Origin of the sequence: Stutzerimonas azotifigens DSM 17556 (assembly GCF_000425625.1) — a bacterium.
GTDB classification, from domain to species: domain Bacteria; phylum Pseudomonadota; class Gammaproteobacteria; order Pseudomonadales; family Pseudomonadaceae; genus Stutzerimonas; species Stutzerimonas azotifigens.
The window spans coordinates 1-88,163 of the sequence record NZ_KE384418.1 but is presented as its reverse complement, the minus strand read 5'-3'; the positions used below and the strand labels follow the sequence as shown (position 1 = coordinate 88,163).

Genomic DNA, 88,163 nt, shown 5'->3' with positions numbered 1-88,163 from the left:
CCGGCGGGAGAAGGGACCAGCGCGACCCGCTGCCCGTAGCTGCGACGCACACCCGTAGGAGCAGGCTCTGCCTGCGACCTGGCGATATCGTTCGCGGTCACGACCGCTCACACAAGAGCCTCGCCGCGAGGGCGGCCGAGCGACCTTGGCGCAAATCAGCGGCAGACCCCGCCGGGCCTCGCACTGAAACCCTCCGGCATTCATGGCCTTCCGCGGCCGGTCGCAAGACGCAATCGTCGCTATCCTGCTGTCCGACAAGGCAGGCTTCATTGCCAGGCATTGCCCTGGCGCCCCCTTCCCCGAGCGCGCCGCTGGACAACCCGGCCATGGCCGCCCAGGATTCGGCACTGACCGTTTTCCACCGATCGAGGAAATCGCCATGAGTGACACCACGCCCTACGTGCCGCCTAAGGTCTGGCAGCATTCCGAGCCCTCGGGCGGCAAGTTCGCCAGCATCAACCGCCCGACCGCCGGCCCCACCCACGACAAGCCGCTGCCGGTGGGCAAGCACCCGCTGCAGCTCTATTCGCTGGCCACGCCGAACGGCGTGAAGGTCACCATCATGCTCGAGGAGCTGCTCGGCCTCGGCCATGCGGGCGCCGAGTACGACGCCTGGCTGATCCGCATCGGTGAAGGCGACCAGTTCTCCAGCGGCTTCGTCGAGATCAACCCCAACTCGAAGATCCCGGCGCTGGTCGACCACAGCGGCGAGCAGCCGCTGCGCGTCTTCGAATCCGGCTCGATCCTCGTCTACCTGGCGGAGAAGTTCGGCGCCTTCCTGCCCACCGACACGGCGGCACGCACCGAGACGCAGAACTGGCTGTTCTGGCAGATGGGCTCGGCACCCTTCGTCGGCGGCGGCTTCGGCCACTTCTATGCCTACGCGCCGGAGAAGTACGAGTACCCCATCAACCGCTATGCGATGGAGACCAAGCGCCAGCTCGACGTGCTCGACCGCCAGCTGGCCGAACGGCGCTACATCGCCGGCGACGACTACAGCATCGCCGACATGGCCATCTGGCCCTGGTACGGCGGGCTGGTGCGCGGCGATCTCTACCAGGCCGCCGAATTCCTCTCGGTGCAGGACTACCGGCACGTGCAGCGCTGGGCCGCCGAGATCGCCGAACGCCCCGCCGTGATCCGCGGCCGCAAGGTCAACCGCACCTGGGGCGAAGCGCACGAACAGGCGCCGGAACGCCACGCCGCCTCGGACCTGGACTGATCGGCCTACAGGGGGCGTAGCCTTTTCCGCCGGTGGCGATCAAACACCGCCGCCAAGTGGATAGGCGCTACGCGCGTTATCCACCCTACGGAGCTACCGGTGGGCCGGAGGCGGTCCGTGATTGGTGGGCTGAAGCGGAACGCCGCCCGGCCCACCCAACCGTCGATCGCCAGAGCGTAGGGTGGAAAACGGCGCAGCCTTTTCCACCGAACACCGGCATAACGCGGCTCCACGATTTGACTGCCTACGTTGCAGGAGCAGGCTGCCTGCGACTTGGTCCCCATGCGAGCCCCTGTTCGCAGGTAGAACCTGCTCCTACAAGGGCCGACCGGCCCCGACTATGACCGGCGCAACCCCGCATTGCCGATCGCCAGCGCCAGGGCGTCTTCCGACAGCCCCAGCGCCGCATTGGCAAATCCGCCGGAGCTGCCGTAGCGCTTGCGCAAACCGAGGCCGATTTTCGCCGAGACGCAGGCGGCGGTCGCGCCGATCAACGCCGGCAGCCACACCGGCTGCCGCCGTGCACTGGCCAGCGCCGCCGCGGTGACGCCGCCGGACAAGGCGCGGAACAACATCGAGGGTGGAATCGTCCGGTCCGGCGCGAAGGGCATCTTGTCGCCCAGCATCTCCCCGGCGGCCAGCGGCATCAGCACCTGCCGCGCCCGGTGCGAGGCCAGGGTACGGGCCGGCTCGTCCGCCTGGTCGATCCCTTCACGCCCGGCCAATGCCCGGCTGGCCAGGGTCGGCGCCAGCATGCTGCGCATGCCCGTCACCACGCCAAGCGCCAGTGCGGCCCACAAGAGGTTGCTCGGTGTCGTCATGCCGTATCTCCCGGTAGCTGCCTATTCCGACCGGGATTCGGAGCCAGGCGTTCAGCCGCGCCGGCCGACGGCAAGCCCGGCGAGCCTCGAGCTGCTACTTTCATACTCACCGAGCCGCCGTATTCATTCGGCCGCGATTCCGAGGAGACCAGCATGGACCGATTCACCGGGGGCTGCCTTTGCGGCAACGTTCGAATCGTGGCGTCCGGGCGACCCTACCGGGTCGGCCTTTGCCACTGCCTCGACTGCCGCAAGCACCACGGCGCCCTGTTCTTCGCGGCTGCGATCTTTTCCCCGGAAGCGGTGACCGTCGAGGGCGAGACGCGCGACTACGCCGGGCGGTTCTTCTGCCCTCGCTGCGGCTCGTCGGTGTTCACCCGCATCGCCGACGAGATCGAAGTGCACCTCGGCGCCCTGGACGCCCGCGACCAGCTGACGCCCACCTACGAATGCTGGACCGTCCGGCGCGAGTCCTGGCTGCCGCCGTTTCCGCTCACCCGACGATACGAGCGCGACCGTGACGGCGGCGGCCGCTTCGAGGAGTAACCGCAACGAAGATCTGGCGATGTTCGCCGGCACAGCGCATCAGGCGCCGGGCTCGCCCTGGGACACCATCAGGCGCTCGCGCGGGTCGGCGATGTGGATGCCCAGTTCGCGGAAGCGCTCGAAGATGCGCCGGTTGAATTCGCGCTGGACGCCCCAGCGGCCCTTGTCGACGCAACGCATCTGGCCGGCCAGCGTCACCATCGAGCCGTCCACCGAGTCGACGCCCCACACGGCCAGGTCGTCGATGATCAGGTCGGCGAACGCCGGGTCGGCCCGCAGGTCGGCGCCGATCTTCTTCAGCTCGGCGATCGCCTGGTCGATGTCCGTGTCGTAGCCGACGCTGATCCGCACCGCCGCGTTGCCGATGCCGCGGTTGGTGTTGTTGACCGTGGACACCGAGCTGAACGGCACGATGTGCAGCGAACCGTCGCCGGCGCGCAGGCGGACGGTACGGATGGAGAGGTTCTCGACGGTTCCGGACACCCCCGCGACCGTGACCCAGTCGCCCACCTGCATGGCGTTCTCCATCAGCAGGAAGATGCCGGTAATGAAGTCCTGCACCAGCTTCTGCGAGCCGAAGCCCAGCGCGACACCGATGATGCTCGCCCCCGCCAGCAGCGGCGTGGTGTTGACCCCGATCTCGCTGAGCGCGGTCATACCGACGACCAGCACGATCGCGATCATCAGCGCGGAACGGAGCATCGGCAGCAGGGTGCGCAGGCGCGCGGCGCGCATCAGTTCGCCATCGTCGCTCCAGCGGACGATGCGCCGTTCCAGCGCCGCATTGGCCACCTGCCAGACCACCAGGGCCAGGATCACGGCGACTAGGATGGTCGTCATGGCCCCGGCCAGGCTGCGGCCGAGGGTGCCTGCCGCGAACCAGCCGAGGGCGTCGAATCCCCAGGCCTGGAAAAGGGCGACCAGTACGCAGGCTGTGACGAGCAGCGACAGCAGGCCGCGCAACAGCGGATAGAGCTGCTCGGCCAGCCGGCCGCGCATGCCGTCGGAGTCGGCCTCGCGCGCGTCGTCGCGGTCGTTCTGGCGGCCGACGAAGGCCCGCTCCAGGGCGCCGAGTGCGAGCACCGCGACCAGGCGACCGAGCACCAGGATGCCGCCGGTCACCGCGATGAACTCGATCAGCTTGGGGAAACCGTTCTCCACGCCGAGCGCCCAGACGACCCACAGCCCCATGACGAAGGCCGCGGCCGCGACGGCCCATACCTGGGCCATCCAGTGACGGAACTGTGCAATCGGGCCGCTGCTCCCCGCCTTGGGGGCGATGGCTTGCCGCACCGGACGTCGCAGCCTGAAGATCAGGGCCACGATCATCAGGTGGGCCAGCAGGGAGACGAACTTGAGGATCGCGGCTCGCCCCGCGGCACCGGCGCCGAGGATCTGCAGGGCATTCGCCGTCGCCACGCCGAACGCCGCCAACAGCACGAAACGGAGAGCCCAGCCGTTCAGCAGGCGCGATGTCTCGCCACTGACCCGGAAGACCCGCAGGCCGTAGCCAACGGGCGATATCAGCAGGCGCACCACCGCCATGGTCAGGCGGGTGAAGAGGTAGGCGTGCACGAACAGGTCGGTCACCTCGCGGCTCCGCGGATCGAGCCCCGGATACAGGTGCATGACCAGCGCGGCGACGCAGAAAAACAGGGCCAGCGGCAGGAGGTCCAGCACCAAGGAGCCGATCGCGAACGGCAGGTGACGCAATGCGCTGCGATGCTCACCGAGCGGCTGGCTGCGTCGCGCCTTGCGCGGGGGCGCCGCGTCGGCGGGCGGTGCGACCGCGGCCGCCGCTCCCCTGTTGGCGGCCGGCTCCGGCTCTGCCGCCGGGCCTTGCCCGGGTCGGGCGATCGGCACCGCCTCTATCCGCTCGACGCCGTCGCGCAGGGTCTGTACCAGCGCCACGTCGGGCTGTTCGGGCCGGGTGGCGGCGGTCGCCGCTGCGCGTTCGGCATCGATACGCTCGGTCGGCCGGAGGTCGACCGGAGGCTCGCTCATGGCCGCAGCTCGTTCGCGCTCCTCGACCTGTCGCGCGTGCCCCTGCAAGGCCGTACGCGGCCAACGCAGCAGCCGCCGCATGCCCCACTCGACCGCCAGGCCGAGGGAGAACACCAGCGCCAGGGTGACCAGCGCATCGACCAGCAAGGCCCGCCCGGCCGGTGACCTGAAAATCGCCTCGAACCAGGCGGGAAATTCCAGCAGCGCGCTGCGAACCTGCTGCAGCTGCTCGCCGAGGCCGTCGGCCCAGCGTCCGACCTGCCTCAGCATCCGTGCAATCAGGCCGTCCTCCTCCAGTGGGACGATCGCCGGCTCCGGCTCGGCCGCGCTCGGCGGTTCGGCGTCCTGTGCCGGTTCGGAGGAGGCAGGCTGGGCGGCGATGGCCTCGAGTGCCGCCAGCACATCGGCGCGACGCGCGTCGTCGCGGAGCACCTCGATGGCATGGCGGGCCTCTTGACGGGAAATCCCCTCGGGCGAGCCAGCCGGTCCGGCCTGGCCCCACGCCGGGGCGGTTGCCAACAGGAGGATGATCGATGCGAAGCGAAAGAGGCGGGAACGGGGCCTGCGCATGGGTTGAATGGCACCTTGAGGAACGGGCATGAGGAGCCGGCGCCGCAGCCCGACGCCGGACGGCGGGCCGACAGCCATGCAGCGTTGGGCAGCGAAGGGGACGGCGAGTTTCGTGCCCGCCGCTCGCTCCGCCCGGGCCTTCAGGCGGCGGCGGGCATGCGGCCGACAGGCGGGTCAGGTGGCGACGGTCAGGGTCGGCGGCGATCCATGTGCCCCTCGCAGATGCGGCCTAACAGGCAGGCCCGCGCTTGGACCGGCCGGCCTGTACCGCTCAATACCCCCTGCCCAGATCCACCACCCCGCTCACCTGCTGCCCCGCTTCCAGCGCGCGGATCTTGCCGCAGATCTGCTCCACCGTCGCATCGCGCAGCGTGCGGGCAGAGATGTGCGGCGTGATGGTGAGGCCCGGGGTGCGCCAGAACGGGTGTTCGCCGGGCAGTGGCTCCTGGCGGAAGACGTCCAGCACGGCGCGGGTGACATGGCCTTCGGCGAGGGCGCGGATGAGGTCTTCGTCGACCAGGTGCTCGCCGCGGCCGACGTTGATGAGCATGGCGCCGGGGCGCAGGCGGCCGAGCAGGCGGTAGTCGATCAGGTCGCGGGTCTCGTCGGTCAGCGGCAGGGTGTTGACCAGCACCCGCGTCGATTGCAGAAACGTGTCGAGCTCCGCCTGGCCGGCATGGCAGCGCACACCTTCGATGTCGTGCGCGGTGCGCGCCCAGCCGTGCACCGGATATTCCAACCCGGCCAGGGTCTGCGCCACGCGCTTGCCGATGTGGCCGAGACCGAGCACGCCGACCGGCCATTCGCTGCGCTTGATCGGCCGGTGGATCTTCCACTGACTGTCGGCCTGCTGGCTGCGGTAGAGGTCCATGTCGCGGCTGGCACCGATCACGTGGTAGGCGACGTATTCGGCCATCTGCACCGACATGCCGGCGTCCTCCAGGCGCACCACCGGCAGCGCCGGTGGCAGGTTGCGCAGGCGCAGCAGGCCGTCGATGCCGGCGCCGAGGTTGAACACCGCCTTGAGCTGCCGCTCGGCCTCGAACAGTGCCTCGGCGGGCTGCCAGACCAGCGCGTAGTCGGCGCCGGTCGGGGCCATGCCCGGCTCCCAGACGATGATTTCGGCGTCCGGCAACTGCTCGGCGATCAGGTTGGTCCAGCGCTGGGGCTGCGGGTCGTAGGCGGCGAAGATGACCTTCATGCGGGTTCCTTGTCGGCGGGCACGCAAGCATGCCGGAAGAAGAAAGGCGCCGGCGCGGGGCCGGCGGCGTCAGACGGCGTAGACCTGGCCGCGGCTCTCGAGCAGGCGCAGCAGCGCCGGCCAGGTGAGCCTGGCGGCCTGGCCGAGGCTCTGCGACTGCTCGCGGGTGGTCTCGATGGCGGCCTGCGACGGCATCCAGGTCGGACCGCAGGCCTGCGCGCGCACCTGAATCTCGCAGGCCTTCATTAGGAAGTACAGGTAGGTGAAGGCTTCGGCCACGCTGTTGCCCATGGTCAGCACGCCGTGGTTGCGCAGGATCATCATCTGCTTGGGCCCCAGGTCGCGGATCAGCCGCTCGCGCTCGCCGAGGTCCAGCGCCACGCCTTCGTAGTCGTGGTAGCTCAGGTGGTCGAGGCAGAGCATGGCGGTCTGGCTCAGCGGCAGCAGGCCGTCGCGGTGCGCGGAGACCGCGGTGCCGTCGGCGGCGTGCAGGTGCATCACCGCGCCGGCGTCCTCGCGACCCATGTGCACCGCGCTGTGGATGGTGAAGCCGGCCGGGTTGACCCGGTGCAGGCTGCCGCTCTCGACGATGTTGCCGTCCTGGTCGACCTTGACCAGCGAGGAGGCGGTGATCTCCTGGAACAGCAGCCCGTAGGGGTTGATCAGGAAGTGGTGATCGCCACCCGGCACCCGCGCCGAGAGGTGGGTGAACACCAGGTCGTCCCAGCCGAAGTGGGCGACCAGCCGGTAGGCGGCGGCGAGGTCCTTGCGGACCTGCCATTCGGCTTCGCGCTGTTGGCGGGCGGCCTGCCTTTCAGGGCTGTCGACGGTGCTGCGCATCTGCATGGTGCGGTTCTCCCCTGTGTGGGTGTCCGGTCAGGCCGGGGATGGATCGGCCTCGCGCCGGTGCTTCTGTTGTTCTTCTTCCTGCAGCACGCGCCACATCAGCTTGCCGGTGGACGAGCGCGGCAGCGCCTGGCGGAACTCGACGTAGACCGGCGCCTTGTAGGCGGCCATCTCGTTGCGGCACCAGTCGATGATGTCCTGCTCGCTGACCTGCCCGGCCTGCCCCGGGCGCAGCACCACGCAGGCCTTCACCGTCTCGCCGCGCTTCGGGTCCGGCGTGGAGATCACGCAGCACTCCTGGATCGCCGGGTGGCGGTACATCAGGCTCTCCACCTCGGATGGCCAGACCTTGAAGCCCGAGGCGTTGATCATGCGCTTCACCCGGTCGACCATGAAAAAGTAGCCTTCCTCGTCGTAGTAGCCGAGGTCGCCGGTGCGGAAGAAGCGCTTGCCGTCCAGCTCGATGAACGCCTGCGCGGTCTCCTCCGGGCGGTTCCAGTAGCCCTGGAATATCTGCGGGCCGTGGCTGACGATCTCGCCCACCTCGCCGGGCCCGACCTCCTCCAGCGTGGCCACGTCGATCACCCGGCTGTCCACGTCGAACACCGGGATGCCGAGACACTGCGGCTTGGGCCGGTGCACCGGGTTGATGTGGGTGGCGGCGATGGTTTCCGACAGCCCGTAGCCTTCCACGTAGGGCAGTCCGGTCAGCCGCCGCAGCTTCTCTTCCACCGCCTTGGGCATGGCCGCCCCGCCACCGCCGATGGAACGCAGGCTGGACAGGTCGTAGCGCTCCACGTCCGGGTCGGAGAGGAAATCGATGGCCATGGTGGCGATGTTGATCCAGGCGGTGATGCGGTAGCGCTCGATCAGCTTTGCTGCGACCTGGCGGTTCCAGCGGGTCATGATCACGGCGGTGGCGCCCATGTAGATCGGCCCGCTCATGGCGCCCTGCATGCCGGTGACGTGGAAGTACGGCAGCGTGGCGAGGATCACCGCCTCGCTGGTCATCTGGTTCCAGGTGACGCGGTGGACGATGGTGGCCATCGCCGAGCGGTGGGTGTGCATGCAGCCTTTGGGTGCGCCGGTGGTGCCGGAGCTGTAGGGCAGCACGCAGAGATCGTCCGGCCCGATGTCGTGCGGGCCGGGCCGGCAGCCGGCGGCCAGCGCGTCGCGCCAGGCCACGCCGCCGTCGAAGGTGGGCGCCTCGAACACGCTCTCCACCTCGGCCGGCAGCTCGAGGTCGGTGGGCGCGCGCAGGTAGTCCGAATAGGCCGCGACCACCACCTGGCGCAGCCGGCCAGCGCCCACCAGCGGGGCGATGAAGCCGGTCAGCTCCTGCCCGCACAGGCAGAGTTCGGCGCCGGTGTCGGCCAGGTAGTGCTCCAGCTCGGCGCTGTGGTTCATCGGGTTGACCGGCACCACCACCGCGTTGGCGCGCAGGATCGCGTAGTAGCCGATGGTGAACTGCGGGGCGTTCTGCATGTACAGCAGCACGCGGTCGCCCTTCTTCACCCCTTCGCGCTGCAGGTAGCCGGCCAGGCGCTCGACGTCCTGCAGCAATTCACGGTAGGTGATGAGGGTGTCGTAGTAGATGATCGCGGCCTTGTCGGGGTAGCGCCGGGCGGCGATCTCCAGGTTGGCGAACAGGCTGGTCGCCGGGACCGTGAGGTGTCTGGGCAGGTTCTCGGGCCAGACGGCGTGATGACGGTTGAACATCGATGGTCTCCTGGGCCGCTCAGGCCGCCCCTCGGGCGCCCTGCTGGGCGATGCGCCAGCCGGCTTCGGCAAGGATCCCGGCGCGCTGGCCGACCTGCAGCGCGTCGGCGTTGCTGGCGTTGCCCTGCAGCGCGCGGGCGTAGACGCCCTGGACGATGGCCGCCAGGCGGAACAGCGAGAAGGCGAGGAACACGTGCCAGTCCTCCAGGCCGTCGCGGCCGGTCTGCCGGCAGTAGCGTTCGAGCAGCTCGGCCTCGCCGGGAATGCCTTCGGCGGCAAGGTCGGTGCCGATCAGTCCGCGCATGCCCGGCTGGTCGGCCGGCAGGTGGTAGGCCAGGCAGTAGTAGGCCAGGTCCGACAGCGGATGGCCGACGGTCGACAGCTCCCAGTCGAGGATGGCGATGATGCGCGGCGCGTCCGGCGCCAGCATCAGGTTGCCGAGCCGGTAGTCGCCGTGGGCGATGGCGCTCTCGTCGCGGGCCGGCACGTGCTCCGGCAGCCAGCGCATGAGCTTTTCCATGGCCGGCATGTCGCCGGTGCGCGAGGCCTCGTACTGGCCACTCCAGCGCTTGATCTGGCGCGCCACGTAGCCCTGCGAGCGGCCGTAGTCGGCCAGGCCGACGGCCTCGACATCGACCTGGTACAGCGCGGCCAGGGTGTCGATCGCGGCGAAGTGGATCGGCCGCCGCTCCTCGCGCGCCGCCGCGGCCAGCGCCGGGTGCTCGATCACGCGCCCGGCCACGTAGTCCATCACGTAGAAGGGCGTGCCGATGACGCGCTCGTCCTCGCACAGCACGTGCGCCGGCGGCACCGGCAGCGCGGTGTGCTCGCCGAGCGCGCGGATCACCCGGTACTCGCGCTCGACCATGTGCGCCGAGGGCAGGATCCTGCCCGGCGGCTTCTTGCGCAGCACGTAGCGGCGGCCGGCGGTTTCCAGCAGGAAGGTCGGGTTGGACTGGCCGCCCTGGAACTGGCGCACCAGCAGGTGCTCGTCCATCGCCGGCAGGCGGTCGCGCAGGTAGGCGGCCAGCCGCGCCTCGTCGAAGCGGTGCGCGGGCAGTACCTCGACCAGTTGGGGTTCGCTCATGCGGGGCGCCCTCAGCAGGCGGTCTCGCCGCCATCGGCGACGATCACCTGGCCGGTGATGTAGGCGCTGGCCGGCGCGGCGAGGAAGACCGCCAGGCCGGCGATGTCGATCGGCTCGCCGATACGCCGCAGCGGGGTCTTTTCCGCGGCGCGGCGGGCCCGTTCCGGGTCCTCGACCAGCGCCTTGGCGAAGTCGGTACGCACCAGGCCGGGCGCGATGGCATTGACGCGGATACCGCGCGGGCCCCACTCGGCCGCCAGGTTGCGGGCCAGCGCCGCCTCGGCGGCCTTGGACACGCCGTAGGTGCCGATGGTGAGGTTGCCGCGCAGCCCGGCGATGCTGGACAGCACGATCACCACGCCGTCGCCGCGCTCGGCCATGTGCGGCAGCACCAGGTTGCTCAGCCAGAAGGTGCCCTTGACGTTGGTGCCCATGATCTTGTCCCAGGCCTCGTCGGTCATCTCGCTGGTCGGACCGTAGACCGGGTTGGTCGCGGCGTTGCACACCAGCACGTCGATACGCCCCCAGGTCTGCAGCGTGGTGTCCACCAGGCGCTGCAGGTCTTCCTTGCGGCCGACGTGGCAGGGCACGGCGATGGCCTCGAAACCGGCGGCCTCGAGCTCGCCGGCCACTTGCTCGCAGGCCTCGGCCTTGCGGCTGGAGATCACCACCTTGGCGCCGCACCTGGCCATCTCGTCGGCGATGGCGCGGCCGATGCCCTTGGTGGAACCGGTGATGAGCGCGACCTTGCCGGTCAGGTCGAACAGGGGATTGTTCACGGAAGGCTTCCTTCTTGTTGTCGGTTTCAAGGGTCAGCGCTTGTAGCGGGCCAGCTCCAGCTTGGCGACGGCGTCCAGGTGCACCTCGTCCGGGCCGTCGGCCAGGCGCAGGGTGCGCACCTTGGCCCAGGCGGCGGCGAGGAAGCTGTCCTGCGACACGCCCTTGGCGCCGTGGGCCTGGATCGCGCGGTCGAGCACCTTCAGCGCCATGCTCGGCGCCGCGGCCTTGATCATGGCGATCTCCTGGCGGGCGACCTTGTTGCCCACGGTGTCCATCATGTGCGCGGCCTTGAGGGTGAGCAGGCGGGTCTGCTCGATCTCGATGCGCGAGCGGGCAATGTCCTTGCGGATGGAGTCGAATTTCGACAGCGGCCGGCCGAACGCCTCGCGGCTCTGCACCCGCTCGCACATCTCCTTCAATGCCCGCTCGGCGACGCCGATGGTGCGCATGCAATGGTGGATGCGGCCCGGGCCGAGGCGGCCCTGGGCGATCTCGAAGCCGCGGCCTTCGCCGAGCAGCATGTTGCTCGCCGGCACCCGCACGTTGTCGTAGTGGATCTCGGCATGGCCGTGCGGCGCGTGGTCGTAGCCGAACACTTCCAGCGGGCGGACGATCTTCACGCCGGGGGTATCGAGCGGCACCAGGATCATCGACTGCTGGCGGTGGCGCTCGGCGGTCGGGTCGGTCTTGCCCATGACGATGGCGATCTTGCAGGCGGTGGTCATGGCGCCCGACGACCACCACTTGCGGCCGTTGATCACGTACTCGTCGCCCTCGCGGCGGATCTCGCAGGCGATGTTGGTGGCGTCCGAGGAGGCCACGTCCGGTTCGGTCATCGAGAAGCAGGAACGGATCTCGCCGTCGAGCAGCGGCTTGAGCCAGCGCGCCTGCTGCTCGGGGGTGCCGTAGCGCGCCAGCACCTCCATGTTGCCGGTGTCCGGCGCCGAGCAGTTGAACACCTCCGGCGCGTACGAGGAGCGCCCCATCACCTCGCACAGGTGGGCGTATTCCAGGTTGGTCAGCCCGGCGCCGAACTCGCTTTCCGGAAGGAACAGATTCCACAGGCCCTGGGCGCGCGCCCAGGCCTTGAGCTCGGCGAGGATCGGCGGCTGTTCCCAGCGGTTCGCCGCTTCGGCGATCTGCTTCTTGAACACCGGCTCGTTGGGGTAGATGTGCTCATCCATGAAGGCGCTGAGCTGCTCATGGAGGGCCTTGGCCCGGGCGGTCATTTCATACATCGGAGGCTTCCTTCTTGTTGTTCTGGCCGAGGGTGCCGGACGGCACGCCCTGCGGATGTTCGCTGCCCGTGCGCAGGCGGAAGGTGCCCTCGCCGAGCGCCAGCAGGTTGCCGTGCTGGTCGCGTATCTCGCCGGTGCTGTTGAAGATCCGGCTGCCGCCGGCGCGGCGGGTGCCGGTGGCGCGGATCACGCCGCCGCTGCACTGGCCGGTGAAGGTGGTGGTGAGGGTCAGGGTGACCGCGCGGCGCACGCGCCCGGGGTACGGGCAGTAGCAGCCGGCTTCGGCGAGGACGATGTCCAGCAGCGAGGTGAGCACGCCGCCGTGCACGACGCCGGCGAGGTTGAGGTGCCGGGGTTCGAGCGCCAGTTCGATCACCGCCTGCTCTTCAGCCCAGGATACCTGGCGATAGCCGAGCACCTGGTGGAAGCCGGTCAGCTCGCGGCCGCCGGTGATGCTCGGCGCCGCCTCGGATGTGGCCGCCGCGCTGCGGAAGGTCTCTTCGCCGCTCATGGCCGGCCTCCTTCGCGCCGGCCACCGTACTGCTGGGCTCCGGTGTTTCGCATCTGGAGTCTCATGTTCCGGATTCCTGTTGTTCTTATATTGGCCTGAAGCTGGCACGCATCCATGGCTAGGTCAAATTGAAACGTTGTTTCATTTTTATCGCTTATGGCAGTGCATAGCCGCGAACGTGTCCGTTATGCTCCGGCGCGTGACCGGTGGTCCACATTTCGCGTGGCGAGCCGTATGGCGCCGGATCGGGCGTGAAACGTCCCGTGACGAGGGAACGGATGCCGGCCATGCGGCGGGGTGTTGAAGTCATGGTCCGGTGTGCTAGTTTTGCAGAAACCTTGCAGAAGGCAGTTTTGCTCTGCGAAACAAGAGCAAGGTTTGCCAAGGCTGACCGACCGTCATGCGGCCTACAACAAATACAACAAGAGGATGCGATATGAAGCTCATGCCCCTGTTCAAGAAGCTGCTGCCCTCCGCCCTGGCGGCAGTCACGGCCGCGGCGCTGCTCCCGCCGCTGGCCTCCGCCCAGGAAGTCACCCGCTGGCGCGTGCAGTCGCATTGGCCGAGCGCCAGCAGCTCCTACGAGGACAGCCTCGGCCGCCTCAAGCGCGAGATCGAGCGGCGCACCGAAGGTCGCCTGCAACTGCAGCTGTTCGAAGCCGGCGCGCTGTTCAAGGCCCAGGAGACCTTCAACGCGGTCAGCCGCGGCATCATCCAGATGGGCACCATCTCCCCCGGCTACGCGCAGGACAAGATGACCCTGGCGGGCATCGCCTCCGGCCTGCCGTTCGCCTTCCACCATGTCTGGGAGGCCGCCTACTTCCACAAGCACATGGGCTTCGAGGACATGCTCCGCGAAGAGGCCGCCAAGCACAGCGTGTACTGGTCGACCGACAAGGTGTACCCGACCGAGATGGTGGTGAAGAAGCCGATCAACAGCTGGGAAGACTTCACCAAGCTTAAGATCCGCTCCTCCGGCGCACTGCAGAAGTTCCTCGACGACGCCGGCGCCTCCACCACCTACCTGCCGGGCAGCGAGCTGTACCCGGCGCTGGACACCGGCGTGGTCGACGGCGCGCACTGGGGCGCGGTGCAGGGCGCGGCCAGCATGAGCTTCTACGAAGTGGCCAAGTACCATGTGCGCCCGGCGCTGAATATCGCCGGCACCGACGTGATCATCGTCAGCCAGAAAGCGCTGGAGAAACTCTCCGAGCGCGACCAGGAGATCGTCAAGCAGGTGCTCGACGAGCAGTTCTGGTACCGCACCAACGAGTACCTGTACCAGGAGCAGGTGGCCCTGCGCAAAGCCATCGCCGAGCAGGGCGTGCAGGTCAACACCCTCCCCGACGACGTGCAGAAGCGCCTCGTCGACGCCGCCCAGGCCTCCTGGGACGCCGAAGGCAAGCGCAGCGACAAGGCGGCCGAAGCGCTGCAGAAGCTGAAGGCCTTCCTCGGCGAACTCGGCTACCTGTAAGCCTGCCGTCCGCCCCGGGGCCAGGCCGCGCGCCCGGCTCCGGGGCTTGCTCAACCTGTCGTGGGGCTCGCCATGCGCCTGATTCGTGCCTATGTCCGGGGCATCACCCGGCTCAACAACTTCATCGGCCGCTGGGTCGCCTACCTGATCTTCGTGATCTTCCTGCTGCTGATCTTCGAGGTCGCCATGCGCTACCTGGCGGGCTCCCCGACCTCCTGGACCAACGAGCTCGGGCAGATGCTGTTCGGCGTCTACGTGGTGCTGTCCGGCGCCTATGTGTTGGCCCACCGCGACCACGTCAACGTCGACCTGCTCTACGGCAGCTTCTCGCCGCGCATCAGGGCCTGGGTCGACATCTTCACCTCCTCGATGTTCTTCCTCTTCGTCCTGGCCTTGCTGTACTTCGGCAGCTCCATGGCCTGGGAGTCGATCAGCAGCATGGAAACCTCCTACTCGGCCTGGAATCCGCCGATCTGGCCGATCAAGGCCGCCATCCCGGTCGGCACCGTGCTGCTCCTGCTGCAGGGCATCGCCAAGCTGCTCGACGACATCCTCATCGCCCTCGGCCACGAACCCGCCACCGATACGCAGCCCAAGGAGCAGGCGCAATGAGCATCGAAGTCACGACGCTGCTGTTCTTCCTCTCCCTGGTCTTCTTCCTGGTCCTCGGCCTGCCGCTGGCCTTCGTGCTCGGCGGGGTCTCGGTGGTGTTCCTCTATTTCACCTGGGGCGTCGACGCCTTCTACCTGGTGGCCTCGCAGATGTGGGGCACCATGGAAAGCTTCACCCTGGTGGCGATCCCGCTGTTCGTGTTCATGGCCATGCTGCTCGAACGCACCGGCGTGGCCCGCGACCTCTACCGCATGATGCACCTGTGGTGCGGCGGCATGCGCGGCGGCCTGGCGGTCGGCACCCTGGGCATCTGCGCGGTGTTCGGCGCCATGGTCGGCATCAGCGGCGCGGCGGTGGTGGCCATGGGCACCATCGCCCTGCCGGCGATGCTCGAGCGCGGCTACGACAAGCGCATGGTGCTCGGCTGCATCAACACCGGCGGCGGCTGGGGCATCCTCATCCCGCCGAGCATCATGATGATCCTGTACGCCATGATCAGCGGCCAGTCGGTCGGCAAGATGTTCGCCGCCGGCGTGCTGCCGGGCATCCTGCTGGTGTGCCTGACGGTCACCTACGTGCTGGTGCGCTGCTACCTGCAGCCGCAGCTGGCGCCGGCGCTGCCGCAGGAAGAACGCGGCAGCTGGGGCGAGAAGCTGCGCGCCCTGCGCGCCGTGCTGCTGCCGATCGGCATCGTGGTGATGGTGCTCGGCTCGATCATCGGCGGCATCACCACGCCGACCGAGGCGGCGGCCATGGGCGTGCTCGGCGCGCTGATCTCCGCGGCGGTCTACCGCAAGCTGCAGTGGAGCCTGCTGCAGGAGGCGGCGATCCGCACCTTCAAGCTCACCGGGATGATCGCCTGGATCCTGTTCGCCGCCCACGCCTTCAGCGCGGCCTACCAGGGCATGGGCGCGCAGTCGCTGATCGAGGGGCTGATGATGGACCTGCCCGGCGGGCGCTGGGTGATCCTCATCATCATGATGGTGCTGGTGTTCTTCATGGGCATGCTGCTCGACCCGGTCGGCATCATGCTCATCACCCTGCCGGTGTTCCTGCCGATCATCGCCTCGCTGGGTTTCGACCCGATCTGGTTCGGCATCCTCTTCGTGATCAACATGGAAATCGGCTACATGACGCCGCCCTTCGGCTTCAACCTGTTCTACCTGAAGGGCATCGTGCCGCCGAGCATCACCATGAAGGACATCTATTGGTCGGTGATCCCGTTCGTGATCGTCAACATCGTCGGCATGGGCATCATCATGGTGTTCCCGCAGATCGCCACCTACCTGCCGAACCTGCTGTTCTGACGCCATGCGCAAGCCCGGCACGGCGGAATCAGAGCGCCACTTCGTCACGGCACTGTCGCGGGGCCTGGAAATCCTCCGGGCCTTCGGGCCCCGCGAGCCGTACCTCGGCAATGCCGAGCTGGCCGAGCGCACCGGCATCCCCCGGCCTACGGTTTCGCGGCTGACCGCCACCCTCACCCGCCTCGGCTACCTGCACCACAACGCGCATCTGGAGAAGTACCACCTGGGCGCGGGGGTGCTCGCGCTCGGCTACCGCTACCTCGCCAGCACCGGCATCCGCGAGATCGCCCGCCCGCACATGCAGCAGCTGGCCGACGCCGCCGACTGCGCCGTGGCGCTGGGCACCGCCGACCGGCTGAGCATGACCTACCTCGACGTGTGCCAGGGCCAGGGGCCGCTGGTGCTGCGCCTGGAACGGGCCGCCCGGCTGCCGATGATGCGCACCGCGATCGGCAAGGCCTGGCTCTGCGCCCAGTCGCCAGCGCGACGCGAGGCGCTGCTGCAGCAATTGGCCCGGCGCGACCCGGCCTACTGGCCGACCTTCGAACGGGCGATGGACAAGGCCCTGGCCGACCATGCGGCCTACGGCTTCTGCCTGTCCGAGGGAGACTGGAAGCCGGAAGTCAGCGCCGTGGCGGTGCCGCTGGTGCTCGAAGAAGGCGCCGAGGTCATGGCCCTGAACTGCGGCGGCCCCTCCATGCGTCTGACCCACCGTCTGCTGGTGGACAGCCTCGGCCCCCGGCTGAAGGAAACCGCCGAGCGGATCGGCGCCACCCTGTCCCTGCCGACGCGCACTGACGCCGACAGCCGGACGGGTCACGAACCGAAGGGTGGATGACGGCGCAGCCTCATCCACGCGTCGGTTTCGGCCGGTACCAAGGTCCGCCAGGCCGTCGACATGGCGCGCTGCCCGCCCCCGCGTGGAAAACGCTGCGCGGTTTTCCACCCTACGTCGAGGCACATCGGTGAGGGCCTTGGTGGACCGAAGCGGAACGCCGCCCTGCCCACCTTACGCACCTTCGCTCAGCGCTCGACGAAGGTACAGAAGGCATCCAGCGGCATGCGCTCGCTGACCAGCCCGTTGACCGGCGCCTGCGGGTCGGCGTAGCCGATCGCCAGGCCGCAGTGCAGCACCAGTTCGTCCGGCACCTGCAGCCAGTTGCGCACGGTCAGTTGGTAGCGCGCCCAGCAGGCCTGCGGGCAGCTGTCGAGGCCGTATTCCTTGAGCAGCAGCATCAGGCTCTGCTGGTACATGCCCAGGTCCGCCCACTGGCCTGGGCCCATGCGCCGGTCGACGAAGAAGAACACCGCGCAGGGCGCGTCGAAAAAACGGAAGTTGCGCGCGAACCAGGCGCGCCGGGCGGCCTTGTCCTCGCGGGCGATGCCGAGCAGCTGGTACATGTCCTCGCCGACCTGGTAGCGGTGGCTGCGGTACGGCTCGAAGATCGGTTCGGGATAGACGGCGTACTCGCGCGGGTCCTGCTCGGCGTCGCGCGCCAGGCGCTCGGCGAAGTGCTCGCGAAAGGCGCCGAGCGTGGCGCCCTGCAGTACGTACAGCCGCCAGGGCTGCAGGTTGCCGCTCGACGGGGCGCGCGCGGCACGGGTGAGCAGGTCGCGCAGCAGCGCGGCATCGACCGGGCGGTCGATGAAGACGCGCGTGCTGTGGCGTCGTTCGAGTGCTTCGCTGACCTTCATCGGGGCCTCCCGGCGGAGGCTGTCGAACGAGACTGCGGCATGAGCGGGGTCCTGTTTGCGAAAAACCTCGGACCAGCCTAGCGCAGGCCCTGTCGCAAGGCGATGCACATCACCGCCGGGAATGCAGGGCTTGTCTGTACAGGCTGTGTGAAAAGTACTGCGCTCGGTCATGCTGCGTTGAAAACAGGCTAAAAATGCTCATTTACCACTTGTAAACTGCGCTTTTTCGCCTGCTTTCCCCTTGCCTGACCTTCGCTCGCGACGTTCACGCAGCCTGTGTGGGAGTGGTCTTCGACCGCGAATGGGCTCCACCATCATTCCTCGCCGCGAGGGCACGCCTCCCACAGGACCCGCTGAGCCCCCCCTGCTTCTGTGGGAGGCCCGACCTCGGGGCGATGCTTCTCGTGGAAGCAGTCTCGACCGCGACAGGGCGGCCAGCCGATCGCGGTCAAGACCGCTCCACACGCTGCCCTACGCCCGCCCCGCGTTCAGCCGACCACCCGCCCGCGACACTCGCCGAAGCCGACCGACGGTCCACCCTCGCGCACGCCGCGGGCGCGCAGGATCACCTCGTCGCCGTCCTCGAGGAAGGTGCGCGTCTCGCCGCCCGGCAACGTCAGCGGCTGCTTGCCGCCCCTGGTGATCTCCAGCAGGCTGCCACAACTCTCGGGCGTCTCGCCGGACAGGGTGCCGGAGCCGAACAGGTCGCCCGGCTGCAGGGCGCAGCCGTTGACGCTGTGGTGTGCCACCAGCTGCGCCACCGTCCAGTACATGTGGCGGGTGCTGCTCAGGGTGATGCGCTCGGCCGGCAGCCCCTTGGCGCGCATGGCCTCGGTCTGCAGCAGCACCTCGAGTTCGAGGTCGAAGGCGCCCCGCTGCTGGTCGTGCACGTCGAACAGGTACGGCAGCGGCTGCGGATCGGCCTGCGGACGGGCCGGCTGCGCGCAGCGGAACGGCTCCAGCGCCTCGGGCATGACCACCCAGGGCGACACCGTGGTGGCGAAGCTCTTCGACAGGAACGGCCCCAGCGGCTGGTATTCCCAGGCCTGCAGGTCGCGCGCCGACCAGTCGTTGAGCAGGCAGAGGCCGGCCAGGTGCTCGCCCGCCTCGGCGATGCCGATCGGCTCGCCGCGCGTGTTTCCGGGGCCGATCCAGATGCCCAGTTCCAGTTCGTAATCGAGCCGCCTGCTCAGGCCGAAGCTCGGCTCGCTGGCGCCTGGCGGCAGGGTCTGGCCGTTGGGCCGACGCACGCTTTCGCCGGAGACGCCGATGGTCGAGGCGCGGCCGTGGTAGCCGATGGGCACGTACTTGTAGTTCGGCAATAGTGGGTTGTCCGGACGGAACAGCTTGCCGACGTTGGTGGCATGGTGGATGCCGACATAGAAGTCGGTGTAGTCGCCCACCCGCGCCGGCAGGTGCAGGCGGCACGCGCCCATCGGTTGCAGCAGGCGCTCGCCCAGCGCTTCGGCCTGCGCGCGCTGCGCGCTGCCTTCGCCGAGCAGGGCCTGAAGCGCAGCGCGCAGCGCCCGGCGGGCCGGCGCGCCGAGCGCGAAGAAGGCGTTGAGGCTGTCGCCGCCGGCTGCCCGCGCGGCGTCCAGCGCCTCGCCCTGGAACAGGCCGGCCTCGCAGGCGACCTGAAGGTCGAGGATGCAGTCGCCGATGGCGACGCCGCCGCGCGGGCTCAGGCCGTCGCGGCTGAATACGCCGAGCGGCAGGTTGGCGAGGGAGAAATCCGCGTGGCGGTTGGCCGAGGCCACCCAGCTGGTGGAGGCAGTCGTGGTCATGGTTGGCGTCCGTTCGGGTCGAAGGTGCGGCCGAGGCCGGCCCAGCATTGGTCGTAGTCAGGCTGCAGGCTCGGGCTCTCCAGGGCCTCGCGCGTCGGGCGCAGGACCTGGCCGGTCTCGAACATGAAGGCCATGGTGTTATCGATCCTGTGCGGCCTGAGCTCGGCGGCGATGGCCTGCTCGGTGGAAGCCTGGTCCGGGCCGTGGGCGCTCATGCAATTGTGCAGCGAGGCGCCGCCGGGCAGGAAGCCGCCGGCCTTGGCGTCGTAGGCACCCTGGATCAGGCCCATGAATTCGTTCATCAGGTTGCGGTGGAACCACGGCGGGCGGAAGGTGTGCTCCGCCACCATCCAGCGCGGCGGGAAGATCACGAAGTCGATGTTGGCCATGCCGTGGATCGCGCTCGGCGAGGTGAGCACGGTGAAGATCGACGGGTCGGGATGATCGAAGCTCACCGTGCCGAGGGTGTTGAAGCGGCGCAGGTCGTACTTGTAGGGCACGTGGTTGCCATGCCAGGCGACCACGTCCAGCGGCGAGTGGTCGAGTTCGGTGGCCCAGAGTTCACCGAGGAATTTCTGCACCAGCTCGACCGGCGCCTGGCGGTCCTCGTAGAAGGCCACCGGGGCGAGGAAGTCGCGCGGGTTGGCCAGGCCGTTGCTGCCGATCGGGCCGAGATCGGGCAGGCGCAGGGGGCAACCGTGGTTCTCGCAGACGTAGCCGCGCGCCTCGCCGTCCGGCAGGGCCACGCGGAACTTCATCCCGCGCGGCACCACCGCGATCTCCAGCGGCGCGATCTCCAGCAGGCCGAGCTCGGTGAACAGCTGCAGGCGGCCCTGCTGCGGGACGATCAGCAGCTCGCCGTCGGCATCGTAGAACACCCGCTCCATCGAGCGGTTGGCGGCGTAGCGGTAGAGGCTCGCGCCCTGCGGCTGACGGGCGTCGCCATTGGCGGCGGTGCGCACCAGGCCGTCGAGGAAGTCGGTGCCTGCCGCGGGCAGCTCCAGCGGGCTCCAGCGCAGGCGGTTGGGCGTCGGCTCGCCGAGCTCGCCGCCGGCCAGCTGGCGCTCGAGCCGGCGGTACCGGCCATGCCTGGCGGACGGATGGATGCGGTACAGCCAGGTCCGCCGCGCCTCGCTGCGCGGCACGGTGAAGGCGGTGCCGGACAGCAGCTCGGCATAGAGCCCGTAGGGCACCTTCTGCGGCGAGTTCTGCCCGACCGGCAGCGCGCCGGGCAGCGCTTCGCTGGCGAACTGGTTGCCGAAACCGGACTGATAGGAAAGCGTCACCTCGGATTGTTCTTGTGCGTGCATGGCCTTCTCTTTTTTTTGCGTAACCAATTTACGCAAAACGTAATTTGAAAGCCCAGCACCGTCAAGCTATAACTCGGCCTTTCCTGGCGGACGGCTGAGTTCATGACACGCGCGATCGAAGAGGCGGCGCCCCGGCGGCAGAAGGTGCAGGCTGCCGAGGTGGGTACGGACATCCTCAGGGGCCTCGCGGAGCTGGCTCCGGCGACCTCTCTCTCGCGCCTGGCCGAACACGTCGGCATGCCGGCGAGCAAGGTCCACCGCTACCTGCAGGCGCTGATCGCCAGCGGCTTCGCCGAGCAGGACGTGAGCACCAACCACTACGGCCTCGGCCCGGCGGCGTTGTTCGTCGGGCTGGCGGCGATCGGCCGGCTGGACGTGGTGAAGGTGGCCACGCCGGCGCTCGCCGAGCTGCGCGACCAGGTCAACGAGACCTGCTTCCTGGCCGTGTGGGGCAACCACGGGCCGACCGTGGTGCACGTGGAACAGGCGGTGCGTGCGGTCACCCTGGTCACCCAGGTCGGTTCGGTGCTGCCGCTGCTGGGCTCGTCCACCGGGCTGGTGTTCAACGCCTTCCTGCCCGACGCCGAGACCACGCCGCTGCGCGAGGCCGAGCTCGCCCGCCCGGATGCACGCGACGCCGCGGCGCTGGCCGCGACCACCGAAGCCATTCGCCGCACCCACCTGCAACCGGTGCACGGCCTGCTGATGGCCGGCGTGCATGCGCTGTCGGCACCGCTGTTCGCCACCGGCGGGCGGCTGGTCGGCGTGCTCACGGTGGTCGGCGCCGCGCCCGGCTTCACCGCCGAAGCGGACGGCGAAGCCGCCCGCCGGCTGCTGGCCAGTGCCCGGGCGATCAGCGCCCGCATGGGCGGGGACTGCTCTCCCGCCGCCTAGGACGGCGAGCGCCTAGCAAGCTGCGCGCGGGCGCATGTCCAGGATCAGGCAGGTGGTCGAGCCAACCGCGTAGAGACGGTCGTCGACATCGTACAGCCGGCCCTCCGCCACCGCCGTCGAGCGCCCGACGTGGATCACCCGCCCCTCGGCCCGCACCGGGCCGACCGCCGCCGTCAGCGCGCGCAGGTAGCTGATGCGCAGGTCGGTGGTGGTGTAGCCCTGGCCCACGTCCAGCCGCGTATGGATCGCGCAGCCCATGCAGGAGTCCAGCAGGGTCGCGGCGTAGCCGCCATGCACGCTGCCCAGCGGGTTGTAGTGCGCCTCGTGCGGCGAGCCCTGGAACAGGAAATAGCCCGGCGCCCATTCGATGGGGACGAAACCCAGCAACTCGCCGATCGGCGGCCGCGGCAGCTCGCCCTTGCCGATGCCGTCGAAGAAGGCGTGCGGGTGCATCTGCGCCACCTCGCGCAGCGGCACCGTGCCGGTCGGCGCCAGGCGGCTGCGCATGGCTCGTTCGGCCTCCAGCCAGGCGGCCAGTTTCTCTTCGCGTTCTGCGTAATTCATCTGGATTTTTCCTTGTGCGGCGGTTGCGGGGCTCTTTGAATTATGGTCAACATATAAAACACATGACGACCATCATGTAAACAGCCACGGCACCTACGAGAATCCCTAATGGCCACGCTTTCCACCCGTACCCTGCTGCCGATCCTCATCCTGCTCACCGCACTCGGCGAAGCCTCCACCCAGCTGATCGTTCCCAGCCTCGGCGCGCTGGAACGGGTGCTGGAGGCGCCGCCCGGCAGCGGCGTGCAGGCGCTGTCGGCCTTCGTCGCGGCCTTCGGCCTCGGCCAGCTGGTGCTCGGCCCGTTGTCCGACCGCGTCGGGCGGCGCCCGGTGTTGCTCGGCGGGCTGGTGGTCTACCTCGTCGCCACGCTGTGGATGCTGTCTGCGACCGGTCTCGCCGAGTTCGTCGCCGCTCGCGCGCTGCAAGGTTTCGGCGCCTGCGCCTGCCTGGTGCTGGCACGCGCCATGGTGCGCGACGTCTGGCAGGCACAGGCCGGGCCGGCGCTGGCCAGAACGGTGATCGGCATGCTCGCCACCGTCGTCCTGGCGCTGATGGCCGGCGGGCTGCTGAATGCCTATGGTGGCTGGCGCGCGCCGCTGCTCGCCTCGCTGCTGCTGGGCATGGCCACCCTGCTGCTGGTGGTCGTGCTGACCGAGGAGACCCACCACCATCCCGACCCGCACGCCGGCCGCCTGCGCAGCCTGGCCCGGCAGTACGCCGACCTGCTCGGCAGCCGCGCCTTCCTGGCCCTGGCGCTGACCATCGCCGGCACCTACGGTGCGATGTTCAGCATGATCGCCGGCTCCCCGGCGGTGTACGTCGGGCTGCTGGGGCTGACGCCGGCCGAGTACGGCTGGGTGTTCGGCGCCATCGTCTCTGGGTTGATCGTCGGAGCGCTGATCACCCAACGCTGCATCGGCCGCCTGGGCCCGCAGCGGCTGGTGGCCATCGGCGTCGCGCTGGTAGCCAGCGGCGCGCTGCTCACCCTGCTGATCACACGGCTGTTCGGGCTGAGCGTGCTCGGCCTGTCCCTGCCACAGGTGCTGGTGACCCTCGGCGGTGGCATGGTGCTGCCCTCCGCGGTGGCCGGCGCGGTGCTGCCGAACGCCCACCGGGCGGGCCTGGCCGCGGGCTTCATGGGCTTTGCGCAGATGGCCGGCGCCACCCTCAGCGGCCTGCTGCTGCATGCCCTGACCGATGGCAACGCCTGGCCGCTGCTGATCAGCCACCTGGCGTTCGCCGCTCTCGCCCTGCTCGCCTTCCACCTGCTCAACCCACGGCCGGCCACCCGGTTGGCCGACGTCCCTGCCGACTGATCGGCAAGCCACACAGGAGAACTCCCATGCAAGCTGCCAACAACCGAGGAACGGCGCTGATCACCGGCGCCTCTAGCGGCATCGGCGCGGTCTACGCCGACCGCCTGGCCGCGCGCGGCCACGACCTGATCCTGGTCGCCCGCGACCGCGCACGCCTGGAGGCCCTCGCCGGTCGCCTGGAAGGCGCCCACGAGGTGCACGTGGAAGTGCTGGTCGCCGACCTCACCGATCCACAGGCGCTCGATGCCCTGGCCGAACGCCTGCGGGGCGACGCCATCATCGACCTGCTGGTCAACAACGCCGGCATGGCCATGCAGGGCCGGCTGGCCGAGGCCGACCCCGCCGCGCTGCTACGCATGCTGGCCCTGAACGTCACCGCGACGACACGGCTGGCGCAGGCCGCGGCCGCCAACTTCTCCGCCGCCGGGCGCGGCGCCATCGTCAACCTGGGTTCGGTGGTGGCGCTGGCGCCGGGTCTGTTCAACGTCGCCTACACCGCCACCAAGGGCTACGTGCTGAGCCTGTCGGAAGCGTTGCAGGCGGAACTGGCGCCGGCCGGTGTGCGGGTGCAGGCGGTGCTGCCCGGTGTCACCCGCACCCAAATCTGGGAGCGCAGCAGCGGCAGCCTGGAGCACCTGCCGGCGCAGATGGTGATGGAGGCGGAAAAGATGGTGGATGCCGCCCTGCGCGGCTTCGACCTGGGCGAGACGGTCACCCTGCCCTCTCTGCCGGATGCCGCGGACTGGGAGCGCCTGCTGACGGCACGCGCCGCGCTGGGGCCCAACCTGTCGCGCAACCAGCCGGCCCCGCGCTATCGAGCGGGTGCCTAGGCCTGCGGCGTACCCGCGCCGGCCCGCTCGAGCAGGCTGGCGCGGGTCTGCTCGAGGATGCGGTCGGACAGCGCCGGATCGGCCACGCTGCGCGACAGCACCAGGGCGCCGACCATGGCGCTGAGCATCAGCGTCGCTTCCTGCCCGTCCGCCAGAAGCGCCTCCAGCTGCGCCAGGCGGCTGGCGACCACCTCGTCGGTCACCGGGCTCGCCTGGCCGCGCTGGCCCAGTTCGGCCGACAGCGTCGGCAGCGGGCAGCCCTGCGCCGGGTCGTCGCGGTGCCGGCGGGACAGGTAGTGGCGAACGAGGGTCGCCAGCGGCTGCTCGCCGGACAGGCTCTGCGCGGTGCGCGCGTCCAGCTCGTCGGCGCAGTGGCGCAGGGCCGTCTCGACCAGTTCGTCCTTGGACTTGAAGTGCGCGTAGAAGCCCCCGTGGGTGAGATCCAGCGCCTTCATCAACGCCTGCACGCCGGTCGCGCCGACGCCGTCGCGACGGAACCGCCGCGCCGCCTCCTCGATGATGCGCCGGTGGGTCTGGGCCTTGTGGTCTTCGGAATAACGCATGGCACCCTCGCCTTTAGATGTCGAGTGTCATGCTACGCCTTTGGCGGGAGAGCTCAAGGTCTGATGGTCGGCGCTGCGGCCCTCATCCGGCCCTGCGGGCCACCTTCTCCCGCAGGGAGAAGGGAAAGGCTCGGCGCGAAGGCCCTGTGGGCCGTCTCGACCGCGAACGCCCTACTCCGCCGTGCTCAGCACCCCGCGCTGGATCTGGTCGCGCTCGATCGACTCGAACAGCGCCTTGAAGTTGCCTTCGCCGAAGCCGCTGTCGCCCTTGCGCTGGATGAACTCGAAGAACACCGGGCCGAGCAGCGTGCCGGAGAAGATCTGCAGCAGCAGCCGGCGCTCGCCGCCCTCAGAGGTGCCGTCGAGCAGGATGCCGCGCGAGCGCAGTTCCTCCACCGGCTCGCCGTGGTTCGGCAGGCGGCCTTCGAGCATCTCGTAGTAGGTATCCGGCGGCGCGGTCATGAAGGGCGTGCCGCGGGCCTTGAGCGCGTCCCAGGTCTTGATCAGGTCGTCGGTGAGGAAGGCCACGTGCTGGATGCCCTCGCCGTTGAACTGCATGAGGAACTCCTCGATCTGCCCGGCGCCCTTGCTCGATTCCTCGTTCAGCGGGATGCGGATCATGCCGTCCGGCGCGGTCATCGCCTTGGAGGTCAGGCCGGTGTACTCGCCCTTGATGTCGAAATAGCGGATCTCGCGGAAGTTGAACAGCTTCTCGTAGAAGTCCGCCCAGTAGGCCATGCGCCCGCGGTAGACGTTGTGCGTCAGGTGGTCGATGAGCTTCAGCCCCGCGCCCACCGGGTGGCGGTCGACGCCCTCGAGGAACACGAAGTCGATGTCGTAGATCGAGCTGCCTTCGCCGAAGCGGTCGATCAGGTACAGCGGTGCGCCGCCGATGCCCTTGATCGCCGGCAGGCGCAGTTCCATCGGCCCGGTGGGCATGTCCACCGCCTGGGCGCCGAGCTCCAGCGCCTTGGCGTAGGCCTGGTGGGAATCCTTCACGCGAAAGGCCATGCCGCACACCGACGGCCCGTGCTCGGCGGCGAAGTAGGCGGCGTGGCTCTTCGGCTCGCGGTTGACGATGGCGTTGATCTCGCCCTGGCGGTACAGCGCCACGTCCTTCGAGCGGTGGTTGGCCACGTGGGTGAAGCCCATGCTTTCCAGCACCGGCTCGATGACGTCGGGGGTGGGCGAGGCGAATTCGATGAACTCGAAACCCATGAGGCCCATGGGGTTTTCAAACAGGTCGGCCATGATCGGCTCCTTGCAGCAATGGAAAAGGCGGAGAACGAAACGTCAGAGCCTGTTCCACGGCGGCGCGCAGGAGATCCCTCGCACGCTGCGCGCGAGGTGATCGCCCATCAGGAGCTGGAAGCCGAGCTTTTTCATGCGAGCGGTTACTCCGGTTTGTCCGCTTGTGCGTCGGGATGCGCGGCCTGGAAGGCCGGGTGCGCCAGCGCCAGGCGTTCCACCCGAAGGATGCGCGAGAACCGCGAAATGTCCACCTCGAAGCGGCGCGCGGCATACAGCTGCGGCAGCAGGTAGAGGTCAGCCAGGCCGAGCTCGCCGAAGCAGAAGCCGTCATCGCCGATCAGCGCCTCGACCGCTGCCAGGCCCTGGCCGACCCAATGGCCAATCCAGTCCATCACTTCGGCTTCCGGCAGTTCCAGCGCGCGCAGGCGGTTGAGCACGGCGGCGTTGTGCAGCGGGTGGATGTCGCAGCCGATCAGCGCCGCCACCGCGCGATGGCGGGCGCGGGCGAGCAGGTCGCGCGGCAACAGCGGCGGTTCGGGGTAGCGTTCCTCGAGGTATTCGAGGATCGCCGGCGACTGGATGATCAGCTCGCCCTCGTCGGTGCGCAGGGTCGGCACCCGGCCCTGCGGATTGAGCGCGCGATACTCGGGCTTGCGATGTTCGCCGCCGTCGCGGACCAGGTTCACCGGCACGGCGTCATGGGCCAGCCCCTTGAGGGCCAGGGCGATGCGCACGCGGTAGGAGGAGGTGGAGCGGTAATAGGTGTAGAGCTCCATGAGGCATGGCTCCGCTGAAAGGCGGCGCTGGCGAGCGCCTGTTTTTGTTTTTGCGTAAAGCGATTACGTTACGCGCAATCTGCGTCAGCACGACACGTCCGTCAAGCATTGGATCGCGCGGCACAGCGCCGTTCACCCGAACGACCGCGTGCTCGGGTACCCTGGCGCGTTCCGCGGCGGCGCGTGCCGCCCGGTGGCTTCGTTCGTTTCGGGCTGGAGTGGGCAATGCGTTGGGGCAGTTATTTCGCGGTGGTGGCGGCCGTGGTCAGCGTCGGCCTGGCGCTGGGCATGAGCCTGCCGCTGGTGTCGTTCCGCCTGGAAGGCTGGGGCCACGGCACCTTCGCCATCGGCCTGATGGCGGCGATGCCGGCGATCGGCGTGCTGCTCGGCGCCACCGTCGCGCGGGTCTGCGCGGCGCGGCTCGGCACGCCCCGGCTGATGCGCCTGTGCCTGCTGCTCGGCGCCGCCTCCATCGCCCTGCTGGCGGTGCTGCCGAGCTACCCGCTGTGGCTGCTGCTGCGGCTGTGGTCGGGGATGGTGCTGACGGTGGTGTTCGTGCTCGGCGAGAGCTGGATCAACCAGCTCGCCGTCGAGCACCTGCGCGGCCGGCTGGTGGCGCTGTACGGCACCGGCTATGCGCTCAGCCAGCTGTGCGGCCCGCTGCTGCTGAGCCTGGTGGGGACCACCGGCGACACGGGTTTCTGGCTCGGCGCCGGGCTGATGCTCGGCGGCGCGCTGGTACTGCTCGGCCGCACTGGGGCACCGCGGCTGGACGCGCACGGCTCCGGCGCCTACGGGCTGCTGCGCTTCTGCCGGCAGTTGCCGACCATCGCCTGGGCGGTGGTGCTGTTCGCCGGCTTCGAGGCCATGGTGCTGACGCTGCTGCCGATCTACATCCTGCACGCCGGCGTGCCGCAGGCGCTCGCGCTGCTGATGGTCAGCGCGGTGGTGGTCGGCGACGCCATCCTCCAGTTGCCGGTCGGCTGGCTGGCCGATCGCCTGCCGCGCCAGCGCCTGTTCAACGCCTGCGCGCTGTTGCTGACGCTGAGCAGCCTGGCCATCCCGCTGCTGCTGCGCACGCCGCTGATCTGGCCGGTCTGGGTGCTGTTCGGCGCCAGTGCCGGCGGCCTGTTCACCCTGTCGCTGATCCTCATCGGCGAGCGCTTCCGCGACGAGGCGCTGGTCGACGCCAATTCGCGGGTGGCGCAGCTGTGGGGCATCGGCTGCCTGCTCGGGCCGCTGGCGACCGGCGCCGCCAGCCAGTGGCTCAGCGGTCATGCGCTGCCACTGCTGATGGCCGCCGGCGCCGGCGGTCTGGTGCTGCTGTCGTGGCGCCGGTCGACGCCGCGGAGCGAAATTCCGGCCTGACCGTCCGCTGACCGCTCGGTCACCGGAACGCCTGCGCCCGCGCAGGGTCGAGAGGTAGGACCTGACGCTCCGCCCTCGCGGCCTCCGGCTGCGACCGCCAAGGGACCACCCGATGAGGCAGTTACCTCACCCACGCGCGCTGGCGCTGCTGGCCGCGCTTCTCTCGTCCGCCTGCAGCGAAGAGCAGGAGCCACAGCAGTCCCCGCCGCCGGAAGTGGCGGTCACCCGCCTGCAGGCGCGTCCGGTGCCGAACATCGTCGAGCTGCCCGGCCGCGTGCAGGCGGTGCGGGTAGCGGAGATTCGTGCGCGGGTCGACGGCGTCGTCCAGCGCCGCGCCTACGAGGAAGGCACCGACGTCGAGGCCGGCCAACTGCTGTTCCAGATCGACCCGCGCGAGATGAAGGCGGCACTCGACTCGGCGCTGGCCGCCCAGCAGCGCGCGGAAGCGACCGCTGCCAACGCCGCGCGCGACGTTGAGCGCTACCGCGGGCTGGTCGCCAAGCGCGCCATCAGCCAGCAGGAATACGACACCGCCCAGGCCACGCTGCGCACCGCCCGTGCCGACGTGGCGCAGGCCCGGGCGCAGGTGCAGACCGCCCGGCTGAACCTCGAATACACCACGGTGGCGTCGCCGATCGATGGCCTGGCCGGGCGCGCCGAGGTCACCGAGGGCGCGCTGGTCAGTGCCGCCAACGCGACGCTGCTGACCCGCGTCGAGCAGTTCGATCCGGTCTACGTGAACTTCGCGCAGTCCAGCTCCGACCTGCTGGCCCTGCGCGCGCAGGTCGCCTCCGGCCGCCTGCAGCTGCCGAGCCGCAACGAGGTGGAGGTGCGCCTGGTGCTCGAAGACGGCAGCGAGTACCCGCACCCCGGCTTCCTCGACTTCATGGCCATGACCGTCGACCAGGCCACCGGCACCGTGGCGCTGCGCGCGGCCTTCCCCAACCCCGACCGGGTGCTGCTGCCCGGCCAGTTCGTGCGGGCCCGGGTGCGCGCCGGCGTGCATCCCGAGGGCCTGATGGTGCCGCAGCGGGCCGTGCAGGTCAGTGCCAACGGCGCCTCGGTGATGCGTGTCGGCGAGGACGGAAAGGTCCAGCCGAGCCCGGTGCAGCTCGGCGAGATGGTCGGCAGCGAATGGATCGTGGCCGGCGGCCTGGCGCCCGGCGACACGGTGATCGTCGAGGGCTGGCAGAACCTGCGCGGCGGCATGCCGGTGCGCACGGTGCCGGTGGAGCAGCAGCAGGACAACCCGGAGGCCCCGCCGCAGGGCACGGACCAGCCGCCCGAGAACGCGCCGCCGGCGGCCGGAGCCGAGGAATGACGCCGACCTTCTTCATCCGCCGGCCGGTGTTCGCCTGGGTCATCGCCCTCGGCATCCTGCTCGGCGGCCTGCTGGCGCTGCGCGTGCTGCCGGTCGAGCAGTACCCGACCATCGCGCCGCCGAACCTGAGCATCGACGTCACCTACCCCGGCGCCGACGCCAGCGTGCTGGAAACCAACGTCACCCAGGTGATCGAGCAGGAGCTCAACGGCGTCGAGGGCTTCCTCTACATGGACTCGACCAGCCGCTCCAACGGCAGCGCCTCGATCGAGCTGACCTTTGCTCCCGGCACCGACATCGACGTCGCCCAGATGGAGGTGCAGAACCGCCTGAGCCGCGTCGAGCAGCGCCTCCCGGAGGAAGTGCGGCGCCAGGGCATCCAGGTGTTCCAGGCCTCGCGCGACTTCCTGATGATCATCACCGTACGCTCGAAGAGCGGCGACATGGACACCCTGGAGCTCGGCCACTTCGCCACCACGCGGGTCATCGACGAGCTGCGCCGCGTGCCGGGCGTGGGCGACGTGCGCGACTTCTACACGCCCTACGCCATGCGCATCTGGCTCGACCCGGGGCGGCTGGAGAACTTCTCGCTGGCCCCCAGCGACGTGCTCCGCGCGGTGCAGGAGCAGAACAGCCAGGCCGCCGGCGGCGCCATCGGGGCGCTGCCGCTGGCCGAGGGCATCGAGATCCACGCGCCACTGGAAACCTCCGGGCGCTTCACCCGGCCGGAGGAGTTCGAGGCCATCATCCTGCGCGCCAACCCGGACGGCTCGGCGGTGCGCCTGCGCGACGTGGCGCGGGTGGAGCTCGGCGCCGAGGACTACAACACCCGGCTCGAGGTCAATGGGCAGCCGGCCGCCGGCTTGGCGATCCAGCTGGCGCCGGGCGCCAACGCGCTGGACACCGCCGCCGGGGTGGCCCAGCGCATGCGCGAGCTGGAGGCGGGCTTCCCCGAGGACGTCACCTGGACGGTGCCCTACGACTCCACGCCCTTCATCTCCGCGTCCATCCGCGAGGTGCTGCTCACCCTGGTGCAGGCCATGGGGCTGGTGGTGCTGGTGATGCTGGTGTTCCTGCAGAACTGGCGCACCACGGTCATCCCCACCATCGTCATCCCCATCACCCTCGCCGGCACCTGCCTGGGGCTGTGGCTGATGGGGTTCTCGATCAACCTGCTGACGCTGTTCGGCATGATCCTCGCCATCGGCACCCTGGTGGACGACGCCATCGTGGTGGTGGAGAACGTCAAGCGGCTGATCGACGAGGAAGGGTTGCCGCCCTACGAGGCCACGGTCAAGGCGATGGGCCAGGTCACCGCGCCGGTCATCGGCACCACCCTGGCGCTGGTGGCGGTGTTCGTGCCGCTGGCGTTCTTCCCCGGCTCCACCGGCGGCATCTACCGCCAGTTCGCCGTGACCCTGGCGGTGGCGGTGATCATTTCCACGGTGCTGGCGCTGATCCTGACCCCGGCGCTGTGCGCCAGCCTGCTGACCCCGAACGACCCCGAGCGTCCGCGCTGGAGCGAACGCCTGCTGGCCCCCTTCAACCGCTGGATGACCCGCACCACCACGCGCTACCACGGCGGCGTGACGCACGTGCTGGCGCATCCGCTGCTCTACCTGCTGCTGTTCGTGCTGCTGCTCGTGCTCGCCGCCTACCTCTACCTGCGCATGCCGAGCAGCTTCCTGCCCGACGAGGACCAGGGCGCGGTGATGACCGTGGTGCAGGCGCCGCCGGGCTCGACGGTCAAGCGCACCGAGGACGCGGTGCAACAGGTCAAGACCTTCTACGGCGAACAGCCGCACGTGGACAACGTGACCGTGATCTACGGCTTCAGCTTCTTCGGCCAGGGCCAGGAGCACGCCATGTCCTTCATCAGCCTGACGCCCTGGGACGAGCGTCCCGAGCCGCAGCAGAGCGCGCCGGCGCTGGCGCGCCAGGCCATGGGCAGCTTCCTGCAGATCAAGCAGGCCCAGGTGTTCGCCCTCAACCCGCCCTCGATCCCCTCGCTCGGCGTGGCCGGCGGCTTCACCTTCAAGCTCGAGGACCGCGGCGGCCTGGGTCACCAGGCGCTGGTCCAGGCGCGCGACCGGCTGCTGATGGAGGCCAGCGGGCACCCGCTGCTCGAAGGCGTGCGCCCGGAGGGCACCGACGACGCGCCGCGCCTGCGGGTGGACATCGACCGCATCAAGGCCCGTGCGCTGGGCGTGTCCATCGGCGAGGTCAACGCGACCCTGAGCATCGCCTTCGGCAGCGCCTACGCCAACGACTTCAACCGCGACGGGCGGGTGCTGCAGGTACTGCTGCAGGCCGACGCGCCCTACCGCATGACGCCGCAGGACATTCTCGACCTCAAGGTGCTCAACGAGCAGGGCCAGCCGGTGCCCTTCGGCGCCTTCTCGCAGGTCGGCTGGACTGCCGGGCCCTCGCAACTGCAGCGCTACAACGGCTATCCCGCGATGACCCTGTCCGGCAACGCCGCGCCGGGCCACTCCACCGGCGAGGCGATGCGCGCCATGGAGGAGCTGGCCGCGCAGCTGCCGGCCGGCTTCGCCTACGAATGGAGCGACGCCTCCTTCCAGGAGCAGCAGGCCTCGGGCCAGGTCGGGCTGCTGCTGGGGCTCTCGCTGCTGGTGGTGCTGATGGTGCTGGCGGCGCTCTACGAGAGCTGGACGGTGCCCATAGCGGTGCTGCTGGTGGTGCCCTTCGGCGCGCTCGGCGCGGTGCTGTTCGCGATGTTCCGCGGCTTGCCGGCGGACGTCTACTTCAACGTCGGGCTGGTGACCATCATCGGCCTGTCGGCGAAGAACGCGATCCTCATCGTCGAGTTCGCCATCGAGGAGGAGGCCGACGGCAAGCCGCTGCACGAGGCGGTGATGAACGCCGTGCGCCTGCGCTTCCGGCCGATCCTGATGACCTCGCTGACCTTCATCCTCGGCATGCTGCCGCTGATCGTCTCCAGCGGCGCCGGGGCAGCGAGCCGCATCGCGGTCGGCACCGGGGTGATGGGCGGCATGGTCCTGGCAACCGTGCTCGGCCTGTTCTACATCCCGCTGTTCTACGTGGCCGTGCGCCGCTGGCTGACCAAGCGCCGCCCACCGGGCCAGCAGGACAAGGCGGCCGCCGCCGGGGAGCCCGGACATGCGTAGGGCCGCCCCGCTGCTGCTCGCCGCCCTGCTCGCCGGCTGCCAGCTGGCGCCGCCGCACGAGCGCCCGGCACTGCCCACCGCCGCGCACTATCCGGACGAGTACGCCCCGGCGCAGGCCGGCGTCGACCCGGCCGAAATTGACTGGCAGCGGTTCTTCACCGACCCGCGCCTGCAACGGCTGATCGAGACCGCGCTGGCCAACAACCGCGACCTGCGCATTGCCGTGGCGCGCATCGAGGAGGCCCGCGGGCAGTACCGGGTGCAGGACGCCGACCGCTACCCGAGCCTCGGGCTCGGCGCCGAGGCCTCGCGCGGGCGCTACCCGGCAGGCGCCTCCTCCGCCGGCGGCGCCGGGCTGGGCGGTGGCGGCCTGGGCAGTGGCGGAGGGCTCGATGGCGGCGCCGGGGGCGGCGGTACGGACGGCGCCAGCCTCGGCAGCGACGCCATCGTCGAGCGCTACTTCCTGGGCTTAAGCGTCTCGGCCTTCGAGCTGGACTTCTGGGGCCGGGTGCGCAACCTCGGCGAGGCCGCGCGGGCCCAGTACCTGGCCACCGCCGAGGCACAGCGGGCGTTTCGCCTGTCGTTGATCGCCGATGTCGCCGCAACCTACCTGGCCGTCCGCGAGGCCGAGCAGCGCATCGAACTGGCCGAGCAGACCCTGCGCACCCGCCGCGAGGGGCTGGAGATCGAGGGCATCCGCCTGGACGCCGGAATCACTTCGGCGCTGGCCTTCCACCAGGCGGCGGCACTGCTGACCCAGGCGGAAACCGAGCTGGCGACCCTGCGCCTGACCCGCGCCCAGCAGCGCAACTACCTGGCGCAGCTGATCGGCGGCGAGCTGCCCGAGGCGCTGCCACCGGCCGAACCGCTGACCGCCCAGCTGCAGGTCACGCGCCTGGCCGCCGGACTGCCGTCGGACCTGCTCTACCGACGCCCGGACATCATCGCCGCGGAGCAGCGCCTGCGGGCCGCGCGGGCGAACATCGGCGTGGCGCGGGCGGCGTTCTTTCCGCAGATCTCGCTCACCGGCAGCTTCGGCTATGCCTCCACCGAACTGTCCAACCTGGTGGATTCGGACAACGAGATGTGGAGCATCGGCCCGACCATCAGCCTTCCGCTGTTCGACTGGGGCCGCAACCGCGGCAACCTGACGGTCGCCGAGGCGCGCGAGACGGTGGCCGTGGCCGAATACGAGCAGGCGATCCAGACCGCCTTCCGTGAAGTCGCCGACGCCCTCGCCGGGCGCCGTTACCTGGCCGAGCAGGTGCTGGCCCAGCGCAAGAACGTCGCCACCCTCCAGCGCATCGCCGAACTGGCCAACGCGCGCCATGCCGAGGGGGTGATCACCTACCTGGAAGTGCTGGACGCCGAGCGCAACCTGTTCGATGCGCGCCAGGCGCTGATCCAGGCCCAGCGCGCGCAGGTGCAGAATCTGGTGGAGCTGTACATCGCGCTCGGCGGCGGCCTGCCCGGCGCCACCGAGGGCAACGCGCCCTAATGGCCTGACTGGTCAGTCCAGCCGGACGCTTTCAGCGCTCACAGCCGCACAGCCACTAGAGCGGGCCCGGATCGGGAATCGGGTCCGGCGGCGCCGGAGTCTTCTCGAGGTTCTCGCGCGCCTGCTCGGGCACGTCCTCGCGGGGCGGCTGGTCGGTTTCCGGCACGTCCGGAAGGCTCGGATCGGTCGGGATCGGGGTTCGGTCGCTCATGCTGGCCTCCTGGGTGGAAGGGCCGACGAGGTGCCGGCGGTGTTCACAGCTTCGACCAGCATTGGCCACGGGGTTCCGGGCCCGCCGATGGCTGGTCGACGTGCAGGCGATGTCGCCGCGAGGGCGCGCCTCCCACAGGTTGCGGTAGACACCGCTTGCTTTTGTGGGAGGCCCGACCTCGGGGCGATATTGTTTGTGGGAGCGGGCTTGACCGCGATGCTCGTTTCTCCGGGAGCTGGCCTCGGTCGCAGGCAGAGCCTGCTCCTACAGGGCAATGCCCGGTGACGAGCAGCGCTTGCGCCTTTCCCTTCTCCCCCCGGGAGAAGGTGGCCCACCGGGCCGGATGAGGGAAGGCCCGTGCACACGAGCCCTCACCCCAGCCCTCTCCCGGAGTTGGTTCGAGGTTGCTCAGGGCGCGGGAAACAGCTGGCTGCTCAGCTCCGCCGCGGCTTCCAGCATGATCGGCAGGAAGCGCCTTGGCAGATCGCCCATGGGCACGCGCCCGGCATGGGTGCTGACGTTCATCGCCGCCAGCACGTGGCCGCCGGAATCGCGCACCGGCACGGCGATCGAGCGCAGGCCCTGCTCAAGCTCCTGGTCGACGATGCACCAGCCCTGTTCGCGCACCTGGAGCAGGCAGTCCCAGAGCGCTTCGGGGGTGTGCAGGGTGCGGCTGGTCTTCGGCTGCAGGTCGGCGCGCGCGAGGTACTCGTGCAACTGGTCGTCATCCAGCGCCGCGAGCAGGATGCGGCCCATCGAGGTGCAGTAGGCTGGCAGCCGGCTGCCGACGCTGAGGTCCACCGAGATCAGCCGCTGCGGCACCGCCGAACGCGCCAGGTAGAGCACTTGGTCGCCCTCCAGCGCGGCCAGGTTGCAGGCCTCGTGCAGCTGCTCGCTGATGCGGTCGAGAAACGGCTGCGCCGAGACCGCCAGCGGCGTCGACGACAGGTAGGCATGGCCGAGCGTGAGCACCTTCGGCAGCAGCGAATAGGTTCGCCCGTCGGTGGTCACGTAGCCGAGCTTCATCAGCGTGTGCAGGCAGCGGCGCACCGCGGCCCGCGGGATCTCGGTGCGATGGCTGACCTGGGCGATGGTCAGGTGGCGCTTGCGCTCCTGGAAGGCGTTGATCACCGCCAGCCCACGCGCCAGCGAGGTCATGAAGTTGGGGTCCCCAGTCAGTTCGTCGATGCGTCTGGCCGGCGACACGTAGGTCGGCGGCCTGAGCCGGTAGGGAGAATTCTCACGCTCGCTCACCGGGCCTCCAGCTGGATGTCGAGGGATTGGATCGTTGCGCTCACGGTCGCACGCGCCGGCGCGCGGCGCAGCGCGATACTGACAGAAGTGTTCGATCAGCGAACAGCCATTCGATCACCGATTGCCGCGGCATCGCTCACAGCAGACGAAAAGCGCCCCTGGTCGCGAGCAGCCGCTCGCGCCAGTGTCGCCCCTTTCGCGAGCAAGCTCGCTCCTACGAGGGACGCGCGCCCATCACGCCAACCGCAACCGCTGCCATAGCCGCGCGCCGTAGACGTTGACCAGCAGGCCGAACATCACCAGCGCCGCGCCGGCCATCTGCAGGTGGCTCAGGCGCTCGCCCAGCAGCACCGACGAGGCGCTGATGCCCACCACCGGCACCATCAGCGAGAACGGCGCCACCTGGTTGGCCGGGTAGCGCGACAGCAGGCGGCTCCAGATGCCGTAGCCGAGCATGGTGGCGACGAACGCGAGGTAGACCAGCGCCAGGATCGAATCCAGCTGGATGCCGCGCAGTGCGGTCTCGATGGTCTCCGGGCCTTCCAGCCAGAGCGACAACAGCAGGAACGGGATCGGCGGCACCAGGCTGCCCCAGACCACCAGCCCCATCAGGTTGACCTTGCCCACCTTGCGGGTGATGACGTTGCCCAGCGCCCACATCGAGGCCGCGCACAGGGTGAAGAAGAAGCCGGCCAGGGTCATGCTGTGGTCGCTGTTCTGCATGGCGATCAGCGCCAGCCCGCAACCGGCCACCACCAGCCCGCCGAGGTGCGATAGCCGGAAGCGTTCGCCGAGGAAGGCCACGGCGAGGATCAGGGTGAAGAAGGCCTGCGACTGCAGTACCAGCGACGCCAGGCCCGCCGGCATGCCCACCGACATGGCGTGGAAGAGGAAGGCGAACTGCCCGACCGAGATGGTCATGCCGTAGGCGATCAGCCAGCGCAGCGGCATCTGCGGCCGGCTGACGAAGAACACCGCCGGAATGGACGCGAGCACGAAGCGCAGCGCGCCGAGCAGCATCGGCGGCAGCCCTTGCAGCCCCACCTTGATGACCACGAAGTTCAGTCCCCAGGCGACGATCACCACCAGGGCCAGGCAAAGATCCTTCGGCGACATGACAGGTATCCGGGCAATCAGTGACCGACCATTAGGCCGCCATTGCGCCTGTCGGTGCCCGGTACAGTGGTGCGTAATTTTTGCCGTACAGCAACGGTAACGTGCCCGGGGCCAGGCCCCGGACGCGCGTCGTCATAGGCCAAGGCGGCGTTCAGTTCACGCTGTAGCCGCGGCCGGTCAGACAGGCCGACAGTGCACGCCGGTAGCGATCGGTCATTTCGGCGCCCACCGGACGAGTCGCGGTCGCGGGGTCGAAGCCGCTCTGACCGACGGCCCAGCTATGGCACTCATACCGGTCCCGCCCCTGCTGCTCGACGCTCTGGCCTTGCGCCGGGTAGGCGATCACCTCGTAGCTCACCACCGCGTTGCCTTGTACCGCGGGTGGTGGAGACACTACTTCGTAGCGCTGTTGGTTGGAATTCCACAGGTAATAGGTACCCGCAGCGACGAAGTACAGCATGCTGCCGATCCACAGTTCCCGCGCATAGCTGGGCAGACCATGACGACCGGGACCGCCCGGCCCGGGCCCCCAGCGGCCGTAGTCATGCCGGGGGCCATGATCCGGCCCGCGGTGGCCCGGACCAGGACCAGGACCGGGGCCCGCCAGGCTCTGGGCGGACAGGGCAAGGGCAAGCAGGCCCACACCTGCGGATTTCATCCAACGCGCGTTCATCTCGTTGACTCCTGCTGAACATCGAGCGATGCAGGCGCAGTGTCCCATCGCCCAATGCAAAGTGCCGTCAGTCGGGTGTAAAGCCGTGTAAAGGTCGCTAGCGCGGCAGCTCGTGCGGACGCAGGTCGAACACCAGCACCTCGGCCTGCTCGCCCTCGGTCAGCTCGAGGCGCTCGGCGTTGCGCACCTTCAGCCCGTCGCCCGCCTCCATGCGCTGGCCGTTCACGCTCAGCCGGCCGCGCGCCAGGTGCACGTAGGCGTGGCGCTGGCCTTCGAGAGCCAGGCTCGCCTGCTCGCCGCCGTCGAACAGGCCGGCGTACACCCGTGCGTCCTGGCCGACCTGCAGCGAATCCTCGGCGCCGTCCGGGGAGAGGATCAGGCGCAGACGCCCGCGCTTGTCCGCCTCGGCGAAGCGCTCCTGCTGGTAGCGCGGCGCGACGCCCTGCTGCGCCGGCATGATCCATATCTGCAGGAAGTGCACCGGCTCGCTCTGGGAGGCGTTGAATTCGCTGTGCGACACGCCGGTGCCGGCGCTCATCAACTGTACGTCGCCGGGGCGGATCACCGAGCCGGTGCCGAGGCTGTCCTTGTGCTCCAGCGCGCCTTCGAGCACGTAGGAGAAGATTTCCATGTCCCGGTGCGAGTGGCGCCCGAAGCCCTGGCCGGCGGCGACGCGGTCGTCGTTGATCACCAGCAGGTCGGAGAAACCGACATGCTTCGGGTCGTAGTAATTGGCGAAGGAGAAGGTGTGCCGCGATTGCAGCCACCCATGGTCGGCCACGCCGCGCTCGGCGGCCTTGCGAAGTTCGAGCATGTCGGTTCTCCGGTCGATGAATTGAACGGTGACGAACAGCCTGTCAGCGGGGCTGGCGCCCTCCCTCACCCTAGCCCTCTCCCGGAGGGAGAGAGGACATTAGCAGGCTGTTGAAAAACTACCTGCGTTGCCATCGCGGCGTTAAAAACAGGCTCAAAATGCTCATTTACAACTCGTAAACTGCGCTTTTTCGCCTGTTTTTGCCTTGCGCTGCCTACCTCGCCGACGTTTTTCAAAAGCCTGTTAATGCCGGCCCTGGTCGCGGGCATGCTCCCCGGCCGACGACCGGCACCGAGTCGCCCGGCTCCCGTAGGTGGACGCCGAAGCCTCGGGCAGCACCCGCTTTTCCCTTCTCCCCGCGGGAGAAGGTGGGCCGCAGGGCCGGATGAGGGAAAGCGCCCCGATCCGTCAGGCGACCGCCACCGGCTCGGCCAGTGCGGCCTGGATGTCCCGCCGAGCCTGGGCGAAGGCCGCTTCGCGGGCGCCGTCGCCCATGGACAGGCCGTCGGCACGCACGAAGCGCACGTCGGTGATGCCCATGAAGCCGAACATCTGCCGCATGAAGGTGCGCTCCTGGGGCACCAGCGCACCGCCTTCCGGGTACATCCCGCCGCGGCTCGAGACCACGATCAGCGTCTTGTCGCCGGCCAGCCCGACCGGGCCGTTGGCGGTGTAGGAGAAGGTCCGCCCCGGCTGCGCCAGGCGGTCGATCCACACCTTCAGCTGGCTGGGCACGCCGAAGTTGTAGAGCGGCACGCCGATGACCAGCACGTCGGCCGCCAGGAACTGGGTCAGCAGGCGCTCGGACAGTTCGTTCTGCCGGCGCTGCGCCTGGCTCGGCTCGCCCTGCTGGCCGATCTTCACGCCCAGCGCGTCGATCCCGAAGTGTTCCGGCGTCTCGGCGGCCAGGTCGAGGTACTCGACGTCCGTGCCCGGATGACGACGCTGCCACTCGGCCACCACTTCGGCGGTGAGCTGGCGGGACACCGAGTTGGCGCCGAGGATGCTCGAATCGATATGCAGCAGTTTCATGGAGGTCCCTCGCGAGTCGTTGGCTGACGGCCGGTACGGCCGAGATGGGGACGCATCCTAGTGGCATGGAAAAAAGCTGATAAGTCGGCAAAATGCGCCACATTGTCCGAATTAATGAACAATCCGATGCAGAACCTCAACGACCTGGTGTTCTTTGCCGAAGTCGCCGAGCGCAGCAGCTTCACCGCCGCGGCCGTCGCGCTGGGCCTGCCCAAGTCCCGGCTGTCGCACCGCGTCGCGCAACTGGAGGCGGCCCTCGGCGTGCAACTGCTGCAGCGCAGCACCCGGCGCCTTTCGCTGACGTCCGCCGGCGAGCTCTACCTGCGCCATTGCGTGGCGGTGCGCGACGCCGCGCAGGCCGCCGGCGAGGCCATGGCCCAGGTGCGCACCGAGCCGCGCGGCACCGTGCGCATCACCTGCCCGGTGACGCTGGCGCAGAGCACCATCGGCCCGCTGCTGCCGCGCTTCATGCAGCGTTTCCCCGAAGTGAACGTGGACATGCGGGTGCTCAACCGTCCGGTCGATCCGCTGGAGGAAGGCATCGACATCGCCTTGCGCGTGCGCCCGGCGATCGAGAACAGCCCGACGCTCGCGGCCAAGCATTTCGGCGTCAGCCGCGGCCTGCTGGTGGTTAGCGCCGAACAGCTGGCGCGCCAGGGCCCGGTGCTCGCGCCCGCCGACCTGGCGCGGCTGGATACGGTGGCCATGTCCGCCAGCGCCGGGCAGGCCCGCCTCGAGCTGATCGGGCCGGACGGCGAGCCCTTCACCTTCCTGCACCGGCCGCGCTACGTCGCCGACGACCTGGCCGCGCTGAAGCTCGCCATCACCGAGGGCATCGGCGCGGGCATGCTGCCCGACTACCTGTGCCACGCCGAGCGCCAGCGTGGCGCGCTGGTCGAGGCCCTGCCCGGCTGGGCCCTGCCGCCGGGAATCGTCCACGCCATGTACCCGCCGCGCCGCGCGCTGATGCCGGCGGTGCGCTGCCTGCTGGAGTTCCTCGGCGCGCACCTGGAGGGCGACCGGGTGGTCTTCGAACCGGGCTCGAGCGAAAGCCAGGCCTTGGCAAGCGACCTCCCGCCCGGTTAGCGTGCCGGCATTCGGCACGTCGCCTCACCGCTGCAGGAAGGACCATGCACAGACTCGCCACCTGGGACGACTTCGACGCGGTCTACGCCCTCTACATGCACGAAGAGGTGGTGCCCTTCCTCGGTCTCGATCCCATGCCGCCCGAGGACTTCCGCCCGCACTACGCCAACCTGCTGGCGACCCGCCGATTCCAGGTGGTGGAACAGGACGGCCGCGTGCAGGGCTTCTACCGCACCTCGCGCCACGCCGGCCGCGCCGCGCACGTCGGCTACCTGGCCACGCTGGCGGTGTCGCCCGAGCGGCACGGCAGCGGCTTCGCCCGCGAGATGGTCGAGACGGTGATCGAGCGGCTGAGGGCCGACGGCGTGCTGCGCGTCGAGCTGATGGTCGAGGCCGACAACCACCGCGCCCAGGCCTTCTACCGCAAGCTCGGCTTCGAGCACGAAGGCACCCTGCGCGCGGCCTACAAGCGGGCCGGGGACGAGGTCTACGTGGACGAGCTGTTCTTCGCCAGGCTGCTGCCGCCGCTGGCGGGCGGCTGATCCCGCGCTTGCCCCTGCTCACCCTCTTCGCCTCCGCCTTCCTCGCCGCCACGCTGCTTCCGGCCCAGTCCGAGGCGGTGCTGGCAGCCCTTCTGCTGGGCGAACGGCATGCCGTGTGGCTGTTGCTGCTGGTGGCCACCGTCGGCAATACGCTGGGCGCCTGGGTGAACTGGGCGATCGGCCGGGGAATCGAGCGGTATCGCGGCAGGCGCTGGTTTCCGGTGAGCGAGCGCAATCTGGAGCGGGCGCAGCGTCTGTACGGCCGCTTCGGGCGCTGGTCGCTGCTGTTCAGCTGGGCGCCGCTGGTCGGCGATGCGCTGACGCTGGTGGCGGGCGTGATGCGCGAGCCCTGGTGGCGCTTCCTGCTGCTGGTCGCGCTGGCCAAGGGCGGGCGCTACCTGGTGCTGGCGGGCCTGGTGCTGGGCTGGATGGGCGCGGGCCGCTAGCGCGGCGGGCGGGTTCGCGGAGCGCTTCTATACTTGCCCTGCCCCTACAGAGGAGATGCGTCATGCGCCGCCTACTGCTACTGACCGCTGCCACCCTGCTGTCCACCCCGCTCTGGGCCATGCATTGCCCTCAGGAAATGGCCAAGATCGACGAGCAGCTGCAAGCCAATCCGCCTGCCGACCCGGCGCTCCTCGAGCGCGTCAAGTCACTGCGCGCCGAAGGCGAGGAGCTGCATAAATCGGGGGATCACGCCGAGTCGCTGGAAAAGCTCAACGAAGCCCTGGGCCTGCTGGAGTCCTGAGCCCGGACAGACAGCGCCCGGCCGCAGGGCTCCGCTGCAGCCGGGCGCTGTCGTTCAGGCGGTCAGACCACCGTCTGCAGCTGCTTGCGCAGCGCCACCAGTTGATCGCGCAGGCTGCTCAGCGCCTCGCCGGACATTCCGCTGGCGGTGAGGATGCACTGCGGGAAGCCCTCGGCCTGCTGGCGCAGGGCGCGGCCGGCGTCGGTCAGGTGCAGCTCCACCACGCGCTCGTCGACGGTGCTGCGGCGGCGGGCGATCAGCCCCTCCCCCTCCAGGCGCTTGAGCAGCGGGGTGACCGACCCGGGGTCGGTGAGCAGCCGCCGGCTGAGCTCGCCGACGGTGAGGCCGTCGCGCTCCCAGAGCACCAGCATGGCCAGGTATTGCGGGTAGGTGAGGCCGACTGCCTGCAGCAACGGCTTGTAGACCTTGGTCATGGCCAGGCTGGTGGAATGCAGCGCGAAGCACAGCTGGCTGTCGAGCAGCAGCTCATTGCAGGAATCGTCGTTGGCCATCATCGCCCTCCGGAACACGGCGGTACGGTAGCGCGCCGACCGTCGTTGTACCAGCGGACTTGCCGCCGCGACCAAGGCCGCTCCCATGACGTTCTGGGTGACGACGTCGAGCTTCGGCACCCGCCCGGCCAGTTCGACGATGGCGTGGTGCGCCGGGGCAGAGTGCAGGGACAGCTGCACGGTCGCGCTTTTCCCTTCCCTCCGGGAGAAGGTGGCCCGCAGGGCCGGATGAGGGAGCGAGTTGCGGGCCCACCAGCCCTCACCCCGCCCTCTCCCGGAGGGCGAGAGGGATTGGTTTGGCGTCGTTGCGTGGATGGTGCAACGGTCGCGGGCAGAGCCCGCGCTTTTCCCTTCTCCCTCCGGGAGAAGGTGGCCTGCAGGGCCGGATGAGGGAGAGAGCAACGTGCCAACCAGCCCTCACCCCGCCCTCTCCCGGAGGGCGAGAGGGATTGATTTGGCGTCGTTGCGTGGATGGTGCAACGGTCGCGGGCAGAGCCCGCGCTTTTCCCTTCTCCCTCCGGGAGAAGGTGGCCTGCAGGGCCGGATGAGGGAGAGAGCAACGTGCCAACCAGCCCTCACCCCGCCCTCTCCCGGAGGGCGAGAGGGATTGATTTGGCGTCGTTGCGTGGATGGTGCAACGGTCGCGGGCAGAGCCCGCTCCTACAGGCGGGCGCCATGGCCACAGGCAGCGCCGCTTTTCCCTTCTCCCCCCCGGGAGAAGGTGGCCCGCAGGGCCGGATGAGGGAGTGAGCAACGCGCCAGCCAGTCCTCGCCCCGGCCCTCTCCCGGAGGGCGAGAGGGATTGATTTGGCGTCGTTGCGTGGATGGTGCAACGGTCGCGGGCAGAGCCCGCTCCTACAGGCGGGCGCCATGGCCACGGCAGCGCCGCTTTTCCCTTCTCCCTCCGGGAGAAGGTGGCCCGCAGGGCCGGATGAGGGAGAGAGCAACGTGCCAACCAGCCCTCACCCCGCCCTCTCCCGGAGGGCGAGAGGATTGGTTTGGCGTCGTTGCGTGGATGGTGCAACGGTCGCGGGCAGAGCCCGCTCCTACAGGCGGGCGCCATGGCCACAGGCAGCGCCGCTTTTCCCTTCTCCCCCCGGGAGAAGGTGGCCCGCAGGGCCGGATGAGGGAGCGAGCAACGCGCCAGCCAGCCCGGCCCTCTCCCGGAGGGAGAGGGAGACAGCCGTGCCGCCCCTATCCCTCGATATCCGGCTCGTCGATCCGCCGCGGCGCGCGGCGTTCGAGGGGTTCGAGCTGCAGGAACAGGGTCGCCGCGAGCATCGCCAGGCCGCCGACGCAGAGGAAGGTCAGGTGGAAGGCCCGCAGCACCTCGGTCGCGTCCGCGCCGGGCACGGTGAAGCCGCCGAGCAGGGCGCCGGCCGAAGCCACGCCGAGGCTCATCGACAGCTGCACGACCACCGACAGCAGGCTGTTGCCGCTGCTGGCGTCGCGGTCGTTGAGGTCGATCAGGGTGACGGTGTTCATCGCGGTGAACTGCATGGAGTTGACCATGCCGATCAGCCCCAGGTGCAGCAGCAGCCAGAGCGTCGGCGTCTGCGGGCCGATCAGCGCCAGGCTGGCGATCAGGCTGCCGAGCAGCAGGGTGTTGCCGGTGAGGATGCGGCGGTAGCCGAGGCGGTCGATCAGCGGCTTGGCCAGCGGCTTGATCGCCATGGCGCCGGCGGCCAGCGGGATCATGGTCATCCCCGCCTGGGCCGGCGAGTAGCCGAGCGCGACCTGCAGCAGCAGCGGCGTGAGGAACGGCAGCGCGCCGCTGCCCAGCCGGGCGAACAGGTTGCCGAGGATGCCGACGGCGAAGCTGCGGTTGTGGAACAGCTGCGGGCTGAACAGCGGCCGGTCGACCTTCCCGGCGCGCAGCCAGTAGGCGGCCAGGCAGGCGACGCCGCCGAACAGCAGCAGCATCACCCGCGCGTGCGGCATCTGCAGTTCGCCGAGCCCTTCCAGGGCGATGGTGATCAGCACCATGGCGGCGCCGAAGAGGATGAAGCCGAAGGTATCGAAGCGCATCTCGCCGGTCTGGCGCAGGTCGGGCATGAAGCGCAGGGCCGCCAGCGCGCCGAGCAGGCCGACCGGCAGGTTGATCAGGAAGATCCAGTGCCAGGAGGCGTACTCCACCAGCCAGCCGCCGAGCGTGGGGCCGACCAGCGGGCCGACCAGCCCGGGCAGCGCGATGAAGGTCATCACCCGCACGAAGTCCTCGCGCGGATAGGCGCGCAGCACCACCAGCCGGCCGACCGGCAGCATCATCGCGCCGCCCACCGCCTGCACCACGCGCGACACCACCAGCTGGTTGAAGCTGCCCGACAGCGCGCAGAACAGCGAGCCAAGGGTGAACAGCGCGATGGCGGTGAAGAAGGTGCGGCGGGTGCCGAAGCGATCGGCCAGCCAGCCGGACGCCGGAATCAGCAGGGCCACGGTGAGCATGTAGGCGATCACCACGCCCTGCATCCGCAGCGGGTCCTCGGCCAGGTCGCGGGCCATGGCCGGCAGGGCGGTGTTGAGGATGGTGCCGTCGAGCGTCTGCATGAAGAAGGCGACGGCCACCAGCCAGGGCAATACGCGGGCGGTGCGGGCATCCAGCAGCGGGGTTTGGGGCATCGGGTGGCGGTCCGTGGCGGCGGGTCGGGTACGTGAGGGGTCGCCGCGGCCCCGTGGAGGCCGCGCGCAGTGTGCGATTGTCAGGGCTGGACGCGGTCAGCGCAAAGGGCTCAGATGCCTTCCTGCCCCTGGAACTCCTCGGTGGCCCGCGACACCATGCGCCGCCAGGCGCCGGATTCCTCGGCCAGCAGGCGCATGGCCTGCAGGCTGAACTCGAAGGCATCCTTGTACAGCAGCGGGTCGTTCTCGTCCGCGGCGCGCTGCGCGCAGCTCTGCGCCTGGGTCAGCAATCGGTCGAATTCGGCGTGGTCGAGCGCCATAGTCCTGTCCTCCGGATGAGCCTATGGGGATAGGACCGTGACCTTGCTCGGCCATTCCATGCACCAGAATGAAACCGACAAACCCTGACCAGGGACAAAGGATAGGCCTGCCGCGCACGCTAGAGTGTCCGGGACCCCGGGGTCCGTGCAACGCGACGGGCCGCCCCTCGAGCGGGTCGCATTCCTGAATTAGCCTGAGGTACATCCATGAAAACCATGCTGGTCTCCCTACTCGCCCTCGGCGGTGCGCTGGTCCTGCAACCCGCCTTCGCCCAGAGCGGAGAGGAGCTGTACAAGAGCAAGGCCTGCGCAGCCTGCCACGCCATCGACAAGAAGCTGGTCGGCCCCGCCTACACCGAGGTGGCGGCGAAATACGCCGACCGCGCCGACGCCGTGGACTACCTGGCCGGGCACATCAAGAACGGCAGCCAGGGCGTCTGGGGACAGATTCCGATGCCGCCGAACAACGTCACCGAGGAAGAAGCCAAGACCCTCGCCGAATGGGTCATGACCCACAAGTGAAGGCTGCGCGCGGCGCCGGCGGCGACTGCCGTCGGTACCGCGCGGTCAGTCCGGCAGTTGCCGCAGCCAGTGGCCGTACAGCGCGGCGATCAGATCGGTCTGGGTGATCAGCCCGACCAGCGTCCCGTCCCCCTCGACCACCGGCAGGCAGTGCAGGCCGCGGTCCGACAGCAGATTCACCAGTTCCACCATGTGCGTGTCCGGTGTCGCCGTGACCACCGGCGAGGTCATGATGTCCGCCAGCCTCAGGCCCTTGCGGTAGCGCAGCGCGCCGAAGCGGATGCGGCCGCGGCCGGGATGGAAGTGACGGATCAGGTCCGAGAGGGTGACGATGCCGAGCAGCCGCCCGTTCGCCGCGTCGACCACCGGCAGCGCATGCAGCCGGTAGCGCTGCAACGTGCGCCAGGCCTGCTCGATGGGCGTCTGCGGGGTGCCGCGGTGCAGGTCGCGGGACATCACGTCGGCCGCGCTGACCTCGCCCATGCTGCGGCGCAGCGCATATTTCTGGGTGATCAGCATCAGCCGCTCGAGGCCCTCGGGCGTCACGTCGACGTATTCGCCGAACTCCTCCAGCGCACGGGCCATGTCGTCCTGGTTGAAGCGATGGCGCTCCTGCGGCAGCGGGTCTCCGGTCTCGTGCGGGCTGTCGCGCAGGATGCGCGGCTTGGGATAGGCGTGGCCGGTGAGGTTGTTGTACAGCAGCGCCACCGCCAGCAGCAGCCCGGAGGCGAACAGCACCGGCGCCAGCAGGCCATAGCCGAGCGTGCCGATGCCCTCCCCGCCGACCGCCGCGAGCATCGCCAGCGCGCAGCTCGGCGGGTGCAGGCAGCGCAGCAGGTAGCCGAGGCCGAGCGTCAGGCAGGCGGCGAGCACCACCGCCCAGCCGGCATGGACCTGCGCCTGCGCCACGCTGACGCCGATCAGCGTCGCCAGCAGGTTGCCGGCCAGCAGCGACCAGGGCTGGGCGAACGGACTGGATGGCGCGGCCATCAGCAGCACCGCGGAAGCGCCGACGGGCGCGACCATGTGCAGCGTCACCGACTGGCCGAACAGCCACAGCTCCACGTACACCACCAGCAGCATGCCGAGGCTGACGCCCAGGGCGGCGCGCAGCCATTCGCGCGGCGAAGCGTTCACGGGGGCCGGAGAAAAGGATCTCAGCCAGTCTACGAAGCGGTCTTGCATGACGGATACGCGTGCAGGCGCCTGGGCGCATGAAGGAGGTCGGGGCGGTGGTCACAGGTCAGAGACCATCGGGCGGCACGAACGTGCCGCCCGGGCCGGTGTGCCCGGCATTTCGAGCGAAACGGTCGGGTATTATCCCCATCGCGCCCCTATCGGGCAAACACCCCCGACATGCCCGCATGCCGTTCGCTCAGGCAAAATCGCCCCGAGGTCGGGCCTCCTACAAAAGAAGCGTTGCCCGCCAGGCCCGTGGGAGGCGCGCCCTCGCGGCGATGCAGGCCGCAGGACTGTCCGAAAGTCAGGTTTGCTGAACGTCATCACTCAGATGAGCCTAGCCTGGATGCCCGTCCACCCGCGCGCGCACCAGCATCGGCGCGTAGCGCCAGGCGTACAGGGCGAAGGCCGCGGTCCAGCAGCCGGCAGCCAGCCACAGGCCCTCCAGCGGCCAGCGCCCGGCGAGGAACACCCGCGCCGCCGCGCCCAGGTTGAGCAGCACGAAGGCGGCAGCCATGCCGCCCGGCAACTGCAGCGGCCGGCCGGTGTGGCCGAGGGTGACGCGGGCGATCATCGCCAGGATCAGGCCGCTCATGGCGCCCACCGTCAGCGCGTGCAGGTAGCCGCTCGGATTGACCGCCAGCCCCAGGTGCCAGGCCGCGAGCCCGAGGCAGGCGACCACCAGCCAGAGCATCGCCAGGTGCAGCGACCACAGCAGCGGCACGCGCCACAGCCCACGGTCATGCCAGCGCAGCAGGCGTACCGCATGCCCCAGCGCCAGCACGGCGAACAGCCCGCCGAGCGCCCGGTTCGGCAGCAGCGCCAGGCCGCCGGCATGGGCCAGCGCCACCAGCAGGGTGCCGATCAGCAGGGCGATGTCCAGCACCGGCCAGGGAGCGACCGCCTCACTGCGGCCGAGCCCGCGCTGGGTGAAGAAGGGAATCACCCGGCCGCCGATCAGGCCCATCAACGCCGCCACCAGCCACAGCCCGGCCAGCACGCCGCGGCGTTGCAGGCCATCGTCGCCGAGCGCCAGGCCCGCGAGGGTCTGGGCGTTGGTCAGCGCCAGCAACAGCAGCACCGCCACCATCGGGTAGTTGCGGCGCTGGCGGACGCGGGTCAACTGCAGGCCCAGCGACGCCGCCACCAGCGGCAGGAACAGGCCGTCCAGCGGGATCAGCAGCACCACCGGCAGCCCCAGCAGCCAGCCCAGGCGCGCCGCCAGCCAGAGCAGCGCCAGCGCCATCAGCGGCTTTCCGGACAAACCGGGGCGGCCGGTCCAGTTCTGCACCGCGGTGAGCAGGAAGCCGGCGACGATCGCCACGCCGAAGCCGTAGAGCATCTCGTGGCGGTGCCAGGCCAGCCAGCCGCCGCTGGGCCGCCAGCCGCCGAGCTGGCCGGTCCAGATCGCGATCCACAGGGGGATGGCGATCAGCGCCAGCAGGCTGCCGAACAGGAAGAACGGACGGAACGCCAGCCGCCACAACGGCGGGATGGCGAGGGCTTTGCTACGGTCGAGAACAAGCACGGCGGGACTCCAGGGCAGGTCGCCCGGTCAGGGCGCGGACGACGGCCGTATTTGAACAGCTGCCAATCCCGAGTGAAATGATCGGGATCAAGCCTTGTTGTCGCAGCCACCCGGTCCGCGGCCGGGCGTCAGATAGGCCGCGCTGCCGCCGCGGGTCCGTTCGCTGGCCTTCAGCTCCATCCGCGCGATGCTGCGCAGATGCACCTGGTCAGGCCCGTCGGCCAGGCGCAAGGCGCGGGCGTTCGTCCACATGTCCGCCAGCGGCGTATCCGGCGACAGCCCCATGGCACCGTAGACCTGCATCGCCCGGTCGACCACCCGCGCCTGCATGCGCGGCACCAGCGCCTTGATCATGGCGATCTCGCGGCGAGCGGAGCTGGCGCCGACTTCGTCGATCATCCAGGCGGTCTTGAGCACCAGCAGCCGCGCCTGCTCGATCTCGATCCGCGATTCGGCGATCCAGTCCGAGACGTTCGCGTACTGCTGCAGGTAGCGGCCGAACGCCTTGCGCTCCTGGCAGCGCTCGACCATCAGTTCCAGCGCCAGCTCGGCCTGGCCGATCGAGCGCATGCAGTGGTGGATGCGCCCCGGGCCGAGGCGCGCCTGGGCCATCGTGAAGCCGTCGCCCGCCTGCCCGAGCAGGTTCGACGCCGGCACCCGCACGTTGCGCAGCAGCAGCTCGGCGTGCCCTTCCGGAGAAACGTGATTCATGACCGGGATGTTGCGCACCCGCTCGACGCCGGGCGTGTCGCAGGGCACCAGGACCATGCTCTGCTGGCGATGGGGGTCGGCGTCCGGGTCGGTCTTGCCCATCACGATCAGCAGCCTGCAGTCCGGGTGCGCGGCGTTGGTGATGAACCACTTGCGGCCGTTGATGACGTACTGGTCGCCCTCGCGGCGGATCGAGGTCTGTATATTGGTCGCATCCGACGAGGGCACGTCCGGCTCGGTCATGGCGAAGGCGGAGCGGATCTGGCCCTCCAGCAACGGCCGCAGCCAGCGCTCGCGCTGTTCGGGGGTGGCGAACAGGTGCAGCAGCTCCATGTTGCCGGTGTCCGGCGCGTTGCAGTTGAACACCTCGCTGGCCCAGTGCACGCGGCCCATGATCTCGGCCAGCGGCGCGTACTCCAGGTTGGTCAGGCGGGTGCCCGGCTCGTCCTCGCCCAGGCTCGGCAGGAACAGGTTCCACAGCCCCTCCTCGCGGGCCAGGGCCTTGAGATCGGCCATGAACGGCACCGGAAACCGCCCGGCGTCCACCGCCGCATGCCAGGCGGGGATGCGCGGGACGATGTAGGCGTCCATGAAATCGAGCAACTGGCGGCGCAGGGACTCGACGCGCGGGGAATGGGCGAAGTGCATGGCGGGGCCTCGGAGTCGGTGGGCGACAAGGCCACCTTAGTCCGCCCGGCACGCATGGCACACAAGGGTCAGCGGGCTGAATTCCCCGCCAATCAGGCGCGCGGATCCTGCGTCGTGCTTGACCGAAATCAGCACGCGCGCGCAGGGTTCTGCTAACGCCAAGCCGAGCCGCGCGCGGCGACCAGGTTTCCATCGACGAACCGGAGGACGGCATGATTCAGTGCAAGCGCGCCTACGAACCCGCCGCCCTGGGCGACGGCTACCGGGTGCTGGTCGACGGCCTGTGGCCGCGGGGCCTGAAGAAGACCGGGCTGGCCCATGACGCCTGGCGGCGCGAGCTGGCGCCTTCGAAGGCGCTGCGCCAGGCCTTGCATCGCGGCGAAGTGGATTTCGCCGGCTTTCGCGAGCGCTACCGCCAGGCGCTCGCCGCCCACCCCGAACACTGGTGGGACCTGGCCGCCCGCGCCGCCGAGGGCCCGGTCACGCTGCTCTACGCCGCCCGCGACGAAGCCCGGAACAACGCCCGGGTGCTGGCCGAGTGGCTGGAAGAAGAAGTGGAGCGCCGCGCCGACGGCAGCTCGCCCGTGTGCTATGCCGGCGAGCGCGGGCCCTAGGGGCTGGTGCGAGGGCTTGCGAGCGGGGAGCGGTGCCGAGCGTATCGGTATCGATCCGGGGGCCCTGCTCGCGAACCCAAGTCATGCAAATGCTTCGCGAGCAAGCTCGCTCCTACGAGTAGCGCCGGCCGTGGTGCTTTTCCGAATGCCTCACATGAGCGGCATGCTCAGTGCCGGCGATTGACGGTCAGGGCCGCACGGATGACGTCCGCGCCGATCTCGTCCTCGTAGGCCTTCCACACCGGCAGCATCTTCTCGCGCCAGGCTTGGCGCTCGGCGTCGGTCAGGGTGACGAGCTTGCTGGTGCCGCCGGCGAGGATGCGATCGCGGTCGCGGCGGTTGAGCGCCTCGGCCTCGTCGTTCACCGCCTGGGTGACCTCGAGGATGATCCCTTCCAGCTCGGAGCGGATGGCGAACGGCAGCTTGTTCCAGAACTGCCCGTTGGTGATCAGCATGTAGGCCAGCACGCCGTGGTTGCTCTCGGTGATGAACGGCTGGACCTTGTGCATGTTCTGGCTGGCGATGTTCGACCAGGGGTTCTCCGCGCCCTGCACCACGCCGGCGGCCAGCGACTTGTAGACGTCGGCGAAGGCCAGGCGCACCGGCTTGGCGCCGACCGCATTGAACTGCGCCTCGAGCACCGCCGAGGGCTGGATACGGAAGGCCAGGCCGGCGGCATCTTCCGGCCGGTGCAGGGCCTGAGTCGAGGAAAGCTGCTTGAGGCCGTTGTTCCAGTAGGCCAGCCCGTAGATGTTGTCGTTGACCATCGAGCGCAGCAGCTCGCGGCTCTTCTCGCGACGCTGGAAGCGTGCCACCGCGTCGCCGTCATCGAACAGGAACGGCAGGTCGAACACCTGGAGCTTCTTGGTGTACTTGTCGAACTTCGACAGCGAGGGCGCCAGCATCTGCACCTCGTTGTCCAGCAGCGCCTGCATCTCGTCGGCGTCGCCCACCAGCGACGAGTTGGGGTAGACCTCGACGCTCACCTTGCCGGCCAGGCGTTCCTCGACCAGTTTCTTGAACAGCAGGGCGCCCTTGCCCTTGGGCGTGTCGTCCGCCACCACGTGGGCGAACTTGATGACGATCGGCCCGTCGGCGCGCACGGCCGCGGAAAACAGAATGGACAGCGAGATCATCGCTGTGACGACGCAAGATCTGAGCATGACAGCCCCCCGATTTTTCAGGAACGACGGAAGGCAACGCCTTTCGGGCGTCGCCTTTGAGTGCAATGGTGGTGCTTGCCGAATGACGGCGAGGCGGCCGGTGGCGAGCTAGAGCCGCTCCGGCCTTTTTGGAATGGACTTCGTGCGAACGAAGCGGGGGAAGTGTTCGCGATCGGTCGAGGTTCAACAAGGGGCAGAATTCCAACCAGGTCTCAGTTTGGCCTCGCGCCTGCCCGCGCGGCTCATCGGGACGGACGAACTTCCCCGTCGCCGGCACTTTCTATTGACCATCAACGGCTTGCCCCGCCCACGAACCGGAACGCCGAATCCGCGCATGAATACCGACGCCCGCGTCGCGCACCCCCCTCCCGAGCACCAGGCCGACGTCGACTGCGTCGTGGTCGGCGCCGGCCCCGCCGGGCTCACCGCCGCCGTCTACCTGGCGCGCTTTCACCGCAGCTGCCGGGTGATCGATGCCGGCTGCAGCCGCGCGGCCTGGATTCCCACCTCGCACAACTACCCCGGCTTTCCGCCGGGCATTTCCGGCCGCGCGCTGATCGAGCGGCTGTACGAGCAGGCCTGCCGCTACGGCGCCGAGGTCGTGCGCGGGGTGGTCGAGGAAATCCGCCCGCATACCCTGGGCTTCGAGGTGCGCTACGACGGCCACGGCTGCGTGGCCCGGCGGGTGATCCTGGCCACCGGCATCCAGGACAGCCTTCCGGCGATGGACGATGCCGACGCCGCCATTCTCTCCGGCACCGTACGGCTGTGCGCGATCTGCGACGGCTATGAGGTGGACGGTCACGAGGTCGCGGTGTACGGGGAGGCGGAAAGCACCATCGGCCATGCGGTGTTCCTGCGCAGCTTCACCGACCGCGTCACGGTGATCGCCAAGCCCGGCCAGCCGCCGCGCGAGGAGGCGCTGGCGCTGGTCCGCCACTACGGCATCCGTTACCTCGAGGCGGAGGTCGGGCAGGTCCACTACCGGCCCGGCGAGGGCGTGGAGGTGGTCACCCGCGACGGCGCGCGCCACCGCTTCGAGCTGCTTTACCCGAACCTCGGCGCGCGGGTCCGCTCGGAGCTGGCGCAGCGCCTGGGCGCGGCCTGCGACCCGGGCGGCTGCCTGCAGGTCGACGACCACCGACAGACCACGGTGCCGGGCCTGTACGCCATCGGCGACGTGGTTTCCGGGCTCAAGCAGATGAGCATCGCCGTCGGCCACGCCGCGCAGGCGGCCACCGCCGTGCACAACAGCCTCGAGGCCAGGCCCTGGTCGCGCCCCGGCTGACCGTGCGGCCGGCGTTTCCAGCAGGCATACTGCGGCGCTCCACCGGGGCCCGTTCAGCATGCGCATTCACGTCACCTTCATCGACCGCATCGGCATCACCCAGGAAGTGCTCGCCCTGCTGGTGGCGCGCAATCTCAATCTCGACGCGGTCGAGATGGTGCCGCCGAACGTCTACATCGACGCCCCGACGCTGGACGCCGACGTGCTCGACGAACTGCGCGAGGCACTGCTCGCCGTGCGCGGGGTGCAGGCCATCCGGGTGGTCGGCATGCTCCCCGGCCAGCAGCGCCGCCTGCAGCTCGACGCCCTGCTGCAGGCCATGCCCGACCCGCTGATGGCGCTCGACAGCGACGGCAAGATCCTGCTCGCCAACCCGGCGCTGGTCGCCCTCGCCGGGCGCGATCCGGCCGGCGAGTTCGTCGGCGCGCTGTTCGACGCGCCGGACCTGCAGGGCGCGCTGCTGCAGCACGGCTTCCACCTGCCGATGCGCGAGGTGACCTTCAATGGCCAGTCGCTGCTGCTGGACGTGATGCCGATCGCCGAGACGCTCGAGGCCGACGGCAGCGAGCCGGCCGCCGGCGCGCTGCTCACGCTCTATGCCCCCAGCCGCCTGGGCGAGCGCCTGGCGGCGCTGCACCCCAACCATGCCGAAAGCTTCGACGCCCTGCTCGGCGACTCGCCGGCCATCCGCACCCTCAAGGCCCGCGCCCAGCGGGTCGCCGCACTGGACGCGCCGCTGCTGATCCAGGGCGAGACCGGCACCGGCAAGGAGCTGCTGGCGCGCGCCTGCCATGCCGCCAGCCCACGCAGCAATGCGCCCTTCCTGTCCTTGAGCTGCGCCGCGCTGCCGGAGAACCAGGCCGACGGCGAGCTGTTCGGCTACGCGCCCGGCGCCGCCGGCGGCACCTCGCGCAGCGGCAAGCCCGGGCTGCTGGAGCTGGCCAACGGCGGCACCGTGTTCCTCGACGAGATCGCCGAGCTGTCGCCCTACCTGCAGGCGAAGCTGATGCATTTCCTCAGCGAAGGCAGCTTCCGCCGCATCGGCGGCGAACGCGAGATCCGCGTCGACGTGCGCATCCTCAGCGCCAGCCACCGCGACCTGGAAAAGCGCGTCGGCGAGGGCGCCTTCCGCGAGGACCTGTTCTACCGCCTCAACGTGCTCAACCTGGCGGTGCCGCCGCTGCGCGAGCGCGGCGAGGACATCCTGCTGCTGGCGCGCCACTTCATGCTGCAGGCCTGCATGCAGATCCAGCGTCCGCCCTGCCGGCTGGCCCCCTCGACCTACCCGGCGCTGCTCGGCAACCGCTGGCCCGGCAACGTGCGCCAGCTGCAGAACGTGATCTTCCGCGCCTCCGCCATGACCGACAGCAGCCTGGTGGGCATCGACGACCTGGACATCGCGCGCACCGAACTGGCCGGCGAGGCGGACGAGATCGGCAGCCTGACCGAGGCCGTCGAGGCGTTCGAGCGCTCGCTGCTGGAAAAGCTCTACGCCAGCTACCCTTCCAGCCGGCTGCTGGCCGCGCGGCTGCGCAGCTCGCACAGCGCCATCGCCATGCGCCTGCGCAAGTACGGCATCGGCAGCCGCCCCTGAGGGCGCAATATCGTTCACGCAGGCGAGCTCGCCCCGAAGGCGGGCCTCCCACAAAGCGGAATGGCCCACCGAACCCCGTGGAGGCCGCGCCCGTTCCCGACGGGCTTGCGGCATTCACCACATCCTTGTGAATCACGCGCCCTCGCGGCGAATACAGGCCCGCCTCGGTCAAGCGAACGGCACGCCCCCGAGGGCGCGGTTGTCACCGATGGGAACAGCCAATGCCCCGTTTCTGCCCACACACGCCAGAGAGAGCCTCGTTTTCGGGCACTAACTGTATCGATTTCTATACGTCGTATCGGAACGAATACAGGCGAGCGCATCGCCAGCGCTTCAGGGGTTCCGTACAGGACTGTATCGTTTTCGATACAAACAGTCGTATGGTGTGAGCTTGCCTCTTATACAACTCATTGATTAACAAAGATTTTAAAAAGAGCTGGCACCCCCTTTGCTCCGCTGTCCGCCATTCGCGCGGCCTCGGCCGCCTTCCCAAACGGGTCACAGCAGGAGTTTCCATGAGCGAGTTGCGCTTCACCGTCGATCACGAATGGCTGCGTCAGGACGATGACGGCCTGGTCACCGTCGGCATCACCCCCTATGCGCAGGATGCGCTGGGCGACGTGGTCTACGTGCAGCTGCCGGAACCGGGCACCTACGCGCCCGGCGACGAGGTGGCGGTGCTGGAATCGGTGAAGGCCGCCAGCAACATCCTCATGCCGCTGGCCGGCGAGGTGATCGAGGTGAATGCCGAGCTGATCGGCCGCCCGGAGCTGGTCAACGCCTCTTCCCTCGACGCCGGCTGGTTCTTCCGCTTCCGCCCGGACGATGCCGCCGCGCTGGCCGCGTTGCTCGACCAGAACGCCTACGACCGCCTGCTGCGCGCCACCGCCGACGCCTGAGGATTCCGCATGACCCACACCTCGCTGACCACCGCCAACGAATTCATCGCCCGCCACATCGGCCCGACCGAGGCCGAACAGCGCCGCATGCTCGAGCTGCTCGGCTACGACTCGCTCGACGCGCTGACCGACGCCGTCATCCCCGCCGGCATCAGGGGCACCAGCACGCTCGACCTGCCGGCCGGGCTCGGCGAGGCCGAGGCGCTGGCCCGGTTGAAAGCCATCGCCGCGCAGAACCGCACCTTCACCAGCTACATCGGCCAGGGCTACTACGGCACCCATACGCCGGCGCCGATCCTGCGCAACCTGCTGGAGAACCCGGCCTGGTACACCGCCTACACGCCCTACCAGCCGGAAATCTCCCAGGGCCGCCTGGAAGCGCTGCTGAACTTCCAGACGCTGATCAGCGACCTCACCGGCCTGCCGATCGCCAACGCCTCGCTGCTCGACGAGGCCACCGCCGCCGCCGAGGCGATGGCCTTCTGCAAGCGGGTGTCGAAGAACAAGGCCAGCCAGCGCTTCTTCGCCTCGCGGCACTGCCACCCGCAAACCCTGGACGTACTGACGACCCGCGCCGAGCCGCTGGGCATCGAGGTGGTGATCGGCGACGAGCTGCAGCTGGAAGACACCGCGCCCTTCTTCGGCGCCCTGCTGCAGTACCCCGCCACCGACGGCGACATCCACGACTACCGGGCGCTGGTCGAGCGCTTCCACGCCAGCCAGGCACTGGTGGCGGTGGCCGCCGACCTGCTGGCACTGACCCTGCTCGCCCCGCCCGGCGAATTCGGCGCCGACGTCGCCATCGGCACCGCCCAGCGCTTCGGCGTGCCGCTCGGCTTCGGCGGCCCGCACGCCGCCTACTTCGCCACGCTCGACGCCTACAAGCGCGACATGCCCGGCCGCCTGGTCGGCCTGTCGGTCGACGCCCACGGCGAACCGGCGCTGCGCCTGGCGATGCAGACCCGCGAACAGCACATCCGCCGCGAGAAGGCCACCAGCAACATCTGCACCGCGCAGGTGCTGCTGGCCAACATCGCCAGCATGTACGCCGTCTACCACGGCCCGCAGGGCCTGACCGCCATCGCCCGGCGCGTGCACCGGCTCACCGCGGTGCTCGCCGACGGCCTGGCCCAGCTCGGCTTCGCCCCGCAGCAGCTGCACTTCTTCGACACCCTGACGCTGGCCACCGGCGAGCGCACCGCGGCGATCCACGAGGCGGCCCGCGCGCTGGGCATCAACCTGCGCGAGATCGACGACGCGCACCTCGGCCTGTCGCTCGACGAGACCACCACCCCGGCCCAGGTGCAGGCGCTGTGGACCCTGTTCGCCGAGCCCGGCCGCGCCCTGCCGGACTTCGACAGCCTGGCCGCCGGCACCGCCGACGCCCTGCCGGCGCCGCTGCTGCGCCAGTCGCGCTTCCTCCAGCACCCGGTGTTCAACCGCTACCACAGCGAGACCGAGCTGATGCGCTACCTGCGCAAGCTCGCCGACAAGGACCTGGCGCTGGACCGTGCGATGATCCCGCTGGGCTCCTGCACCATGAAGCTCAACGCCGCCAGCGAGATGATCCCGGTGACCTGGGCCGAGTTCGGCAACCTGCACCCCTTCGCCCCGGCCGAGCAGAGCCTCGGCTACCGCCAGCTGACCAGCGACCTGGAAGCCATGCTGTGCAGCGCCACCGGCTACGACGCCCTGTCGCTGCAGCCCAACGCCGGCTCGCAGGGCGAGTACGCCGGCCTGCTGGCCATCCGCGCCTACCACCGGAGCCGCGGAGAGGGCGAGCGCGATGTCTGCCTGATCCCGGCCTCGGCCCACGGCACCAACCCGGCGACCGCACAGATGGCCGGCATGCGCGTGGTGGTGGTGGCCTGCGACGCCCGCGGCAACGTCGACCTCGACGACCTGCGCGCCAAGGCCGAGGAGCACGGCGCGCGGCTGTCGGCGCTGATGATCACCTACCCCTCGACCCACGGCGTGTTCGAGGAAGGCGTGCGCGAGATCTGCGACATCGTCCATGCCCACGGCGGCCAGGTGTACATCGACGGCGCCAACCTCAACGCCATGGTCGGCCTCTGCGCGCCGGGCCGGTTCGGCGGCGACGTCTCGCACCTGAACCTGCACAAGACCTTCTGCATCCCCCACGGCGGCGGCGGCCCGGGCGTCGGCCCGATCGGCGTCAAGGCGCACCTGGCGCCCTTCCTGCCGGGCCACGGGCGCATGCTGCGCCAGGAGGGCGCGGTCTGCGCCGCGCCCTACGGCAGCGCCAGCATCCTGCCGATCACCTGGATGTACATGAAGATGATGGGCGGCGAGGGCCTCAGGCGCGCCTCGCAGGTCGCCATCCTCAACGCCAACTACATCGCCCGGCGCCTGGAAGAGCACTACCCGGTGCTCTACAGCGGCGAGCGCGGGCTGGTCGCCCACGAGTGCATCCTCGACCTGCGCCCGCTCAAGGACAGCGCCGGGATCAGCGTCGAGGACGTCGCCAAGCGCCTGATCGACTACGGCTTCCACGCCCCGACCATGTCCTTCCCGGTGGCCGGCACGCTGATGATCGAGCCCACCGAGAGCGAATCGCTGGCCGAGCTGGAGCGCTTCTGCGAGGCGATGATCGCCATCCGCGAGGAAATCCGCGCGATCGAGCGCGGCGAGCTGGACCGCGCCGACAACCCGCTCAGGCACGCGCCGCACACCGCCCGCCAGCTGGCCGGCGAATGGACGCACGGCTACGGCCGCGAGCAGGCCGCGTACCCGACCCGGGCCCAGGTGGAAGCCAAGTACTGGCCGCCGGTCGGGCGGGTCGACAACGTCTTCGGCGACCGCAACCTGGTCTGCGCCTGTCCCTCGATCGAGGCCTACCAGGACGCCTGAGCGTCCGGGCCGGCCCGCGCCGGCCCCACACAACAACAATGCCGTTCGCCCGCGCCCCGGGCCGCGGGCGGCGTGCCCCGGCTCCGGTTCACCGGGCCCCTCGAACATCGCTGCCGTAACCCATAACCAGAAAAAACGGAGACGACATGGAATCGCTCAACACGCTGGTCAACCAAGTCAACGGGCTGGTCTGGGGGCCGCCCATCCTGGTGCTGATCCTCGGCACCGGCCTGTTCCTCATGGTCGCGCTGAAGTTCATGCCCTGGCGCAACATCCCCTCCGGTTTCGCCCTGATGTGGCAGGGCCGGGCCAAGGACGCCGGCGCCGAAGGCGAGATCAGCCCGTTCCAGGCGCTGATGACCTGCCTGGCCGCCACCGTCGGCACCGGCAATATCGCCGGCGTCGCCACTGCCATCTTCCTCGGCGGCCCCGGCGCGCTGTTCTGGATGTGGTGCACCGCGCTGGTGGGCATGGCCACCAAGTACTGCGAAGTGGTGCTGGCGGTGCACTACCGCGAGAAGGACGACCGCGGCGAGCACGTCGGCGGGCCGATGTACGCGATCAAGAACGGCCTGGGCAAAAAGTGGCTGTGGCTCGGCGGCGCCTTCGCGCTGTTCGGCGGCCTGGCCGGGTTCGGCATCGGCAACATGGTGCAGGTCAACAGCATGGCGCACGCCATGGACACCACCTTCGGGGTGCCGATGTGGGTCACCGGGGTGGTGTCGATGGCCATCGTCGGGCTGGTGATCCTCGGCGGTATCCAGCGCATCGGCAAGGTCGCCTCGGCGCTGGTGCCCTTCATGTGCGTGGCCTACATCCTCGCCGCCGCGATGGTGCTGGTCGTCAACCTCGAGGCCATTCCCGGCGCGTTCGCGCTGATCTTCGAATCGGCCTTCAACCCGGTCGCGGCCACCGGCGGCTTCGCCGGCGCGGCGGTGATGGCGGCGATCCGCTTCGGCGTCGCCCGCGGCATCTTCTCCAACGAGGCGGGCCTGGGCACCGCCGGCATCGCCCAGGCCGCCGGCACCAGCTCCAGCCCGGTGCGCTCGGGCCTGATCGGCATGCTCGGGACCTTCATCGACACCATCATCATCTGCTCGATGACCGGCCTGGCGATCATCTGCTCGGGCGTCTGGACCGGCGGCGAGAGTGGCGCGGCGCTGACCGCCGCGGCCTTCGAATCGGCCATGCCGGGCTTCGGCGGCATCGTCCTGACCCTGGCGCTGGTGATCTTCGCCTTCACCACCATCCTCGGCTGGAGCTACTTCGGCGAGAAGTGCTGGGAATTCATGGTCGGCACCCGGGCGATCTGGCCGTTCCGCGTGATCTGGGTGCTCGCCGTGCCCTTCGGCGCCATCGCCCAGCTCGACTTCGCCTGGCTGGTGGCCGATACCCTCAACGGCCTGATGGCGCTTCCCAACCTGGTTTCGCTGCTGCTGCTCAGCCCCGTGGTAGTCAAGCTCACCAACGACTACTTCGCCGAGCGCAAGGCCCGCGAAACCCTGGCCGGCGTACCGCGCTAAGCCTTCTCGTCGGCCGGTGCGCCGATCGTAGATCGGCGCACCGGCCGACGGGTCTACGCTGAACAGAGCCTGCGGCTGTACTGCGTCCCGCGCAGTGGAGCCGTTCTCGCCCCCAGGGGAGCCACGCATGTCACTGAGCGTCTTCGACCTGTTCAAGATCGGCATCGGCCCATCCAGTTCACACACGGTCGGCCCGATGCGCGCCGCCGCGCGCTTCGTCGAGGGGCTGGCGCGCGACGGCCTGCTCGCCGGCACCGAGGGCGTGCGGGTGGAGCTCTACGGCTCGCTCGGCGCCACCGGCAAGGGCCACGGTAGCGACAAGGCGGTGCTGCTGGGCCTGGAGGGTGAGCAGCCGGATCGGGTCGACACCGCCTCCATCCCCGCGCGGCTCGAACGCATCCGTGGCAGCAACGAACTGCGCCTGCTCGGTGAGAAGCCGATCCGCTTCGTCGAGAAGGAACACCTCACCTTCGTCCGCAAGGCGCTGGACTTCCACCCCAACGGCATGGTCTTCCGCGCCTTCGACGCAGCCGGGCTGCAGCTGCGCGCCCGCGAGTACTATTCGGTCGGCGGCGGCTTCGTGGTCGACGAGCAGGCGGCCGGGGCCGACCGCATCGTCGAGGACCGTACGCCCCTGCCCTACCCGTTCCGCACCGCGCGTGAGCTGCTGGCGCATTGCGCCACGCAGGGCCTGTCGATCAGCCAGGTGATGCTCGCCAACGAGGCCGCCTGGCGCCCGGAGGCCGAGACCCGCGACGGCCTGCTGAAGATCTGGCAGGTGATGCAGGACTGCGTGGCCGCCGGCTGCCGCAACGAGGGCATCATGCCCGGCGGGCTGAAGGTCAGGCGCCGCGCCGCCGGGCTGTACCGCCAACTGAGCGCGAACCCGGAGGCCAGCCTGCGCGACACGCTCAGCGTGCTCGACTGGGTGAACCTCTACGCGCTGGCGGTGAACGAGGAAAACGCCAGCGGCGGCCGCGTGGTCACCGCCCCTACCAACGGCGCGGCCGGCATCGTCCCGGCGGTGCTGCACTACTACAGCCGCTTCGTTCCCGGCGCCAGCGACGACGGCGTGGTGCGCTTCCTGCTCACCGCCGCGGCGATCGGCATCCTGTACAAGGAAAACGCCTCGATTTCCGGCGCCGAGGTCGGTTGCCAGGGCGAGGTCGGCGTCGCCTGCTCGATGGCCGCCGGGGCGCTCTGCGAAGTGCTCGGCGGCACCCCGCAGCAGGTCGAGAACGCCGCCGAGATCGGCATGGAGCACAACCTCGGGCTGACCTGCGACCCCATCGGCGGCCTGGTCCAGGTACCCTGCATCGAGCGCAACGCCATGGGCTCGGTGAAGGCGATCAACGCCGCGCGCATGGCCCTGCGCGGCGACGGCGAGCACTTCGTCTCACTGGACAAGGTGATCCGCACCATGCGCCAGACCGGCGCGGACATGAAGAGCAAGTACAAGGAGACCGCCCGCGGAGGGCTGGCGGTGAATGTCATCGAATGTTGAGGAAAGCGGGCTGGAAGGCTGGAAGGCTGGACGGCAGGCGACCTCGCCGCCGGGCCATGGCCAACCTCCCGCGGGCTCTGACCCCACCCCAACCGTAGGAGCGACCTTGGTCGCGAACAATGAGGTACCGGCTCGCAGACAAACCCGTACCTGACAGGACAACACAACCAAGGCCGAGGCAGCAGGTGAAGGCGTTGCGGCCACACCTCGTCCAGCCTCCAGCCTCTTACCTCCAGCCTTCTTCCAAGGAGCCCACATGACCACCGAAACCCTCGCCAAGACCCCGCTGCACGCCCTGCATCTCGAGCTGGGCGCGCGCATGGTGCCGTTCGCCGGCTACGACATGCCGGTGCAGTACCCGCTCGGCGTGCTCAAGGAACACCTGCACACCCGCGACCAGGCCGGGCTGTTCGACGTCTCGCACATGGGCCAGATCCTGCTGCGCGGCCCGGACGCCGCCGCCGCGCTGGAAACCCTGGTGCCGGTGGACATCCTCGACCTGCCGCTGGGCCTGCAGCGCTACGCGCTGTTCACCGACGACAACGGCGGCATCCTCGACGACCTGATGGTCGCCAACCTCGGCGACGACACCCTGTTCCTGGTGGTCAACGCCGCCTGCAAGGAGCAGGACCTGGCGCACCTGCAGCGCCACATCGGCAGCCGCTGCGCCATCGAGAGCCTGTTCGACGACCGCGCGCTGCTCGCCCTGCAGGGCCCGAAGGCGGCCGACGCCCTGGCCCGCCTGGCGCCGGAGGTGAGCGGCATGACCTTCATGCAGATTCGCCGGGTCCAGGTCGCCGGCATCGACTGCATCGTCAGCCGTTCGGGCTACACCGGCGAGGACGGCTTCGAAATTTCCGTGCCGGTGGCCGCGGCCGAAACGCTCGCCCGCCAGCTGCTGGCACAACCGGAGGTCCAGCCGATCGGCCTGGGCGCGCGCGACTCGCTGCGCCTGGAAGCCGGCCTGTGCCTCTACGGCCACGACATGAGCACCGCCACCACGCCGGTCGAGGCCAGCCTGCTGTGGGCCATCTCCAGGGTACGCCGCGCCGACGGCGCGCGGGCCGGCGGCTTCCCCGGCGCCGAGCGGGTGTTCGCCCAGCAGCGCGACGGCGTGGCGCGCAAGCGTGTCGGCCTGCTGCCGCAGGAGCGCGTGCCGGTGCGCGAAGGCGCGCTCATCGTCGATGCCGAGGGCAATCCGCTCGGCGAGGTCACCAGCGGCGGCTTCGGCCCGACGCTGGGCGCGCCGGTGGCCATGGGTTACCTGGCCAGCGGAAGCGCGGCGCCGGACAGCGAGGTCTGGGCGGTGGTGCGCGGCAAGCAGGTGGCGATGAAGGTCGCCAGGACGCCCTTCGTGCCGCAGCGCTATTACCGCGGCTGACCGATAGACGAAGCCGACGCGCCCCGGAGCGTGCCGCCGGCTCCGCCGCTGCCCCCGGCCCATTCTGGAGGAGAGAAGTCGCTGGCCTCGGCGTCGTGCAGGTCCGTTCGCGGTCGAGACCGCTCCCACAGCTCCGCTTTTCCCTTCCCCCGGGAGAAGGTGGCCCGCAGGGCCGGATGAGGAGAGCCCCGCGGCCCCAGCCAGCCAAGGGCACAGGGGCGCTACCGTGCTTTTTTTCCAGGACGCCATGAAGGGCGCGCCTGCCACAGGGAACCTGCGTGTACGGGTGTTCGTCGCGGCGCCCGATGACGTCTCGCTGGAACCGGGGCTGCCGGGGGGACGTCACACCAAGACAACCCGGGGAGCGCCCCCGCCCGTTCCGCTGTCGACGCGCACTCCATGAGATAGGTCCGTTTTGAAAGACACCCGTGAAACGCCGTCGCCCGAGACCCGCCTGCCGCTGGACAACGAGGCGTTGCTCTCGGCCATCCTCGAAAGCGCTCAGGACTACGGCATCATCGCCACGGACATGGAAGGCCGGATCACGTTCTGGAACGAGGGTGCCTGCCGCCTGCTCGGCTGGCGGCAGGACGAAGTGCTCGGCCAGCCGGCCGACCTGTTCGTCACACCAGAAGACCGCGCCTCCGGCCGCCCGCAGGAGGAGCGGGAAATGGCCCTGGCCGAGCGCCGGGCCGCCGACGAGCGCTGGCACGAGCGCCGCGACGGCTCGCAGTTCTGGGCGCTGGGCGAAATGCAGCCGCTCACGATGCCGTCCGGCGAAATCATCGGGTTTCTCAAGATTCTGCGCGACCGCACCGAACAGTACCTGGCCATCCAGCTGACGCGCGAGCAGAGCGCCACCGGCTGGCGCGTACCGGACGCGCTGAGCAGCGGGCTGATCGTGCTCAGCCTCGATGGCCGGCTCAAATACATGAGCGAAGGCTGCAAGCGCATCATGGAGGTCGACGACTTCTCCCGCTACGTCGACCAGCAATGGGCCGACTGGTGGTCCGGCCAGGACCGCCACGATGCACAGCAGGCCCTGGCCCGTGCAGCCAAGGGCGGGATCGGGCGCTTCCAGGGGCTGGCGCCGACCGCCAGCGGCATCCCCCGCTGGTGGGACGTCCAGGTGGTGCCCTGCCTGGGCGGCGAAGGCGAGCCGGAGCGGATCATCTGCATCGCCCAGGACATCACCCACAGCCGGCGGGGCCCGGCCCCCGCGCAGCCCCACGAGGCGCATGTGCAGGCCGCCGAGGAGTCGATCGAGTCGATCGTCTGGACCACCGAGGCCAACGGCGAGGTCAGCACCCGGCAGCCGGGCTGGGAGGCGCTGACCGGGCAGACCTTCGAGCAGTACAAGGGCTGGGGTTGGACCCAGGCCCTGCATCCGGGCGACATCCAGGCGGCGATGGACGGCTGGCTGGCGGCCATCAAGGAGCGCCGCGCCTACCGGGTGGAATGTCGCGTGCGCCGGCGCGACGGCTCCTGGGGGCTGTTCTCGATCAGCTCCACGCCGCAGTTCGACGCCCAAGGCCGGGTCAGCTCCTGGATCGGCGCGCACATCGACATCTCCAGCCACCGCGCCGCGCAGGAGGCCCTGCGCCTGGAAACCAACCGGCTGCGCATCCTCAACCGGGTCGGCACGCGCCTGGCCGCCGAACTGGACCTCGACAAGCTGGTGCAGGAGGCCACCGACGCCGCCGTGGCGCTGACCGGCGCGCAGTTCGGCGCCTTCTTCTACAACGTGATCGACCAGGCGGGCGAGAGCTACATGCTCTACGCCCTCTCCGGCGTGGCCCGCGAGGCCTTCTCGAAATTCCCCATGCCGCGCAACACCGCGGTGTTCAGCCAGACCTTCAAGGGCCTCGGGGTGATGCGCTCGGACGACATCACCCGCGACCCACGCTATGGCCGCAACGCGCCCCATCGCGGCATGCCCGAGGGCCATCTGCCGGTGCGCAGCTACCTGGCGGTGCCGGTGATGTCGCGTTCCGGCGAAGTGCTCGGCGGCCTGCTGTTCGGGCACGAAGCGCCGGGCATGTTCAACGAGGAACACGAGCATCTGCTGATCGGCATCGCCGGGCAGGCGGCGATCGCCATCGACAACGCGCGGCTGTTCCGCGCCTCGCAACTGGAGATCGAACAGCGCAAGGAGGTCGAAGCCCTGGCCAACCTGCGCAACGAGCGGCTGCAGATCCTTTCCGAGGCGATCGAGCGGACGCCCTCGGCCCACTCGCTGAAGGAGCTGATCGGCATTCTCGCGGAGGCCGGCGCCAGGCTCGCCGGGGCCGACGGCGTGGCGCTGGTACTGCGCGAGGGCGAGATGTGCCACTGCGTCGAGGAAATCAGTCCGACCCCGCTCTGGACCGGGCGGCGCATCGCGATGCGCGACTGCCTCTCCGGGCAGGCGATGCACACCCAACGGACCATCGCCATCACCGACGTGAGCCAGGACCCCAGGGCCGTCCCGGAGCTCTACGATGCCAATACCGTGCGCGGCCTGGTGATGGTGCCGATCGTCAGCGATGGCGAATCGATCGCCGCCATAGGACTGCGCTGGTCGAGGCCGCACCCCGCGACCGACGATGAAATCGCCATCATCGAGGCCATGACCCGTTCGGCCGGCGCGGTGCTCAAGCGCCTGGAGGCCGAGCAGGCGCTGCGCACCCTGAACGAGACGCTGGAGGCCCAGGTCGCCGAACGCACTGCCGACCGCGACCGGATGTGGCGGCTCTCCGCCGCGATGATGCTGGTGGCGCGGTTCGACGGCACCATCAACGCGGTCAACCCGGCCTGGCAGCACCTGCTCGGCTGGGAGGAGCACGAACTGCTGGGCCATCGGTTCTACGAATTCATCCATCCGGACGACCTGGACCACACCCGCGCCGAGGTCGAGGACCTGACGACCGGAAAGACCACGCTGCGCCTGGAAAACCGCTGCCGGCACAAGGACGGCAGCTACCGCTGGCTGTCCTGGATCGCCGTGCCGGAGGACGGGCTGATCCACGCCGTGGGTCGCGACATCAACGCCGAAAAGGAGCAGGCCCAGGCGCTGCAGCTGGCCGAGGAAGCGCTGCGCCAGGCGCAGAAGATGGAAGCGGTCGGCCAGCTCACCGGTGGCATCGCCCACGATTTCAACAACCTGCTGACCGGCATCATCGGCTCGCTGGACATGATGCAGATACGCATCGCCCAAGGGCGTTTCGACGCCGTCGAGCGCTATCACCATGCGGCCATGGCCTCGGCTACCCGCGCCGGGGCGCTGACCCACCGCCTGCTCGCCTTCGCCCGTCGCCAACCGCTGGCGCCCAAGCCGGTGGACGCCAACCGGATGGTGGTGTCGATGGAGGAGCTGCTGCGCCGCACCCTGGGCGAGAGCATCGATCTGGAACTGGTGACCGCCGGCGGCCTGTGGCTGACGCTGTGCGATCCCAACCAGCTAGAGAGCGCCATCCTCAACCTGGCGATCAACGCCCGCGATGCCATGTCCGCCGGCGGCAAGCTCACCATCGAGACCTGCAACACCCATCTAGATCGCACCTACACCGCGCGCTTCCACCACCTCAAGCCCGGCCAGTACGTGTGCATCGCCGTGACCGACACCGGCACCGGCATGGCGCCGCAGGTGATCGAGCGCGCCTTCGACCCCTTCTTCACCACCAAGCCGGTGGGCCAGGGCACCGGCCTCGGGCTGTCGATGATCTACGGCTTCGCCCAGCAGTCCGAGGGCCACGCGCGCATCTACTCGGAGGTCGGCCAGGGCTCGACGGTCAAGTTGTACCTGCCGCGCGCGTATGGCGAGGCTGAAGACGACCAGCAACTGGCAGGCCTCAACGATGCACACCGCACCGAGGAAGGCGAAACGGTGCTGGTTGTCGAGGACGAGCCGGTGGTGCGCGACCTGATCGTCGAAGTCCTGCGCGACCTCGGCTACCGCACGCTGGAGGCGGCCGACGGCCCCGACGGCCTGCAACTGCTGCATAGCCGCAACGGCATCGACCTGCTGATCACCGACATGGGCCTGCCCGGCATGAACGGCCGCCAGCTGGCCGATCAGGCACGCCTGGATCGTCCGGAGCTGAAGGTGCTGTTCATCACCGGCTATGCCGAGAACGCCACCCTGGCCAGCGGCTTCCTCGAGCCGGGCATGGAAATGCTGACCAAGCCCTTCGCCATCGAGACCCTGGCCCAGCGCGTGCGCGAGATGATCGAGCGTTAGGCGGCCATCGCTCCCCGCCTCGTGGGTCTCGACCGCTAACGATTCGCCACCCAGAGTCGTCGCGGTCAGACCGCTCCTGCAGAGCATCGCCCCGAGGGCGGGCCTCCCACGAAAGCAAAGGGTGCTCACCGAATCCTGTGGGAGGCTCCCGACGGCTAGGCATTCACCACATCCCCGTGGGTTGCGTGCCCTGGCGGCGACTGCGAGCCGGGCGCCCTTGGCTGCGAACGGCGATCCGGGACCTGTTCTGCGGCCAGACAGTTGCTCCCACGAGCCGGCTCCCTTCGCCAGGGCGAACGCGCCGCGCGCTACTCGCGGCCGATGCCGTGGTCGCGCAGCTTGTTGGCGACGGTGGTGTGCGACACGCCGAGCCGCTTGCCCAGCTGGCGGCTGCTCGGGTGCTGCGCGTAGAGGCTCTGCAGCACCGCCTTCTCGAAGCGCCCGAGAATCTCCGCCAGGCTGCCGTCGAGGGAAAAGTCGCCCAGCGGCTGCGCCGCCCCGTAGCCCGGCAGGCGGATGTGCGCCGGCCTGATCAGCCCGCCCTCGCATAGCGACACGGCCTGGAACAGGGTGTTCTCCAGCTGCCGCACGTTGCCCGGCCAGTGGTAGCCGGCCAGCCGCTCCAGCGCCTCGGGCGAGAGCTGCGGCAGCGGGCAGCCGATCTGCCGGCTGGCCTGGTCGATGAAGTGCAGGGCCAGCGGCTCGAGGCCGTCGAGGCACTCGCGCAACGGCGGGATCTGAAGCGACAGCACATTCAGCCGGTGATAGAGGTCCTGGCGGAATTCGCCGCGGGCGCACAGCTCGGACAGGTCCTGCTGGGTGGCGCAGATCACCCGCACGTCGAGGAACACCTCCTCGTCGCTGCCGACCCGGCGGAAGCCGCCGTCCTGCAGGAAGCGCACGAGCTTGGCCTGCAGCCGCGGGCTCATCTCGCCGACGCCGTCGAGAAACAGCGTGCCGCCGGCGGTCAGCTCCAGCAGCCCGAGCTTGCCCTCCGGTCGCGCGCCCTCGAAGGCGCCGGGGCCGTAGCCGAACAGCTCGGTCTCGGCCATGGATTCCGGCAGCCCGGCACAGTTCAGCGCCATGAACGGCGACTGGCCGCGCGGGCTGGACAGGTGGCAGGCGCGTGCCAGCAGCTCCTTGCCGGTACCGGTCTCGCCCTCGATCAGCAGCGGCGCGTCCAGCGGTGCCATGCGCCGGGCCTCGCGCACCACCGCGGCCATCCGCCTGGAACTCTGGAAGATGCTGTCGAAGCCGCGCAGCTCCTGCTTGCGCACCTGGTAGATGCGCTCGCCGACGCGGTCGGCGCGGTGCAGCGTGAGCACGGCGCCGGCCAGCGCCTCGCTGTCCTCGTGCTCGGACTGCAGCGGCGCGATGTCGGCGAGGAACACGTCGCCGCGGATCTTCACCCGCAGCCCGTTGATCCGCGCGCGGTTGGCCCGCACCAGCTCCGGCAGGTCGAAATCCTCGGCGTAGCGCGACAGGGCGATGCCCGGCACCTCGTCCACCCGCACTCCGAGCAACTGCGCCGCTGCGCGGTTGGCGGCGACGATGTGGCCGCCCATGTCGATCGACAGCACCGGGAACTCCAGCGCACCGAGCAGGGCGTTCAGCTCCATGTGGTGCCGTTCGCTGGGCATCAGCCCGACCCGCCGCACCTCGAACACCCCGGGCAGCGCCTCGAGCTTCGGCCGCAAGGCCTGCAGTTGCAGGTTCATCAGGTTCGGGCAGTGCAGGTACACGGCATTGCCGTGCTCACCGCCGACCTCGCCGCGGGCGACGTTGATGCCGTAGTCGACCAGTTGGTTGAGCATGTCGCGCAGGATGCCCACGCGGTTCTGACAGAGGATGCGGATGCGCACGAAAGAAGACCGTCTTGTTGTTATGGGGCGGGCGGCACGATCCGGTCGCATCGCCGTCGGCTGTCAAGATTATTTGACGCTGTGCGAAAGCCGCAAGGTCGAGTGCCCGCCGATCAGCCTGAGGCTTGAAGGCTTGAAGGCTTGAAGCCCACACAAGCGGCAAATGCACACCGGACACTGTGGGAGGCGCGCCCTCGCGGCGATGCAGGCCGCAGGCCTGCCGGAAGCTCAGCCGCCACGCCGTACGCCGACCTCCGGATTGGCCAGCTCGCACGCCTCGCCGGCGAAGAAGGCGCGCACGTTGGCGAAGGCGTCGCCGAAGTAGAGCTCGTACCCCTGGCGCTCCACGTAGCCCAGGTGCGGCGTGCACAGCACCTTCGGATGGCGCAGCAGCGGATGCCCGGGGTCGACCAGCGGCTCCTGCTCAAACACGTCGAGCGCGGCGAAGCCCGGGCGCCCCTGATCGAGCGCCTGGAGCAGTGCGCCGGGTGCGATCAGCTCGGCGCGGCTGATGTTGAGCAGCAGCGCGCTCGGCTTCATGCGCGCCAGGTCCTCGGCGGTGACCAGGTGCCGGGTGCCCTCCACCAGCCGCAGGTTGAGGCTGAGCACGTCGGCCTCGGCGAAGAACGCCTCGCGGCTGGTCGCGGCGCGGTGGCCATCGCGCTCGGCGGCCGCGCGCGAAGCCTCGCTGCCCCACACCAGCACCGGCATCTCGAAGGCCTGGGCGTAGCGCGCCAGGCGCTGGCCGATCTTGCCGTAGCCCCAGATGCCGAGCGTCTGCCCGCACAGCCGCTCGCCAAGGTTGACCTGCCACTGCCCGGCATACAGTCCCCGGATCGCCGGCACCAGTTGCCGCCGCGCCATCAGCATCAGGCTCCAGGCCAGCTCGGCCGGCGCGATCGGAGAGCCGCGCCCTTCCATCACCGCCACGCCGTGCCGGGTGCAGGCGGCGAGGTCGAGGTGCGCCGCGACCTTGCCGGTCTGGCTGATCAGCTTGAGCCGCGGCAGCCGGGCCAGCAGCGCCTCGCCGATGGCCGTGCGCTCGCGCGTCAGCACCAGGGCATCGGCGTCGGCGAAGCGCTCGGCCAGCCGCTCGGGGTCGTTTTCCGCATCGTGGTAGACGCTGACGCTGTGCCCGTCGATCATGGCGAAACAGTCCAGCGAACGGATGACGTTCTGGTAGTCGTCGGGGATGACGATATGCATGCGCAACTCTCCCTGGTCGCCAGCCCGTGGTCCGCGCCGACGCGTGCCGATGATCCGGACCGCCGGCCGGGCGGCGGCTTCACTCGCTGCCCAGCTTGAGCCGGTCCGGTTGCCTTTTCTCGATCGCGTACTTTAGCAGCGCGGCGCTGCGGAAGATGCCATGGGCGAACTTGCCGTAGGGCATGGTCAGGAAGAAGGCCATCACCACGCCCAGGTGCACCGCCAGCAGGATCGCCATGGCGCCGGTGTCGCGGCCGATCAGCAGGGCGAAGCCGGTCAGGCTGATCAGCAGCAGCAGGGCGATGAAACCCCGGTCCATCGGCCGCTGGGCGACGTCGCCCTGGGCCGGGTCGCGCCGGTAGCCGAGCACCAGCAGCCCGGCCGGGCCGATCACCAGGCCGATGCCGCCGGCGATGCCGAGCAATACCGGCAGGCTGAACACCGGATAGGGCGCCTCGGCGCCGAGCAGGTAATGGTAGAGCGTGGCCACGCCGGTGGCGGCGAAGCACAGCATGAAGCCGTAGAAGGTCAGGTGGTGGTAACGCCGCCGCCACAGGGTGAAGCGGTCGCTCTCGTTGTTGCAGCCCTGGCCGTGGCCGCCGTCCAGGTACTTGAGCCTGAGCACCGCGCCGGAGGCCTCCAGCGTCGCCGCACCGGTGGCGACGGCCTCGGTCTCGGCCGGGGTGATGCCCTTCCAGAAGCGCCGCACGCCGACGCCCAGCGCCAGCACGGCGAAGCCGAAGGCGCCGCCGAACATCAGCGCCAGGGTGTTGTGCGGGAACACCGCGTAGAAGTCGCTGGCCAGGCGCCCGGGCAGCAGGGTGCCGTTGACCAGCAGCGCCAGCAGCAGGAACAGCGCCAGGCCGGCGGCCCCCGCCAGCGCCATGGTCAGCCCGTTGCGCCGGTACAGGGCGCCGAAGGCGGCCGGCCAGGCGTAATCGCTATAGGTGTCGAGCCGCACCTTGGCCATCGCCTGCGGCACGTTGACGGCGAACTCGTGGGGCGCCGCATACTGGCAGGCGTGCAGGCAGGCGCCGCAGTTGTGGCAGAGGTTGGCCAGGTAGTGGATGTCCGCCTTGGCGAACTCCAGGCGCCGGGTCATGGCCGGGAACACCGCGCAGAAGCCTTCGCAGTAGCGGCAGGCGTTGCAGATGTGCAGCTGGCGGTCGACTTCGGCCTCGGCGACGCTGAGCACCGGGATCAGTTCGTAGGGCTCGCCCTGCCCGACAGGGGCGTCCACGGCGATGGGATCACGCAATTGCATGTGCTTTTCCTTCGTTCACGGCAGGGGTGTGGTGGCCGGCGGCAGCAGCGGCGCGGGTGCCGGCGATGCGGCCGAAGGCGGTGCCGATGCTCATCCCGACGCCGGCGGTGTAGCCCTTGCCGAGCACGTTGCCGGCCATCATCTCGCCGGCGACGAACAGGTTCGCGCAGGGCTCGCCGGCGAAGTGCACCGCGGCGTTCTCGTCGGTCTTCAGGCCCAGGTAGGTGAAGGTCACCCCCGGCTTGAGCGCGTAGCCGTAGAACGGCGGCGTATCGAGCGGGCGCGCCCAGTGCGTCTTGGCCGGCTCGACGCCCTCGGTGTGGCAGTCGTCCAACTGCGTGTGGTCGAACTGGCCGACGCGGCAGGCGCGGTTGTAGGCCTCGATGCTCTCGACCAAGGCCGCCTCGGGCAACTCCAGCTTGCGCGCCAGTTCGGCCAGGCTGCCGGCGGTGGTGCCGGGGAACACCGGAGGCATGAAGCGGCCGATGGCCTTCTGGTCGATGATCGAGAAGGCGATCTGCCCCGGCTGCTGCGCCACCAGGCGGCCCCAGATGGCGTAGCGCTTGGGCCAGAAGTCCTCGCCCTCGTCGTAGAAGCGGCGGCCCTCGCGGTTGACCACCACGCCCAGCGACACGCAGTCGATGCGCGTGCAGATGCCGCCGTCGTAGAGCGGTGCGCGGGCGTCGATGGCCACCATGTGCGCCTGGGTCGGGTCGCCGATCACGTCGGCGCCGGCCTCGATCATGCTGCGCAGCAGCACGCCCCGGTTGAAGCGCGTGCCACGAATGAGGAAGTTGTCGGCCGGCCATTCGCCGCGTTCGTTCTGCCCCCAGGCCTCGCGCAGCCATTCGCGATTGGATTCGAAGCCGCCCGCCGCCAGCACGCAGGCCCGCGCCTCGATGCGTTCGGCCGGCAGCGTACGGCCGCCCACTTCGCGCGGCGGCACGTGGGCGGCGACGAAGCGGCCATCGCGCATTTCCACTGAATCGACCGGAGTGTCGTAGCGGATCTGCACGCCGAGCGCCTCGGCGCTGCGGTAGTACGCATTGACCAGCGCCTTGCCGCCGCCCATGAAGAAGGCGTTGGTGCGCGCCACGTGCAGCGCGCCGGAGAGCGGCGGCTGGAAGTGCACGCCGTGGCGGCGCATCCAGCCGCGGCAGGTGGACGAGGCGCGGATGGCGATGCGCGCCAGCCGCTCGTTAGTGATGCCGCCGGTGACGCGCAGCAGGTCCTGCCAGTACTCCTCCTCGGGATAGGCCTCGACCAGCACGTCCTGGGGTTCGTCGTGCATGCAGCGCAGGTTGCGCGTGTGCTGCGAGTTGCCGCCGCGCCATTCGCGCGGCGAGGCCTCCAGCAGCAGGACGCTGGCACCGGCCTCGCGGGCCATCAGCGCCGCGCACAGGGCGGCGTTGCCACCGCCCACGACTAGAACATCGATCATCACCCTCTCCTCGCCACGGAGGAGACCCGATCGCGCCTCCCTCCTGTCCGCGACGACTGTAGGGAGCGGCCCGGCCCGCCGAAAGGCCACTTCCGGCAAAGGGTGTTTAGTTTTGCTAAAGGGGCGCGGAGGCGAATCAGCCCTGCGCTTCGTAGAGACTGGCCCCGGGCCAGCGGCCCTGGCGCACCAGCTCGCAGGCCACGTCCGCGATCACCACCCGGGCCGCCAGCGCGGCGGGCGACAGTTCGTCCTCGGAGAGCGTCACCAGCAGGTTGCGCCGGGTCACGTGGGCGTCCTCGATCTGCACCACGGCCAGGCCGGACTCGCCGGAACGCGCCGCCGCCGCGCCGGGTTGGATGGTGGCGGCATAACCGCCGCGCACCGCCTGCATCAGCAGCGCCAGGCCGTCGATCTCCATGACGATGTTCGGCTCGATGCCGGAGCGCTCGAAGGTGGCCATCAGCGTGGTACGCAACCCGTGCTGCTGGCTCGGCAGCACCAGCGGCAGCCGGCCGAGTTCGGCGAGACGCACGGTTTCACCGGTCGGTGCGCCGTCGAGCCTGGGCGAGGTGATGACGAACAGCTGCTCGTCGAGCAGCGGCCGGACGTTCCAGCGCTTGCCGCTGTCGGCCTGGAACAGCACGGCGAGGTCGAGCTGGCGGGCGTTGAGCTGGTTGGCCAGGTAGCCGGAGAGCATCTCCACCAGGTGCAACTGGATGTCCGGATAGCGCTCGCGCATGGCGTTGATCAGCGGCAAGGCCAGCACCGAGGCGGTGGTCGGCGGCAGGCCGACGCTGACGTAGCCGCTCATGCGCCCGCGCTGCGCGGCCTGCACGGCATTCTCCGCCTGGCGCAGGGTCAGCCGCGCATGGTGCTGGAAGGCGATGCCGGCGCTGGTCAGCACCACGCCGGTGCTGGTGCGGCTGAGCAGGCGGGTGCACAGCTCGCTTTCCAGCTTGCTGATCTGCTGGCTCAGCGCCGAGGTGCCGATGCCCAGCTCCAGCGCGGCCCGCCCCAGACTTTTGTGCTCCACGGCGATCAGGAAATAACGTAGTTGCCTCAGCTCCATGATGGCGCCCGTTCCTTGTCGAAGCGACCGGCCACCCCGTGCGACCGATGCGCCGGCACCTGCCGGCACCGGTTTTCGCGCAGGGTAAGGGAGCCTGCGCCGGCTTCCAACCGATGGTGGGCTTTCGCGTGGCCCGCTACCGGCATGCCGGTGCGTTGGCGGCCTCGATTCGTTACGCAAAGAGGTGCGCAGGGATGGGGTGAATGCCGCAAGCCCGTCGGGAGCCTCCCACAGATTCGGTGGGCACCCTTTGCTTTCGTGGGAGGCCCGCCCTCGGGGCGATGCTCTGGTGTGGCGCGGTCTCGATCGCGGTCGAGACCGCTCCCGCGATCATGCCCAGGGCGCCCCTGGGCGAGACGAGTCCAGGTCGGCCTACTGCTGCTGCGTCAGCCCGAACTCCGCGGCCAGCGCCTTGTATTGCTCGACCTGCTTGTACACGTAGGTCTGCAGCTCTTCGCCGGTGATCGACAGCGGCAGCAGGTCGCGCTGCTCGCGCATCTTGGCGAACTCCTCGCTGGCCAGCAGCGTGTCGAACTGTTGCTTCCACCAGGCGTAGTCCTCGTCGCTGACCTCCGGGCCGACGTAGAAGCCGCGGGCGATCGGCCAGCTGACGTCGAAGCCCTGCTCCTTGGCGGTGGGGATATTGCCCAGCGCACCGGGCAGGCGTTCGTCCGCCAGCACCGCCAGGACCCGCACCTTGCCGGCCGCCAGCTGCGCGGTCGCCTCGCCGATGCCGCTGGTGATCACCTGCACGTGCCCGCCGAGCAGCGCGGTCATCGGCTCGCCGCCGCCCTCGAAGGCCACGTAGCGCAGCTTCTTCGGATCGACGCCGGCGGTGCGCGCGACCATCGCCGCCTGCATCCAGTCCTGGCTGCCGATGGTGCCGCCGGCGCCGATCACCAGGCCGGTGGGGTCCTTGCGCAGCGCCTCCACCAGGTCGTCGAAATCCTTCAGCGGCGAATCCTCACGCACGGTCACCGCCCCGTAGTCGGTGCCGATGGCCGCCAGCCAGCGCACCGCCTTCTCGTCGTAGCGGCCGAACTTGCCCTGCGCCAGGTTGAGCAGCGAGCCGCTGGACCAGGCGGTGATGGTGCCCGGTTCGCCCGCGCGCTGCGCCACCACCGTGTTGTAGGCCACCGCGCCGATGCCACCCGGCATGTAGGTCACGCGCATCGGAGCCTCCAGCAGGCCGGCGTCGCGCAGGCCGCCCTGGGCCAGCTTGCAGGTGATGTCGAAGCCGCCGCCGGGCTTGGCCGGGGCGAGGCATTCCGGGCGCTTGGGCTCGGCCCAAAGCTGGGAGCAGATCAACAGGCTGGAGGTGACCAGCGCGAGCCGGCCGAGGGGGTGTTTCATGGCGTTCTCCTGTGGAGTCTTGTTCTGTTCTTTCGGCGGCGTCCGGGCGATGCATGGCGCCACCGCATCCACCCACCGTCATCAGGCGCGGCTGGCGGTTTGACACGACAGCCGCACCATAGGGCGCCCGGGCCGGCGAACGAAAGGCGGGCTCGCCAATGGGGTCTTCAGTTTCGCTAAAGGACGGTGCCGATCCGCGCATGACGTGGCGCGCACGCCTGCTGCAGAAGAGGCTTTGTCTGTATCCGAGAAAAAATCCGTAAAGGAAAAATTACGAAAACCAACGCCGAGCCCCCTACCAGCTAGATCGCTTGCGATGCCGTACGGATATCTTTACAGCCCCAACCGAACCAGCCGCCAACGATCCGCCGGGCCGACCTGCCATTCGATGCGTCAGGGCATTTGAATGGGTCAGCGATAACAACAACAGCACGGCCACCCTGGAGGTCCGATGAAAACCACTCAGTACGTCGCCCGCGAGCCGGACGCGCGTGGGCACATCCACTACCCGGATGCCGAACATGCGGTCTGGCAGACGCTGATCGAACGCCAGATGAAGGTCATCGAAGGCCGTGCCTGCCAGGAATACCTGGACGGCCTCGAACAGCTCGCCCTGCCCCGCGAGCGCATCCCCCAGCTCGGCGAGATCAACCGCGTGCTGGACGCCGCCACCGGCTGGCAGGTGGCCCGGGTGCCGGCGCTGATTCCCTTCCAGACCTTCTTCGAGCTGCTGGCGAGCAAACGCTTCCCGGTCGCCACCTTCATCCGCACGCCGGAGGAACTGGATTACCTGCAGGAGCCGGACATCTTCCACGAGATCTTCGGCCACTGCCCGCTGCTCACCAATCCCTGGTTCGCCGAGTTCACCCGCACCTACGGCACGCTCGGGCTGAAGGCGAGCAAGGAGGAGCGCGTGTACCTGGCGCGGCTGTACTGGATGACCGTGGAGTTCGGCCTGGTCGACACCCCCGCCGGCCGCAGGATCTACGGCGGCGGCATCCTCTCCTCGCCGAAGGAGACGCTCTACAGCCTGTCCGGCGAACCGGAGCACCAGCCGTTCGACCCGCTCGAGGCCATGCGCACGCCCTACCGCATCGATATCCTGCAGCCGCTGTATTTCGTGCTGCCCGACCTGCGGCGGCTGTTCGAGCTGGCCCACGAGGACATCATGGGCCTGGTCCGCCGCGCCATGCGGCTCGGCCTGCACGCGCCGAAGTTTCCGCCGAAGGCGGCGTAGGGTGGATGACGCCGCTTGCGGCTTATCCACCGGCCTTCACCCTTGTTTCGCGGTGGAAAACGCTTGCGCGGTTTTCCACCCTACGTTCGACGACGCAACCGTTTTCCCACAAGGAGCCCGACCATGACCGCTCTCAGCCAAGCCCACTGCGAAGCCTGCCGCGCCGACGCGCCCAGGGTGAGCGACGAAGAACTCGCCGAACTGATCAGGCAGATCCCCGACTGGAACATCGAGACCCGCGACGGCCATCTGGAGCTGGAGAAGGCGTTCCTGTTCAAGAACTTCAAACACGCCCTGGCCTTCACCAACGCGGTCGGCGAGATCGCCGAGGCCGAGGGGCACCACCCCGGCCTGCTGACCGAGTGGGGCAAGGTCACCGTGACCTGGTGGAGCCACTCGATCAAGGGCCTGCACCGCAACGATTTCATCATGGCCGCGCGCACCGACGAGCTCGCCGCACGGGCGGAGGGACGCAAGTGACGCCCTTCGCGAAGGTCGAGCGGGTCCCGGGCGATCCCATCCTCGGCCTGATGGAGGCCTTCCGCGCCGATCCGCGGCCGGGCAAGCTGGATCTCGGCGTCGGCGTCTACCGCGATGCCGAGGGCCGCACGCCCATCCCCCGCGCGGTCAAGCTGGCCGAGCAGCGGCTGGTCGACGGCGAACCGACCAAGGCCTACGTCGGCGGCCACGGCGATGCGCGTTTCGGCGAGCTGATGAGCCGCCTGGTGCTGGGCGACTCGCCGCTGCCGGGCGCCGGCCGCGTCGGCCTGACCCAGACGCCCGGCGGCACCGGTGCCCTGCGTCTGGCCGGCGACTTCATCGCCCGCTGCCTGCCGGGCCGGCGCCTGTGGCTGAGCGACCCGACCTGGCCAATCCACGAGACGCTGTTCCCGGCCGCCGGCGTGCCGGTCGGGCACTACCCCTACGTCGGTGCCGACAACCGGCTCGACGTGCCAGGCCTGCTGGCGGCGCTCGAGCGCATTCCCAGCGGCGACGTGGTACTGCTGCATGCCTGCTGCCACAACCCAACCGGCTTCGACCTGAGCCCGGCGCACTGGCAACAGGTGCTCGAGGTGGTGCGCGCCCGCGAGCTGCTGCCGCTGTTCGACCTGGCCTACCAGGGTTTCGGCGACGGCCTGGCGCAGGACGCCTGTGCCGTGCGGCTGTTCGCCGAGGCCCTGCCGGCCATGCTGGTCACCCTGTCGTGCTCGAAGAACTTCGGCCTGTACCGCGAGCGCACCGGCGCGCTGATGGTGATCGCCGAAGACGCCTCGCGCCTGGCCGCGGTGCGCAGCCAACTGGCCTCCATGGCCCGCAACCTCTGGTCGACCCCACCCAGCCACGGCGCTGCGGTAGTGGCCGAAGTGCTCGGCGACGATGCGCTGCGGCGGCTCTGGGAAGAGGAGCTCGACGGCATGCGCCGGCGCATCGTGACGCTGCGCCAGGGGCTGATCGAAGCCCTGCGTCCGCACGGGCTGGACGCGCGCTTCGCGCACATCGCCGAGCAGCGCGGGATGTTCTCCTACACCGGGCTGACCGCCGATCAGGTCCTGCGCCTGCGCGCCGAGGACGGCGTCTACCTGCTGGAGACCGGCCGCGCCAACGTCGCCGGCCTCGACGCCGAGCGGCTCGGCAGCCTCGCCGCGGCCATCGCGCGGGTAGCGCGATTGTAGTTGGGCCGGGCGATGCGCCGCTTCAGTCCAGCAGCGGACCAAGGCAATGGCTCGCTGGTGGGCTGAAGCCCACCCTACGCCTTATGGCGCCGAACCCGTGGGGTCTCGACCGCTCGGCCCGCGCTACCGAAATGGCGCAAGCATGGAGCCATTCGCGAGCAAGCTCGCTCCTACGAGCCAGTGCCCGCATGCGGATTCTTGGTACACATGCGGGCAACCGTAGGGTGGGTCGGGCGGCGTTCCGCTTCAGCCCACCAATGGACACAAAAGGTGGGTCGAAGCCCGGAGACACGCACAAACCCGGCCATATTCCTCCGGGTGAGGGAGCCTCTGCCAAGGAAAGAAGGGAAAAACCCGTTCAGGCCCTGGCCTCGACCAGCAGGCCCTCCTTCTCCTCGCGCTTGATCACCGCGTAGATCACCCCGGTCAGCAGGCTGCCGGCGGCGATCGCCAGCAGGTACAGCAGCGCGTGGTTGATGGCGTTCGGGATCAGCAGCACGAACAGCCCGCCGTGCGGCGCCAGCAGCCGGGTGCCGAAGGCCATCGCCAGGGCGCCGGTCAGGGCGCCGCCGGCGATGCTCGCGGGAATCACCCGCAACGGATCCTTGGCGGCGAACGGGATGGCGCCTTCGGAAATGAAGCAGCAGCCCAGCACCAATGCCGCCTTGCCGGCCTCGCGTTCGCTCTGGGCGAACTTGCGCCGCGCCAGCAGGCTGGCGATGCCCATGCCGATCGGCGGCACCATGCCGGCGGCCATGGTCGCGGCCATCGGCGCGTAGCTCTGCGAGGCCAGCAGGCCGACGGAAAAGGCATAGGCCGCCTTGTTGATCGGCCCGCCGAGGTCGACGCACATCATCGCGCCGAGCAGCAGGCCGAGCAGGATGGCGTTGGAGGTGCCCATGTCGTCGAGGAAGGCAGTCAGCCCCGCGAGCATCCCGGCCACCGGCTTACCGACCACGTAGATCATCACCAGCCCGGTGAACAGGCTGGCCAGCAGCGGAATGATCAGGATCGGCTTGAGCGATTCGACGCTGGCCGGCAGTTTCACCCAGCGCACCACCGCCAGCGCCGAGTAGCCGGCGAGAAAGCCGGCCACGATGCCGCCGATGAAGCCGGCGCCGAGGGTGCCGGCCAGCAGCCCGCCGATCATCCCCGGCGCCAGGCCCGGGCGGTCGGCGATCGAATAGGCGATGTAGCCGGCCAGCAGCGGCACCATCAGCTGGAAGGCGGTCTCGCCGCCGATCTGCATCAGCGCCGCGGCGAGGGTGCCCTCCTCCTTGAACGCCTCGATGCCGAAGACGAACGACAGCGCGATCAGCAGGCCGCCGGCGACCACCATCGGCAGCATGTAGGACACCCCGGTGAGCAGGTGCTTGTAGACCCCGGGCTTCTCCGCCTTGCGCGTGCCGCCCGCCGCGGCCGGCGCGCTGCCGGCGAGCGGCGCGGCCTCTTGCAGCGCGCGCCTCAAGGTCGCCTCCGGCTGCTTCAGCGCCACCCCGGTGCCGCAGCGGTACACCCGCTTGCCGGCGAAGGGCGTGACGTCCACCTCGATGTCGGCGGCCAGCAGCACGGCGTCGGCCTCGGCGATGGCCTGCGGGTCGAGCGGATTGCGCGCGCCGACCGAACCGCGGGTCTCCACCTGCAGTTCGTAGCCCAGCCTGACGGCGGCCTGCTGCAGCGCCTCGGCGGCCATGAAGGTGTGCGCCACGCCGGTCGGGCAGGCGGTGACGGCGACCAGCTTCGGCCGCGCGCCGGCGGCTTCGGCGACCGCGGACGCGGGCTCGCCCTCGAACACCGTCGCCTCGCTCGCCGCGCGGCGCAGGAACGCCTGCGGATCGCGCAGCGCCTCGGCCGGGGTCGACTGCACCAGGCGCTTGCCGACGAAGCGGTCGAGCGCCAGCGGCCCGGTCTTGACCACCACCACCAGCTCGGCTTCGGCGATCTCCTGCGCGGTCAGCGGCGAGCCGATGGCGCGCGGGTCGTGCACCTCCACCCGGGTCGACCAGCCGAGGCGCTGCGCCGCGGCCTCCAGCAGGCGGGAGGTCAGCACGCTGGTCACCATGCCGCTGGGGCAGGCGGTCACGATCAGTACGTTCATTGAGGTTGCCTCTTGTCATTGTTCCGGCCGGCCACCTGCACGGCCACCGCCGCCCCCAGCGCGGCGAGGCGGGCCGGGTCGGGGATGCCGAACGCCAGCTGCGACACCGCCTGGGCGGCGATCGCGGTGGCCAGGCGCAGGGTGCGCTCGGCCGGCCAGCCGGCCAGCAGGCCGTGCAGCATGCCGGCCAGCAGCGAGTCGCCGGCGCCCACCGTGCTGACCACCTCGACCCGCGGCGGCCGCGACCGCCAGGCCGCGTCGGGGGCGAACCAGCTCACCCCGTCGGCACCGCGCGAGACCACCAGGTGCTCGATGCCGGCGGCCTGCAGGCGCCCGGCCTGCGCCACCAGCGAATCCTCGTCGGTCAGCGGGTGGCCGCAGGCCTCGGCCAGTTCCTCCAGGTTCGGCTTGACCAGCCAGGGCCGCGCGCGCAGGCCCGCGGCCAACGCCGGCCCGCTGGTGTCCAGCGCCAAGGGCACGCCGTGGCGGCCGAGGCGCGCGAGCAGTTCGCCGAACCAGGCGAGGTCGATCCCGCGTGGCAGGCTGCCGGCCACCACCACCGCGGCGTGCCCGGGCACCAGCGTGTCGAGCCGCTCCAGCAGCGCCTGGCGGGCACCCGCCTCGATCAGCAGCCCGGGACCGTTGACGTCGGTGACGCGGCCATCGGCCTCGGCCAGCTTGAGATTGTTGCGGGTCGCACCCGGCACGCGGACGAAGGCGTCGGCGAAGCCGCGCGCGGCGAACAGCGCGTCGAAGGCCTGCGGGTTGTCGATACCGAGAAAGCCGCTCACGGTCAGCCGGTGGCCGAGGTCGGCCAGCACCTGGGCGACGTTCAGCCCCTTGCCGGCGGCCTGCACGTGCAGCGCTTCGCCACGGTTCACCTCGCCGGGTCGCAGCTGCGGCAGGCGCACGGTGAGGTCGAGCGCGGGGTTGAGGGTCAGGGTCAGGATGCGCGCCATCAGCCATGCTCCATCACGTGGGCGCGCACTTCGCGCGGGCCCGGCAGCGCCAGCGCCTCGGCGGCCAGCTGCTGGCAGCGGCTCAGGGTCAGTTCGCGCACGCGCGCCTTGACCAGCGCGATGCTGCGCGCCGAGACGCTCAGCTCATCGATGCCCAGGCCCAGCAGCAGCGGCACCGCCAGCGTATCGGCGGCCAGTTCGCCGCAGACGCCGACCCACTTGCCGTGGCGATGCGCCGCCTGCACGGTCATCTCGATCAGCCGCAGCACCGCCGGGTGCAGGCCGTCGGCCTGTGCCGAGAGCGTCGGGTGGCCGCGGTCGATGGCCAGGGTGTACTGGGTCAGGTCGTTGGTGCCGATGCTGAAGAAATCCACCTCGGCCGCCAGCACCGGCGCCAGCAGCGCCGCGCTGGGCACCTCGACCATGATCCCGACCTGCAGGTCGGGCACGGCATAGCCCGGCAGCAGGCGGTCGACCAGCGCACGGGCCTGGCGCCATTCGTCGACGCTGCCGACCATCGGGAACATGATCCGCAGCGGACGCTCGCCGCCCGAGGCCAGCAGCGCGCGCAGCTGGATCTCCAGCAGTTCCGGCCGCTGCAGGCTCAGGCGGATGCCGCGCACGCCGAGGAAGGGATTCTCCTCGGCCGGCAGCGGCAGGTACGGCAGCGGCTTGTCGCCGCCGACGTCGAGGGTGCGCACCACCAGCGGCCGCCCGTCGAGGGCTTCGAGCACGCGCCGGTACTCGGCCTCCTGGGTCGCCTGGTCGGGCGCCTGCGGATGGTCCATGAACACCAGCTCGGTACGCAGCAGGCCGATGCCCTCGGCGCCCAGCTCGACCGCCTGCGCGGTCTCGCCGCTGGCGCCGATGTTGGCGACCACCTCGACCCGGTGGCCGTCGCCGGTCAACGCCGGCTCCAGCCGCCGGGCGTCGGCCTGGCGCTGGCGCTCGGCGCGCTGCTCGCGCATGCGCAGGGCGTGCGCCATTTCGGTCTCGCTCGGCGCTACCTGCAATTCGCCGCGGTCGCCGTCGAGCAGCAGGCGCGTGCGCGAGGCCAGCGCCAGCACCGTCTCGCCGGCGCCGACCAGCGCCGGGATGCCCAGCGCCCGGGCGATGATCGCGCTGTGCGAGGTGGGCCCGCCGCGCGCGGTGAGGATGCCGGCCACGCGCTGGCGGTTGAGGGTGGCCACGTCGGAGGGAGCGACCTCGTCCATCACCAGGATGTAGGGCTCGTCCGGCGCCTGCTCGCTCTCGGCGCCGAGCAGGCAGGCCAGCACCCGGCGGCCGACGTCGCGCAGATCGGCGGCACGCTCGGCCAGCAGCGCGTCGTGCAGCGCCTCCTGCTGGCGGGCGGCGGCTTCCACCTCGGCGGCCCAGGCCGCCTCGGCGCTGGCGCCGGCCTGCAGGCGCGCGGCCACGTCCTCGCGCAGCGCCGGGTCGCGCAGCATCGCCTGGTGGGTGGTGAAGATGTCGCGGATGCTGTCGATCTCGGCCTCGCGCACCAGCCGGTCGATTTCCCGGTAGACGCTGTCCAGCGCCGCTTCCAGACGCTGCGACTCGGCCGCCGGCGACTCGCCGCGCTCGGGGTATTCCAGGGTCAGTTGCCGGCGCACCAGCGCCGGGCCGATGGCGATGCCCGGCGAGGCCGCGGTCGCCTGCAGCCGCGTGCCGGGCGGCGGTGCGCTGATCGCCTCGCTCAGCGGGCTGGCCGCGGGTGCGGCGAGCGCGGCCGCACCACCCGCCGGCAGCGGCTCGACCGCCTCGCCGAGGCCGGCCTCGACCGCCGCCACCAGTGCCGGCAGGGCATCGGCGGCAATGGCCGGCTCGGCGAGGAATTCCAGCTGCTGGCCGCGCTGCAGGCCGAGCGCGAGCAGCCGGCTCAGGCTCTTGGCGGACACGCCGGGCGTCTCGGTGTCCGCCAGGCGAAGGCGGATCTCGCCGTCGAACGACTGCGCCAGCTCGGTCAGGGCCTTGGCCGGGCGCGCGTGCAGGCCGTGGGAATTGGCCAGCGTCACTCGTGCGCTCGGCCAGTCGGCGGCGACCTGACCACCGAGCGCCTGCACCACCGCGCGGCTGGAAGTGGCCTGGGACAGCTCGGCGGCGCGGCCCTCGATGAGCAGGTCGCAGAGCCGTTCGAGCAGGTTGCGGTGCGCCTCGCCGAGACTGGCCAGACAGAACAGGCCGGCCACCGGCTCGCCCTCGTGGGTCAGCGGCTGCGCCGGGGTGACGAAGGCCAACCCCGGGCGCAGCACCGCCTGGTCGCTGCTCAGCCACCAGAGGCCCTGCCCGAGCGGCAATGCCTGTTCCAGCACCAGCGGGTTGCCGAAGCCCTGGGCGACGCATTCGGCCTTCTTCAGCAGGCGCACGCCCTGCCAGGCCAGTTCGTCGAAGTCCTCGGCCTGCACCCCGAGGCCCACCAGCTGGCCGTCGAGCGCCAACTCCTGGGGGGCGCCGCGCAGCAGCTCGACGATCGCCTCGGCGCTCGACGCCCGCTGCAGGGCCTGGCTCAGGTCGTCCTCGCCGAGCGCCCGGGTGAGCAGCTGGAGCAGGCGCAGGTGCTCGTCCGAGCGGGCGGCGATGCCGATCGCCAGGTAGACGATCTGCCCCTCGCCCCAGTCCACGCCTTCAGGGAAATGCAGCAGGCGCACGCCGGTGTCGTGCACCAGCTCCCGGGTTTCCGGGGTGCCGTGGGGAATCGCGATGCCCTGCCCGAGGTAGGTCGAGCCCTGCGCCTCGCGGGCGCGCAGTCCGTCGAGATAGCCCTCGGCGACCAGCCCGTCGGCCACCAGCACTTCGGCCAGCTGCCGCAGGGCGGCCGGCTTGTCGGGGGCGGACCGGTGCATGCGGATGTGTTGCGCGTTCAGGTCGAGCATGGGATCTCCTCTGCGCGGCGGGCGGGCGCTGGGGCGGGATGCGAAAGGGACCCCGGCCTTGCTGAAACGTTTCATCAAAGGCTGGTACGGTAATCAATCCTGGGCGATTCTTGAAGCCCCGCACATCCGCGCCGACAGGACGCCAACCTTGAAACTGACCGACATCGCCCGGCTCGCCGGAGTTTCCGTCACCACCGCCAGTTACGTGATCAACGGCCAGGCGGCGCGCCGGCGCATCAGCCCGGCGACCGTCGAACGCGTGCTGGCGGTGGTGCGCGAGCAGGGCTACCGGCCGGACCAGCAGGCCGCCGGCCTGCGCCGCGGGCAGACGCGCACGCTCGGCTTCGTCATCCCCGATCTGGAGAACCCGAGCTACGCGCGAATCGCCAAGCTGCTCGAACAGCGCGCCCGCGAGCGCGGCTACCAGCTGCTGATCGCCAGCTCGGACGACGAACCGCAGACCGAACGGCAGGTGCTCGAGGTGCTGCGCGCGCGCCGCTGCGACGCGCTGATCGTCGCCAGTTGCCTGCCGGCCGACGACGACACCTACCACCGCCTGCTCGCCGGCGGCCTGCCGGTGGTCGCGGTGGACCGCGCGCTGGACCCGCGGACCTTCCACTCGGTGGTCAGCGACGACCACGCCGCCGGCCGCCTGCTCACCGGCTCGCTGCTGCAGCCGCCGCCGCGGCACATCGCGCTGATCGGCGCGCGCCCGGCGCTGCCCATCAGCCAGGCGCGCGAACAGGGCTTCCGCGAGGCGCTGGCGGGCTACGACGGGCGCATCAGCGTGCGGCGCGCCGAACAGTTCAGCCGCGAATGCGGGCGCCGGGCGATGCTGGAACTGCTCGCGGCGGACATGCCGGATGCGCTGGTCACCACCGCCTACGTGCTGCTCGAGGGCGTTTTCGACGCCCTGCGCGAGCGTGCCCGCCTGTGGCCGGCCGGGCTGCGCCTGGCGACCTTCGGCGACGCCCAGTTGCTGGACTACCTGCCGCTGCCGGTCAACGCCATCTCGCAGCAGCACGCGCGCATCGCCGAACGCGCGCTGGACGTCGCCCTGCGCGCCCTGGAGGCCGACGAGTACCGCCCGGGCGTGGAGGCCATCGAACGCCGGCTGTGCCTGCGCGACCGAGGCTTGTCGCCGCCGGCGCCCTGACGGAAGCTAGGCGTCCGCACATCCCGGGTACCCTCATGAACCTCGACGACATCCTCGGCCGCCTGCACGCGATCCGCGACCGCAACGACTGGCGACGCTTCCACAGCCCGAAGAACCTGGCCATGGCCGCCAGCGTGGAAATGGCCGAACTGGTGGAGATCTTCCAGTGGCTCGGCGAGGACGAGGCGCGGCAACTGCCGGCCGAAACGCGCGAGCACGTCGGCCAGGAGGTCGGCGACATCCTCATGTACCTGATGCTGCTGTGCGGCGAGCTGGGCATCGACATGGAGCGCGCGCTGCTGGACAAGCTGGCCGACAACGAACGGCGCTTCGCCCGATGAGCGACCGCCACTTCGACAGCCTCGCCGCGCGCTTCGCGGAAAAGATCTACGGCGGCGCCAAGGGCGCGATCCGCCTCGCCGTGCTGCAGGCCGACCTGGCCGAGGTGCTGCCGCCGCGCCCGCTGCGGGTGCTGGACATCGGCGCCGGGCTCGGCCACATGAGCCTGTGGCTGGCGCAACAGGGCCACGCGGTGACCGTCGCCGAACCGGCCGAGCCGATGCTCGACGGCGCCCGCGCGCGCTTCGCCGAGGCCGGGCTCGAGGCGCGCTTCGTCCAGGCGCCCTGGCAGGCGCTGGAAGACCGGGTGCAGGGGCCGTTCGACCTGGTGGTCTGCCACGCGGTGCTCGAATGGCTGGCCGAGCCGCAGGCGATCCTGCCGCTGCTGCGGCGCTTCACCGCCGACGACGGCTGGCTGTCGCTGGCCTTCTACAACCGCGACGCGCTGGTCTACCGCAACCTGCTCAAGGGCCACTTCCGCAAGCTGCGCAGCGGCCGCCTGGCCGGCGAGCGGCAGAGCCTGACGCCGCAGGAGCCACTCGACCCGCGCGAGCTGGAGGCGCAACTCGCCACCGCCTGGCGGGTCGAACACAAGAGCGGAGTCCGGGTGTTCCACGACTACATGCCGCCGGACTTCCAGGCGCGCACCGAACCGGCCGAGCTGATCGAGATGGAGCTGGCCTACCGCCGCCATCCGGCCTTCGCCGGGCTCGGGCGCTACCTGCACTGGCTGTGCCGGCCCCGCTGAGGTCGGACGGAGGGCATATGCACCGTCTCATCGCCGTAATACTGCTCGGTCTCGGGCTGGCGGCCTGCCAGAGCCACAACCCCTACGAACCCGAGGCGGCGCCGATTCCACCGGCGCCGGCGAGCCTGCCGCCAGCCAGCGCCACCTACCCCGCCGCGCCGGTGGACTTCTCCAGCTACCGCTACTGGCAATGGCGCACGCCGCCGGCGGCGACCGGCATCATCGGCAGCGAGACGCTGCAGGAGATCGTCTCCGGCGCGCTCGACCAGCACGGCCTGCGTCCGGCACCGGCCGGGACAGAGCAGGCGCTGGCGATCAGCGCCGCGCTGCGCAGCGAGACCCGCGTGCGCCAGGTCTACGACGACTACGGTGGCTTCTCCGGATACTACGGCTCGGGCTACTACGGCCATCCAGGCGTCGGCCTGTGGGGCAGCCCGCCGCTGCGGGTGCGCCAGTACCAGGAAGAGGTGGCCGTGGTGCACCTCGAATTCCACGATGCCGCCAGCGGCCGGTTGCTGTGGAGCAACCGTGCCGAAGCACGCGGCGGCGACAGCCAGAGGGAACGCCAGGAGGCCTTGCGCGAGGCCGTCCGGCAGGCCCTCGAAGGCTTCCCGCCGCGCTGACCCACTTGTGAGGAGGTCACCATGATCCAGCGTCTGTTCCTGTTGCCCGCGCTCCTGCTGCTCGCCGCCTGCCAGACGGTGCAGCTCGAGCGCGACTTCGACCCCAACCGTGATTTTTCCGGCTACCGGCAGTGGAGCTGGCGCGATCCGGCGGTGCGCTACCAGCCCGAGGACCCGCGCCTGCAGAGCGACCTGACCGAGCAGCGCGTGCGCGAGGCGGTCGACGGCCAGCTCGAACAGCGCGGTCTGCGCCCGGCCCCGGCCGGCAGCCAGGGCGACCTGCAGGTGCAGGCCTGGCTGATGGTGGACAAGCGCGAGCAGCAGATGGTGACCCACTACGGCAGCATGTGGGGCCCCTGGTCGGGCTACTGGGGCCCGGGATACACGGAGGCGCGAACGGTGGAGTACCAGGTCGGCACCCTGCAGGTCGACCTCTACGACGCCCGCGACGGCAAGCTGGTATGGCGTGGCAGCGCCAGCCAGGTGCTGCCCAGCGGCTCGCCCGGCCCGCAGGAGCGCGCCACGGCGATCCGCGAAACGGTGGCCAAGGTGCTCTCGCAGTATCCGCCGCATTGAACCTGACGGGTCGGCGGGAAACCGCCGGCTCGTAGGGTGCGCCGCGCGCACCGCTCGCCCGGCCCCGGCCGGCCCTCCGCCGGCCGCCCCCAATTGCGCTCCTGCAAACACCCTCCCGCAAACGCGGCGGACCGAACGCACCGAACGATTGGCCGCACCCGCCCGTTTGCGCATACTGCGCGACTCGCGTCCGACTGGAGTTCCCGAATGCCCGCAACACCCTGGTGGCTGTTCGTCCTGCCCTTCGTCGCCGGCGCCGGCCTGCCGCTGCAGGCGGGCATCAACGGCCAACTGGCGCGCCACGTGTCGAGCGTCATGGCCGCCTCGCTGATTTCCTTCGCGGTGGGCACGGTGCTGCTGCTGGGCATCACCCTGGCGCAGCGCGAACTGCCGGCGCTGCAGGCGCTGCGCGGGCTCAGCTGGTGGCACTGGAGCGGCGGCCTGTTCGGCGCGCTGTTCATCTTCACCGCGACCCTGGCCGGGCCGCGCATCGGCGCGCTGCTGTTCATGGCCCTGGTGCTGGCCGGCCAGCTCTCGGCCGCCACCGCGCTGGACCACTTCGGCGCCGCGGGCTTTCGCGAGGCGCCGGTCAGCCTCGGCAAGATCGCCGGGCTGCTGCTGATCTTCGCCGGTGTGTGGATGATCCGCCGCGGCTGAAAGCCGCTTCGTGGGAGGGTCGACCTCGGGGCGAGCTCGCTTCTCCGTTCTCCCCCGGCGAAGGTGGCCCGCAGAGCTGGGATAAGGGAGGCGTGGCACTGCGACAGGTGCATGCCGGTTCGCGGTCAAGACTGCGGACGAGACCCCCGGCGCAAGCCGGGGCCGGGAGCTGTAGAGTCATTGCTTGATGCTCGGCAGCG

At 70.0% G+C, this 88,163-nt stretch carries 75 protein-coding genes; 37 read left to right on the top strand and 38 right to left on the bottom strand.

Features of this window, described 5'->3' with window-relative positions:
• Positions 1-379 precede the first annotated feature (379 nt).
• Positions 380-1,222: a glutathione-dependent disulfide-bond oxidoreductase gene (gene yghU / locus H610_RS0120240; protein WP_028241358.1), complete on the top strand. Its 843-nt coding sequence runs from the start codon at positions 380-382 to the stop codon at positions 1,220-1,222.
• A 338-nt stretch (positions 1,223-1,560) separates the two neighbouring features.
• On the opposite strand, the gene H610_RS0120235 is transcribed toward yghU, so the two are convergent.
• On the bottom strand, positions 1,561-2,043 hold the full coding sequence (locus H610_RS0120235; RefSeq protein ID WP_028241357.1) for a DUF4126 family protein: 483 nt from the start codon (positions 2,041-2,043) through the stop codon (positions 1,561-1,563).
• Between the two features lie 153 nt (positions 2,044-2,196).
• Between H610_RS0120235 and H610_RS0120230 the strand changes: the two genes are divergently transcribed.
• Positions 2,197-2,589 carry a GFA family protein gene (locus H610_RS0120230; RefSeq protein ID WP_028241356.1) on the top strand — a complete coding sequence of 131 codons (393 nt, stop codon included), beginning with the start codon at positions 2,197-2,199 and terminating at the stop codon, positions 2,587-2,589.
• Positions 2,590-2,628: 39 nt separating this feature from the next.
• Here the strand turns inward: H610_RS0120230 and H610_RS24285 are convergent, their stop codons facing one another.
• The 8 genes from H610_RS24285 to H610_RS0120190 all read right to left on the bottom strand — a co-directional run bounded on the left by H610_RS24285 (position 2,629) and on the right by H610_RS0120190 (position 12,545).
• Complete coding sequence (locus tag H610_RS24285) at positions 2,629-5,112, bottom strand: mechanosensitive ion channel family protein (protein ID WP_236614331.1); 2,484 nt, start codon at positions 5,110-5,112, stop codon at positions 2,629-2,631.
• 322 nt (positions 5,113-5,434) lie between these two features.
• The gene (locus H610_RS0120220; protein ID WP_028241355.1) at positions 5,435-6,364 is read right to left on the bottom strand and encodes a 2-hydroxyacid dehydrogenase; all 930 of its coding nucleotides are present in this window, start codon (positions 6,362-6,364) and stop codon (positions 5,435-5,437) included.
• 69 nt (positions 6,365-6,433) lie between these two features.
• Positions 6,434-7,204 carry a class II aldolase/adducin family protein gene (locus H610_RS0120215; protein WP_028241354.1) on the bottom strand — a complete coding sequence of 257 codons (771 nt, stop codon included), beginning with the start codon at positions 7,202-7,204 and terminating at the stop codon, positions 6,434-6,436.
• A 36-nt stretch (positions 7,205-7,240) separates the two neighbouring features.
• Positions 7,241-8,929 carry a long-chain fatty acid--CoA ligase gene (locus H610_RS0120210; RefSeq protein ID WP_028241353.1) on the bottom strand — a complete coding sequence of 563 codons (1,689 nt, stop codon included), beginning with the start codon at positions 8,927-8,929 and terminating at the stop codon, positions 7,241-7,243.
• Between the two features lie 19 nt (positions 8,930-8,948).
• Positions 8,949-10,016 (bottom strand): phosphotransferase, encoded by a 1,068-nt coding sequence (locus tag H610_RS0120205; protein WP_028241352.1) that lies wholly within the window; start codon positions 10,014-10,016, stop codon positions 8,949-8,951.
• A gap of 11 nt (positions 10,017-10,027) precedes the next feature.
• Positions 10,028-10,795, bottom strand: coding sequence for an SDR family NAD(P)-dependent oxidoreductase (locus tag H610_RS0120200; RefSeq protein WP_028241351.1), 768 nt, complete (start codon positions 10,793-10,795; stop codon positions 10,028-10,030).
• Positions 10,796-10,828: 33 nt separating this feature from the next.
• A complete protein-coding gene (locus tag H610_RS0120195) occupies positions 10,829-12,034 on the bottom strand; it encodes an acyl-CoA dehydrogenase family protein (protein ID WP_028241350.1) in 1,206 nt (401 codons plus the stop codon).
• Positions 12,027-12,545, bottom strand: a complete 519-nt coding sequence (locus tag H610_RS0120190) for a PaaI family thioesterase (RefSeq protein ID WP_028241349.1) — start codon at positions 12,543-12,545, stop codon at positions 12,027-12,029. The genes H610_RS0120195 and H610_RS0120190 overlap by 8 nt, the downstream gene beginning before the upstream one ends.
• 436 nt (positions 12,546-12,981) lie before the next feature.
• On the opposite strand from H610_RS0120190, the gene dctP reads away from it, so the two are divergent.
• The 4 genes from dctP to H610_RS24280 all read left to right on the top strand — a co-directional run bounded on the left by dctP (position 12,982) and on the right by H610_RS24280 (position 16,776).
• On the top strand, positions 12,982-14,019 hold the full coding sequence (gene dctP, locus H610_RS0120185; RefSeq protein WP_028241348.1) for a TRAP transporter substrate-binding protein DctP: 1,038 nt from the start codon (positions 12,982-12,984) through the stop codon (positions 14,017-14,019).
• A 72-nt stretch (positions 14,020-14,091) separates the two neighbouring features.
• Positions 14,092-14,631 carry a TRAP transporter small permease subunit gene (locus tag H610_RS0120180; protein ID WP_028241347.1) on the top strand — a complete coding sequence of 180 codons (540 nt, stop codon included), beginning with the start codon at positions 14,092-14,094 and terminating at the stop codon, positions 14,629-14,631.
• Positions 14,628-15,938 carry a TRAP transporter large permease gene (locus H610_RS0120175; protein WP_028241346.1) on the top strand — a complete coding sequence of 437 codons (1,311 nt, stop codon included), beginning with the start codon at positions 14,628-14,630 and terminating at the stop codon, positions 15,936-15,938. Before H610_RS0120180 ends, H610_RS0120175 begins: the two co-directional genes overlap by 4 nt.
• Before the next feature lie 4 nt (positions 15,939-15,942).
• Positions 15,943-16,776, top strand: a complete 834-nt coding sequence (locus H610_RS24280) for an IclR family transcriptional regulator (RefSeq protein WP_051231889.1) — start codon at positions 15,943-15,945, stop codon at positions 16,774-16,776.
• A gap of 185 nt (positions 16,777-16,961) precedes the next feature.
• On the opposite strand, the gene H610_RS0120165 is transcribed toward H610_RS24280, so the two are convergent.
• The 3 genes from H610_RS0120165 to hmgA all read right to left on the bottom strand — a co-directional run bounded on the left by H610_RS0120165 (position 16,962) and on the right by hmgA (position 20,727).
• Positions 16,962-17,633, bottom strand: a complete 672-nt coding sequence (locus H610_RS0120165) for a nitroreductase (protein ID WP_028241345.1) — start codon at positions 17,631-17,633, stop codon at positions 16,962-16,964.
• 488 nt (positions 17,634-18,121) lie between these two features.
• Positions 18,122-19,417, bottom strand: coding sequence for a fumarylacetoacetase (gene fahA, locus H610_RS0120160; protein ID WP_028241344.1), 1,296 nt, complete (start codon positions 19,415-19,417; stop codon positions 18,122-18,124).
• A complete protein-coding gene (gene hmgA, locus H610_RS0120155) occupies positions 19,414-20,727 on the bottom strand; it encodes a homogentisate 1,2-dioxygenase (RefSeq protein ID WP_028241343.1) in 1,314 nt (437 codons plus the stop codon). Before hmgA ends, fahA begins: the two co-directional genes overlap by 4 nt.
• 102 nt (positions 20,728-20,829) lie before the next feature.
• Here hmgA and H610_RS0120150 point away from each other — a divergent pair, with 102 nt between their 5' ends.
• A complete protein-coding gene (locus H610_RS0120150) occupies positions 20,830-21,621 on the top strand; it encodes an IclR family transcriptional regulator (protein ID WP_028241342.1) in 792 nt (263 codons plus the stop codon).
• 12 nt (positions 21,622-21,633) lie between these two features.
• Here the strand turns inward: H610_RS0120150 and H610_RS0120145 are convergent, their stop codons facing one another.
• Positions 21,634-22,185 carry a PaaI family thioesterase gene (locus H610_RS0120145; RefSeq protein ID WP_028241341.1) on the bottom strand — a complete coding sequence of 184 codons (552 nt, stop codon included), beginning with the start codon at positions 22,183-22,185 and terminating at the stop codon, positions 21,634-21,636.
• Between the two features lie 108 nt (positions 22,186-22,293).
• Here H610_RS0120145 and H610_RS0120140 point away from each other — a divergent pair, with 108 nt between their 5' ends.
• Together H610_RS0120140 and H610_RS0120135 are read left to right on the top strand one after the other, a co-directional pair.
• The gene (locus H610_RS0120140; protein WP_028241340.1) at positions 22,294-23,502 is read left to right on the top strand and encodes an MFS transporter; all 1,209 of its coding nucleotides are present in this window, start codon (positions 22,294-22,296) and stop codon (positions 23,500-23,502) included.
• 26 nt (positions 23,503-23,528) lie between these two features.
• Positions 23,529-24,332 carry an SDR family NAD(P)-dependent oxidoreductase gene (locus H610_RS0120135; RefSeq protein WP_028241339.1) on the top strand — a complete coding sequence of 268 codons (804 nt, stop codon included), beginning with the start codon at positions 23,529-23,531 and terminating at the stop codon, positions 24,330-24,332.
• On the opposite strand, the gene H610_RS0120130 is transcribed toward H610_RS0120135, so the two are convergent.
• The 3 genes from H610_RS0120130 to maiA all read right to left on the bottom strand — a co-directional run bounded on the left by H610_RS0120130 (position 24,329) and on the right by maiA (position 26,922).
• A complete protein-coding gene (locus tag H610_RS0120130; RefSeq protein WP_028241338.1) occupies positions 24,329-24,895 on the bottom strand; it encodes a TetR/AcrR family transcriptional regulator in 567 nt (188 codons plus the stop codon). The two genes, H610_RS0120135 and H610_RS0120130, sit on opposite strands and share 4 nt — an antisense overlap.
• 171 nt (positions 24,896-25,066) lie before the next feature.
• Positions 25,067-26,146 carry a 4-hydroxyphenylpyruvate dioxygenase gene (hppD, locus tag H610_RS0120125; RefSeq protein ID WP_028241337.1) on the bottom strand — a complete coding sequence of 360 codons (1,080 nt, stop codon included), beginning with the start codon at positions 26,144-26,146 and terminating at the stop codon, positions 25,067-25,069.
• Between the two features lie 143 nt (positions 26,147-26,289).
• Positions 26,290-26,922 (bottom strand): maleylacetoacetate isomerase, encoded by a 633-nt coding sequence (gene maiA / locus H610_RS0120115; protein ID WP_028241336.1) that lies wholly within the window; start codon positions 26,920-26,922, stop codon positions 26,290-26,292.
• Positions 26,923-27,147: 225 nt separating this feature from the next.
• Here maiA and H610_RS0120110 point away from each other — a divergent pair, with 225 nt between their 5' ends.
• From H610_RS0120110 to H610_RS24270, 4 genes are all read left to right on the top strand, one after another.
• On the top strand, positions 27,148-28,290 hold the full coding sequence (locus H610_RS0120110) for an MFS transporter (RefSeq protein ID WP_028241335.1): 1,143 nt from the start codon (positions 27,148-27,150) through the stop codon (positions 28,288-28,290).
• 112 nt (positions 28,291-28,402) lie between these two features.
• Complete coding sequence (locus H610_RS24275) at positions 28,403-29,611, top strand: efflux RND transporter periplasmic adaptor subunit (protein ID WP_051231887.1); 1,209 nt, start codon at positions 28,403-28,405, stop codon at positions 29,609-29,611.
• Positions 29,608-32,760 carry a multidrug efflux RND transporter permease subunit gene (locus tag H610_RS0120100; RefSeq protein WP_028241334.1) on the top strand — a complete coding sequence of 1,051 codons (3,153 nt, stop codon included), beginning with the start codon at positions 29,608-29,610 and terminating at the stop codon, positions 32,758-32,760. Before H610_RS24275 ends, H610_RS0120100 begins: the two co-directional genes overlap by 4 nt.
• On the top strand, positions 32,753-34,258 hold the full coding sequence (locus H610_RS24270) for an efflux transporter outer membrane subunit (protein WP_028241333.1): 1,506 nt from the start codon (positions 32,753-32,755) through the stop codon (positions 34,256-34,258). The genes H610_RS0120100 and H610_RS24270 overlap by 8 nt, the downstream gene beginning before the upstream one ends.
• A 55-nt stretch (positions 34,259-34,313) precedes the next feature.
• On the opposite strand, the gene H610_RS25740 is transcribed toward H610_RS24270, so the two are convergent.
• From H610_RS25740 to H610_RS0120065, 6 genes are all read right to left on the bottom strand, one after another.
• On the bottom strand, positions 34,314-34,469 hold the full coding sequence (locus H610_RS25740) for a hypothetical protein (protein WP_161630489.1): 156 nt from the start codon (positions 34,467-34,469) through the stop codon (positions 34,314-34,316).
• A gap of 408 nt (positions 34,470-34,877) precedes the next feature.
• On the bottom strand, positions 34,878-35,723 hold the full coding sequence (locus H610_RS0120085) for an IclR family transcriptional regulator (protein WP_028241332.1): 846 nt from the start codon (positions 35,721-35,723) through the stop codon (positions 34,878-34,880).
• A 234-nt stretch (positions 35,724-35,957) separates the two neighbouring features.
• Entirely contained in the window at positions 35,958-36,839 is an 882-nt protein-coding gene (locus H610_RS0120080) for an EamA family transporter (protein ID WP_028241331.1), read from the bottom strand.
• 151 nt (positions 36,840-36,990) lie between these two features.
• Positions 36,991-37,512: a hypothetical protein gene (locus H610_RS0120075; RefSeq protein ID WP_201768384.1), complete on the bottom strand. Its 522-nt coding sequence runs from the start codon at positions 37,510-37,512 to the stop codon at positions 36,991-36,993.
• 97 nt (positions 37,513-37,609) lie between these two features.
• Positions 37,610-38,326: a pirin family protein gene (locus tag H610_RS0120070; RefSeq protein ID WP_028241329.1), complete on the bottom strand. Its 717-nt coding sequence runs from the start codon at positions 38,324-38,326 to the stop codon at positions 37,610-37,612.
• Between the two features lie 408 nt (positions 38,327-38,734).
• Entirely contained in the window at positions 38,735-39,358 is a 624-nt protein-coding gene (locus H610_RS0120065; protein WP_028241328.1) for an FMN-dependent NADH-azoreductase, read from the bottom strand.
• Between the two features lie 126 nt (positions 39,359-39,484).
• On the opposite strand from H610_RS0120065, the gene H610_RS24265 reads away from it, so the two are divergent.
• The 4 genes from H610_RS24265 (at position 39,485) to H610_RS0120045 (ending at position 41,734) form a co-directional block, all read left to right on the top strand.
• Positions 39,485-40,444 (top strand): LysR substrate-binding domain-containing protein, encoded by a 960-nt coding sequence (locus H610_RS24265; protein WP_051231885.1) that lies wholly within the window; start codon positions 39,485-39,487, stop codon positions 40,442-40,444.
• Positions 40,445-40,488: 44 nt separating this feature from the next.
• Positions 40,489-40,986 (top strand): GNAT family N-acetyltransferase, encoded by a 498-nt coding sequence (locus H610_RS0120055; protein ID WP_028241327.1) that lies wholly within the window; start codon positions 40,489-40,491, stop codon positions 40,984-40,986.
• Positions 40,987-40,994: 8 nt separating this feature from the next.
• Positions 40,995-41,432, top strand: a complete 438-nt coding sequence (locus H610_RS0120050; protein ID WP_236614330.1) for a YqaA family protein — start codon at positions 40,995-40,997, stop codon at positions 41,430-41,432.
• A gap of 62 nt (positions 41,433-41,494) precedes the next feature.
• Positions 41,495-41,734: a hypothetical protein gene (locus H610_RS0120045; protein WP_028241326.1), complete on the top strand. Its 240-nt coding sequence runs from the start codon at positions 41,495-41,497 to the stop codon at positions 41,732-41,734.
• Positions 41,735-41,796: 62 nt separating this feature from the next.
• On the opposite strand, the gene H610_RS0120040 is transcribed toward H610_RS0120045, so the two are convergent.
• The 3 genes from H610_RS0120040 to H610_RS0120030 form a co-directional block, all read right to left on the bottom strand.
• Positions 41,797-42,249 carry a MarR family winged helix-turn-helix transcriptional regulator gene (locus H610_RS0120040; protein ID WP_028241325.1) on the bottom strand — a complete coding sequence of 151 codons (453 nt, stop codon included), beginning with the start codon at positions 42,247-42,249 and terminating at the stop codon, positions 41,797-41,799.
• 1,191 nt (positions 42,250-43,440) lie between these two features.
• Positions 43,441-44,865: a multidrug transporter subunit MdtD gene (gene mdtD, locus H610_RS0120035; protein WP_028241324.1), complete on the bottom strand. Its 1,425-nt coding sequence runs from the start codon at positions 44,863-44,865 to the stop codon at positions 43,441-43,443.
• A 110-nt stretch (positions 44,866-44,975) separates the two neighbouring features.
• Positions 44,976-45,185 carry a hypothetical protein gene (locus H610_RS0120030; protein WP_028241323.1) on the bottom strand — a complete coding sequence of 70 codons (210 nt, stop codon included), beginning with the start codon at positions 45,183-45,185 and terminating at the stop codon, positions 44,976-44,978.
• 207 nt (positions 45,186-45,392) lie between these two features.
• Here H610_RS0120030 and H610_RS0120025 point away from each other — a divergent pair, with 207 nt between their 5' ends.
• A complete protein-coding gene (locus H610_RS0120025) occupies positions 45,393-45,707 on the top strand; it encodes a c-type cytochrome (protein ID WP_028241322.1) in 315 nt (104 codons plus the stop codon).
• A gap of 45 nt (positions 45,708-45,752) precedes the next feature.
• On the opposite strand, the gene H610_RS0120020 is transcribed toward H610_RS0120025, so the two are convergent.
• The 3 genes from H610_RS0120020 to H610_RS0120010 form a co-directional block, all read right to left on the bottom strand.
• Entirely contained in the window at positions 45,753-46,892 is a 1,140-nt protein-coding gene (locus tag H610_RS0120020) for an HPP family protein (protein ID WP_028241321.1), read from the bottom strand.
• Between the two features lie 331 nt (positions 46,893-47,223).
• Positions 47,224-48,414, bottom strand: a complete 1,191-nt coding sequence (locus H610_RS0120015; protein WP_028241320.1) for an NnrS family protein — start codon at positions 48,412-48,414, stop codon at positions 47,224-47,226.
• Positions 48,415-48,501: 87 nt separating this feature from the next.
• Positions 48,502-49,773, bottom strand: a complete 1,272-nt coding sequence (locus tag H610_RS0120010) for an acyl-CoA dehydrogenase family protein (protein WP_028241319.1) — start codon at positions 49,771-49,773, stop codon at positions 48,502-48,504.
• 212 nt (positions 49,774-49,985) lie between these two features.
• On the opposite strand from H610_RS0120010, the gene H610_RS0120005 reads away from it, so the two are divergent.
• Positions 49,986-50,387, top strand: a complete 402-nt coding sequence (locus tag H610_RS0120005) for a DUF488 domain-containing protein (RefSeq protein ID WP_028241318.1) — start codon at positions 49,986-49,988, stop codon at positions 50,385-50,387.
• A 167-nt stretch (positions 50,388-50,554) separates the two neighbouring features.
• On the opposite strand, the gene H610_RS0120000 is transcribed toward H610_RS0120005, so the two are convergent.
• On the bottom strand, positions 50,555-51,550 hold the full coding sequence (locus H610_RS0120000) for a TRAP transporter substrate-binding protein (RefSeq protein ID WP_028241317.1): 996 nt from the start codon (positions 51,548-51,550) through the stop codon (positions 50,555-50,557).
• A gap of 334 nt (positions 51,551-51,884) precedes the next feature.
• Between H610_RS0120000 and H610_RS24260 the strand changes: the two genes are divergently transcribed.
• The 8 genes from H610_RS24260 (at position 51,885) to H610_RS0119960 (ending at position 66,829) form a co-directional block, all read left to right on the top strand.
• Entirely contained in the window at positions 51,885-52,838 is a 954-nt protein-coding gene (locus tag H610_RS24260) for an NAD(P)/FAD-dependent oxidoreductase (protein WP_043239158.1), read from the top strand.
• A gap of 58 nt (positions 52,839-52,896) precedes the next feature.
• Positions 52,897-54,432, top strand: coding sequence for a sigma-54-dependent transcriptional regulator (locus H610_RS0119990; RefSeq protein ID WP_028241316.1), 1,536 nt, complete (start codon positions 52,897-52,899; stop codon positions 54,430-54,432).
• A gap of 515 nt (positions 54,433-54,947) precedes the next feature.
• Positions 54,948-55,331 (top strand): glycine cleavage system protein GcvH, encoded by a 384-nt coding sequence (gcvH, locus tag H610_RS0119985; RefSeq protein ID WP_028241315.1) that lies wholly within the window; start codon positions 54,948-54,950, stop codon positions 55,329-55,331.
• Between the two features lie 9 nt (positions 55,332-55,340).
• Complete coding sequence (gcvP, locus tag H610_RS0119980; RefSeq protein WP_028241314.1) at positions 55,341-58,202, top strand: aminomethyl-transferring glycine dehydrogenase; 2,862 nt, start codon at positions 55,341-55,343, stop codon at positions 58,200-58,202.
• Between the two features lie 146 nt (positions 58,203-58,348).
• Positions 58,349-59,725, top strand: a complete 1,377-nt coding sequence (locus H610_RS0119975) for an alanine/glycine:cation symporter family protein (RefSeq protein ID WP_028241313.1) — start codon at positions 58,349-58,351, stop codon at positions 59,723-59,725.
• Between the two features lie 127 nt (positions 59,726-59,852).
• Positions 59,853-61,229: an L-serine ammonia-lyase gene (locus tag H610_RS0119970; protein WP_028241312.1), complete on the top strand. Its 1,377-nt coding sequence runs from the start codon at positions 59,853-59,855 to the stop codon at positions 61,227-61,229.
• Between the two features lie 256 nt (positions 61,230-61,485).
• A complete protein-coding gene (gene gcvT, locus H610_RS0119965; protein WP_028241311.1) occupies positions 61,486-62,610 on the top strand; it encodes a glycine cleavage system aminomethyltransferase GcvT in 1,125 nt (374 codons plus the stop codon).
• A 415-nt stretch (positions 62,611-63,025) separates the two neighbouring features.
• Positions 63,026-66,829, top strand: coding sequence for a PAS domain S-box protein (locus H610_RS0119960; protein WP_084166512.1), 3,804 nt, complete (start codon positions 63,026-63,028; stop codon positions 66,827-66,829).
• A 308-nt stretch (positions 66,830-67,137) separates the two neighbouring features.
• Here H610_RS0119960 and H610_RS0119955 read toward each other — a convergent pair whose 3' ends face one another.
• Positions 67,138-68,691: a sigma-54-dependent phenylalanine hydroxylase transcriptional regulator PhhR gene (locus H610_RS0119955; RefSeq protein ID WP_028241309.1), complete on the bottom strand. Its 1,554-nt coding sequence runs from the start codon at positions 68,689-68,691 to the stop codon at positions 67,138-67,140.
• Between H610_RS0119955 and H610_RS25735 the strand changes: the two genes are divergently transcribed.
• Positions 68,684-68,836: a hypothetical protein gene (locus tag H610_RS25735; RefSeq protein ID WP_161630488.1), complete on the top strand. Its 153-nt coding sequence runs from the start codon at positions 68,684-68,686 to the stop codon at positions 68,834-68,836. The two genes, H610_RS0119955 and H610_RS25735, sit on opposite strands and share 8 nt — an antisense overlap.
• 83 nt (positions 68,837-68,919) lie before the next feature.
• Here H610_RS25735 and H610_RS0119950 read toward each other — a convergent pair whose 3' ends face one another.
• From H610_RS0119950 to H610_RS0119930, 5 genes are all read right to left on the bottom strand, one after another.
• Positions 68,920-69,897: a D-2-hydroxyacid dehydrogenase family protein gene (locus tag H610_RS0119950; RefSeq protein WP_028241308.1), complete on the bottom strand. Its 978-nt coding sequence runs from the start codon at positions 69,895-69,897 to the stop codon at positions 68,920-68,922.
• A 79-nt stretch (positions 69,898-69,976) separates the two neighbouring features.
• A complete protein-coding gene (gene tcuB, locus H610_RS0119945; RefSeq protein WP_028241307.1) occupies positions 69,977-71,161 on the bottom strand; it encodes a tricarballylate utilization 4Fe-4S protein TcuB in 1,185 nt (394 codons plus the stop codon).
• Positions 71,148-72,602 (bottom strand): FAD-dependent tricarballylate dehydrogenase TcuA, encoded by a 1,455-nt coding sequence (tcuA, locus tag H610_RS0119940; protein ID WP_028241306.1) that lies wholly within the window; start codon positions 72,600-72,602, stop codon positions 71,148-71,150. The genes tcuB and tcuA overlap by 14 nt, the downstream gene beginning before the upstream one ends.
• A gap of 136 nt (positions 72,603-72,738) precedes the next feature.
• Positions 72,739-73,671, bottom strand: a complete 933-nt coding sequence (locus H610_RS0119935) for a LysR substrate-binding domain-containing protein (protein WP_028241305.1) — start codon at positions 73,669-73,671, stop codon at positions 72,739-72,741.
• Positions 73,672-74,043: 372 nt separating this feature from the next.
• The gene (locus tag H610_RS0119930) at positions 74,044-75,024 is read right to left on the bottom strand and encodes a Bug family tripartite tricarboxylate transporter substrate binding protein (protein WP_028241304.1); all 981 of its coding nucleotides are present in this window, start codon (positions 75,022-75,024) and stop codon (positions 74,044-74,046) included.
• 451 nt (positions 75,025-75,475) lie between these two features.
• On the opposite strand from H610_RS0119930, the gene phhA reads away from it, so the two are divergent.
• The 3 genes from phhA (at position 75,476) to H610_RS0119915 (ending at position 77,934) form a co-directional block, all read left to right on the top strand.
• Complete coding sequence (gene phhA, locus H610_RS0119925; RefSeq protein WP_028241303.1) at positions 75,476-76,261, top strand: phenylalanine 4-monooxygenase; 786 nt, start codon at positions 75,476-75,478, stop codon at positions 76,259-76,261.
• A gap of 123 nt (positions 76,262-76,384) precedes the next feature.
• Positions 76,385-76,741 (top strand): 4a-hydroxytetrahydrobiopterin dehydratase, encoded by a 357-nt coding sequence (locus H610_RS0119920; protein ID WP_028241302.1) that lies wholly within the window; start codon positions 76,385-76,387, stop codon positions 76,739-76,741.
• Positions 76,738-77,934, top strand: a complete 1,197-nt coding sequence (locus H610_RS0119915) for an amino acid aminotransferase (RefSeq protein ID WP_028241301.1) — start codon at positions 76,738-76,740, stop codon at positions 77,932-77,934. The genes H610_RS0119920 and H610_RS0119915 overlap by 4 nt, the downstream gene beginning before the upstream one ends.
• Positions 77,935-78,292: 358 nt before the next feature.
• Here the strand turns inward: H610_RS0119915 and H610_RS0119910 are convergent, their stop codons facing one another.
• Genes H610_RS0119910 through ptsP form a run of 3 tightly spaced genes read right to left on the bottom strand, consistent with a single transcriptional unit; the run spans position 78,293 to position 83,864 of the window.
• Positions 78,293-80,032, bottom strand: a complete 1,740-nt coding sequence (locus H610_RS0119910) for a PTS fructose-like transporter subunit IIB (RefSeq protein WP_028241300.1) — start codon at positions 80,030-80,032, stop codon at positions 78,293-78,295.
• Positions 80,029-80,991, bottom strand: coding sequence for a 1-phosphofructokinase (gene pfkB, locus H610_RS0119905; protein ID WP_028241299.1), 963 nt, complete (start codon positions 80,989-80,991; stop codon positions 80,029-80,031). Before pfkB ends, H610_RS0119910 begins: the two co-directional genes overlap by 4 nt.
• The gene (gene ptsP, locus H610_RS0119900; protein ID WP_028241298.1) at positions 80,991-83,864 is read right to left on the bottom strand and encodes a phosphoenolpyruvate--protein phosphotransferase; all 2,874 of its coding nucleotides are present in this window, start codon (positions 83,862-83,864) and stop codon (positions 80,991-80,993) included. Before ptsP ends, pfkB begins: the two co-directional genes overlap by 1 nt.
• Positions 83,865-84,012: 148 nt before the next feature.
• Between ptsP and cra the strand changes: the two genes are divergently transcribed.
• The 6 genes from cra to H610_RS0119870 all read left to right on the top strand — a co-directional run bounded on the left by cra (position 84,013) and on the right by H610_RS0119870 (position 87,963).
• Complete coding sequence (gene cra / locus H610_RS0119895; RefSeq protein WP_028241297.1) at positions 84,013-85,020, top strand: catabolite repressor/activator; 1,008 nt, start codon at positions 84,013-84,015, stop codon at positions 85,018-85,020.
• Positions 85,021-85,055: 35 nt separating this feature from the next.
• Positions 85,056-85,361, top strand: a complete 306-nt coding sequence (locus H610_RS0119890; RefSeq protein ID WP_028241296.1) for a nucleotide pyrophosphohydrolase — start codon at positions 85,056-85,058, stop codon at positions 85,359-85,361.
• Positions 85,358-86,107, top strand: a complete 750-nt coding sequence (locus H610_RS0119885; RefSeq protein ID WP_028241295.1) for a methyltransferase domain-containing protein — start codon at positions 85,358-85,360, stop codon at positions 86,105-86,107. Before H610_RS0119890 ends, H610_RS0119885 begins: the two co-directional genes overlap by 4 nt.
• Before the next feature lie 17 nt (positions 86,108-86,124).
• Positions 86,125-86,730, top strand: a complete 606-nt coding sequence (locus H610_RS0119880) for a DUF4136 domain-containing protein (protein ID WP_028241294.1) — start codon at positions 86,125-86,127, stop codon at positions 86,728-86,730.
• A 21-nt stretch (positions 86,731-86,751) separates the two neighbouring features.
• Positions 86,752-87,306, top strand: a complete 555-nt coding sequence (locus H610_RS0119875) for a DUF4136 domain-containing protein (protein ID WP_028241293.1) — start codon at positions 86,752-86,754, stop codon at positions 87,304-87,306.
• A gap of 207 nt (positions 87,307-87,513) precedes the next feature.
• Complete coding sequence (locus tag H610_RS0119870) at positions 87,514-87,963, top strand: DMT family transporter (RefSeq protein WP_028241292.1); 450 nt, start codon at positions 87,514-87,516, stop codon at positions 87,961-87,963.
• The last annotated feature ends 200 nt before the right edge of the window (positions 87,964-88,163 follow it).

What these genes read in the sequence shown, in the direction of transcription:
- yghU (WP_028241358.1), top strand. Translation starts at nt 380, where the DNA reads ATGAGTGACACCACGCCCTACGTGCCGCCTAAGGTCTGGCAGCATTCC.
- H610_RS0120235 (WP_028241357.1), bottom strand. Translation starts at nt 2,043, where the DNA reads ATGACGACACCGAGCAACCTCTTGTGGGCCGCACTGGCGCTTGGCGTG.
- H610_RS0120230 (WP_028241356.1), top strand. Translation starts at nt 2,197, where the DNA reads ATGGACCGATTCACCGGGGGCTGCCTTTGCGGCAACGTTCGAATCGTG.
- H610_RS0120220 (WP_028241355.1), bottom strand. Translation starts at nt 6,364, where the DNA reads ATGAAGGTCATCTTCGCCGCCTACGACCCGCAGCCCCAGCGCTGGACC.
- H610_RS0120215 (WP_028241354.1), bottom strand. Translation starts at nt 7,204, where the DNA reads ATGCGCAGCACCGTCGACAGCCCTGAAAGGCAGGCCGCCCGCCAACAG.
- H610_RS0120210 (WP_028241353.1), bottom strand. Translation starts at nt 8,929, where the DNA reads ATGTTCAACCGTCATCACGCCGTCTGGCCCGAGAACCTGCCCAGACAC.
- H610_RS0120205 (WP_028241352.1), bottom strand. Translation starts at nt 10,016, where the DNA reads ATGAGCGAACCCCAACTGGTCGAGGTACTGCCCGCGCACCGCTTCGAC.
- H610_RS0120195 (WP_028241350.1), bottom strand. Translation starts at nt 12,034, where the DNA reads ATGTATGAAATGACCGCCCGGGCCAAGGCCCTCCATGAGCAGCTCAGC.
- H610_RS0120190 (WP_028241349.1), bottom strand. Translation starts at nt 12,545, where the DNA reads ATGAGCGGCGAAGAGACCTTCCGCAGCGCGGCGGCCACATCCGAGGCG.
- dctP (WP_028241348.1), top strand. Translation starts at nt 12,982, where the DNA reads ATGAAGCTCATGCCCCTGTTCAAGAAGCTGCTGCCCTCCGCCCTGGCG.
- H610_RS0120180 (WP_028241347.1), top strand. Translation starts at nt 14,092, where the DNA reads ATGCGCCTGATTCGTGCCTATGTCCGGGGCATCACCCGGCTCAACAAC.
- H610_RS0120175 (WP_028241346.1), top strand. Translation starts at nt 14,628, where the DNA reads ATGAGCATCGAAGTCACGACGCTGCTGTTCTTCCTCTCCCTGGTCTTC.
- H610_RS24280 (WP_051231889.1), top strand. Translation starts at nt 15,943, where the DNA reads ATGCGCAAGCCCGGCACGGCGGAATCAGAGCGCCACTTCGTCACGGCA.
- H610_RS0120165 (WP_028241345.1), bottom strand. Translation starts at nt 17,633, where the DNA reads ATGAAGGTCAGCGAAGCACTCGAACGACGCCACAGCACGCGCGTCTTC.
- fahA (WP_028241344.1), bottom strand. Translation starts at nt 19,417, where the DNA reads ATGACCACGACTGCCTCCACCAGCTGGGTGGCCTCGGCCAACCGCCAC.
- hmgA (WP_028241343.1), bottom strand. Translation starts at nt 20,727, where the DNA reads ATGCACGCACAAGAACAATCCGAGGTGACGCTTTCCTATCAGTCCGGT.
- H610_RS0120150 (WP_028241342.1), top strand. Translation starts at nt 20,830, where the DNA reads ATGACACGCGCGATCGAAGAGGCGGCGCCCCGGCGGCAGAAGGTGCAG.
- H610_RS0120145 (WP_028241341.1), bottom strand. Translation starts at nt 22,185, where the DNA reads ATGAATTACGCAGAACGCGAAGAGAAACTGGCCGCCTGGCTGGAGGCC.
- H610_RS0120140 (WP_028241340.1), top strand. Translation starts at nt 22,294, where the DNA reads ATGGCCACGCTTTCCACCCGTACCCTGCTGCCGATCCTCATCCTGCTC.
- H610_RS0120135 (WP_028241339.1), top strand. Translation starts at nt 23,529, where the DNA reads ATGCAAGCTGCCAACAACCGAGGAACGGCGCTGATCACCGGCGCCTCT.
- H610_RS0120130 (WP_028241338.1), bottom strand. Translation starts at nt 24,895, where the DNA reads ATGCGTTATTCCGAAGACCACAAGGCCCAGACCCACCGGCGCATCATC.
- hppD (WP_028241337.1), bottom strand. Translation starts at nt 26,146, where the DNA reads ATGGCCGACCTGTTTGAAAACCCCATGGGCCTCATGGGTTTCGAGTTC.
- maiA (WP_028241336.1), bottom strand. Translation starts at nt 26,922, where the DNA reads ATGGAGCTCTACACCTATTACCGCTCCACCTCCTCCTACCGCGTGCGC.
- H610_RS0120110 (WP_028241335.1), top strand. Translation starts at nt 27,148, where the DNA reads ATGCGTTGGGGCAGTTATTTCGCGGTGGTGGCGGCCGTGGTCAGCGTC.
- H610_RS24275 (WP_051231887.1), top strand. Translation starts at nt 28,403, where the DNA reads ATGAGGCAGTTACCTCACCCACGCGCGCTGGCGCTGCTGGCCGCGCTT.
- H610_RS0120100 (WP_028241334.1), top strand. Translation starts at nt 29,608, where the DNA reads ATGACGCCGACCTTCTTCATCCGCCGGCCGGTGTTCGCCTGGGTCATC.
- H610_RS24270 (WP_028241333.1), top strand. Translation starts at nt 32,753, where the DNA reads ATGCGTAGGGCCGCCCCGCTGCTGCTCGCCGCCCTGCTCGCCGGCTGC.
- H610_RS25740 (WP_161630489.1), bottom strand. Translation starts at nt 34,469, where the DNA reads ATGAGCGACCGAACCCCGATCCCGACCGATCCGAGCCTTCCGGACGTG.
- H610_RS0120080 (WP_028241331.1), bottom strand. Translation starts at nt 36,839, where the DNA reads ATGTCGCCGAAGGATCTTTGCCTGGCCCTGGTGGTGATCGTCGCCTGG.
- H610_RS0120075 (WP_201768384.1), bottom strand. Translation starts at nt 37,512, where the DNA reads ATGAACGCGCGTTGGATGAAATCCGCAGGTGTGGGCCTGCTTGCCCTT.
- H610_RS0120070 (WP_028241329.1), bottom strand. Translation starts at nt 38,326, where the DNA reads ATGCTCGAACTTCGCAAGGCCGCCGAGCGCGGCGTGGCCGACCATGGG.
- H610_RS0120065 (WP_028241328.1), bottom strand. Translation starts at nt 39,358, where the DNA reads ATGAAACTGCTGCATATCGATTCGAGCATCCTCGGCGCCAACTCGGTG.
- H610_RS24265 (WP_051231885.1), top strand. Translation starts at nt 39,485, where the DNA reads ATGCAGAACCTCAACGACCTGGTGTTCTTTGCCGAAGTCGCCGAGCGC.
- H610_RS0120055 (WP_028241327.1), top strand. Translation starts at nt 40,489, where the DNA reads ATGCACAGACTCGCCACCTGGGACGACTTCGACGCGGTCTACGCCCTC.
- H610_RS0120045 (WP_028241326.1), top strand. Translation starts at nt 41,495, where the DNA reads ATGCGCCGCCTACTGCTACTGACCGCTGCCACCCTGCTGTCCACCCCG.
- H610_RS0120040 (WP_028241325.1), bottom strand. Translation starts at nt 42,249, where the DNA reads ATGATGGCCAACGACGATTCCTGCAATGAGCTGCTGCTCGACAGCCAG.
- mdtD (WP_028241324.1), bottom strand. Translation starts at nt 44,865, where the DNA reads ATGCCCCAAACCCCGCTGCTGGATGCCCGCACCGCCCGCGTATTGCCC.
- H610_RS0120030 (WP_028241323.1), bottom strand. Translation starts at nt 45,185, where the DNA reads ATGGCGCTCGACCACGCCGAATTCGACCGATTGCTGACCCAGGCGCAG.
- H610_RS0120025 (WP_028241322.1), top strand. Translation starts at nt 45,393, where the DNA reads ATGAAAACCATGCTGGTCTCCCTACTCGCCCTCGGCGGTGCGCTGGTC.
- H610_RS0120020 (WP_028241321.1), bottom strand. Translation starts at nt 46,892, where the DNA reads ATGCAAGACCGCTTCGTAGACTGGCTGAGATCCTTTTCTCCGGCCCCC.
- H610_RS0120010 (WP_028241319.1), bottom strand. Translation starts at nt 49,773, where the DNA reads ATGCACTTCGCCCATTCCCCGCGCGTCGAGTCCCTGCGCCGCCAGTTG.
- H610_RS0120005 (WP_028241318.1), top strand. Translation starts at nt 49,986, where the DNA reads ATGATTCAGTGCAAGCGCGCCTACGAACCCGCCGCCCTGGGCGACGGC.
- H610_RS0120000 (WP_028241317.1), bottom strand. Translation starts at nt 51,550, where the DNA reads ATGCTCAGATCTTGCGTCGTCACAGCGATGATCTCGCTGTCCATTCTG.
- H610_RS24260 (WP_043239158.1), top strand. Translation starts at nt 51,885, where the DNA reads ATGAATACCGACGCCCGCGTCGCGCACCCCCCTCCCGAGCACCAGGCC.
- H610_RS0119990 (WP_028241316.1), top strand. Translation starts at nt 52,897, where the DNA reads ATGCGCATTCACGTCACCTTCATCGACCGCATCGGCATCACCCAGGAA.
- gcvH (WP_028241315.1), top strand. Translation starts at nt 54,948, where the DNA reads ATGAGCGAGTTGCGCTTCACCGTCGATCACGAATGGCTGCGTCAGGAC.
- gcvP (WP_028241314.1), top strand. Translation starts at nt 55,341, where the DNA reads ATGACCCACACCTCGCTGACCACCGCCAACGAATTCATCGCCCGCCAC.
- H610_RS0119975 (WP_028241313.1), top strand. Translation starts at nt 58,349, where the DNA reads ATGGAATCGCTCAACACGCTGGTCAACCAAGTCAACGGGCTGGTCTGG.
- H610_RS0119970 (WP_028241312.1), top strand. Translation starts at nt 59,853, where the DNA reads ATGTCACTGAGCGTCTTCGACCTGTTCAAGATCGGCATCGGCCCATCC.
- gcvT (WP_028241311.1), top strand. Translation starts at nt 61,486, where the DNA reads ATGACCACCGAAACCCTCGCCAAGACCCCGCTGCACGCCCTGCATCTC.
- H610_RS25735 (WP_161630488.1), top strand. Translation starts at nt 68,684, where the DNA reads ATGCGCACGAAAGAAGACCGTCTTGTTGTTATGGGGCGGGCGGCACGA.
- H610_RS0119950 (WP_028241308.1), bottom strand. Translation starts at nt 69,897, where the DNA reads ATGCATATCGTCATCCCCGACGACTACCAGAACGTCATCCGTTCGCTG.
- tcuB (WP_028241307.1), bottom strand. Translation starts at nt 71,161, where the DNA reads ATGCAATTGCGTGATCCCATCGCCGTGGACGCCCCTGTCGGGCAGGGC.
- tcuA (WP_028241306.1), bottom strand. Translation starts at nt 72,602, where the DNA reads ATGATCGATGTTCTAGTCGTGGGCGGTGGCAACGCCGCCCTGTGCGCG.
- H610_RS0119935 (WP_028241305.1), bottom strand. Translation starts at nt 73,671, where the DNA reads ATGGAGCTGAGGCAACTACGTTATTTCCTGATCGCCGTGGAGCACAAA.
- H610_RS0119930 (WP_028241304.1), bottom strand. Translation starts at nt 75,024, where the DNA reads ATGAAACACCCCCTCGGCCGGCTCGCGCTGGTCACCTCCAGCCTGTTG.
- phhA (WP_028241303.1), top strand. Translation starts at nt 75,476, where the DNA reads ATGAAAACCACTCAGTACGTCGCCCGCGAGCCGGACGCGCGTGGGCAC.
- H610_RS0119920 (WP_028241302.1), top strand. Translation starts at nt 76,385, where the DNA reads ATGACCGCTCTCAGCCAAGCCCACTGCGAAGCCTGCCGCGCCGACGCG.
- H610_RS0119910 (WP_028241300.1), bottom strand. Translation starts at nt 80,032, where the DNA reads ATGAACGTACTGATCGTGACCGCCTGCCCCAGCGGCATGGTGACCAGC.
- pfkB (WP_028241299.1), bottom strand. Translation starts at nt 80,991, where the DNA reads ATGGCGCGCATCCTGACCCTGACCCTCAACCCCGCGCTCGACCTCACC.
- ptsP (WP_028241298.1), bottom strand. Translation starts at nt 83,864, where the DNA reads ATGCTCGACCTGAACGCGCAACACATCCGCATGCACCGGTCCGCCCCC.
- H610_RS0119890 (WP_028241296.1), top strand. Translation starts at nt 85,056, where the DNA reads ATGAACCTCGACGACATCCTCGGCCGCCTGCACGCGATCCGCGACCGC.
- H610_RS0119885 (WP_028241295.1), top strand. Translation starts at nt 85,358, where the DNA reads ATGAGCGACCGCCACTTCGACAGCCTCGCCGCGCGCTTCGCGGAAAAG.
- H610_RS0119880 (WP_028241294.1), top strand. Translation starts at nt 86,125, where the DNA reads ATGCACCGTCTCATCGCCGTAATACTGCTCGGTCTCGGGCTGGCGGCC.
- H610_RS0119875 (WP_028241293.1), top strand. Translation starts at nt 86,752, where the DNA reads ATGATCCAGCGTCTGTTCCTGTTGCCCGCGCTCCTGCTGCTCGCCGCC.
- H610_RS0119870 (WP_028241292.1), top strand. Translation starts at nt 87,514, where the DNA reads ATGCCCGCAACACCCTGGTGGCTGTTCGTCCTGCCCTTCGTCGCCGGC.